The organism is Candidatus Nanopelagicales bacterium, assembly GCA_028687755.1.
GTDB lineage: Bacteria > Actinomycetota > Actinomycetes > S36-B12 > S36-B12 > UBA11398.
Genome location: JAQTZL010000004.1, coordinates 1 through 115,343 on the forward strand (window position 1 = coordinate 1; position 115,343 = coordinate 115,343).

The window sequence follows — 115,343 nt, forward strand, 5'->3', positions numbered from 1 at the left end:
AACTCACGAGTCGGCGTTTTGTTTCATTCTTAGGAAGTTTCGGCACTTTGACTGAAACCAAATGCATGACTGGAATTTCCTGAGTGATAGCCATCTGGAATTCCATTCCAAGGACACGCGCAAGTCGCTCAAGCGTTGTGCTGCTGGGTTCGTGTTCCCCTGCTTCCAAGCGCGCAATAGTCGGTTGTTGCATGCCAAGTTCCTTGGCAAGGGCAGTCTGCGAGAGATTTCGATCAGCACGATAAGCAATCACTTGGATAGCGACTTCGTGAGCGAATGCCATGCGCGCTGCATGTACAGCAACACTTGAATCTTTGAAACTTGTCGCTTTGACATCAGCGGCCTTACGCATTTCCGATAACTTCGCCATCGCTATTCCTCTGTCTCCAGTAACCGCTTCATCGCTGCTCTCACTGCTTTATCGAACGCTCTTCTGTTTTTGTTTGCTTCAGGACAAACGGACAACACCACAAATGTCTCGCTTATCGATCCGTAAATGGCACGCCATGGGCTCGCTCCTCCACGCGGTCTGAGTTCTCGAAGTTCGCCCCCGACTCCCTGAATTCCGCTTGCGTGCGGAAAGGGAAGACGAAACCCGAGGTGTTCAAGTTTTTCAACCGCATTGAGCAGCGAAACTAGTTCGCGCGCAGGAAGTATGAGGCGCTCGTCCTCGGCATCCGGGTGCCACAACACTTCCCACATCAAGGAACGTTACCAGATATATAGCACGAATGCTATACCCCTATTTCAAGGTTGCGATGAACGACTTGCACTCGTCATAGGTTGGCAACAGACCGAGCTCAGCAGCTTGGGCCAAGGTCGGCGCCGCCGCATCCTTTGGTGAAAGCAATGCAGCCGTGCCCTCGGGGAACGGCAAGCCAAGGGCTGGATCAAGTGGATGAATGCCATGTTCGCGGCCTGGTGCATAAGGCTCAGAGCACAGATAGCCAACGGTTACAGAATCTGAGAGTGCGCAGAACGCATGCCCCAGGCCTTCAGAGATGTAGAGCCCGATGCGGTTTTCGTCGTTGAGTTCGATCGCATCCCACTGACCGAAGGTTGGTGAGCCCACCCGAATATCCACAACGATGTCGAGAATGCGTCCGCTGAAGCACTGCACATATTTGGCTTGACCGGGAGGCACCTGAGCAAAGTGCACACCGCGCACAGTTCCGAGCTTGGAAACCGAAATATTCATTTGCTCGAGTGCAAGTGAATGGCCAGAAGCGGTGCGCAGCATGTCGGCCTTGAAGGCTTCCAGAAAGACTCCGCGATCATCGGGCCGCTGCAGCGGGGTGAACGACCACACGCCTTCGATTGCTAACTCATTGACCTGCACCCGTGAAGGTTATCGCCAGTGCGATCAGGAACCGTGGCTGCCACGAAGAGCCAAGTACGCTGACCCAATGCGAATCGCCATCCTGGGCACCCGAGGTGTCCCAGCCACCTATGGCGGATTCGAAACGGCCGTTGAAGAAATCGGCAAGCGCCTGGTTACTCGCGGATATGAGGTGACGGTCTATTGCCGCAACCCTGGTCAAAAGCAGACCGAGTACCTCGGCATGCATCTGGTGAATCTTCCAGCGATCAAGCATCGATTCACCGAAACCTTGAGTCACACCACCTTCAGCACCGCTCACGCCATCATCAAAGATCGCCCTGACGTGGTGCTGCTGCTGAACGCTGGAAATGCCCCACTACTTCGCCCACTCAAGCTCGCGAAAATCCCCACCGCGATTCACCTGGATGGTCTTGAATCCAAGCGTGAGAAGTGGCGTGGCGCGGGAGCCAAGTACTACAAGTGGGCCGAAGACGCTTCAGTGAAGCAAGGCCAAGAAGTGATTGCTGACGCGCAAGCCATCGCCGATCACGTGAAAGCGGGATATGGCCGAGATTGTGTCGTGATTGCCTATGGCGCCCCCGTGATTCATCCGGAAAGTACCCGCCTACATGAACTTGGCCTTGAGCAAGGCAACTATCACTTGGTGGTCGCACGCTTTGAGCCAGAAAATCATGTGCTCGAAGCAGTGCATGCATACAAGGCAAGTAACGAAACCAAACCGCTGGTTGTGGTTGGTAGTGCTCCGTATTCCCAGTGGTACGTGGATGCAGTGCATGGCGCAGCGGCCAATGATCCGCGCATTCGCTTCACCGGCGGTATTTACGACCAAGAACTTCTTGACCAGCTCTATGGAAATGCAACCACCTATATTCATGGCCATAGCGTTGGTGGCACGAATCCGAGTTTGCTGCGCGCCATGGGTGCAGGCGCCGCAGTGTTGGCATATGAAGTTGAATTCAATCGCGAAGTGACGAATAACCAAGCACTCTTCTGGGCTGATGCGGATGTACTCACAGCCTTGTTCAATGAGATTGCAACGGGTGCCAAAGACCAAGAGCTCGCCGAACTCAAAGCAAAGAGCCAACAACGAATTCTTGAGCATTATCAATGGGATCAAGTCACTGATCAATATGAAGCATTGATCAAGAAGCTGTATGACAGCAAGAAAAACACAAGCAAAAACGAAGGCGCGAGGAAATGACCGTCGGCGTTGTCATCGTCACGCATAACTCTGCGCATTTCATTGCGCAAACACTGGAAAGCGTCAAGAACCAAACCCAGTTGCCTGACTTCATTGCCGTGATTGATGATCATTCTGCTGACAATACGATCCAGGTAGTGCATGAACAGCTCGTGAGTTCTGGTATTCAGTACCTGATTCACCCAGCAAAAACTGAGGAATCAGACCTTCACACCCGCATTGCCCAAAACTTCATGCAAGGCGTGAAGGAAGCGCAAAACACGGGCATGGAAATCATCGTGCTCGGTGATCACGATGACCTTTGGCATGAACATCGCATTGCGCAGCATGTGAAGAGCTTTGAAGAGAACCCCACCGCGGTGATGGTGGCTGCCGATGGTCTGATCAAAAGAGATGACAATCCAGCAGTAGATCAAACGTCTTTGCCGCAAACATCTCATCAAGAAACCCTGCGCAGTTCATTCCCAGTGCCAGCAGATTTCAATGAGCTGCGCACTACGCAGCAATTCAGTTATGTCATGAAGCATTCCGTTGCGACTGGCGGAGCCAGTGCGATCAAGCCAGAGAAGTTCCAAGGTTTTAATGTGCCAAAGGGTTGGTTACATGATCGTTGGTGGAGTTTGGCAGCAACCGCGCATCGCGGTTTAGTTATCGACACCACCCCAGTGATTGATTACCGCATCACGGCAGAACAGCAAGTTGGGCTTGATACTGCGAATCAACAGGCGAGCAAGGCGAGTTGGTTAGGTGGGCACCTCAAGAGACTTCCTCGCACGATCAAGCGCAGCTACGACCTAGTACCGCTGTACATCGCTAGCCGTTAAGCGGTAAACGGCGAGAACGCAACAGCCGCGAATTAAAGCCCGCGCAAATGCGTGACGCATATTGATGCGGTCGGCGATCCAATTCCTAAGTAAGGGACTGTGGTGCATTCCAAGGGTGTAGGTGCAAGAGCTGCCGGAATTGATGCATAGAACGCATCAACTTGTGATTGCGAAGGTGCATAGAGCGCAAGCGCTGTTGGGCGTAGCAATTGTTGAAGCTCATTCGCGCCATCACTAGACAACACAGCACCTTCAGCAACGTTGTTGTATTTACCCCACAGTTGCATTGCTGCAATCGTGCTGGTGAGGCGATCTGGGTCTGTCCAGGTAGCGATGCGATCAGTTGGTGAAGTTTGCGAGAGCACAAACTCTTGCGCCGCAACATTTGATCTCATGAGGTCTTCAACTTGGTAATCAAAATACGCAGCGTTCATTGGGTATTGGCCGTAGATGCCGAGATTGCCACGGCCATTCTGCAAGAACTGTGATGCCAAGCCCAACACGATCAAGGCGAACATCACGGCAAGCCAACCTACGAGTGATCCACGTGTTGCGCAGAGCATCAGCGTCACAAACACCACAGCGGAGGTGAGCAGCACAATGGAAAGCCCAGTACTCATATCGAAGATGCGATCTGAGTTGCCTGCCCACACCATGAACACGATCAAGAAAGGAATCATGAGCCAGCCAACAAGCGTTACCTGCCGTTGCCCGAAAACAGCAGCAATAGCAATCACGATTGCGGCAAGGGCTCCTGGCCAACACATTGCCGCGTAGTGCGGGGCTTCAATCCACGGGCCAGGTATAAGCTGCATGTAGCCAAGGGTGTAAGCGATGTTGCCAAGTGCCAACACGAGAGCCGTTGATGTCCAGCGGTTTCGCACAAACACCAATGCGAAAACTGCTACGAGCACTGACAGCAGCAGAACCAAGAAAGCCACGTCTCGCGTCCAGATATGTGGATCACTTATGAACGATGCGTAATCAAGTTTTGCGTTCCACGAGCGATACGTGCCAAACCAATCAAGGCCCGGGAACATTGTGCGACCAAGCAGAAGAAAAGCCGCAAAGGAAATAGCGAAACCGAGAACAATCCACAGCAATTCGCGCATGAGCGCGAGTGCGCTTACCCGATCAACCCACCATGCAACGACGCGAATGCCAAGCCAAAGGAACCCGGCGAGCATTGCGTTGTAAGGGTTGAGCATCACCAGCCAGCCGAAAACCAAGCCAACAAGAATTGGTTGCGCGAGGTGATAGCCGCGCCCAGGAACAGCACGTAAGCGCGATGCACCAAGAGTGATGACTACGAACGTTGCAGCCATGGCCGAGCCAGTTGCGTAGGTATTGCCCAAGTAGCTGAGCACCATGGTGTTGAGGCCAACGAAAAATGCGAGCGCCACTGAAAGTGCTCGACCAGTTAATCGACGCGCGAGCCAATAGGTCGCACCAATGATGAGCAACAACATCAGGCCCCGCCAGATGGCAAAGCCGCCCCAGATACCGAACATTTTGATCAGCCCATGAACGGGAGCCAAGTACCCAACACGCGTCCAGTAGTACGAGCCGTCGATTGCTCGGTCGTGCACTGAATGGCCAAAGATCGCCAAGGTTGCAGAGAATTGAGAGTCAGGGGAGTTAAAGCCGGTCCACCATTTGGCACCCACACCCCACATCACAATGGCCCACACGCCGAGCACCAGAGCGATGTCGGTCAAGGCAGAACGTGAGCGAATGCGGGTCATGATGAATGAAGCGTAGGGAAATAGTTAAGCAATCTGCGTTGACTCATCGCCAAAATCGGCGACGATTCGAATCTGACCTCCAAGCGCATTGATGTAGGCACGTAACGTTGTGATTTCTGAACGATCGATTTCTCCACGTTCAATTGCTGAAACTCTGCGCTGGGAAACACCCATGACCTTTGCGACTTGCACCTGGGTGAGTTTCCTGGATTTGCGAAGTTGTGCAAGCTCATATCCAGTAATGAGGTTTTGTATTGCGCGACGACCAGCTTCCTCTTGCTCGGGCGTACGCGGCCGCTTCTTCTTAACATCCTCCCAACGAACCCACTCAGTCATGGTCGTTCTTCCTCTCGTGCGTGTAGCCAGTCTTCAAACCTTTGATCGGCAATGGGAATTGCCCTTCGGTACCAGTTGTTCCATTCACCCTGCTTATCTCCGGCCAGGAGGAGCACTGCATTACGCGCCGGGTCGAAGGCAAACAGAATTCGAAAGGTGCCAATCCGCAGCTCCCTCATATTCGCGAACTTGCTTCCATGTATTCGGTCAACCAGCGGCCTACCCAGAGTCGGCCCGAATTCGCTCAGAGCCTCCACCCCGTCGCTAATTCGGTCATAAGCGGAGCGATCAAGGGACTGAATCCAAGACGCCACCTCAACCACGACAACCACCACCCATCGTGATTGACGACTCTCAGAATAGAACTCTTGCATTCTAAAATAGATCGTGTGAGAAGTAAATATTTGGCATGACCGACCGCTCCTTTGGCTAGAAAACCGCCAGTGTGAGCCGACAAGGCAGAAGTGATCAAACGGCTATCCACAGGCCACACCCTCATGCGCAAGGCACGGGCAAGAGGAGCATTCCCACTAGGCTCTTTGAGGTGTCCGCCCTGCTGATCGACGTCACTGACCTCGTCGAATTCCTGCAGCGCCGCGAATCCGTCTCTGGTGTCCAGCGCGTAATCGCTGAGACCACCCCGCTCCTCGAAGGCCACTCGGAAACAGCGGCCCATGCCGTGATCCTGGATCGTGGCCGAGGTGTGTTCGTCCAGCTCAGCCATTCAGAACACCACTTGCTGATCCATCGCGGAGCCCGAGCCGGCAGCGATGCAAGCCGCGATGAGCTGGCAGCCGCAGCAACCGGAGCACTGAACCGTGCGGCCACCGCAACGCCTGTGAAGATCAATCAAGGCGATGTGTTGCTCTTCCTCGGAGCGCTGTGGATAAACGATGCGTTGATGTTGGCTGCGCGCGATGCGCATGCTCAAGGCGCGACTCTTGTTGATCTGCTTTATGACCTCACACCAGTGCTGCAAACAGGTCACACCGCGGCAGTGAACAAACTCTTTGAGCGTTACCTCAATTTGATTTGTCAGACAGCCAGCCGTGTCCCAGCTATTTCTTATTCAAGCCGTCGCGATTTTGAAACCTATGCACAAGCCCATGGCTATGAAGTAGTGCCAGGAGCAGCAACAGGATTGCCATGCGGATTAACACCCCAGAGTTTCGACAATAATCACACGAACACACAATCTTGGCCACGACCATACGTGCTCTTCGTAGGCACAGTTGAGTCACGCAAAAATCACATACTTGCCTTCAATGCGTGGCGCGAACTCATTGAAACTCATGGCGCTGACAATGTGCCCGATTTAGTGTGTGTGGGCCGTTTAGGTTGGCACGCAACGGAATTTTTAACTCAGTACGTCACTAGCCACGGTCTTGACGGCAAGGTCAGTGTGCTCAGCACGAGCGTGAGTGATGCAGAGCTCGCTGATTTTTATGCAGGTGCGGAATTCACGATCTATCCATCGAATTACGAAGGATGGGGTTTACCCGTTTCTGAAAGCATTGCCTTTGGCAAGGTTCCCGTTGTTGCGGACAACTCTTCACTTCGTGAAGCAGGCAGAGATCTCGCCATCTATTTCGAAACGGACAATCAGCAAGCTTTTATCCATGCACTTGACGCAGTACTCAATAAAGAAAATCGTGCGCAACTTGAAGCACGCATTGCATCAGACACCACACCATCGATCACTTGGGCCAAAGTTGCCGACGTCATCAATCAAGAAATTGCAGCAGCGCAAGCTGTAGGAAGCAGGCCACTCATGGTTCCCGCAATCGAACTCGGTCGTGAATACATGCTCAGCGTGGGCTCACCTGCTCCCGACTCTGGCTACGCCGACCAAGTGCTCGAGCATCTTCAAAGCGAAGGCCTGACACCCATGCTGCGCCAGCCACGAGGCGAGCGAGACTTCGAAATCGTTGACGCAGCAGTCATTGGCACCTTTGGCTCCCCTCAGGTGTGGGGCAATGAACTTCGCCCAGGCAAGCGTGCCGACTTCCGCATTGAGCGCCCGGTTGCCGGCTCGCTCGTGCTGCTCATCTCTACCCGATCAATGCCCGGCGTGGTCACCATCGATGCCAGTGGCCCAGGTGGTCCCGTCAAAGAAGAGGTCTACCTCGGTTCAGTGATCAAGTTGCCTCTTGGAGACGGGCGAGCAGGAGAGTCCGCTCAAGTAAGCCTGACCGTTACCGACGCCACGAATTCCATCGAAGGCTTCATGGGTATTCGTTCATTTGTGGTGCTCAAAGCTGACGACCTCACCGCAGAAGTGCTGGCTCACAAGTCAGCAGCTGAAGCCTTGCGCCAAGAGATCGACTTCATTCAGAACACACGCTCGTGGAAGGTCACGGCGCCTCTACGCAAAATCAAAGGGCGCGGCGCGAACTAGCGAGCATTCGATCGAGCAAATAGGAAGCCGATCAGCTCGCAGCGACATCACCCACGGTGATTGAGTAACGCACCGACGTTCCAACTGATGTGCTGCTACCAAATGATGTGGCTGTCAGTGTGCAGGAACCCTTACCGATTGCATTCAATCGTGAACCAGCCATTACGCACGGGCCATCAACACTGAACAACACAGACGATCCTGAAGTTGCAAAACCGCTCACAACCTGACTCGTCGCACGAGCCATGGCGAATGGTGATGCCGGATAAAGCGTTGTTGCGCCAACAGTTGTGGTGATCTGATCAGTGGTTAACGCAGGCAACACTTTGATTTGCTGAGTAGAAACATTGCTGTAGCCAGGATTGTTGCCGGTGAATTCAGCGCGTAAAAAATGCAATCCTTCTGTTGGCGGAGTCCAATTCATTGATGCCACACCATTGATCGTTGGCACCGAACCGCGAAGTGCGACACCATCGAAGAGAAAACCAACACTGCCTTCAACTATGCCTGCACCGAGCACCGCGCTAATTGTTGACGTTTGACCTACGCGAAGGGCTGGGGCAAAGCGATACGAAACCATTGGTGCGTAGCCAACGATCTCCGGTTGTTCAACCGAAGAAGCGGATGGAGCAAAGGCTGGTGTTTGTTGGTTGTAGGTACCAACAACTGGGTATGCGCCAAAGGCATCTGGAGTCCACGGAATATTGGCTACCGAAACCAGCGGATCACTTGTTGGTTGCAACCAACCAGTACCAAGCACCGGACCAGTGGTACCCACCAAGTACTTCCGCAGCGTCACAGAACCTTGCGGCCGAGCAGAGCCTGCTAGTGCACGCACATAAGCCGTTGTCAGATTTGACTCGACATTGAACTGCAATTGATTTGGGGTATTCAATGAAATTGAGGTTGCAGTTGCAAGCACGGGAACCTGAGTCGAAACAGACGCAGCGCTACCGGTTCCAGTAATAGTCCACACACCACTCGTGGTTGGTATCCACGTGGTTGCACCGAATCCGGCACTATTCAAAGAGATAGGCAACGCAAGAGAAACTGAACCAGTAGACGCAGTAAAGGCCACTGAAGTTGAGCGCGCTTTGGGAATAAACACATTCAAGGGTTGCGCAACACCGACCATCGCGTTCGCAGTTGCTACGTATGGAGCCGGCACAGTGCGAGGCGCACCAAACGCTGGCATAGCAAGAGTGAAGGATGCCGCTGCAAGCACCGCAGCAGTGAGGGAAGTGCGCTTCAACATGTTGTCTCCTTGATCAACGATGACAGTAACCGAATCAGGGCAAAAAGAAAGTCGGGGTAGGAGCGAACTCCTACCCCGACGAATCTGTGAAACGTTAGCTCTTCTTCTTTGGTGCTGCCTTCACTGTGATCGTGTAGGTCTCAGAGCCTGGTGTCAGCTGAGCATTACCTGCAGTAAATGCAGTGACCTGACACTGACCTGCACCAAGTGCAGTCAGAACTGAACCGTTGATCACGCAAGGGCCTTGTTCGCTGAACAACACCGTGGTGTTTGAGGTAGTGGTTGCAGCAAGAGTGACCTGCTGACCCACAGTCATCACGATCGGTGCAGCGATATTCCAAGCTGGTTGGCTTGGTGGATCAACAACAATGTTGTCGACTGCACGAGCACCTTGAATATTCACTGTTTGTGAATTCGTACCACTTGCCTGGCCTGCTTGACCTGCAACAGGGTTACCTGTGTACGAAACAGCAATGGTGTGAATGCCGGTGGTTGGTGGGGTCCACTGGTACGTGGCAACACCATTCACCGTTGGCAGTGATCCACTGATGCCTGTTCCGTCCATTGAGAAGGCAACAGATCCGTTAGGGATTCCAGCCCCGAGCACCGCTTGCAACACTGTTGGTGTGCCTGCGTACAAGTTTGCTGGCCATCGCATTGCAACCGTGGTGTCTGCAGTGGTTGCAAACGGCTGCGAGATTGGGCTCGTTGATGAAGTGAAGTTGCCATTGCTTGGCTGGTACGTAGCAACGAGGGCTTGTGATCCACCAGTGCCTGGTGTCCAAGGCAAGCCAACTGTTGCTGTTGCAGCACCGTAGGCACCGGAGATTGGCTGGGTTGTGATGCCGTTACCGCCAGCAGTGGCCAAGTACACGCTGCCTGTTGGAGCAATCGTGCCGATTGGCGCAACTACTGCAGCTTGCAAAGTATTCGAGACAAACTGCTGAACAGCCTGCTGTGCCATCAGCACGGTGTAGGTAGGTACGGGTGCAACAGTGATGGTGGTGGAACCAGCAGCAATTGCCGAACCAAGTGCGTTGATCGTCCAAGCGCCAGCAGCTGATGGGGTCCAAGAAGCACTTGCCCAGCCGTTAGCTCCCACAATCGCATTCACGGTCGAGGAGTTAGCGCCTGACGAAAGCCCAAGAGTGATGGTTTGACCGTTGAGGCCAGAAACCTGAACTGCAATGAGTTCAGGGACACCAACCATGCCATTAGGGGCATAGATGCCGGCCTTCGTTGCGGCCTGTGCGCCGGTGCCCACAGCAAGTGTGGTTCCAGCGGCAATTCCAAGTGCCAGTGCTGCAGTGGCAACACGGCGGGTCGTGCGCGAGCGGCGCGCAGAATTCAACATTCAAACCTCCTAGATGGTTTGAGCACAGATTACGCCGAATGAGGGCTTTATCCCTGCTCATCGTGGGAGCGCAGCCCCTTAGCGCCAGATCGTTAGCATTGGGGCATGTTGTTTATCGCGCCTCACGAGGGCGCTTGGGGAGAAGCCACGTGCTGACGGCCCTCAAGAAGCAACATGCCCTGATTTGGGCCTTCGCCAACCGAGATTTTGCGACCCGCTACCGCGCAAGCGTGCTGGGTTGGGCCTGGTCGTTGGTGCAGCCCCTTGCAACCCTGGTTATTTTCGCTGCCGTTTTCAGCATCGTGTTCCGGGTTCAGGCCCCAAATATGGGCAATGGCGAGAATTCCTACGCGGCTTATCTCTTCACCGGCATGGTCACCTGGAATTTGTTTTCTAGTTTGGTCACGCTGTCGATGACCCAACTCAAGAGCAACGGTGAGCTGCTGAAGAAGGTGCACTTCCCGGCCTACGCCCCCGTGCTCGGCGCCAGCATCGTGCAGTTGATTCAGGTAGCTCTTGAGCTCGTCGTATTAATCGGCATGTTCTTGATCCTGGGCAACATCGGCTTTACCTGGTTCATTGCCATTCCAATTTTGATTGGCACCGCGCTTTTTGCTCAGGGCATTGGCTTGATGCTTTCGATCATGAACGCCCGCTTTGGCGATGTGATGTACATCGTTGGTGTTGTGCTCGGTGCTCTCTATTTCTTGACCCCAGTGCTGTATCCAATGAGCTTGGTTGAAACACACAGCAGCGCACTTGCATGGGTCGTGAAACTCAATCCAATGTCTTGGTACGTGCAAGCAATGCACGATGCGATGTACACATTGACTGCGGTGTCAGTGCTTGAAGTGTTGGCGCTTCTTGTCGGTGGCTTCCTTGTGTTCTGGGCTGGTTTTAGCATCTTCAACCGCTTCAGCGAAGACATCGGAGAAATGCTGTGAGCGAATACGCAGTCGAAATCTCCAATGTTGGCAAGCGTTTTATGCGCAGCAGCGAGCGTCGCAATTCCATTAAAGAACGCATCGTGCGCGGGCAAGGCAAGCGCGCTGAAGAGTTCTGGGCTGTCAAAGATGTGTCACTGAATGTTCCAAAGGGCAGTGTCTACGGCCTCATTGGTCATAACGGTTCCGGAAAATCAACACTGTTGAAAATGATCGGCGGAATTTACCGACCAACGCAAGGCACCATCACCAGCCAGGGCCGTATCGCTTCGCTGATTGAGCTTGGCGCTGGGTTCCATCCGGAAATGACAGGCCGGGAAAACATTGGCTTGAATGGTTCGATTCTTGGCCTGCCACGTAAAGAAATAGCAGAAGTAACCGACGAGATCATTGATTTCTCCGGCCTTCGCGAATTCATTGACGATCCCGTGAAGCATTACTCAAGTGGCATGTATGTGCGTCTTGGTTTCGCTGTTGCTGTGCATATGAAGCCTGATGTGTTGCTCGTTGACGAAGTGCTCGCAGTTGGCGATGAAGAGTTCCAGCGTAAGTGTTTTGACCATCTCTATTCACTTCGTAAAGCCGGCAAAACCATCATCGTTGTGAGCCATGGCCTTGGCCAACTAGAAGCACTCTGTGATGAAGTTGCCTGGCTTGAACGCGGTACCTTGCAAGAAATTGGCGAGCCAACTGATGTTGTGGCGAGTTATCTCAAGCGCGTGAACGCTGAAGAATCTTCAAAGAATCCGCTCGCTGAAGCTAAGCGTGATGAAGCCGATCACGAAGGGGGCTTACAAAGCAATCTTCGTTTGAAGTCAGTAGCGCTCACCAGTACCGATGGCACGCCGTTGAATCATGCGGAAACTGGCACCACCTTCACAATCAAGGTCGGCATGCACCTCACCGAAACAGTGCTTGGGCCAAATGTGCGCATCGCGTTGCAGCATGAATCAGGCCCGCTCGTGACGATGGTTGGCAATCACAAAGCAGGCTTTGATTTCAGTTACGTACCCGCCGGTGATCACATGGTGGAAATGGACCTGCTTCAAAACCCTTTGCTACCAGGGCGTTATCGCGTACACGTCGATGTGTTTGACCACACTGGCGCCAAGTTGCTCGACTCTTGGAATGATGCGGCTGAGTTCCCAGTACGCAGCGCATCCGGTGAAATTGGCCAAGGCTTTGTTCAACTTCAAGCTGAATACCGATTGAAGTAATCGTGGTCAGTGAATCCAACCCACTGATCAAGGCGAAGCGTCGCGCTGGCCGAGTGAAGCGTTACGTCAAGCGCAAGGTGTATGAACGCAACATCGGCAAGCATTACAAAGCGTGGTTAGCGCAAGCGGAAACCATTGCGCCTGGAACCACCACTCACGACTTCACTATCTCCATCATCGTTCCGGTCTATAACCCACCGATTGATTTCCTAGATGAGTGTTTGAACTCAGTTATCAAGCAGCAAGCAAGCAACTGGCAATTAGTGGTTGCAAACGATGGATCAACGAAGCCTGAAGTCGCTGAATATCTGGCGGCATTTGCAGCAGCTCACGCAACCGATGCCCGAGTTCGCGTGGTCACCAAAGAAAACGGTGGCATTAGCTCCGCATTAAATGCAGCCTTAAGCCACGCGCATGGCGAATACGTGGGCATGCTCGATCATGATGATGCCTTGGATCCACGTTGCGTTGAACTCTTTAGCCAGACGATCGAAACCAATGCGCACCCTGATGCGGTGTATTCAGATGAAGACAAGCTCAGCCCAAAGGGCGAGCACTACGACCTTTACTGCAAGCCTTCGTTCTCACCAGAACTTCTGCTGACCCAGATGTATTTATGTCACTTCACCGTGTTCAAGCGCGAGCAGATGAATGCTGTAGGTGGGTTGCGAACCAGCATGGATGGTGCTCAAGATTTCGATCTTGCTTTGCGACTCCTTCCGCAGTTGAAAAACGTGGTGCGCATTCCCCTTCCGCTGTATCACTGGCGAGCATGGAGTGAGTCGACTGCACTTTCCATTGACGCAAAGCCGTGGGCTCAGCAATCTGCGGCGCGTGCACAGCAAGAACACATCGATCGAACCTTCAATGGTGGAACCGTCGCACCAAGTCATATTCAAGGCTTGAATGAAGTGCATCCGAAGATTGAGGGAACTCACAAGGTTTCCGTGATCATTCCGACGATTGGCACCCTCAATGATCGTGGCACCAGCCGTTATGTCGACGATGCAGTGAAGTCATTGATCGAAAACGAAACTGAAACTGCGCTTGAGATCATCATTGTGACCACAGGTGTGATTCCACATGTTGAAGTCGGCAATCTCGACAAGCATGAACTCAAGCACGTTGTGTATGACACCCAAAGTTTCAATTTCTCTGAAGCAATCAATGCAGGCCGCGCGGCGGCAACAGGTGACTACTTACTTCTTCTGAACGATGACACCACCGTTGCCGAAGCAAATCCGGTAACTAAGTTGCTCGAGATCGGTCAGATCGATGAAGTCGGAGTAACTGGAGCAAAGCTCACGTATCCGGATACTCGCTTCCAGCATGTAGGCATGGTGTTGTTGCCGAGCGGGCCCACCCATGCATGGATTAGCAAGCCCAATAAAGAACCTGGCTACTTTGGTTCGACGCTCACCCCACGCAATTACGCAGCAGTGACCGCAGCGGCGTTCTTGGTACGTACCAGTGTGTTCGATCAGGTTCAGGGCTTTGATGTGGCGTTTGCCAAGGATTACAACGATGTTGATTTCTGTTTGCGCGTACGCGAAGCCGGCTATCGCGTGGCTTGGACCCCGTATGCCCACTTCGTTCACTACGAAGGTGCGACGATGGCTCGCAAGAAGACAGACCAACAAGAACATGCACTCTTTGTTGAACGCTGGTCATCAATGCTCAACAATGATCCTTATTACTCACCAGCACTGAACCCAGAGCTGCAGCGGATTTACGAGGCCCTGTAATGAATCAACCGACGTTCCGCTCCCGTGGTGGGCGCACCCTTGTGGTGTTTGGTGATGCCGCGCTGCTCACGATGGATCGCATGGAGGAGTTCGGCCGCCGGATCGATCGTGATCCGCGCATTGTTTCGCTTTCACTCAACCCCAATGCTCAGTTGACTGATCGCTGGTTGCGTTCAAGTGCCCCGCAAGGCCCAGTGATCGCAATAGCCAAGGATGCTGAAGATCTTGTCGGCGCTTTGCCAACTCAAGACGATGCTCAAGCTCTAGCCGAGTGGTGCATCAAGGCATCAGAGCGCGGCCTGTGGCATGACTGGTGGCTTTCGAATCACCGCGACGTAGCAAAGGCCGCGACGTTCATTGAGTTGAGTCAAGTAGATGAAGCCGAAGCGAACGATCCAAGCAGCTCTCACTTCATCACCTCGCATACTCAGCCCCTCAAGGCACGCAACTTGAACGTCGCCATCGATGCAACGTGGCTGGGGCCTCACCAAACAGGTGCGCAGGTGCTCACCACTGCAGCGATCGAAGCGTTGGCGCACGATGATCGCATTGATGTGATCACGCTCTTTGGTTTGGATGAATTGCCTGATTACGCAAAGCATCTTGAGCAGCTCAGCAAGGTACGTCTAGCCGCCAACGATGAAGGTTCGTTTGATGAGCCGGCAGATGTTGTCTGGTATCCAAATCAGATTGATGGCCGCAGTGATATTTCCGCGGCACGCGATTACGGGCGACGCGTAGTCACGACCTATTTGGACCTCATCGCATATGACATCCCTAGGTATCACGCATCAACTGATGCGTGGAATGCCTATCGCAGCATGCAGCGCCGCATTGCGCTCAGTGTTGATGGCATCACCACGATTAGTGCCGATGTCGCGCACCGACTTGAAGAAGAAACGCCACGCTTGGAAAAAGACCGAGTTCAACCGATTGCCCTTGGCCTTGATCACATCAAGGCTGCAACCGCTCCTGATGAGCCAGATGAAGATCTCAAAGATCTCGTCAAGAACCTTGGTGATCGCCGCTTTGTGTTGGTGCTCGGAAATGACTTCCAACATAAGAACCGTGACTTCGCTATTGCTGTGTGGCAGCAAGTGCTGCAAGCCGGTGAATCCTGCGATTTAGTGCTTGCGGGATTGCACGTGAAGAGCAGCAGCTCAAAGGAAGGTGAAGAAGCATTGCTCGCAAAGCATGTCGATCTTCGCGGGTCCGTTCACACAATCGGTCACGTCACTCCAAACTCACGTGAATGGCTGCTCGCCAATGCGCATGCAGTGCTTTACCCCTCAAGTGCTGAAGGCTTTGGCTTTGTTCCTTACGAAGCAGCAGCACTTGGAACGCCGACAACCTTTGCAAGCTTTGGTCCGTTGAAAGAAATTAGTCAGGTCACCACAACACCAACGCTGTGGACTGTTGATGCCTTTGCCAAGGATCTGACCGAGCTCCTCAAGGATCCACAAGCTGCAGATCAGCGCATCGCGCACCTTCAAGCCGCCATTGCGCAACACACCTGGGCGGGATTTGCCGAGAAACTCATTGACTTCTTCCAGCACGTGATCGGTATGCAAACGGTGTTTACCAGCACGGTGACCAGCACTGCATCGGCCGATGCAGCACTTGCATCGATTATGTCGAGCAAGGCCTATCGAGCAACAGAAAAACTGCGCAAGGTTAAAGGCAAGTTCTCGCGAGGTTAGTAAGACTCCTAGAGAACAAAAACACTCACGACAGCAACAGTTATTTAATCAACCCACGCAAGTAATCGCCGTAACCAGATTTCGCCAACGCATCTGCATGCTGGAGCAACTTCTCATCGGTAATCCAGCCATTGCGCCAAGCGGTTTCTTCAATACAACCAATCTTCGTTCCGGTGCGATCTTCAATCACACGAACGAATTCTCCTGCGTCTTGAAGTGAGCGGAAGGTGCCGGTATCGAGCCACGCAGTGCCACGCTCAAGAACAGAAACGGTGAGGGTGCCTGCTTGTAGGTAATGATCGTTGACTGAAGTGATTTCAAGTTCACCTCGAGCACTTGGCTTAATGTGCTTCACAACTTCAACAACTGTTTCGTCGTAGAAGTAAAGGCCAGGTACCGCGAAGTTGCTCTTTGGTGCTGTTGGCTTTTCTTCAATTGAAATCGCGACGCCATCAGCATTGAATTCCACAACGCCATATTCAGACGGGTTCGCGACTTCATAAGCGAAGACATTTGCGCCTACCTGATGTGTGAGCGCTGAGAGTTTGCGGCCAAGGGATGGGCCGTAGAAGAGGTTGTCACCGAGTACGAGCGCCGCTTGATCGCCAGCAAGGAAATCGGCGCCGATCAAAAAGGCTTGCGCCAAACCATCTGGGGATGGCTGCACTGCATATTGGATGTTCATGCCGAGCTCTGAGCCATCACCGAGTAAACGGGAGAAGCTTTCCGAATCATCAGGTGTCGTGATGATCAGAACATCGCGAAGCCCGGCGCCCATCAAGGTTTCAAGTGGGTAATGAATCATTGGCTTGTCGTAGACAGGGAGCAATTGCTTGCTCACGCCCTTGGTGATCGGCCAAAGCCGGCTGCCAGTGCCGCCAGCCAAAATGATGCCCTTCACAGGAGCTCCCCTCTAGAAGAATGAAACATTAATGCTTTGATCCTGGACGCAAACCACGAAGGCCAGCCTTAGCTTTGGCCAAGCGATCTTCTTCAACTAATGCACCAAGGGCCACATTCACGGCAACGCGGCGAAGCGTGCGCATGGCATGAATGGGTGATTGACGAAATTCTGCTGGCGCGAGCTTTAATCGGTTGCGCACCATCGTGGTTCGTCGCGAAGCGCTGTGCCCTGTTGCCAATACTGTTTTGCCAAAGATCTGAACTTGGCGGGTGTTGCCTAGATGATGAGTGAGCGAAACATCGGGGGCGAGCACTACGCGGAGCCCTTGCTCGCGAATTCGCAAGCACGCTGCAGCATCAACGGCATCAATCCCAAGTGATTCGTCAAAGCCACCAACGCGTTGCATCACTTCCACTGACCACAGTGATCCAGTTTGAATAACTTCTTCAGTGATCAACTGGCCATCAATCAAACGCGATGGGTAACCAATCGCTCCGCTGGCATCGGCAATGTGTTCAGCAGCGACCACACCAACACCAGCAACTGCCCAAGGAATGAGGGAATCGACGTAGCCAGAAGGCAACACCGTGTCTTGATCAACGGTAAGTAGCCACGAGGCTCCTGCATCGAAGGCAAAACCCAGACCTTCGTTCAAGCCACGAGCTATCCCGGCATTGCGTTCATGACGAAGAACGGTGACCCCTAGGGCTTCAACTGCACGAAGGGCAGGATCGAAAGTTGCAGGGGAGGCATCGTCGGTGACTAAGACGGGCAAGCCAGCAGCCTGGAGTGACGTGACCAGAGCCAAGAGTTCGGAGGGTTCGGGCCGATAAGTCGGTACGACGACAGCCACGGATAAGGACACGTGAAAACACTAGTCAGGCTCACGAGATCTGCATACGGGCATTGTCAGAAGGCTGGGTTATATTTATCGTAAGGGTCGCAATTGCGTGGCCGAGAGTTAGCCCCCGAAAGGGGGCTTTCGCTTTTATGGAAATACCTTCAGGCCGATTCCTTGGTAATTTCCCGCGGCGTCTGACAAATACTTTATTTTAAGAACCTCGTAGGTGCGGTTTGGCTGCATTGGCCGCAAAACTGACTGTGCGATTGGCCGGGCTGTGAGGTCTGCAAGTTGCAAGCCTTCGGAATTCATGTGCTTTTCCACAAACACGAGGCGAAGCTGTATTCGGCGAGAGATATTTCTAGAAATGGAAACCACGCCTTGAAAAGCTGTTCGTAACTCAGCATCCTCACGCTTTCCCCTCGACTCAGCGATGATCGTGAGTTGCGAGGGAACTTCTGCTTGCTGGTCGAGAAATCTTGTCGCTCGTTCAAGCGCGAATTCGATTGCTAATGCATAGGGATTAGTGGGGGATGTGTACTTGGACTTGAGCAAACGCTTGTTAATCACGACACCGATGAGGCGAAATTGTGAAGTCTGGATGAGTGAAGTGAGGTCCTGAAGGAGGGCTTTTCGGCGTTCAGGGCCGAGATCCTTAATGATGCCTTTAACTTTGACAAGGTCGGCTTCGTGCAACACGGCATTGTCGTGACCGAAGTATCTGAGTTTCAAATATTTGAAATTTGGGACGACCTCATACAGGTATTGATCCCAGCGACACAAACACATAGACAGCGCGAAGACTGGAAAATTGGCGTCAACCGAATCAAGCGAATGGTCACCAGACTCATCAACAAAAGCCACCCAATCGGTGGGAGTTGGCATTCCAGTGAATTCTGGGTGCTCGGTATGTGGTGACATAAAAAGACGCTAGTCGCAGGGTCTGACTTCCATTACCTGCAAAAAGAGCCGGTAGGCTGCACTTACTCAATTACGTAGGACAACCCCTCGGTTGTCCGATATTCGGTCGGAGGATGTCTTGGCAGAGGCAAAGCGCGCGCTCATCACAGGCGTGACGGGTCAAGATGGCTCCTACATGGCTGGCCAGCTGTTGGAAAAGGGCTACGAAGTGCACGGCATCGTGCGCCGATCTAGTTCTTTCAACCGTGGCCGCATTGACCACTTGCACCACGATGACCACATCCCTGGGAAGAACCTCCACTTGCATTACGGCGATGTCACCGACGCCGCACGCATGCACCAGCTCGTGCGCGAGATCAGCCCGCATGAGGTCTATAACCTCGCAGCGCAGTCACATGTGCGCGTGAGTTTCGATGAGCCCCTTTACACCGCTGAAGCAACTGGCGTGAGCACTCTGAACATGCTCGAAGCAATTCGCAGCCACGACACCAGCATTCGTTTCTATCAAGCAAGCACCAGCGAAATGTTTGGCGCAAGCCCACCACCACAAAACGAAGACACACCTTTTTACCCACGCAGCCCATACGGCGCAGCGAAGGTCTACAGCTACTGGATCACGAAGAACTACCGCGAGGCGTACGACATGTTCGCTGTGAACGGTCAGCTCTTCAACCACGAATCACCACGCCGCGGCGAAACGTTCGTAACGCGCAAGATCACTCTTGCCGTTGCAAACATCGTCAAAGGCAACATGAGTGAACTGTGGATGGGCAACCTTGATTCCATCCGCGACTGGGGCTACGCACCAGAGTTCACCGATGGCATGTGGCGCATGTTGCAAGCAGATGAACCGGATGACTTCGTTCTTGCAACCGGAACTGCCTACACAATTCGCGACTTCCTTACCTTTGCATTCCAACACGTTGGATTGAACTGGGAAGATTATGTGAAGTTCGATCCAAAGTTCTTGCGCCCAACAGAAGTTGATGAACTCATCGGCGATGCTGGCAAGGCAAAGCGCGTTTTAGGTTGGGAAGCAAAGGTTTTGCCACCAGAGCTCGCAAAGATCATGGTTGATGCTGACCTTGCTCGCCTTGATGGTGCTCCTGAAGGCAAGTTCTAGTTTCATTAATCAGAATCGAGTACGTGCGTCAGCATGAAAGCACTCATCACTGGGGTAGCAGGGCAAGACGGCACACTGCTGTCTGAAATGCTGCTTGCTGACGGCTATGAAGTCGTCGGTTTAGTAAAGCCCGATCATGATTACTCGACGTATCTGAAGTACGCACCAACTGCTGAGGTTTTTGAATGCGATCTTGGCGATCCATACAAACTTGAAGAACTCATCATTGATGCAGCTCCCGATGAGATCTATAACTTCGGCGGTATTAGTTCACTCGTTGAAGCATCAGCAAATCCTGAACTCACTCACAAGATCAACGTTGGTGCAGTAGAAGCAATTCTTGCGGGTATGAAAACTCTTGCAAGCCGCGCACGTGGCACCACTGCAACAGTGAAGTTCGTGCAAGCGGCATCAGGCACAGTGTTTGAGGGAACCGAAACTTCACCGCAAGATGAGCGAACACCACGATGCCCTGTAACTCCATACGCAGTCGCGAAAGCGCAAACCCTCGAACTCATTGATGTTGCGCGGGCTCAAGGACTCTTTGCGACCGCCGCGATTCTCTATAACCACGAATCACCACTGCGTGGTGAAGGTTTCGTAACTCGACGCATCACTCAAGGCGTTGCAAAAATTGCTGCAGGCCAGCAGGAGTTTCTTGAACTCGGCAACCTAGATGTTTCGCGTGACTGGGGCTGGGCACCGGATTACGTGCGTGGCATGCGCGCCATGATCGCGGCGACCACCCCGCACGATTACGTTCTGGCAACGGGCCATAGCCACGAACTGAAAGATTTCATCGCCTTGGCCTTCAAAGCCGCAGGAATAGAAGGCTGGCAGCCGCTGGTGCGTACGAACGATGATTTCCGTCGCCAAACTGACCCGACCTTGCTTCGGGGGGACAGCTCGCGTGCCTACAAGGAACTGGGTTGGGAACACACCAAGAGCTTCGAAGAGATCGCTCAGGCCATGGTGGCCTACGACCAACTTCTACTAACTGACCCTCAAGCCCTTTGGCACGAGTAGCTGAAGTCGATTCCACGACCTTTAGTCAAATTCCACGGATCGTTGAAATTCAGTTCGCAGTGAAAGATCTAAAACTGTTGTACCGAGATACTTTTGAATCAGATCACCCAAATGCTCGGGACCATCAACCGATGGCGAATCTGGTGTTAGAGAAATATCCATAATGATTTCCTTTCACCAAGCCGCGGACTCCAAGATTATGAGAGTCAACATATTCTCTCAAGGCTTGCTCTCGCGCCTGTGGATAAACCTTCGCTGCACGCCGTACGCTCATTCCTCGTGACCGCCCGAAAGATCTCCTACGCGCAAAACGCTGAGGACATCCGTGTCTGGCGGGCCTTTCGGGATCAGGATCCAACTGGCCTGACCTACGTAGATGTTGGCGCCAATGAACCTCGACATCTGAGCATCACCGCGAGCCTCTATGACCAAGGCTGGCGAGGCATCCTCATTGAGGCTGATCCAGACCACGCTGAAGAACTTCGCATTCATCGCCCACATGACACTGTGGTTGAGTGCGCGGCTGCTGATCACGATGGCGTGCTGACCTTCCACCGCGTACCTGGCACCGGCCTTGGCACATTGGCCGCGAAAGAAGCAGAAGTCGCTGCAGGGCGAGGCTTTGAAACCTCAACCTTTGACGTGCCAACTCGCAAGCTCAGTGCAATCTTGGATGACAACAACGTCACCACGATTCATTTCATGAGCATCGACGTTGAAGGCGCGGAAAGCTCAGTGCTGGCCGGCCTAGATCTTGATCGCCACCGCCCTTGGGTGTTGTGTGTTGAAGCAGTGTTGCCCGGCACCAGCGTGCGCTCGCATGAATCTTGGGAAACCGCGATTACCAATCACAACTACTCCTTCGCAGCTTTTGATGGCGTGAATGCTTGGTACGTAGCAAATGAACACTCAACACTCATCGAATCTGTTGCGACGCCTTTCAATGCCATTGATGCAGGCGCTGATGGCTGGGTGCAATTCGAAGAAGCCACCTTGCGTGATCGATCAAATAAGGCAGACATTCGCCGCGCTTGGCAACGCGAATTACTTCTGCACGACATCACGAACGAAGTGCCAACCACAGAATATGAAAAGCAGATCGGCGAACTTCGCTCGGCATTGACTCAAGTTGAAGGTTCACGAGCCTGGAAGGTTGCTCGCAAGGGGGCCAAGGCTGGGCGCATCGCGCAATTCAAAGCGCGCCAAGGCATGAACCATTTGCCTGGTCCGCTGAAGCGATCACTTGTGCGTAAGCGACATCTCAAGCACGTGATCATCAATCAAGGCCATCTCACTGATCCTGCCTACCTCGGAAATCCACCAGCAGACCACGTTGGTTGGATCACCCCAGAGGGCAAACCAGCCCTACCTACCAGTGGTTTTCAGCTCACAGAACTCACCAACACTGACATTGCAGGTGCTCAGGCGTGGCTCGCGGCTGGCCCGTATGACGACGATGCAACCCTCAACCTTCGAACCGACAATCACAACGATGAGATCGGACGCCTGAAGGCGGCATTGCGGTTGCGCCTTGCACTGGCTGAACATCCAGCAGATTCAAAGCAAGCTCCAAGCACAACAGTCAACGGCAACAAAATCCTGTTCGATGCACGGAGCCTGCAAACAGCAACCTTCGGTGCTCGAGGGATTGGTCGATTTGCTCTGGCTGCAATACAGAGCGCACGCGCAACAGCCAGTGATGACGAACTCGTATTGTTGATTGATAAGTCGCTCGAGAAGCTGCCAGAAGCTCTCGTTGGTAAGTGCGAGCAAATCACGCGTGTAAACAAGGCAAACGTTCAGCAGTTTGGCATGCTGATTCAGCCATCTCCAATGACCGCAAGCGCTGATCCACTCGTACCGTTACTTAAGCAAGACCTGCAAAAGATCGCAATCGTCTTTGACTTCATCCCAATGCATTACCCAACGATCTACTTGAACAATGTTGCTGCGCGCGCGGAATATGCCGCAGGTCTTGATGCACTTCGTGAATACAACGACTTCATCTGCATCTCACATCTGGCAGAAACCGAACTCAAAGACTGGCTAGGCAAACCACGCGCCGCGCAGGTCACCACATCGGTTGCTTGGCCAAAAGACGTGCTGCCTCGAAGTCAGCAGGTGAGTGTTCAGGAACCAAAAACTGGCCCAATAGTGGTGATGACTGGCGATGAGCCACGTAAGAACACCTATGGCGCGCTCGCCGCAATTGGTGCAGCAACAGCTGGCCGCGATGAAGATCGCAATGTCATGGTGCTGGGCATGGCTGGGCAAGGAACACGCGTGCACCACTGGTCAATCGCAGCAGCGATGCGCCCGGGAGAAGCCCAAACCCTCGGCCGTATCAGCGATGAGGAAATGCACGAGCTGCTTAGCTGCGCAGAGCTTGTGGTGGTGGCGTCATTTGATGAAGGTCTCTCATTACCTGTGATTGAAGCTTTGCGAGCAGGTGCGCCGGTTGTTGCTTCTGATATCCCTGCCCACCGTGAACTCATTGGTTCAAGTGGCTATTTAGCCCCGGCTGGAGATATCAAGGCGTTGGCGAAGGCCATCAACTTTCACCGCGGCAAGAAGTCAACGCAAAAGCAGCAGCTGAAGAAGTTAATGAGTCATCGTCACGAGGATCTAGAAACCTCCATTGCGCAGCGGATCAGTGCACGGAAGAACAACACAACAGCCGAACTTTCCGAACAGCCAATGAAAAAGAACGAACAATTCAGCATTGGCTTTGCCACTCCGTGGGAACCGCAACGATCCGGTGTTGCAGATTTCTCAGCCGCCACGGTGCGCGAATTGGCGAAGTTGGCTGATGTCACCGTCTATACGACCACGGGCGGCAAGGTTGATGAAAACATCAAGCACGCCAACATCGATGAAGTCATCACGAACGGTCACGATCACGATGTATTCGTGACCGTGGTGGGAAATTCACACTTCCATATTCCATTCATCGAAGTCATGAACAAGGTTGATGCTGTTGCCATTGCTCATGACACGCGAATGGTTGAGTACTACATGGCAATGCGCGGGCAGGGTGGCGTTGAGCAAGTTATGGTTCGCGGCCAAGCGCAGCGTTCGCTGAAGCCGTCTCTTGATGACCAAATCGACGATATGCGCTTGCTACAGAATGCTGGTTTCTGGGAGATCGCAAATCAGGCAACACATTTGATCTTGCACGCCCCAAGTGCGGCCGGCCGCATTGAAGAAGAAACAGGTGTGACTCCCAAGCTGCTGCCATTCGCCAATCAGCGCGTTCCGCATACAGATCACATCACCCAAGCAATGCGCGACGAAGCTCGTCAGCGCTTGGGCTTTAACCCAGACACGATTCATTTAGGAACGTTTGGTTTTGTTGATGTTCGAACCAAACTCACCGATGTTGTGGTCGAGGCAGCAGCTTGGTTAAGCCAATGGGGCTACAAGATCTCTCTGCACCTTGCTGGCTCTGCTTCAGAATCTGATGCCAAGGCACTAGCCAAGCGCGCGGAAGAAGCAGGCATTGCTGAGTTTGAAGTCACTGGTTTTCTCACCGACGATCAATTCCGCGATTACCTGCTTGCTGTTGATCTTGGCGTGCAACTGCGTGTGAGCCCACTGCTCGGTGTGAGTGGCCCGTTGAGTGACCTTGCAGCCTTTGGCACCACGAGTGTTGCCAGCTCTGGGCTAGCCATCGATGTTGATACTCCCGATTACATCGATCGCCTTCCCGATGATGTGAGTTCGCTGATGGTTGCTGAAGCAATTGAGCATCGGATCAAGAATCCGATTGCTCACGATGTGCGCGAGCAGCAGCGTCTTGCCTATCTCGATGCGAAATCCCCGGCCCGTTATGCCGAAGCGTTACTGGTACTTCTGAGGCTTGCTGCGCGAGATGTGTAGGACAGGCTTGCGATGTGTAATGCAAACCTGCACAATGAGAACACACCCCCGGTCCTTTGCGTCCGGGTCGAGGCCTCGGATTACTCCGGGGCCTCGCTTTTTATCCCCACTCCACTGGCTTCATCACGATACTGCCGTCAGCACGGGTGATCGGCTGTCCGTCGTGATCCCACTCCCACGGGTGTCTTGGCATTTCGCTGACATCGCGGCGGAAAAACCCCAAATGCACCTCAATATTTGGAAGAGAACGAAGTACTTCCAGGTACCGCTCTTGGCGCTGTGCAGCGTAGAGATTTCCCTGATGCGGTTTAACAATGGCAGTGAAAAACTTCAGGCGGATAACTTCGTAGTGTGGCAACGCAATGCTTGCCAATTTGGTGACATCAAGCCAAAGATGCTCAGTACCGATGAGCGACCGGCGAAAAAGATTGAAGCCATCTACGTAAACGTAAATGGATGGCTTTGAACTCATCATTGAAACCTAGTCTTGGCATGGTTGCCAAGCGAACACTTATCCACAGGCGATGAAGACACAGCTGTGGTGCTTTTGGAGGCTAAACCATTCCTTGAGGAATCGTGCGTAAAGTATTAACCATCAATGCAGGGGTTTCACTCGAAGAAGCTCTGGCCCTAGTGAGAAAGCGGTAGCCATGACAATCACAGTCGCCTATCGCGATCACGATGGGTTTTGGGAAGCGAGCAGCGCGCAGGTGCCAGCTCTAATTGTTGGTGATCAAGACCTAGGTGCGTTGCGAATAATGGTCCGTGAGGCCCTCAACGATTATTTAGAAGATGAACAACTTGAGTTGGTTGAAGTACTCGAACCCATTTCAGCTTCTCAGGTTTTTGGATAAATAGGTTTCATGACATACGTCGGCATCGACATCGAGCAGTTCATTCGCGATCCGTACGGCACGGGTATTCAGCGGGTGCTTCAGTATTTGGCCAAAGAATGGCCAAGTGAAGAGGTCCAGGCGGATTTCGTTATTCCAAACCCTGCACGCATTGGCGAATACCTGCTGCTGCAACCAGAACAGGCAGCGGCCCTCATTGGCTTGGCTTTTCAACACCGCGAACCTGCTGATGATGTGCTTGGCATTGTTCATGCTTATGTTGCTGAACACGTGCAATCGCGGGATTACACAATCGTCAAGCTTGGTGATCTCGTCAGTTTGTATGACACCTGGTTACTCCCTGAGGTTTCCTATCTGCCAAGCGTGCTCGAACGATTCGAAATTTTCCGTCGTTGCATGCGCACGGTGATGATCGGTTATGACACATTGCCGATGACCGAACCAGCGAACTACCGCTTTAAACCAGGAAATTCAGCTTGGGTAAGCGAATACTTCAGACTCCTTGCTGTTGCTGATGATGTGGTGTGCATTAGTGACTATGCCCGTGATTCGATTCTTGATCGCCTTCGCCGAGACCGTGCACTACCAATCCGCGTAGCTCACCCAGGTGGTGACCATCTTGAATCCAGAAAATCAAAGGCGCCAGCGAAAACTCGATTCAGCCGCCTTGGCACCCTTGAAGCTCGCAAACGCCCAGTGGAAATCCTTGAAGGTTTCAAACAAGCTGTTGATCAAGGCTTGGATGCCGAACTTCTCTACATCGGCAAGAAATCTTCCTCTGATGAAGCAATCAACCAAGCAATCCAACAAGCAATCGATGAGAGCTACCCAGTGGCCTGGGTACGAGGTGCTTCAGATGCTGAGGTGTACAACCTCGTGAATGAAAGTTCAGTCTTTCTCTCGATCGGTATTGAGGGTTATGGCATCCCCGTGCTTGAAGCAATTCGTGTTGGTACGCCAGTGATTTTTGATGGCGTGCAGCCAGCAGGAGAACTCATGGTGGGTAAGGGTGCGCTGCAAGTTCCTTGTGATTCAACGCAAAACCTGGCAGCAATGTTTTTGCGCTTTGGCCATCAAGAACACCTGAATGAAACGAAGGCATCGTTGGATTCAGAGGCTGTACCTACGTGGTCTGCATTTGCGCAGGCTGTAGCCGAGAGTTGCCAGCACTAAGAGTTGCCGGCAGCACGAGCGCAGCAATTGGAATCAGGATCGTCAGCGGAATCAAGTGACGTTCATGTTCGATTCCGTCAGCGCCCCAAATAGCGAATGCAGTGACAGCAGCGGTAAGTATCAAGAGCACGGTCGAGATGACTCCAAACACTGAAACCCGTAACCGTGATCCCGAAACCAACAAAAAGACAAGTCCGATTGCTAGGTACACCAGAGAGATCAACCAGGTAGTCCAATTTGGCATGAGCAGGGTGCTCAATGCATCAGGCATAGCGCGAGCTGCTGAGTATGGGAAGTAATGCCAAGTGATCGCAACATCAAAGAAATTCTGAATTGCAGTCGCTGGCATCTGCATCACCCAAGTTGTGAGGCCTGTTTTAGAACTCTGCAGCCATAGAAATGCATCGGGGCAGACGCTCGCTAAATTTTCCTTGAGTTTCCACATGTCATCCCAAGGCGCTGGCCCATTAATTGCGGTCGTGATCGGCTCGCATTGACCAATGTTTTCCAGTGCATGTGGTCTAAATGAAGGAGTCTTATCCATCAGGTTGTCGATCGCGTATCGATAGCGGTATTTCGCATCCGAGGAAAGCAAGGTAAGTCGCGCAATACCCCAGAAAGCCGCTGGCAGAATTGCCAAAAACCCAAGCCCAGCAACAGATAGCTGCCTGCGCATTCGATAGAACCACACAGCACTGATGGCCACCACGACCACAACAAGTGGTGTGAGTTGCGGGCGATCAATAATGAGATTTGAGCCTGCAATCACGCTCAAGAACAGTGACCACGTTGTGCGTCGCTGCACCAGCCAGATGATTGAAGCCAACCATAAAGCTGAGAAGCTAATCGCCAAGCTTTCAGAAGCGAGGAACATGTTCCACGACCACAGTGGCGTGGTCATCGATACGACAAGTGTCAGTACAGCCAAGACAAGCCCGGACCTCTTCCATGCTGTGCGAGCAAGGATCACGTATGCAAGTAGCAACCAGCAAGCAACATAAATCGCGACCTGCAAGAACGTTACGAGTTCAGGACTTTTTGCTGTTGTGTACAGCAACACGGGTGTGAACCCGGGGTTTTGAATGTCAAAGAGCGTTGAGCCGAAGTAGCGGTAAGTATCACCAAATTCCTGTGGATCGTTCACGATCCAAGCGATGAAGTTCCATGCCGCGTACAGAACTGCAATGAGTGGAAAAGTGATTCGACGCAATTGACTCAACACGGTGGTATCCCCCGATAGCGGTGACGCTGATGATTACAGGAAGTCTAGGGAAACGATCTAATGCCCAAAGAGCGCAACATCCAGCTGAGCAATGTTTTGTTGCCAATTTGCTCTAGTCACCACTTGTTCGCGTGCCCGATGAACACTGGCTTCCGAGTTACTTGCAAGAACGGTCATGAGAGCCGAAGCAATGCTTGCGGGTGATCCGGTCGTGAAGGTTGAACCGGTGACTCCGTCATCTACCCAACCAAGATTGCCAGGGGTTTCTGATGCCACAACCGGCGTTTTGCAGGCCATTGCCTGAAGGAGGGTCACGGAGGTGCCATCAACTTCAGAAGCGGTGACGTAGCAGGCAGCCGATCGAAGCCATGGAGCTAATTCGGTTTCAGCGATGGTGCCGATGAAGCGGACTCGATCCTCGAGCCCTAATTCAGCGACCCGAGCTTGTAACGCAGGAGTCAGTGAGCCTGAATGGCCGATCACGAGTACGGCATCTGGCTCAAGATCTGCCATCTGTGCGAAGCCTTCGAGGATGTCGCCCACTCGATAGAGCTCTTCGTGGGCACGAAGGGACAACACGACTTGGGAATTTGGAGCAAGGCCCAGCGACGAGAGATCAACGCGTGGGCCTTCGGGGGTGAACGCATCAAGGTCGATTCCCCAGGGGATGAACGTGACAGATTTCGAGTCAACACCAGCTGCGTTAGTGATCAGTTTTGTTGGTTCCGAATCGACAATGACTCCCTTAAGTAAAGGCAGCCATGCCAAATTGCGTTGAGCGATGAGTTCGAAGAGATCAAAACCCCACGACAAACCAACAACGCGCAAGAACGGTGATTGGGCAATCAGATGTTGCGTGATTGTGGTGAGTGGCCCAGCAAGAACAGGAAGCGAATCACCTGCGATGGAGGTTACGTAACTACCTACATCTTCTAGGGAACATTCGCGGCCAACAACCACAACTGCAGGGTTGTGGCCAAGCGTGATGAGCGCTTGTGTCCACCGTTGATCGTGAATGCCCCAGGTGGCACTCACATATACACAGTCGACACTCATGGGAAATAAATTACGCAGTCACATCTGACCAGTGAAGTTCTTCACCGAATACCAGGTCGCGATTCAGAGTTGTTCCAAGCACCTTGGCAAACTCGTGCGCAGGAATTGCATCTGCTGGCGCTGGGCGCAGCACTTCGATATCAGCTTCAGTGATCACGTTTCCTGCAGCGATTGGTCGCGCGGCACGCACGCAACGACGTTGTAATACAACGGTTTGTTCTTCATTTGGTTCCACGCGCTTTTGTCCGGTGCCAAGTGCTGCTTCCAACATTCGAGTGTCATCAACCATTGCTCGCCACGTTGTTGGATCAAGTGAGAAGCCATGATCTGGACCAACGCGCTTGGTATCATCAGTGAAGTGTTTTTCGACAACGCGAGCACCAAGCGTCACGGCGCCAAGCACAGTGACGTGTCCTGGAGTGTGATCAGAAAGTCCAAGAGTGACTCCTGGATACATCGAAGCGAATTGCGAAAGCACACGCAGATTCACGTATTGAATATTTTCAATTGAACCCGTGTAGTTGGTATTGCATTGCATCAACACAATTGGCACGTTTGCTGCGGCAAGAAGATCCATCGCGCGTTCAACATCTTGCAAAGATGCGGCTCCTGCCGCAATTAAGACAGGCTTGCCAATGTCAGCGATGAACTGAAGTTCTTCAAGCCAGTTCACGTCACCCGAACCAACCTTGAATGCATTCATGTACGGGTTGAGGTGCGTGACTGCTTCAAGGTCGTAAGGAGCGGACATGAACTCAATGCCGATGCTTTGAGCATGAGCAGCCAGCTTGGCGGTCCAATCCCAATCAACAGCGGCGTCTTCATAGACCTCAAATACGGATTTGGTCCAAGCAGCTTGATGGGACTGCTGGCCACCAAGGGAGCGGAAGCCATAGTCAGAAACGATGTGAGCGGCGCGGAAGTGCTGGAACTTGGCGCAATCGGCGCCAGCTTCCTTGGCCAGGGTCATGAGCTCAAGGGCGCGATCGAGGTCGCCATCGTGGTTGGCCGCGATGTCGGCAATGAAATAGGTCGGCTGGTCAGGGCCAACCAAACGATCACCTAGCGCAAACGTGCTCACGAAGCCTCCGTAGTCGAGTTGGCGCAATCGTACGGAAGAGTGACCAGATCGACGATTGCCTGCGGTCAATCCGGGGCAAATTCCTCTTTAGGATGCCCATGTGAGGAAACGCGCCTGGTGGCTCCTGCCCATTGCCTTCTTCATCATGTGCGCCGGCTGGGCTGTGACCTCGCCCGTGGGATCCGCCCCTGATGACGATTACCACCTGAGCTCGATCTGGTGTGGCCAAGGCGATCGGGCCAATGCCTGCGAAACAGACCCGGCCTATCCCAACACCCGCAAGGTGCCCCGCAATGTGGTGGACGCCGCGGATTGCTACCGATGGCTAGCTGATGTCACAGCTAAGTGCCAATACGCCACGATCAACGACACCACGATGATCTGGACTGAACGCATCAACGACATCCAAGGCCTCTACCCACCGGGCTTCTACAAAGTGATGTCGGTGTTCGTTGGGCCAAACCTTGAACGGTCAGTTGTTGCGATGCGCTTATTCAACGCAATGATCGCCGCACTCTTACTTGCAGCAATTATGCGATTGGCACCCAAAGGAATTTCGAGTGCGGCTGCGGTTGCGATACCCGCGACCTTTATTCCATTAGGCATCTTCATTACAGCCTCCACGAATCCCAGTGCCTGGACGATTATGGGTATCGCCGGTTACTGGACTTTCGCCTTGGCTTGGTTGCAATGGCGTAGACATGATGACCCAGAAAATGCTGCAGTTAAAGGGAAATCACGGGATCGGCGAGCGATCTTGCTGGCCTTCGGAACGATTGTTTGTGCGTTTCTTGCGATGAGCAGTCGTGTAGATGCCAACACGTATGTTGTGCTCACCACCATCGTTGTGTTGACTATCAATGGTTGGAAGAAAGCACGCCAGAGTCCTCGAAAGTTCTGGACTCTCATTGCAATAAGTGTGATTGCAATTATTTTGTATTTCACAGTTTCGTCGGCAACATTGCTCGGTGCCGGTGATGGTGGCGTGATCGGCGATGCAGATTCGGGCGTAGGTCTGTTGCTCACCAACATCACTCAATTGCCTCAACTCTTCCAAGGCATCGTGGGTGGAGCCCTTGGCTGGTTCGACACCGCAATGCCCGCAAGCGTCACCTTTATCGGTGTGCTCGTAGTTGGTGCGCTGCTCTATCGCGGGCTAGCCCAAGCAGATAAGCGACAGATCATCGCCATGGCTATCGCTGCTAGTGCACTGGTGTTCGTACCGCTTGCCTACCTACAGCAGCAGCGCCTCAACGTTGGTGAACTTGTGCAACCGCGCTACCTACTGCCGCTGCTCACAATCTTGGTCGCAACCGCGGGCTTGAGTTTCAAGCCAACTCAAAAACTATCGCTACCTAAAGCCCCGGCGATCTCGTTGGGTGTATTGCTCTCGATCAGCGCGATGGTTGCGTATTGGGCAAATATTCAGCGCTACATCGCCGGCCAGCAGCACCCTCTCATTGAAGGCACCCTCCCGATTAAGTGGGAACCGCTGTTGGGTGTGCCATTCATCCCTGTCAATTTCATCACGGCGGCAGCGACCTGCGTTTGGCTCGTGGGTCTATTTCTTTGGGTGGGCACGAGCAAGCAGCGAGCCTCGTCCGCGCGCTAGTGGACTACCGTTACCCCTCATGACATCTAAGAAGACCCTCGTGGCCATCCCGGCCTGGAATGAGGAGGGATCGATCGCTGATGTCATCGCCAAGGTCCAGGAACACCGCCCAGATGCGGATATTTTGGTCGTAAATGACGGATCCATGGATTCGACGGCTGAAGTGGCCAAGGCTGCCGGCGCGACAGTAGTGAATCTTCCCTTCAACGTCGGTGTTGGTGGCGCCATGCGTACCGCCTTCCTATACGCGTCACGCGAGGGATACGACGCCATGGTGCAAGTTGATGCAGACGGTCAGCATGACCCGGCGGACCTCGATCGCGTTCTCGATGGCCTAGATGAAGCTGATGTAGTGGTCGGCACTCGATTCCATCCAAACTCGATGTATTTCGTCGGAGGTCCTCGACGTTGGGCAATGGTGTTGCTTTCAAAATCCTTGAGCCGCATGAACAGGGGAACGATCTCGGATCCCACTTCAGGTTTTCGCAGTGCAGGACCGAAAGCAATCGCGCTCTTTGCAGTGGATTACCCCGCTGATTACCTGGGTGACACCGTTGGTTCTTTAGCCATCGCCATTCGCAACGGTCTAGTGGTTCACGAAACTCCAGTGACCATGTATTTCCGCCAAGCTGGTCGCCCAAGTAAGAATGCGATTTGGTCTGCTCTGTATCTCGGCCGCGCAACACTTGCGATCATCGCTACGGCGACTCGTTCAAAGAAAACACCGAAGGGTGATGCAGCATGACCGCAAATATTCTCGCGGGCATCACCGCCATCGTCACGTTCCTGTTTGTGCTGAACATGCTTCGCAAAGGTGCGCTTCGCGAAAAGTATGCGGTGCTCTGGTTGTTCTTCTCGGGTGTCGCACTAGTTTTCGCACTCATTCCGGATTCACTCAATTGGGTCGCGACCAAACTTGGCGTCGCCTATCCAGTGAACCTCGTGTTCTTTGTACTCGCTGTGTTACTCGTTCTTGTCAGCGTGCAGCTGAGCCACGAACTCAGCCGACATGAAATGCGGATTCGTCGCCTCGCTGAAGAAGTTGCATTGCTGCGTCAAGAAATTCAGGAAGAGCGCGAGAATCGTGATCAATGAGCCTATTTTGATCATGGCGTTTAATCGCCCCGATCACTTGCAAGTGCTCATCAATCGGCTTCGCGAAGTGAAGCCCACAAAGATCTATGCAGCAATTGATGGCGCCAGAGCTGCTCGACCAGACGAGCAGCAGAAGGTCGAATCATGCCGCGCGTTAATTGCAAGCATTGATTGGGATTGCGAAGTTAAGACCCAATTCCAAGATGAAAATCTGGGCTGCGGTCTCGGTGTTTCCACTGCAATTTCTTGGTTCTTTACTCATGAAGAGCGCGGCATTATTTTGGAAGATGACATCATTCCTCATCCATCATTTTTCCCGTATTGCACAGAACTTCTTGATCGCTATGAAGAAGATGATCGGGTGTTTGCAATTTCTGGTTGTAACTTCGTGCCTGCAGAATTTCAATCACACCCTGATCAGGCCTACCGGTTTTCTCAAGTCCCACACATTTGGGGGTGGGCTACTTGGCGCCGTTCCTGGCAGCAGCACGAGCTCGATATTGCTGGGTGGCGCCATGAGTTACCCCCTACAAAATTATGGGCTCGTTCAGGCCATTCGCTTCCTGCCTCGGTCTATTGGGCGAGCACCTTTGAATTGCTCGCAAGAAAAGAAGTCGACACTTGGGACGGGCAGTTAGTACTCGCCAGCATGGTCTCGCACCAGTTGACTGCCACGAGCAATGTGAATTTGATTGAAAACATTGGCTTTGGCGAAGAAGCAACCCACACTCTTGTTGATCGCAAAGAACTTCGCCCCATCGAAGAAATTTCCTTGCCAACCGCACCGGTGAAAGTTGAAATAGATCGCAAAGCAGATCGTTGGACGCGCAAGCATCACTTCAGAGCCACCTGGCGAGGTATTGCAGGTCAGGCGTACACATATCTGGGCCAGCGCAACAAGAAGTAGTCCTTAAAGGCTCTGCGACTTCGCAATTTCTTCTTGATAGACCTCAACATAACTGCGCACAACAACATCGGGTGACCAAGTTGCAACAGCATGTGTGCGTGCTGTGGATGAATAGCCATCGGCATCTTTTCCGAGGGAGCGAATGATTCCCGAAGCGAGTTCCTCGGTAACAAAAGCCGATGCGAGTGAACCAGATTCGTTATCGACGACGATGTCAGGCAGGCCACCAATATTGAAGGCAACAACGGGAATCCCTACGCTCTGTGCTTCCATGGCCGTTAACGGCATGTTGTCTTCTCTGCTTGGCACAGCGACAACATTTGCAGTGGCGTACAAAGAACGAAGAGCCTGATTACCTTCAACATGGCCAACCCAATGAATCTTGGTGCCGCAAGGCAATTGGTATTCCCGCGTCGATGGGCCCGCCACAACGACCTCAATATTTGGCACCTGTCGCTTCACCTGCTCAATTGACTGTGCGAGCAAATCCCATCCCTTTCTCGGATCACCAATGCCAGCGGATGAAAGGAACAGCACAAGTGGGATTTCGGCGGGAAGGTTGTGGAGTCGACGCGCAATCATGCGATCCATCGGCGTGAATACATCAGTATCAACGACATGTGCAATTCTCGTGATGGGCCATGTTGATGCGAGTTCACTCGATGCTGCGCGATCAGCTAGCCAGGTGCTCGCAGGCACAAGGTGCATCGGCTTTGTCCAAAAGTGATGCTTGCGTTCCCATGTGCGTCGATCGACATCGATACCGCGATCATCGGGCAAACGATTGGCTTTTGTGTAGCCACTGCGCCAGCGTGCATCCGATTCGTCAGCGCCATAGTGCTCAGCTCCTGAGAACACCCACATGTCATACAGGGACCACACAATTGGCTTCGTGATCCTGCTGATTTCTTTAATCGATAGAAAACCGTTGGTAACCCAGTGCAAATTAATGACATCAGCGTCAGATGCATTGAGCACGTCTGCATTCAATGAACCGAAGTAGGCAGGTGAACGCCAAGAGGAATTCACAGACTTCTGCAGGTTCCATAATTTTCGGTCAGCGAATTGAGCAGCTTTCCAGCGATTTCCACCTGTTTCGCGAACATGTGAATCATGTGAACTCTTTTGCGCGACCAGCATCGAAGAGTCAATGTTGTGATCACACATGGCTCGATGCAGTGCGAACGCTGCACGCCCCGCACCTCCATTGCCGTCATATGTGCTGACATGTAGCACCTTCATGGCTGCACCGTTCCCCGAACGACCCAGTCCTCTTCGACTGTGGTTTCTGCATTCTTACCCAGTCCGAGGAATTGCGCACCAACGGAGACTGACTGACTAATCAGTGAAGGAATAGAACGCGGATGTGCGATGCCATAGCGTGCAAGCCACAGGAGAAGGTGCTTATCTTCTTTGCGAGCAGCTGATCCATACGAAGCTCGATCGGAGTTAGGTCGGCCATAAATGATGCTGATGGGCTCTGGAAATTCTTCAACATGGGTATTGCACGTGGCTGACGCAATAGCCATCTCAATACGCATGGGCCCAGTCTTTCGCGGGTGACCGTCGCGGAGTTGCAAAAAGCTTTCAAAGGAGCAGATTGAGCCAGACATCTGCATGTACGTCGGTTGTTTCAATTGGCGGGCAATCCAAGCGATCACTGGCAACCGAGTTGGTTCCGGCACTGGAAACGAGGTCCAGGATTCAAGGGGCTCATCCCACGGGCCCGGGTAAAGCTCGTCGGCTTGTTCATGGCGCATTGCCCAGGGGCCGAAATAGGCAGTCCTGGGAGTGAGATTCCAGCTCCCATCCGCACGGGAGATCAACTCAATTCCAGCTGTGCGAATTTGATCGTCGTAGGCAAGCCAATAGATCCAGTCCTGCGGTGAGGCGCCTGTTTTCTCAAGGTAGTCAACCCAGAAGGCCTGGTGTTCAAGAGTGGGAAGTTCAACACCTGTGCAAAGAATCTCGGCCTTTGAGTTGGGATGATCCAAGCTGTACTGCTCTGCAATTGCCATATCTTCTGAATCTGGTGCAGCAGTTACGGAGATCAGGATTCGCGAGAAGAATTGCTCTGCTTGCGCCACCGATGCCAAGCATCTTCGGAAACGATCGCCTCCGCGATAGTCCATCAGCACCAAGATGGGCTGTGACACTGGATCCATATGGGCATGATGCCATCCCAGGCCGGTACGTTAGGCGCAGGTTAGGGAGGAATGCATGAGCATCGTCAAAGGAAGAGCACTCGTCACAGGCGGGTCGGGCTTCATTGGCTCACATTTGTGTGAGCGCCTCCTCGACGACGGTTATGACGTTCTTTGCGTGGATAACTTCTATTCCTCCACCAAAGACAACATCGCTCACCTGCTGAATAACCCTCGTTTTGAGGTGATGCGGCACGACGTCACCTTCCCGCTCTACGTGGAAGTTGATGAGATTTACCATCTCGCATGCCCAGCGAGCCCAGTTCATTACCAACGGGATCCGGTTCAGACGACGAAAACTGCCGTGCATGGATCAATCAACATGCTGGGTTTGGCCAAGCGCACAGGCGCCAAGATTCTGCTCACCTCAACTTCTGAGATCTATGGCGATCCGCTCGTACACCCTCAAACAGAGGATTACTGGGGCAACGTGAACCCGATTGGCCCACGTGCTTGTTACGACGAGGGCAAGCGCGCAGCTGAGACTCTTTTCTTTGACTACCACCGTCAACACAATCTCAAGATCAAGGTTGTCCGCCTGTTCAATACCTATGGCCCGCGCATGCATCCTTATGACGGCCGAGTGGTCTCAAACTTTGTCGTGAGCGCGCTTAACAACCAGCCCATCACTATTTATGGTGAAGGCCAACAAACGCGATCCTTCTGTTACGTCAGTGATCTCATTGACGGACTCATCGCAATGATGAATTCTGAAGATGAAGTCACGGGACCAATTAACCTAGGAAACCCTGGTGAATTCACGATTGCCGAGCTCGCCCACCTTGTAGTCGAGCAAACCAAAACAACGTCAGAGTTCACGTACCTGCCACTTCCCCAGGACGATCCGGTTCGCCGCCAACCTGACATCACTCGTGCAATGCAGCAGCTTGGTTGGGAACCGACGATTGCGCTTAATGAAGGTTTAGCTACCACCATCGAATTCTTTCGATCAACTTTGCTCGATTAATGATCGGTAGTGTTCTTGTCCTCGTTACTTGGGCATTGATAGCAGCGAGTTGCGTTGCGATTGGCTTCGGCCTTGTAAGTGTTGGACGACCAGTTGAATCGAAATTCGTTATAGCTAGACAAGCACTGTGGTGGGGCTTTGCTGTTGTCGTGCTTGCGATTCTTGTCTTTGGTGTGTTCGCGCCATTGCGAGATGCATCAGTCGCCGTTGCTATGGGTGCGGTTCTGGTTGGTTTCGGAGCATTCTCATTATTTCGCTACATAACTGGATCGTGGTCAACTTCTGCCGTTGATCTCAAGAACAGTGTGTTCACGAAAATTCTCTTCGTAGCACTTGCGGTAGCAGTCATCTATCTCGCTTTTGCAGCGTTGGGGCCAGTAACTAATTACGACACTGGGTTGTATCACCTTGGAGCAATCAAATACGCAGGTGACTATTCAACAATCCCGGGCCTTGCAAATCTATATTTCCCTTTTGGCTACAACAACAGTTTATTCCCGGTCGCAGCGTTCCTCGGAAATGGTCCCTGGGACGGCGAAGGTTATCGACTTGTCAACGGTCTGATTATTTCCATGATGGTTCTTGACTTGGCTTTGCGATGGATTAGAGGGTCACGCACTGTTGGTGCATACGTGTTACTCGTTGGCGCTGTCGTCACTCTGGTTCCAATGGTTGCGTTATCCGACTACTGGGTGACAAGCCCAAGTTCAGATGCTGCCGTTCTTGCACTAACCATGGTGGCGACCGCCTATTTGTCAGACGTAATTTGGAGTGAGGCAAATAGAGCCCGAAATGGCGCAACCGCGTTCTTGATCGCAGTGCTGTTAGTGAGTTTGCGTCCACTCATGGGCGTGTTTCTCGTTGGGGTTGTTGGTGTACTAGTAGTGCGTTACTTCATCACCCGACGATCGCAGGCAAAGGAAACCAGACCGAAAAGCACTGGATCAAAAACTCTGTGGGTCACTGCAGCCGTGATTGCTGCTCTGTTCGCGATTGTTCAATCAATTCGAGATTTCATTTTGAGTGGATGGTTGCAGTACCCCCTGTCTCTCCATCCGTTCTCCGTTGAGTGGCTTGCTCCAGATCCGGTGTGGAATCGCACGCCAACACTTGGTGCGGCACGAGACCCGCTTCATTTGTGGGAGGCGGCGGCAGGTTGGAACTGGATTCCAGCATGGCTATCGAGATTGCCTTCGCAGTGGGAAACGTATGTGTGCATCGCCTTGTTCATCACAGCGATTGTGACCTTGATGGTGGCTGCACGAAGTGCGAATGTGCGATGGAAAGCAATGCTCTTGGTAATGCTGCCATCGCTATTGACGTGTGCAGCATGGTTTCTGGCATCGCCGCCGTCATTCCGTTTCGCCTGGGGTCCCGTGTTTAGCCTTGGGGTGATCCCTATTGGTTGGGCACTTTTTGCGATCTCGAGATCATCGCGTCAAACTCGAATGCTCATGCACATGACACCTGCGGCGCTCTGCGCTTCAAGTTTGGCAGTTTTCTTAGTTGTTGGTTACTGCGCGATCTTTAGGCTGGATACCAATCTTGATACCGAAATAAAGACTTGGGCGTTGGGGCCAATTTCAGTTGAACTCAAGACAGCGCCAATTGTTTTCGCACCAACCGAAAGCCAACATTTGAGCAGCGGTTTGGCGGTACTTACCCCGTCTGCATCTGACCAATGCTGGAATGTCTATCCACTCTGCACTCCGCAGTTCTCAGGTTCGCTTGCATTACGCGGTGCATCAATCCAAGAGGGATTCTTGCCTTAGCGAGCACCGAACCAACCGTGCCGCTTTGGGTAACTCAAACCTGCATGCATATATTCCCCAGCTGTTGCCCGAACCTTGCTCAGCTTGTGAGGTGAAAGCCCGATGGAGCGTTCAAAGTGCCCCGAGGCCACAGCGGCTTCATACGCAAATGATGATGCATTGAAGAACACGAGAGCTTCAGCTGCTCCCAGTACACGCCAGTCAATAAGTGCTGGGTGAGCACTACGTGGATCTGCACGATCCCACACTTCGTGCTCAATGAACCAAGGTGAGAATCCAAGGGTCTGCGCCCGCTTCACCCATTCATCACGCGCTGCCGAAGTATCACTTGCGATGAATAAAGATCGAGTTGTAGTGGAATCTCGAAGATGCAATAGGGCACTCTCGATCTGTTTCTTGGAAGGCACTTGATGCGATCGATCGGTGTATCGCAGATGTAGTGCTACATAAGGAGTGTGATTTTTGATCGCGGTTCTTGCTGGAGTTTCGATCGCATCGTTGAGTTCGACAGTTTGATACCACTGGGAGCGCTTGGCATGTAATGCCATTTCTTGCTCGGCAGGTGCAAGATTTGCAGTAAATCCAAAATGACCGCCAGCTACGAGAACCAGCGTATGAAGTTCTGGATGATCCGAAAGGATGGATCTCAGTTTTGGCATAAACATTTGTTCGCCGCGATCGTGTCCAGCAAGCGTGATCACACCTGTGTTGCTATCAAAATTGAGGTAATTCGGTACTTGGGTCAGTTCGAAACCCAGAGAACCTTGCACTTCAGCAGCAGTGCGAACGTTGGTTAGGCAAAAAGTTTCGCTAAATACAGCGGAAGCTGGAGCAGCGGCGACAGGTTGAGGCTCCCAAGCCACAATGAGCGTCCACCCGAGTTCTTCGGCTAAGAGTGACGCGCTCGCTACGGCTTGCAAGCGATTGATGTATCCGCTGAGGGGATATACAACAACTCGCTTGCCAGTATCGATACTGATGAGAACCTCCTTAGGCCGTATGAAGTGTAGAACCAAAGGAAATCGAACGAGGCCAATAGAATCACTAGGTGCGCCTAGCCTTTGATGAGCAGATATTTGCTATCCAGGAGTATGGCGGGATTTCTCGGCTCTTTGCTGAATTGGCCAAGCAATATGTGGCGCACCCAGAAATCGGGGTTGAGCTGGAACCGCTCCGTGCACCGATTGTGAATCGTTACGTTTTGGACAGCAAGGCCACAACGGCTGCACTCAAGGTTGAATCAGCGGCAAACTCATACAGGGCCCTTGCTCGATATTTCACACGAGTGCGTCCAAAGGTTCGCGTTGACATCATTCATAACACCTTTTACTTACCGCACGGGCTTTCTGGCTACCCAGGCGCAAAGCGCGTAGTAACGATTCACGACATGATCCCTGAGCGAATGCCCGCTACTCGACGTCGCCTAGATTTCATTACGCGTAAGCAACGCTACGTGGAACTTGCAGATCACGTGATTTGTGTTTCAGCTGCCACAAGGGATGACCTTTTAGCAACCTACGGTTCGGTAAAAGCACCGATCACCGTGGTACATCACGGTGTCGATCCGATTTTCACACCGGGAGCGGAGCGTTGGAAAGATCTGCCTGAGAGATACGTGCTTTTTGTAGGCAATCGCAGCCAGTACAAGGATGCAAAAGTGCTTATTCGCGCCTTTGCCCAAATTGCTCCTAAACATCCTGACCTGACTTTGCTCTTTATCGGTGGCGGTGAATTCACTAGAGCTGAGAGCCAAATGATTAAGGAATTGGGCATCTCCCGAAACGTTCAACAACGCACATTGCCTGATGCCGAAATGAGCGCGGCATACGGCAATGCTGATTTGTGCGTATTTCCTTCCAGATTTGAAGGTTTTGGACTGCCCGCACTTGAAGCGATGGCGTGTGGAACACCCACAATTTTGGCTGCAGCAACTTCATTGCCCGAAGTTGGCGGTGATGCAGCTCGATATTTCATTCCTGGGAACATTTCTGAATTGGCAACGCTCATGAATGAAGTACTGAACAGCAATGAAGAACGCGCTAGATTGTCGGCATTAGGAATTACTCGAGCCGCACAATTTTCCTGGGAACGCTCTGCGCGTGAAACTGCTTCCGTATATGAATCGCTGCTGAAGTAATCTGTTCCTGACATGAATGCCGTTTCAGAAAACAACATCCGCGCGGAACACCCGTCTGTCGGTGCCTACATTGCTTCAGTACTCACTCCTGAGCAGCGCACAAACGTACTATTAAGTTCCTTCAATCATTGGGATTTTGCCCAAGGTGCTCTCGCCGATATCGCATTAAGCCTGAAGTCAATCGGATCTGAAGTAACCCTTGCTTTTTGGGCCGGACGCACCCCACTACACGATGTGGGTTGGACCACGAGTCGAAACATCAGTCGAATTCTCAACTCTCCTGGGCGTGACCAGAGAGTGCGTAAAGGCCTGATTTCCCAAGGGTTAGCCAAGGCTGCCTTCGCCAATCCGCCGATTAAACATTGGCGTCCTATGGAACGAGTTCAGCTTCCAGAGGTGCTGAATAGAACAAATATTCGTGCAATGCAATATCGAGGAACTGCCGTAGGGCGTGCAATTTTGCAGGTGCATCCTGATCGTGAAACTCCAGTCACCGATGACTTTCTGTGGCCAAAGAAATGGGTAGAGGCGACTGCAAAGTCCTATGCCTATGTGTATGACCAAACCTTGAAGCTCATCGATGATTGCAAAATCACAGCTCTGATTACTTACAACGGTCGGTTCCTTCATGATCGTGCTGCGGCAGCTGCAGCGGAAACTCGCGGTCTACCTGTGTTGAACTACGACATGGGTGGATCGCACACTGATTTCGATTTGACGATCGACGCAACACACGACTGGGATGCACTGCAAAGGCGCATGCTCGCAATGTATGAGCAGTGGCCTGTGGATGAGCGCGATGAATTGGGAAGCCGTTGGTTCCTTGAACGCATCAATCACGAGGACCCAGCAAATGCTCTCTTTGTAGATGCACAGAAAAAGGGAGTTGAAATTCAACTTCCAGAAGCTGAATGCACCGTCGTGTACTTCAGCTCTTCAGGAGATGAAATCGCAGAGCTTGAATTGGACTGGGATGCCTATTTTGCGGGTCAAAATAATGCACTGAAGGTTCTGGCTGATGAATGCAGAAAGCGCCCCGGCTATTCACTCGTCGTTCGTTCACACCCGCATAAGCGGATGAAGCCAAAACTAGATGTTGAAGAATGGCTTGAAGCCGTTGCATACGCCCAGCCTGACATGCATTTGGATCCATTCTCGGAAGCTGATTCATACGAGCTCATGCGTCAGGCAGACATCGTGGTCACATATGGATCCACCACTGGAGTAGAAGCCGCTTTTGCTAAGCGACCAGTCATCGTCATGGGCCCATGTGCTTACGACAAGTTGGGATGCGCAACAGGAGTCGCAACAGTTGAAGAGCTTGGTCATGCCCTTGAAAATCGTGAACCCGGATGGTGGCCCGGGGCTGTCTCATATGGGCTCATGATGAAGCGACGAGGATTCACCTACGAATTTGTGAACAAGAATGACGTCGGTATGCGTTCGCTCGGTGGCATAGACCTCTGCGAAGCGAATAAAATTACGTTGGATATGAGTCACCTCGAGAATAGGTTGCAGCGGTGGAGGCTCACGCGTAACAAGTAAGGCAGTACACAAGGGGAATTGAACTCGGATGTCATCAATGCGTGAACGAATCAAAACAAGTATTCCATGTAGCACCGAGATATATAGATATGTAATTGACCGCAATAATATGGCACCAACACCAAAACGTGTGAAACATCTTCTCGAAACTCAGTCTTCAATCAAATTAGATATTGGTGGTGGTGGCCCAGGCCGTCATGGGTTCACAAGCATTGATGTGACGCAGGATTGTGACCTCTACTGGGATTTGCGCCGAGGAATCCCATTTCCCAATGGATCCGTCGACGTTGTGTATTCCTCGCACCTATTTGAGCACCTCACATTTGATCAAGGGCAGACGGTGTTGCAGGAATGCATGCGGGTACTTAAGCCAGGAGGAAAATTTTCAATCTCGGTTCCCAATGCACGCCTATACATAGAGGCATACATGGGATTGCGCGAACTGCCGCAAGAATTCTTAGCCTGGAAGCCAGCATTCAATGATTCAACGGCGATTGATGCAGTGAATTACATCGCCTACATGGGTGGCGAACATCAATACATGTTTGATATCGAAAATCTCAAGCACGTGTTAGAGCGAGCTGGCCTCATCTCAGTTACCGAGCGCACTTTTGATGCAGAGATCGATGTACCCGAGTGTGAATATGAATCTATTTATGCTGAAGGATTCAAACCGTAACGCTGAAGTACCCAGGGCATTTGTGCTACGCGTTCACGCGTAAGTTCTGTAGGTGTGAATTCGGGGGTTTCGTAATCCATACCGAAAAGTGATGTTGAGAATTCACTCTCTAAGGCAAGACGGTCTCCACGAAGTGGAGTTTTCCCTTTATGCAATCCGATCGTGTCGACAGCCATGATTGAGCCGGCTGGGCCACAGATCTCTGCCACGTTGTTCCATAGCCCAGCTGCCCGAACGACTTCATCAGTCTTACGACCATCACCGCGCAAAGAACGAGGGAGTTTTCGATGAGTGCCCTTGATGTACATGTGAGGGCCCGTCTCTGGGTCGACATCAGTCAAATAAATAAAGAACTTTAAGAAGGACAAACGATCGCGATCCTGATGAAAGAGTTGTGCGTTGACATCGGCATCTTGAGCCCGCTGGCTTGTAGTCCACCAAAATGCCACTTCGTCCATCACAACTGGTTGACCAAGATACTTTTGCGAAATCAGAGCCATCACGGGATCAGTAGCAAATTCTTGAACTTCTGGGCACTGTAAGCCAGTTGCCTCATCGAAGTCATATCGGCCTACAGCTGGATTTGAACGTGGGTATGTAGCTGCTGGTGTGTTCGCGCCACGTGCAACGCAGGGTGCTTTTTCTGCAAACGCGCGAATGGCATCCGTAATGCTGTGGTCAACAACGTGATCAAAAACGTAAAAGCCGTCGCGCTGAATTGTGGCAACAGCTCGATCAGCTTCAGCTAAATCAATGAATCGGCTCGAATTACAGTCAGCGAGTTGCCAAGCCTGTGGATCATTTTCTTTGATCACACGGCGTGACACCCACTTACCAAGGCGGGGATCGATATCCATAGCTGAACGCATATTGAACTGCGTTTGCCCTGGCGTAGATCTAGGGATGGTTGCGCTCCCATTGAAGCTATGCGCTGCGGCAACGGTTTTCGCAAGGCGCGGGAACTTGAGTGCCTTGTCGACCAATTCGCTCATATCCGCAACTCTAATCGATGGAGAGTATGTAGGAGATTCAGCGTTTGAAGCGGCGCTGAGCGGTGTCCTTGAGTTTTGCCGACAAGACTCCGAGTAGCTCACCATAGGAGAGGTAACGAGCCAAGGAGTCCGGCTTGCTTGCCGAGGCATCGACGACACCGAGATCGCGTGAATAGTTGGAGTTCACGACGATACCGAGATAGCCGCGAGCAATGTCTTTGATCGTGACGCCCCGCATTAGGTACTCAAGATGGTGACCTTCGTGGTGGAATACCTTGATCCAGGGCTCTCGAGCATGGATGGCTATCGGTTGCGCGTACTGCAGCCATATGTTGTACCAACTGAATTCATATGGGGACTCGGCAAGCGCGTCTTTGTAATCCCAGCCGCGTGGCGCAAGAAAAGTTTCAACGAAAGAGCGCAACACCGTTGAAGAAAAAACAGTATGGCCGTGGCAGGTGCGGATGACCGAGGAATCCCACCCAATTAAATCTGCAATGTGCTGAATTTCAGTAGAGCGAGTTTTCCAATACTGGTTGTAGTAAGCAGGCTCAACTTCCAGCTCATGATCTTCAACGAGCACTGAATAAGGCGTTATCGCATCAAACATGAAATCGGCAATACGGAATTCTCGAATGAATTCAGCATCAGAGTCAACACAGAAGTAGTTGTCCGCCAATCCAAGTTCCCAGAACGCTAATTTGATGATTTCCTGATTGATGTATCCAGGGCGCATTCCATGAACTGGCTCAGTTACTAGGTGCTCAGCAAATCGAGACTCACCAAGGAATTCGATATTTTCTGAAGTAAGTGGTGCGAAGAGTTCTAAGTCGTGGTCTGGAACAACCGCGTATAAGTGCACCCCATCCGCATTGAACGTATTGAATGAGGTAACCAAACGCTGGGCATACTCAAAGTCCGCGCTGTAAGACTTTAAGAGCATTGCGAACGGTTGAGTCATGGTCAGGCGTTCTTTACTGCTTCGATGATGCCAGCAGAACATAGGAACATTCCGCGCCAGGTTCCTTCGTGCTCCAGAGCAATCTGAGCTTCACGGTATTCGCGTGGATCGATCTGATCAGCGAGCATTGGGTACGCAGGGTGGTAGTTGTACCAATGGAACTTCAAGTCTGAGTAGCCAAGTGAGCGAACAATCTCAGACAATTCAAAAGGATTATGGAAGCGAGCCAGGATTTCGTCGTAGCCGTCGCCAGTAGGGCGTGTGCGGACCGGTGGCTTGTTTACCTCAAGGCGAGAGTCAAGATCCGATGAGACAACTGCCTTGATCGACTCGGGGACATCAACAAGGAGTTCATCGAGAATGAATTCCTTGGTGAGACGGTTAAACGTAAACATGGAGAACATCGAATTGCGGAACTGCAAAATTAATTGACCGCCAGGTCGCAGAAATGAATCCATGCCTTGCACAAAAGCGAGGTCATCACTGACGTGTGGAATTACGCCGAGAGCCATGACCGAATCAAATTCTCCACGCAGTTCGCGTTCAGCGGCAAGTGCATTCGCATCTTGCGCATCAAGCCAGGTGATTTGTGAACCTTCGAGGCCACGAGCCTCCATATTCCCACGTGCCACCTTGACCATCTCCGGTGAAATGTCATTGCCAGCAACGCGTAAGCCGGTGGCACCGATGGTCGAGAGGGGTGAAGCGTCACCCACGCCAAGTTCGTAGACCGAAGTTGAACCGAATTCGGCAAGGAGTCGCTGCACAAGTTGCAAGCGAAAGAAATTAGCTGGGTATTCCTCGTTCGTCCAGATCTTTTCTGGGTCGTATTGATCCCCATAACTCGAAGCACTGCCGTCGTAGTGCGATGCGACTGACATCAAGCGCCTTTCCTCAGATGTACTTCAGTGAGCAATCCGTGCTCAAGCAATTCTGTTGCAAGTATCTGGATTTCTTCAACAGGACGGTCCAATAGATCGGCCATGTCTTGGAGCGAATGCCGCCCGTCTGAATAACTGAGTACGTGGGTGCGCAGCAGAATTTCGCCAGCAACGGTTCGGCCATGCATGGCGTGATAGAGACCACGCTTTCCAAGCTGTGGCTCACAGTGCTCAGTTGCCTGGTAATACACAGAAGTTTCAAGTTCATGAATTACTGCAGCTACGAGATCGAAGCCTCCTTGCAAGCCCGCTGGTGTGACAAAGGTGAGGTCATCTGCGGAGGAGTGGTACTGCGGGTATGAGCCGTACTTGGTTCGCATTAATGAAATCAAAGGAAGATCGACACCAGGCGCGCAGTATTGACGTTCGTCGCTTCCTCGATCGAGATAAGAATATTCAACAGGTTGTGGTGTTTGAGCAATTGCTCGCCGTGCAATTCGATCGATAGGAAGTCCACCCAAACGCGAGGCCATATACGAGTAGTCGCCTTCGTCGCCGATGCAGGTGAGTTGCATTCCTGCGATCACATGTGATTTGAGGTGATCAAGATTGCGCGAAATATAAGTAATCGCGCCAATTGTTTCTGGGACGAACACAAAACGGTACGAGTATTTGTGTGAAGGTAGTGACATCAACCATCGAGCAAGTGCAACTGAAACAACCGGCCCTGAGAGCTCGTTGTTTGCAAGTGACGGGTGGCAGATGTAGGTGGAAATAAAGACTTCTTCTTCGAGTTCACCTGGAATCACTAATTCGCCGTAGGTCATCGAACCCGGCTGCAGCGTGCTGTCAATGTAAGCGTGGTATTCACCTGGGAGTAGCGCCTCGCGAACCTCGTGAGGCAGACATAAACCCCAGACCCGGTTGTAATAACTGGTGACATAAGGAATGGCGGTTGGATGTTCAGCATCCGAATGAAGGTGTGCCTGAAGCTCATCGAGGGTGAGATGTAGATCTACCGGATCTGAATATCCGACAACATGAACATTGCTGTTGGCAAAATCGATGATCTTGGTTCCGTCTGGGCCAATGAGGTAGGCATCGCGGATATTCCACTCATCGGGAATGGTCCAGTCAAAGGCTCGCGTGCCACTGGGTACCTCGTGGGTGACTAAACCTGGGAGATGTTGCTTCAGCACATCGAAGGTGGCACGGACTCCGTTACCCGTCAGGCTGCGTGGGAAATTCCAGAGCTCCTGGGCCAAGGCATGCATGAATCGACCCTCGGCGAGATTCGCCACGTCGGATTCTTCCTTCACGCACGCTCCAAAGCAGCAGGATAAGAATCCCTAGACTATCGGGATCATGACTGACCCACGAGTGTTGCTAGTCGTGGCCACTTTGGGCCAGCGACCCGAATTTCTGCTTCAAACCCTGGAATCCATTCGGGCGCAGGAAGTGCCCGCTGACATCGTGATTGTGGCTCCCGTGAGTGAGCCAAGCGTCCTGGAGGCGGCAGAGCAGTTTGGCATACCAGTGATCGCAGATCCTGGTTCCCTGACCGGCGCAATCAACCTGGGCGCCAAGGAGCTCCAAGCCCATCACACCTACTTCAATTGGCTTAACGACGACGACCTCTTAGAGCCAGGGTCCCTTGCGGCAACTGTTCGAGCCCTAGATGAGAACCCAGACGTTGTTGTTGCCTATGGGGCCTGTCGCTATATCGATCCTGAAGGTCGCCAGCTCTGGGTGAGCCAAGCCGGTAAATGGGCAACTCGAATCCTTGGCTGGGGTCCTGACCTGATTCCGCAGCCGGGCATGCTGGTTCGGGCGTCGGCGTGGGAGGAAGTCGGTGGAGTCGACGAGAGCTACAAACTCGCCTTCGATCTTGACCTGCTACTCAAGTTGAAAAAGCTCGGTGCATTTGTGGACGTGCAGCAAGTTGTTTCATCCTTCCGTTGGCATCCAACTTCCCTGACTGTTGATGACCGCAATACGAATATTGCAGAGTCTGAACGTGCCAAGCGCGCTGCATTAAGCCCAATCGCACGGAAATGTAAGTGGATCTGGGAAGCGCCAGTTCGAGTTGCCACGCGATTCGCAGCAAATGAAGTGCAGCGACGGGCAAAAAAGTTATCTGAAGGTCAATGAGTAAGTGGAAATTCAAGAGTCGTTAAGACCTAAATATTTTTGACCAGAAGCCTTTATAGATTCCGACTGCCGCAATTTGCCGAACGGTGTAAAAGTACTCGATACTTTTTCCTAGTGCGTTTAGATTAAATGTTTCCAAGCGAGCCTGATGAAATTCAATAAATGAAGCCCTCCAGTTCTCACTAGAGGTTCCACCTTCATAAAAACGCGCTATTGGAAACCCAAGCATTCGTGGACTTCTGATGAGAGTTAGCTTGAGAAACGCTGAGTAGTCGGCGGCGATCTGAAATCGTACATCGAAACCCCCAACGGCTCTCAAGTCCTCTGTTCTTGCAAACGTTCCCTGATGGGGAGCAAATTTCCCACGGGCGAACTTCGCTCGCTGTTCCGATTCGTAATCCCACTCTGGCGTCACGACGGTCGAACCATTCACTGAAACGACTTCGACTTGCCCGATGAGCCACGTTGCTTGGCATTCAAGACTTGCATCATGAACCTGGCTCAACACGTCAGGAACCAATTCATCGCCCGCATTTAGAAAGTAGACATATGTACCCTGAACACGAGCTAAACCTGTATTCATGGCTACATAGATTCCTTGTGGTTCAACCCATGAATACGAAAACGAAAAATCCGGTGAATCAAAACCTGATGATCCGAGTAACGCATCAACTTCATCGCGATTCGACGAACTGTCAATTACAAGGTATTCAACTCGTTTGAGTTGTTGACTTTTGAGCGAATGTAAGGTGCGAGTGAGCCCTGCGATGTCGTCTTTCACCACGGTAACAACGCTGAGCCAAGGCTGGTCAGTCATGTATTCAGCCGTTCTTAATGAACACGCGGCCTGAGTAGTCAATTGGATGCATATATGGCCGATGTCCAAGCGCGGCGAAGTACTCGTCTACCGCAGTTCGAGCCCCTTGCCAGTGGCCGTAATCGTCGAGAATGCACACACCACCTGGAACAAGGCGCGGGTAGAGAACTTCTAGACCAATGCGAGTTGATTCGTACCAGTCAGTATCAAGGCGTAGCAGAGCAATTTTTTCAGGAACAGATGTTTTCAATGTTTCTGCAACGTCACCTTCAATAAATTGAAAGTTCGAGAATGGGTAACCAGTGATGCGCACATTTGCCTCGACATCTGCGCGGCCAGCAACGCACCACACATTGTTTCCGTCGCCAACATCGGTTGTTGAAAGCATTTCTGTGGCGGTTACTCCTGTGCCTGCTTCAACGTCGAATTCTGTCGGTTCGGTCATGCCGGCGTAGGTGTCATAGAGCCAGAATTTGCGATCATTCACGCCAAGGCGGCCGAGTTCCTTGGCCATGGCCATCACGCTGCCACCTCGCCAGACACCACATTCAACAAAGTCGCCGGGCAACCCTGCATCGGTCACATAACGAACCGCACCAATCAAACTCCACAGGCGTTCAGCGCTGGTCATGGTGAAGGGGCGAAGGGATGCAATGAGTTCCGCGTCAGCAGGAGTGGCCTCAACTGGCAGCCGAGTGCCAGCGTTGCTCACCCGGGAGATTTGGAGGCCAAAGCGACGAGCAACTGAATCGACAACCCGCTCGTAACTTTTCATTGGCAAATCATCCCATCTCGTGCATTGACATCTGCACGATTGGGGCCGGTTCGACCTGAAGACAATCGCCTGCCTTGATTTTCCCATTCGCGTAGAGAGCCATCAGGGCTGCATTCAATTTGAAATCAATGGGGATGACGGGCTCAAGAGGAAGTAGCTCGAACTGTGAGACAACTTCATCGAGGAATTCTCTCCGATACACAATCGCGCACACCGTGTTGGATATTGGCCGAGATGCCGACTGAATCGTGCGAATCGCGCCGCCTTTCCATCGCAGGGATGATGGAGTGAGCAGATGTCGAACGCCGAGTTGGGTGGCATCAAAGGAAGCAGAAATATTGGCGTAGAGCCAATCTGCTCCATCAGCAGTCAATAATGCATCGAGGCCGGCCGAGAGGTCACCGAGATCTGCGCATCCGCCATCGTCTTCGAGGATCAAGATCCACTGAGCGCCGCTAGCAAGCCCTTCCCGCCATAAATGCAGGTGGGAAAGCTCAATATTGAGTAATCGCCGTGTCGCGGCCACGGATGATGAGGCAAAACTCGATGAACGAGCGGCAAGCCCTAATTTCAGGCGACGAGCCTGGAATTCCCCAGAACGGCGAAATCGAGCGGTAATGGAGGTCGAGACACCCTCGTTGAGGTAAGTATCCCAAGTCTGCTCGAAATCCAGGCTCGCGAATGCCGAGGCACGACCCACCTCGGGGGAAAGAGGCAAAACCTCTGGAGACCAGGCATCAAGGGTATTGACCTGAATCTCAATGGATCGGCCAAGCATCTCGAGGGCTCGAGCCAGCCCAAATGCCAGCCCGCCTTCCTCCTGATTTTGGGAAAAGCGGCTGCCCAGGTGGCTCACGACACCAATGAATAGGTCAGTCACAGTTCTCCAAGACCGTAGGAATACGAGGACACCGGTACGTTATCCGCTGTGAGTGAGAGTTCCGAGCGACTACCGAGCGAGCCGGACAATTCCCATAACGGGCTTTCAGTGGCCGATTTTGGAAATCCCGGGGTTAAAGCGTCGATCCAGCGCGCTGTGGAGCTCTTGCCGAAGGAGAAGCGAAAGCTCCTCTTCTTGGCTGCAGCCATCCAGGTTTCCCTCGGGTTGCTCGATCTCATTGGCATCGCCCTTGTGGGGCTTGTAGCCGCGGTGGCAGTTTCGGGTATCGGGCTCGATGGCACTCCTTCCTGGGTTCAAAACTTGTTAACCAAACTGGGCTTAGGGGATCTCACTGTTTCTCAGCTCACGGTGCTCATTGCGGTTAGTGCCGTCGCAATTCTCATTCTCAAAACGGTGCTCTCGGCATTTATGTCGCGCAGAGTGATTCGCTTTCTTGCGAATCGGCAACGCGATGTTTCGGTACGCCTTGCCCAGGAGTTCCTGAGCAGACCACTCGTTGATGTGCAGCGTTGGACAACAAGCGAAGCGATCTACGCGCTTGGCTCTGGTGTTGGCGCAGCGACGGTGGCGTTGCTTGGGTCAGCAATCACTATTGCGGCTGAGGTATTCCTCTTCACAATCGTTGGTGTTTCGCTGTTGTTGTTTGATCCGATTCTGACGCTGGTTGCGATGGGCTTCTTCGGATTAGTGGTGGTAGGGCTTGGCCGCTTCCTTAATCGTTGGACGCAGCGCAATGCCCGCATCATCACTGAGAGCTCAATTGACACTCTGACATCAGTTTCTGAAGCGCTCGCTACCTACCGCGAAGCAACAGTGTTGAATCGTCGCGATCTTTATATCGGCCGATACGAACGCATCGTTGGCAACTATGCGAATGCCAGTGCAACGAGCGCATTCATTATGGAAATTCCTAAGTACGTTCTTGAAGCTGCTTTGTATTTCGGTGTGCTTCTCCTCGGTGTTGTTCAGTTCCTTACTAAGGATTGGGCCGCCGCTGCCGCAACAACGGCACTGTTCCTTGCTGCTGGTTCTCGGGTCGTTCCCGCATTACTGCGCCTGCAAGGCGCGACGATCACTATCCGTAATGCGTCTGTGCAAGCTCAGCCGACGTTCTTCCTTGCCGATTTCTTAACTTCTAAAGGGATGAATTCATCAAAGCCAGCAAGTCAGCGCATGACTGCGCAAACCATCCACGAACACATTGCTGCTGGCTACCCGGATTTCGATGCAACTGTTGTTGTAACAGAAGTTTCATTGACCTACTCCGATGCAACTGAACCAGCATTGATTGAGGCAAATCTTGTGGTCAAGCCCGGTGAGTCAGTGGCATTGGTTGGTTCAACAGGGGCAGGCAAATCAACCCTTGCCGATGTTGTGCTTGGTGTTATGGAACCTCAATCAGGCACGGTCACGATTAGCGGCGTAAGTCCACGCGAGGCCATCAACCGATGGCCCGGTGCAATTGCTTACGTTCCGCAAGCAGTTGCGCTAGTTGAGGGAACGGTACGCGAAAACGTTGCGCTGGGTCTTCCGAGAGATCTCATCGACGATGCACTTGTGTGGGATGCCCTAAATCGCGCTCACCTTGCTGATTTCCTTGAAGAAAGCCGCGAAGGTCTCGACACAAAGATCGGTGAGCGAGGTTTTCGTTTAAGCGGTGGCCAACGCCAACGGCTAGGTATTGCGCGTGCTCTCTATACCCGACCAAGGCTGCTTGTGCTTGATGAAGCGACAAGTGCACTTGATGCTGAAACCGAGCAATCGATCGTGCAGACCCTGGACGAACTTGAAGGTCAGGTCACCACGATCACGGTTGCCCACCGATTGGCGACAGTGCGCCGCGCAGATCAAATGCTCTATCTCGAAGGTGGGCGCATCACAGCTCGCGGAACCTTCGATGAAGTACGTGCGCAAGTGACGGACTTCGATCGTCAAGCTGCGCTCCTTGGGCTGTAGTGAAGGCATCGGTAGCGAATCCATGACAATGAAATACACACCAGCCGATGTGTCTGCAGTGGTCTGCACACTGAACTCCATCAGCGGTATCGAAAGATGCGTCAAGAGTTTGAGATCGGCTGGCATAACCGAGTTGATTGTGGTTGATGCGAATTCGACTGATGGCACCAGAGAAGTTGCTGAAAAGTTTGCGGATAAAGTTGTTACCGATCCAGGCAAAGGCCTTGGTATGGCACGCAATATCGGCATTGAGCAGACAACAAAGCACTTTATTCTCAATATGGGCTCCGACAACGTACTGCCTAGCGGTGAACTTGAAAAGATGATTCAAGCGCTCCAACTTGAGAATCAAGGCAACCTTCAAGGGGTGAGCGCACAAACACTCATTGAAGGTGATGACTACCTTTCAAATGGACTTAATGCGTGGCGAAAAGGTCGTTTCCTTCCCGGACCGGCCGCAGTAATTGGAACACCAACACTGTTCATCGGTAAGACGCTCAGAGCGCACCCGTACGACCCGAATCGCAGATTCAGTGACGATTCAGAACTGTGTGAACGCTGGGCCAAGGACTTCAATGCGACCTTCGCTATCTCAGATGCTGTAGTTCATGAAGTAGGTAAAACCTCATGGAGTGAAATTGTGGTCCGCTGCAAGATGTATGGAGTGTCGGACTATGAAGTGTTTAAAGAAGGCACGAAATCCGGTTGGAGTCTTAAGCGAAAAACTAAGTCCTATCTTCATCCAGCTCGAGTCGATCTCGTCGTGCCATTGAAGAACCTTGAAATACACGAAAAGGTGAAGGCTCTTCCTTTTCTGGTCGCATTTACTGCAATGCGTTACGACTCCTGGATTAAAACGGGATGGAAAAACCGTTAGCTCAAAATTTGATTTCGCAGTTCGGAGCGATCGGTAAATGCATGCTGCAAACCGGCTTCTTGAGTGGGCAAAAGTCGTCCAAGTAACTGCGAGGCCTTCTTGGTATCAAGGCTCAAATTTCGAACCCGAGAAATTCCGTCAGCACCCGGTGGTGATGAAACCGATTGGATCAAACCAGAGTCCAACCCAAATTGATCAGCAACTGCGACACCAAAATCAAACTTAGAAAGCGCATTGCCAGCTACGCAATGAAATACACCCGATGCCTTCACCGCATTGAGGTCCCACAAGATCTGCATCAGATCCTGTGCATAAATTGAGGAGACGATGTAATCGTTGTAGCCACTAACCAATTCACCACGAGTTAATGAGTTGACGAAGAATTCAAGAATAGAGCGGGAACCTGTGGGGCTCCACCCGAAAAAATTTGTGCGCGCGATAAGTGCAGCAGGATTTTCTTCGAGTACAGCGAGCTCACCGGCTAATTTGCTTTGCCCATATGAAGAAAAGGGAGACGGTGTATCCGTCTCGTTGTAGTTGCCGCGAGCGCCATCAAAAACAGCATCAGTTGAAATGTGGATGAAGCGTGCGCCAACAGCAGCGGTACTGCGAGCAAGATTACGAGGACCGACAACATTGGCATGATGTGCGAGTTCTGGCTCGCGCTCGCATAGTTCATGGCTTGCGATTGCAGCCGTGTTCAGCACTACGTCAGGCTGAATCGCGCGAATAACTGAATCAACTGAAGAGCCGTCCGTGATGTCACATTTGACTATCGAACTGAACCCAGGAAGAGGGGAATGGGATCGAACTGTTCCAACAACATCAACAGTTCCTTGCAGAAACGCCCCAGCATTACTGCCTAAGAATCCGTTGGCCCCAACCACAAGCCACGTGGAGTCGGCGGTCACAGCCCTAATTCATCCAACATGGCGCGAAGTTGTGGAACATCGAGCCACTGGTCGTTGTTATCTGAGGTGTATGCAAAGTCATCAGGGACGCTTTCGCCTACTGATTCCTTGAATCCGCCCCACATTGCAAGTGTTGGTTGCACCACGTAGCGATCGGCGCGCTTCACCGTGCGGCGCGCATCTTCGGTGGAGATCATCTCTTCGTGGAGCTTTTCACCAGGGCGAATTCCAATATCAACAAGTGGGGCCCCTGGCGCAATTGCTTCAGCGAGATCAACGACCTTCATGCTGGGAATGCGTGGGACATAAAGCTCGCCGCCAGACATGTCCGTGAAAGAATCAATAACGAAATCAACGGCTTGAGGAAGTGTGATCCAGAATCGAGTCATGCGGGCATCAGTGATGGGAAGTGGTTGCCCGGCTGCTGCGAGATTGCGGAAAAATGGAATAACAGATCCGCGTGAGCCCATCACGTTGCCGTAGCGCACAACTGAAAAGCGGGTGCCACCATCAACGGCGTAATGGTTGCTCGAGATAAAAAGCTTGTCTGCCGTGAGCTTGGTGGCGCCGTAAAGATTGACAGGCGATGAAGCTTTGTCGGTAGAGAGGGCAACGACCTTCTTCACGCCGGCATCTAAGGAAGCCTGAATAACGTTTTCGGAACCCAAGATGTTTGTCTTGACATATTCCATCGGGTTGTATTCAGCGGTATCGACCTGCTTGAGGGCGGCCGCGTGCACTACGTAGTCAACGCCACGCAGAGCCATGTTCAGCCGGTCGCGGTCGCGGATATCACCCAAGAAGAAGCGAACTCGAGGATCATCGCCCCAGGTTTGCCGCATTTCATACTGCTTGAGTTCATCGCGGGAGAAGATGACTACGCGTGCAGGATTGTGCGTGGTGAGCAGTTGATCCAGAAAGGCTTTGCCGAACGATCCGGTGCCTCCAGTAATGAGGATGGACGCGCCTTCAAAAGTGGTCACGTAACTCCTCAATAGCTCATGTTCGTCGACGTTTAGCGAACCCATATCTTAGCCGGTGGCCTCAGGATATTTCGAAATCAAGATCCTCTCTCCGGCAGTAAAGGCCAGTTGAGTAGTGACAGGGAGCTCGTGTCCATGGCAACGACCTTTTAAAATAACTAAGGTATTCCTCAAGGGAGTTTTAAGACCTATGACGAATTACGCCAAAGAAACTTCTGAGTTTCATCCGCCGCATTTGATGGCCTCGCTATTAAGGGTCCTGGGCAGGAATGGTTTCGCGATCCTCTCAGGAGCGCTCTGCTTCGTCTGGGCGTTCATCGGATGGTTAGCGGTTATACCTAATCAAGATATTTTGGCTGACGGAATACAGGCACAGAGCTTGCTGCGAGATCCACGTGTGGTTCTCGCTTTCCCGGGACAAAAGCACGCAGGGCCGCTGGAGTATCCGTTTACCGTGTTGGCTGAGGCGATCGCTCCGGGAAACTATTTTGTGAGTGCGGGTATTCGCCCGGTATTGGCTTTCCTCACAGGTTTTCTTGTGGCCAGGTTATTTCTTAGGCTCTTTCCTTGTGCACCCAAGTGGGCGTTTCTCATTGCAATCGCAGTCGGCCCAACAATCATCCATGGGCTGCTAGGTCCGGAAGGAAATCCAGTTGGCGTATGGTGGCTGCAACCTAACTGGGACATGGCTTGGCTACTTGTCACAGCCGGAGCGTTGACCCTCTCAAGATCCAAAGGCGTCACTCAGTTAAGCGCCTTGTCTGGTGGATTATTGATTGGCTTAGGTTTTTATGCGCATCCAGCAATAATTTTGCTCATCGCACCCCTACTCGCGCTAGTGGTGATTCGTAGAGTTCCTCGTATTCGACAGTTATCTTTCGCGGCTCTAGGAATCGTTATTGGCACAGTTCCTGCGATTATCAGTTACTTCGTAAACGCGAATATCAATAAGTGGGACCCGTCTCACGGCGCCTTCATTGCCGTCGATTACTACAAGACCATTGGAGGCACAGCCCTTGGACTCACGGGGGTCTCCGACTACATGGGAACCCTCTTACCGTACTCGCTCGGCCTTGCTCCGAGCACGCACTTCTTGTCGGGAAGCTGGCAATCAATGCTCATGTGGGTATTTGTTGCTGTGGTTGTAAGTGTTTCAGTTTTCTCGGTAGTCCAAGCGATTCGAACACGCTGCGAATTGAGTGAAGCGGGTGCTATCGCGGTTGCTTGGCTCGTTGCGATGGCCACCATGGGAGCGTTTATCACTTTTGTAGATCCGGTATGGATTTACAGTTCGGGACTAGCAATTTTGTTTTGGTTGAGTCTTGGAGCCTTGCCAAGTCTATTTTCAAAACCGGCAGTGGGTGTCGGCGTAACACTTTTCTGGCTTGTACTCGCAGCACTCAGCACTGTGACCCACAATGCCAAATATCTATTGACTCTGCCCCATGAAATTCAGAACAAGATTGACGTCATGAATACCAATCTAAACCTTGCGAATGCGCTGCAAGCGCAAGGCGCTGACGTTGTTTTCGGTTCGTATTACGATGCAATAAACGTTGGATATGCAGCTAATTGGAAACTGCGCACGATCACGAATCATTACAACCGGTTCCCCCTCAGTAAAGAGGAACTCAATGGGAAGCGATTAACGGTCGCAGTCAATTCAAAGCCTACCGACGATTGGGGTAAAGAAGCCTTAGAGTCGATGAAAAATAGTTGCAACGAAAAAGGCACTTACAACATTTCGTCAGGTCTGAATTACGCGAAATTCTCTTGTTCACCGAAGGCGCTTCGCTTCTAATTCACTCTGTTATCAAGTCTGAAAAGGTCTGGACTGGGATACTTCGATGTTGGTTTTAGTTCTTGGACCCTCAAGACCCATGAGAGCAGCTAACAATAGAGCCGCCACCGGTACTCCCCAGTAACTCCAAGAAAAAATGGTTTCAGTTAATCCGGCAGTAAAGATGTATATCGATATTGCGATTGAAGTCGGCCCGATAGTTGGAATTGTTCGAATTCCGAAGGAAAATACCATGATGAAAATAATCAAAGTAAGCACGAGCATGATTATTCCGTAGCGCATGAGACCGTCTATGAACACACTGTGTGCATGATTATGTGTGACAAGTCCAGCAATTCCGGTCCTACTTTCGACGAAGACGTTAACACCGCTTGTGCCGACTCCAATCAATGGACTGTCTCGCCACAACGCAAAAAAATCATGCCAGATTTGCATTCTTCCATTTAATGTCGGGTCTATCCCTACTAAATAAACGACAGATCCGACTAGCAAAAAGAAAAAAGTCGTAATGCGGATAGCGATCCGATGAGTTGCTTTTTGTATCTGCTCACTCCAGAGAAAGTAAACGGTTAAGGCAATGATCACTGCAATAAGCGAAGTGCGAGCCTGACTCAGAACGAGAATTATTCCGCCGCCAATTCCCAGAGCCAATTTGTTGCCAAGCCGTTTCTGCGTAAATGCAAACACAAATACAAAGCCGCCAATTGGTCCAGCCGTATTTACGCTGCCAAAGGGCCCACCCCAACGAGTATCGATTCCCAAAAACTCAGTGAGAAGTGGCACGCGTGTGGAACCGCTATCTGCGATATGAAAACCATCTGGCCCGATTCCAAGGGGTGAAAGAAGCAAATTCAAGAACACAATCAGAATCAGTGAATATGCAAGGCACAGACCTGCAATTTCAATTCCGCGACGATTGACACTCTTGAATGCCAGAAGGAGTGCGATTTCTGGAAGTAAAAAAAACGTCTCATTGAAAACTGAGCCGTCGATTTGCGTTCTGAGAATGGAGTACCCCCATGCCAATCCAATTAAAAGAAGGAAGATTTGAAGTTTTGAGGGGCTCCTAGGGCTACGGTAAGTGAGCCAAAAAAAGTAGATTAGAAGTCCGCCCAAAATTCCAACGAGAACTCCAAGGTCTTGACCCTTGAAAACGGCTCTACCCGGCGCTAGGGAGTGAAGATAGACGCTCACAGCGGGAAGGCACATCGCTAACCACAAATAGAACGGCTCACGGCGAAACAATTCGCGAAGGTTTGACACGCTGACCAGACTACATTGGGCGCGCACATCAATAAGGTCCTCAAACTGTGATCCCACATTTGTGTCAGCAGGGCAAATACTCGTGCAAATTCGTGGAATTATGAAGCCATGCAATCTCTAGTCCTTGGTACTGCCCAATGGGGAAGTGCCTATGGAGTAACGAATCAGACAGGGCGACTTTCGAATGAAGAAATCGCAAAGGTGATCGCTACCGCGAAGGAAGCGGGGCTAGGTTTCGTTGATACTGCTGCAAATTATGGTGATGCAGAATTTCGGCTAGCACCATGGGCACAAGATTTTGGCATAACTTCAAAAGTCAAGGGGGCCGACCACCAGTCGATAGAAAAGCAAGTGAGGGAGTCGCTCAGCAGTCTTCAGATTTCTCGTTTGAGAGTTTGCCTGATTCATGATTGGTCCACAATGGATCTAGTGGCGTCACGAGCAGCTCTTTCTGAATTACGAAGGTTGCAAAGGGATGGACTGATTGAGAAAATTGGGTTTTCCGCCTACGACGAATCAGATCTTGTTAAAGTTAGTCAATATAATGGCGTTGTTCAGTGTGTTCAACTTCCTATCAGCGCGCTTGATCAGCGAATGATGCAATCTGAGAGCGTTTGGAACCTCAAGTCCCAAGGCGTAGAGGTTCAAGCTCGCAGCATTTTTCTCCAAGGCCTTTTGGCTAGTCGCTCTGAAACTACGCAGGGCAGGCACGTTGACGTTATTCGCTTCCATGAGATTTGTGAGAGAGCTGGCATGAACCCGATAGAAGCAGCACTTGATTTTGTCAAGAGTTTGGTGTGGGTGGACCAAGTAGTAGTTGGAGTGACTTCCGCAGTGGAGCTTCAAACAATCGTGGATTATTGGAACAGTTCCCCGCCCACGGATCTATCGTTTCTGGGCTCTAATGATCTCAATCTGATCGACCCACGATTATGGAATCTCGTATGAAAACGACTGCAATAGTTCAAGCAAGGATGAGCTCAACTAGGTTTCCAGGAAAAGTTCTGGCGGACCTTGCAGGTGCTCCGATGATTATTCGGCAACTTGAACGGCTCCGAAGATCCGCGGCTATTGACCAAATAGTGGTAGCTACTTCAACAGATCCAAGTGACGATAGTTTAGTGGACTTGCTCATAAAAGAGCAGATCCCAGTTGTGCGAGGAAGCCTCGATGATGTCCTTGAACGATTCGTCCAGGTCTTAGATGAGTACCCATCTGAAACAGTTGTTCGGATAACCGGCGACTGTCCATTGATTTCCCCAGAGGTCATGGATGACGTGATTGCTTTCTTTTTTAACTCGAAGGCGGATTACGCATCGAATACGATGAACCCGACCTTTCCCGATGGGCTTGACGTAGAAGTTGTTAGAGCGAAAGTCTTGCGCGCAATTCACGAAATTTCTACCGATGGTGCTGAGCGAGAACATGTCACGCTTGGAATTTACAGACGACCAGAAACGTTCACGATTGCAAATTTTGAAGGACGCGATGACACCTCTGAATTGCGGTGGACAGTGGACACTCCTGAAGACCTAAATTTTGTGAGAGGTGTATTCGCGGAGCTGTATCCGATGAATCCACAGTTCGAATTAGCCGAAATCCATGAGTATTTACAGCGTCACCCAGATCGAAACCGTACAGTTAGAGACGCAAAAAGAAATGCGGCTCTGCAGGGTTTAGATACAGGAGTGATGAATGCCTAGCCTCACCGAACGTTATGTGCGCTCGGTTGAATATCTGGCGAGGGCTGAAGCGGTCATTCCACTTGGATCACAAACATTCAGCAAGTCACGCACTCAATATCCCGCAGGTGCTGCACCACTTTTCGCCCAACGTTCGTTCGGAAGTCGCACTTGGGATATTGACGGCAACGAGTATGTTGATTTAGTGAGTTCGCTGGGGGCGGTGGCTCTTGGTTACGGTGATGAAGAAATTCATGAAGCAGTAGTAAAGCAACTCAAAGACGGCGTAACCCTGAGCCTTGCGCATCCGATAGAAGCAGAAGTTGCAGAACGTCTTGTTGATCTCATTCCATGTGCGGAAAAAGTCCGGTTTGCTAAGAATGGATCTGATGCAACGTCCGCAGCGATAAGACTTGCTCGCGCATTTACTGGCAAGGAACATGTGATCGTGTGTGGGTATCACGGTTGGCAGGATTGGTACATCGGCAGCACAACAATGCATCGCGGGGTACCAAATTCAATTAGGGCACTTACTCATTCCATTACCTATAACGATATTGATGCCCTGATTACCGTGGCAGATCGCCTACAAGGAAACGTTGCGGCGCTGATTATGGAACCCATGACTTCATCGTTTCCAGATCCGCACTATCTGCGTGAAGTTCGAAGAATCACGCAAGAACGAGGAATTGTTCTCGTTTTCGATGAAATGCTCACCGGGTTTCGTTTTGCACCCGGTGGTGCTCAGGAATATTTCGGTGTCACTCCTGATCTTGCGGCCTTCGGTAAAGCACTAGCAAATGGATTTCCGCTTTCCGCGATTGTTGGGCGTGCTGACATCCTCAACGTCATGCCAGACATTTTCTTTTCAGGAACTTTTGGCGGGGAGACCTTGTCACTCACTGCTGCAAATGTAGTACTTCAACGAATGGCAACAGGAGTCCCGACTAATCAGTTGGCCTCGATTGGTAAATCTCTGATCGAAAGAATCGATGCGACACGCTCAGAGGTATCGAAACCCGTCCTGACTTTTTCGGGCCATGATTCATGGATTTTCCAGCAGTGGCACATTGACGACTCAGAGGTATTGGCGCAGGCCAAGACCCTTTTCCTTCAAGAGATGTTGCGACGAGGGGTTCTTGTGCTCAACACCCATGATGTAACCACAGCTTTCAAGGCCGAAGATATTGAAGTGGTTGCTATTGCCTACGCGGAATCTTTGAACGAAGTCTGCTCAGGACTCACTGGCAGAGATCTCCTGTCTCGCCTCGAGTGTGAGCCGATTCGACCACTCTTTCGGGTACGGTCGTGAGTGTTATTTGTAACGTTTCCAGTGTCACGATTCATGATGTGTCACTCTGAATTTTCTTAATACCTTTGCTCATCGTGAGGTAAATTCAGTAGGGCATCGCGAACTCATGATCCACTCGGGCTTTAATGACCGCGCAAATGAGCTGAATCAGCTTGATTCAAATTTATGAAGTCAGGGATCGGATGCTATGGGGTTCTAGTCAGATCGCACTTGAGAAAAATTGAGGAAAGCCAGCGTGCTTGCAAGATTGGGTGTAGTTCAAAGAAGTTCTCAGCGTTCGTTGGTGACATACCTCGTCATCGCGGTGTGAATTATGGATGAAAAAGACCTTGGCTCCATTACAGTTGAAGCCCATAAGACAATTGTCCTTTGTAAGGCTAGGAGTTCGAAGTGAAGCACGACCGATGGGTGCAACATCGCTTGTTGCAAAGCGGTTGGGATGCTTTCTCTTGGCTGGTGGCCGTTCCGCTTGCACTCGTGCTGCGTTATGACTTTGAACCGCCCAGTAGCGCGCTGATTATTGGCCTTGTGGCGGGCGCGGCAGCTGCCGTATTGCACTTGATCATAGGCGTGATCTTCCATCTATACAGGGGTCGGTATGTTGTTGGATCATTTGATGAAGTTCTGGGGGTCACTCTCGTAACGCTTTTTGTCGGAATAGTGGGAAGCGCCCTGGCATTTGTATTGCCTGCTACTGAGTTTCCAAGGTCTACCTTCGTTTTGGCCACTGGTATCGCAGGTGCAAGCATGCTTGGCGCTCGCTTCATGTGGAGAAGTGCGCGTCAGCAGACTGCTCTGCGACGTGAGGGTTCCCGCACACTCATTTATGGAGCAGGCGATGCTGGTTCGCAAATTGCGACCTTAATGCTGTCTGATCGTTCTAGTGGTTTTCAACCGATCGGATTTATCGACGACGATCCCAATAAGCAGCATTTACGAAGAGCTGGACTCCGGACTTTGGGAAATGTGGATCAAATTGAGGACTTGATCGCTGAGTATCAAGTAGATGTTGTGTTGGTTGCGATTGCTCAAGTCACGGCACCACGATTGCAGGAGCTTGACCGTAGGTGTACTGCTTTAGGCGTTAGGGTGCAGGTCATTCCAACCGCATCTGAAATCGTTGGGGGGGCGGTCAAACTTGGAGATATTTCTGATCTCACTGAGGAAGACCTCATGGGACGCAGACCAATACGAACCGATGAAGCTCAAATAACGGACTTCATAAGAGGTCGCAGGGTTCTAGTAACTGGAGCAGGCGGTTCTATTGGTTCAGAATTAGCCCGACAGTTAGTTAGGTATTCACCGAGTCGCCTGATGCTTCTTGACCGAGATGAGTCAGGGCTTCATGCTCTCCAACTCACTCTTGATGGAAGTGGAACTCTTACCTCTCCGGATTTGATCCTTGCAGATATACGCGACGGACAGCGACTTTTAGAAATCTTTGAAGAAGTCGAGCCGGAGATTGTGTTTCACGCAGCTGCACTAAAACACTTGCCACTCCTTGAGCGATACCCAGATGAAGCCATCAAAACGAATGTATTTGGAACGCGCAATGTTCTTTCAGCGGCAGAGTCAGTCGGAGTGCATGTATTTGCGAATATTTCGACCGACAAAGCAGCTGACCCAACGAGTATTTTGGGATACAGCAAGCTCATAACTGAGAGACTCACCGCAGGAATGCCCGGCGGAAATGAATCCAAATACGTTTCGGTTCGCTTTGGAAATGTTCTTGGTTCCCGAGGTTCTGTTATTGAAACATTTAGGTACCAAATCGCGCATGGTGGACCCGTAACGGTCACGGATGAGCGAGTGACTCGTTACTTCATGACAGTTCAAGAGGCTGTTCATTTAGTGCTTCAAGCTTCAGTTCTCGGTACGCATGGGGAGACACTTATTTTGGATATGGGTACGCCGGTGAATATTGCTGATCTAGCGCGACAGATGATTCATCGTTCAGGTCGCGACGTGGGTATCAAATTTACGGGACTTCGCCCTGGAGAAAAACTCGATGAAGTTTTAGTTGCGAATAGTGAAAGCGCAGCACGGCCTCTGCACCCGTTGATTTCACATACGGATGTTGTGAGTCAAAGTTTCGAAACTCTCCATCCTCTAGTAGCGGCAAGTGATCCTGCTTCCACACTGCGTGCAGTAGCGTTGGGGTCTTTATAAATCACTTGTCGATATTCGTAGGATGGACTGACGTAGTGAAATAGACCACTACGGTATTTTCGTTCAACCTGAAGAATAGAAAATGAGAACACACACATATGCCAAGTATGCCTAACTGCTGGAAATTGCGGCGTTTGCTTCGCTATGACCAAGTCGCTCGATTCAGTTGGTGTAAGAACTGAAGCAATTTTGCATGTCACTCGCGCCTCTTAATTTCCTTTAAAGACTAATGAAAAGGAACTTATCGCACGGCACTAAGTGCCAACAGTGCTGATGTAGGAAAGCAAAGTTAAGACTTGCGTGCGAATATGCTGTATAGCCCAGGGAAAAATAGCTTCGATGAGCTAAAGCATTTCGAATTTCCATCGAAACCGTTCGGCAGAATCCAGGTCAGATGTTAAGAGGTTTTGGCGTGAACAACTCGAATTCAAGTGAATAGAAGCAACGATATAGTTTGTTTATGCACATTCAAACCTGGTTACCGCTGAGTGCACGAGTATCTATTATGCATATGGTGAATCAAAGTCGTTGGAAACGAAATGGTTACTCCGTTCCTGCTCCGCAATCTGTGAAACTTGAAGTTCTCAAACGGCATGGAAACACTTTGGGAACTTGGGTAGAGACTGGGACCTATTTAGGGGATACAACTAAAGTATTGGGTGCAAGTGCGAAACGAGTAATTAGCATTGAACCGAGCAAGGATCTTGTAATTCGAGCGCGAAAGAGATTTCAAGGCAAGGCAAACATCGAGATCGTAGAAGGACTCTCTGAGGAAGTTTTTGAGAAAGTTCTCTCCGGAATTTCAGGTTCCGTTTGCTTCTGGCTTGATGGCCATGCTTCTGGAGGATTGACACACCGTGGACCAGTGGTAACACCGATACGATACGAGTTGCTGGCCATCGGAAAGCTGAAGAATCAATTTGATTCCATGGTTGTATTCATTGATGACTTTAGAGGTTTTGGATTCAAGGCGGATCAAGACGCAGATTACCCGTCACGTTCGTACTTAGTAAATTGGGCCGATTCTCTAGAATTGTCATGGACAGTCGAACACGACATTTTTGTAGCTTGGAATTAGTACCTGTGCAGCCAGTGTTAAAATTGTCAACTAGTTTTGACGTTCACATGTTTGAGGCAAAACCCTCTACGACCTATAGTTGGACAAGCGAAATTAGACTTCAATTTGCTGCAGGAAAACTTCAAGCATTCCCCGGGTGCTATCTGATGAAGGAATGCAAATTTCGATAGAGGCGAATCTACTTCGTAGGAAACCATTTGGCGTTTGATGCTGCTTGTCGAGTGCCAAGTGCTATAGGTAGCGAATCGAATCGGCCGTCGACAACAGAAGTGTTTAAATATGTGCGCAATGTCGAAGCGAACTTTGAGTCTGATCGGACCAACACTTGGAGGTCGTAGCTACCAAAAGCCGCGCCTTCAACAGTCCCCAAGTATTCGTAATCATCCCAACGTGGATCATTGGCCCACGATAAACAGTCCCCAAGTGGCCCGTGACCCCAAGTAATCCATGAACCCCCAAGGTCCGAGGGATGTAGAACAAGGTCTGGTGCCTGCTCGAAAAAGCAATCGATAAGTTTTGCTTTATCTTTAGTTTTGGCAATGTATGAGTCATTTAGTCCCACTACGTCAAGCCACTTCGCATGCGAGTAGTAAGGAATTAGGCCGGAATCGGCAAAAGCGATCTTGACCGACTTAATACTGGGGTAGTTCGCCAGGGAAAGGCCGACTCGCAACTCGGCATTTGAGGCGATCTGCTTGGACATGATTGAGCCCGCTTGATCAAGAGATCGGGCAGTCAAGATTCGCGTCAGTGAGCTCGTCGGGATATTTGCGACGAGCACGAATATCAAAGTAATGGGAGCTGTCGCCCACAAGATTTTTCGATGTTTTACTTCGAGCACCCAGGCCAAAGTTCTGTCCAGCACTGGAGATGCGATTAATAAGGCAATTGGTACTAGAGGAAACAGAAAACGGCCTTCGAGATCCATAAGCGGCTTGGTGCGAACAAAAAATAGAAAGTAGGAAACCGCCAAAAATAAACCTAACCAGGCCTGTATCACCTGTACGTCAACCCGTTGTTGGGATTTTGCGCATGCGAGTGGTCTCGTGCTCACGTGAGAGAAGACTCCAAACGCTGCAAAGCCGAGAAGAAGCGCATAGGTTGAGATAAATGTCGATACGCTGGCGGCGCCGGCAGAGTCGACACCCCATCCTTCGACCGACTTAACGTAAAACGGATTTGGGAAAATATCTCCAAAATAAGCCAATTTCCAAATGATGTATGGGACAAAGAATCCAGTCAGTACTCCGGCAACAAGGCACTCCGGCCACCAAGATCGTTTACGCCGCGCTCCTATAACTAACCAAAATAAAGCCACTAAGGGAACAATCAAGAGCGCTTCAGGGCGCAATAATCCACTGAGGATTACTGAGGTGGCGAAGGCGAGACCCCACCGATAGTTATTTGTTGACAGAAACCGTGAAGCAGCGACAAAAGCTACAAGCAGTCCGAGCGCGCCTGGAATGGTCTCCATCCCGATTAAGACCAGTGGAATCGTCGCAGGGAAGATTGGGAGTAAAAGCGCTGTGACTGTCGACCCAGGCGAGGAAGAGCCATACGTCCTCTTTGACTCTCTATAGAGGATCAGACATGCGCCAAAAAGGGCCAATCCGGATAGAAATCTAGAAGCGAGAAGCGGGTCCTGTCCGGCCTTAATGAGTGGAGCCAGAGCCACCACGAGTAATGGATTGGTGTATCCCTCAGTTGGATGTCCGCCTTAATTCCAAACTAAACCGGCACCGCTAGCTAAGTTTTGTGCATATCTGAAACTAATAAAGGCGTCGTCAAAGACTTCGTTCCACTTACGTACAATGGTATCCACGAGCGTAAGGATGAGTAGGGCCGTTCCAACCGCCCAGACAATTCCTAAGCCACGTGCAGAAGGTGACAGGCGCTTTTTCATTGTTTTCCCTTTCACGCCCAGAAGCTACAGTTAAATCGTAATTCAGCGAGCATAGAATTGACCGCACTTTAACTTCACTTCATCAAACCTAAGTAACACATCACAGTACTTTTGATTAGAAAACAATTATGCGTTCGTGCATATTGTTTCAGTTCTCTTGGGCGACCTCCGTATGGTTGTGTACAAAACCAAAGTATCGATTATTCCGATTCAATGCTTGCGGGTGGACGATTCTTTTCGCTGCGTGATGGGACAAGAGCTTTTTAATGCCAATAAACCTAATTCGCGCGAATAACGCCAATCTTTGTCTTCGCGCACGTTATTAATTGATGGTGAGGTTAGGCAACATAGCAAGAATCAATCGGGCTAACATCGAGAACTCGGATCGGAATAGGACTGAGTTAGGCGGTAGGGCAACGGGCCTGAAACCAGAATTCACAGAAATTATCACTATCAACGTAAAAAAAGCACTCCCAGTGAATCAAAATAGTGGATCACGGTACGGACTCATTCTGGAAAACATGGTCATTAAATACATACCTTGTTGTCTAGTCTAATGATTGTGTTGAGTTTTGTGGACATCGAGGTACTTTCACAACACTTCTCAACCGCCAAGATCACCAGACTATAAAAGATGCTCGGTTGTATCGGGTAAGGATCTCGAGTCTTAAAAATGTCGTGCTGATCCGTGACACTTCCGAGCAAGAGTGCCGCTGCATATTTAGTTTTGACGGGTCCAAGTCCTCACGACGCGGTAGCCCTCACCCCGGCATCACAATTTTGGCCAATACCAGTTGACGTGGCCGATGGGCGCCAAAGGACAAGATCACCAGAGGCGACGCAGTCGTAGCCAGCTGGGAATGGCCGCTGTGAGATTGCTGCAACCTGGCCCAGCGTGTAGAAGAGTTCGTCCTGCGTCGCGGCATCCAGCGTCGAAGTCTTAGTCGTCAGGATCCAGCTATCGTGATACGGAAAACCAAGGAACGGTTGGGTCAGGTGGAACCGTGTGATAGCCCGGTAGTTGTCGCCGAAGCCAACGATGAGAACCGTCAGCATAAGGGAATCAGGTGCCTTAGCCCCGAGAGAGTACCCCAGACCGGGGCTCTGCAAGTAGGACAAGTCGAGCATGGGCATACCTGACTTCCAGCCAGCGGCAGTTGATTTCGCACGAAGGTCTGTGACTCTTGCGGCAAGCGCGGGATCCAGATTAAGGACGGCCCCGTGCGCCCCGATCAAAGTAGGAACTGTTTGCTGGCTCATTGAAGGGGTTCGTAACTCGACTGGAAATTGTCTCAATGGATGACGCCAGCCACTCACGATTGCAGCCGCTGCAAAGATGGCAGTGGTGACAAGTACAGCAACAGCGAGCAAAGTTCGAGCTCGGCACGCGTTTGGGCGCGCAACGCTGAGTACGGCTGCGATAAATATTAGACCCGACGCGACGGCTGCCTGCGGGTACGGCCCAAAACTGGAACCGATTGCAAATGCCATTGGCGCGAGTGCCACGACCGCGACGATAAGCATGCGAGTTCGACGATCACTTGCTTCCTCGTTTTGTGCGGTCGACGTCAGCCTTAGGCCTACCAGAATGGAGGCTGCTAACACGATAATCGCTGCAGTCGTGAGCGGTGCATGTGCCCAACTGAATGCAGACCCGGTTAGGTTGAGTAGGGGTATAGGTACCCCTGAGATTGCGATGGCACTCAGGATTGCCATTGCGTAGCCAGCTAGTCTTAGTAGGAGCCAACTGCGCTTTGCCAGCACTGGCAATAGCAGAACGAGTAGCGCGGCTGTTAACAGTTCTGCTGGCCGGTCTCCTATCTGCGCGAAGGCATCAAGTAGATCGCGCGGTGCAAGGACTATCGCCTGCAGTGCTGGGCCAGCGGTCTGCACGGCGAATGGGTAGGGCATCTCGTTGGCTAAGCGGAAAACTCTAATGAAGTCCACCGGCCATAGTCCGGTTATGACTGCAATCAGAATCCAGGCGGGGATAAATCCGACCACGACTATGAGCCATCGCCACATGCAGCGCAGCCCCGCGCCTGTGGCGATCACGATCGTGGTCACTGTGAGCATGATCGGCAAGGTCGTTGGCTTTGCTGGAAGCGAAGCAACAAGCACCGCAGACGTAGCCACAGCTAGCAGATCGATCGTGGAAATTTCAATGCGTCCAATGTTCCATCGCCAGTCACGAGGAGCGGGTGCTACCGCACGCCGGACTGCGACCATGACAGCGGCCAGGCTGAGCACGATGGCGCACAGGGTGGCCCAGTTGTAACTCGGTGCCCGCAGCATTGAGGAGTAATAAATAAGCGATGCCGTTCCCGCAGTTGCAGCGGCAAGCGCGGGCATCAAGCTCGGTGCGGTGGTGGCTCGCCTTAGATCTGTCACGGCCCGCATAGCAGCCCATCCCAGCCAGGCGGATGAGAGTGCAAGTATCACAGCCCCGAAGGTGCGAAACGCAGCGATGTCGTATCCCACGAGCCAGAACAGCGGACGGATGGTCCAGCCAAAGGGATAGGCCCAGGCTGCCTCTAGATTTGGCGGGTCGGCTGCCACGAGGTAGAGGCCCTCGTCAGCGAGATCCAGCCCCCGGTCGGAGGCGATCAGGTGCTCCAGAAGGACCCATAGACCGACCACCGACAGAGCAGTGACGGTGATGCTGACGAACCAACGGCGCAGAGACCATCGGGAGCTGGGAAGTGCTGACGTGTCCTCTGGGGCATGGGTGCGCACACTGAAGTATGACAAACTCTGGTCACAACCGAGTTGCTGCAGGTCAGTTGCTGTCTATGCCTGTGCTGGCAATCCCATCGATTTGCGAAACACCTGGTCGTTGATGATGGCCTGGTCAACGTAACGAGAGCCGTCAAGGTTGAGATGGTTGTTGTCCTCATACATCAGGCGTCCGTTTTGCACCATGCTGCAATCGTCATTGGTGCAAAACTGGCGAGCAGTGCGCAGCAGGTGCACGCCGGGAATGGCGTCGGTGATCTGCTGAATGAGTGTTGGCACATTTCGGTAGGCGTTGAGGTAATCAGTGGCGTTGAAGGCGCACTGCGTAGCCCCCACCAGAAATCCTGTTCGGTACTTGCAGGCACTGGCATCAAACGGGAATGCTGGGACATCATCCGTAACGAATACTTGCTTGCCACCAGCACTTAAAGTGTTGATGAACGGAACTGCATCCGCAGTTCCAAGTTGGGTCTTCCAATAGCCCGTGACCAAAGCGGCCTTGACACTGGGCATTTCTGCAACCTGTTTGAAGGTGAGCTTGGCGTTTTCCGTTGCTCGCGTCGGCCAGTAGTGCAGGTAGACCACCATGATGTTGGACTCGGGCATCGCCTGAGTGAGGCCGGTGTAAAGATGCCACGCATGGCTGTCGCCGAGGATGGCAAGGTCAACTTCCTTACCCGGCTTTGACTGCAGGCAGGTGATGTCCGTCTGGTGTATATCTGGCAATTGATCGATGGTGCACGGGTACGAGTGGGCGCGTAGATACGCAGACCGGGCCGCGTCGGTCACGTCGCCGGCAAAGACAGCGGGCACCTGACCATCATCCAACTTCGGTTTCCAATATTTAGAGGCCACTCCCCACACGCCTGCACAGATCACAAGCGCTGGAACCGTCATGACGAGTCCAAGCAAGAGAATGGTTTTTGGGCTGGTCCACTTCGCTCGGCGGATGGGATTCTCCAGCAGCAGATATGACAGAACCGAAGGGATGACGGAGGCCAAAGCTGCGATGGTTGCGACGTATGGCGTCTGCGGCCAGAGCAACACTGCGAAGACAATAAGGGGCCAGTGCCATAGGTACAGCGAGTAAGAGATGTCTCCTACAGCAGTGAACGGACGCATTGACAGCACTCTTGTCACGGGATTCAAACTCTGCATTCCCGCCCAGATGACCATCAGAGTTGCGGCCACCGGCAGTACTGTCCAGACTCCCGGCATACGGGCGGTACTCGGAATTACCCACAGAGTTGCCACTAGGCCTATGAGTCCCAACAATCCGGCGACCGCCCCGACCCTCGGTAGGATCCTGAGATCCTTAAGTGTCACTAAGGCGAGTATTGCTCCAGCAGCGAACTCCCAGGCCCGAGTCACAGGGCTGTAGAACCCGAGCAGCGACTGCAAGAAGGTGTTTTGAGTGGGGGACGGGCCGATTATCGCCAGAACGAAAGAGATGCCTGCAAGAGTGCTGACAATGGCGATCGGGGCATTTCGCCCTATGCGATAGCGGCGTGCCAAGAACCACCCCAGCATGAGCAGTGCCGGAAAAACTAGGTAAAACTGCTCCTCTACGGAAAGAGTCCAGGTATTGAGTAGTGGGTTGGTTTCTGCAGGTAAAGCAAAATAGTTCCCAGTACTACGGTCGATTACTACGTTCGCGACCAACAAAAGCGCGCCAATTCCTGTGGCTGCAGCCGTCTGCTGTGCACCAAGAGGAGATAGAACCACTGCCGAAGCGAGAACCGCTACGACGACGGTGAGCACGAGAGCGGGGGTCAGGCGTTTGAATCGACGCAGATAGAACTGACCAAGTCGCAGCGATCCAGTTTGGAGCTTGTCTCGATGGAGCATCGATGTGATAACAAAGCCCGAGATTACGAAGAACACATCAACACCCAGGAATCCGCCGGGAAATGGGAGACCTGCATGGAACAACAGGACCATCACCACCGCGATGGCTCGAAGGCCCTGGATGTCTGGCCGATAACTTCGGCTGATCGCGGTCGTCGGCATCATGCACCGGTATGGGCGAGAAAACGCTCACGGTCAAGAGTCATGACATCACAAGTGAAAGAAACTGAAGCCTGGTCCTGTGAACAGGGCACAAGTACCGTGCCGTCTACAGCAGATTCACGGCGCAGTGGCAGGCTCTCGGTGGTGACAAATCCGTCGCGCTCGTAGAGACGCTTGGCAAGTGTGTTGTTTGACAGCACCCGCAAGTACAGCGAAGAGAGATCCAAGGTTACGAAGGCCCACTCTGCTAGTGACCGCTCGCTTGCTGACATTAAACCTCGAGGACCACTATTGATCCCACGCATGACATTATCGATTTCAGCGGTGTCTGGATGAATATTGGCCAGGCCGATGTGGCCTAGAAATATGCCGTCGCTTTCAATCATGAACAGGATTCGCTGCTCCAGACCGATAGAGAATTGCTGGAGGTAGTTCGCCGTTTTAGCGGGAGTCGATTCAAACTGCGCGAGGAACATCTCCATCGTACGGGCGCGCCAAGAAGCCATCGCTTCGATCAAAGTTTCGTCAGCCAGAATCCACGACCCAACCGGCACCAGCATGCCCAGAACCTCATTGCCACGGGTGATTGGGATGGCACGTTCGCGAGCCGATTCAATATTTTCGCGCTTAAGGGATCCCAAAAAGCTCGTGTCAGGCATTGAAGGCGCCCGACTTATGCATGGAGAAATCGTATACTGCGAACGCAACAACATCGACTTGCCGAGCAAGTGGTGCGTATCAAAGACCAAGTTCGATGCCGCATTCGAGGTTGGTGATGGGGCCACCTGAACAATAGGTCGGCAGATGGGAAATCGTGAACGCTCGTAAGCTCGGTGTATCTGTCGTAGTCCCTGTCTACAAGAGCAGTGCGACGCTGCCAGAGTTAATTGCCCGCATAGACCGGGTGTTGAGGCCGCTCGCTGACTACGAGGTGATTTTGGTCGACGACGGAAGCGCGGATAACACATGGGAGACCATTGCCCAATTAGCTGGGCAGTCACCTAAGGTCCGAGGCTTACGTCTCGGGCGTAACTTCGGTCAGCACAGTGCACTCGTTGCAGGCGTACGCGCTGCCCGATATGGACGCACAGTCACCCTGGACGATGACCTACAAAATCCACCGGAGGAGATCCCCCGGTTGCTAGACGCGATGCAACTTCAGGGCGCGGATGTTATCTACGGAGTTCCGCAAAAGACCGAACACGCGTTCTATCGCCGTTTGGCAAGCCGAATCACTCGCACGGCACTAGGTAGCGGATTGGGTGTCGATTCCGCTCCGGAGCTGAGCTCGTATCGTGCATTTCATACCGACATCCGCGATGCATTTTCTGGTGATCTAGGATCTGGCGTGTCTTTGGACGCATTGCTCACATGGGGTAGCAGCAGTTTTGGGTCCACCTCTGTGCAGCACGATCCACGCTCAAACGGGGCGTCCAACTACACCTTTCCCAAGTTACTTCGATTTGCGATCGACACCACTACCGGTTACAGCACGGTTCCGCTGAGGTTGGCTAGTTTGCTGGGGCTGGCTGCTGGCTTTCTGGGCTTTGTGGTCCTGCTGTGGGCCATCCTGAGGCCAATGATCACGGGCGAGAGCGTGCCTGGCTTCCCGTTCTTGGCTTCGATTATTGCCATCTTCTCAGGGGCGCAGATGCTGACTTTGGGAATCATCGGGGAATATCTCGCACGCATGCATTTCCGCATCATGCGCAAGCCGACATATGTCGTGGCTGAGGAGACCCACAAGTGAATTGCAACTGGGCGCGCCGCACTTCATCTCAGGGGAGTACTGGGCGGATTGATTAATATGCTCTGTCTATGTGTTCCCATGACCCCTACGATTCCCACTGGCTGAAAAGAGATGGGATCCGCATAAAGGAGTTGAGATGATCCTTGGCCTTGCCCTCTCGCATGACGCCTCGGCTGCGCTCACCGACAGCAGCGGACGGGTTATTGCAGCTATCGGAGAAGAGAGGCTCTCCCGCCGCAAGAATCATCGGGGAATCCCAACGCAGTCGCTGACATCGATTCTCGAACTTGTTCCACCAGAATTGGAGGTCACTCGCCTCGTCATTGGCAGCCACGAGTCCCTGCCAATTGAAGAGGCCCGTCGGTTTCTCGCTGACCTGGACGATCAGGCATCCAACCCGCGGGGCACCGCACGTCAGGCTAGGCCGGGTTGGCGAATGCCCAGTTCCACAATTCCGATGGTAGCCGTCGAAGATGCCATCCGCGGCGTCCTGTCGACCACTCTCTCTAACGCGAGCTCGCTGCCTATAGTCTGGCAGAACCATCACCTTTCTCACCTCGGCACGGCTCTTGGAATAACCCCAAGTGAACCTACTCTGCTGATCAGCCTCGATGGGGAGGGGGACGGCGAGTCGGGTGCGGTCGCGGTCTCCGATGGTAATCAGATGCGGGTCGTTGGCCGGATTCCGGCAGCAGACAGTTTGGGACTGCTCTACAGCGCCATCACGGAACGCTACAACTTCACGCCCACAAGACATGAGGGAAAGATCACAGGGCTTGCGGCATACGGCGCCAGCAGCGCGGCAGTTGACATCCTTCGTCACTACGTTGAGGTACGTAAAGGAATTCCATTCATTCGCTACCCCAAATCCTTTAAGGCGCGGTTACGGCCGCTGGCGCTGCGACGCCTGAAGCCGAACAGAGACGTGATCCTGACGATGGACGACATTGCTGACCTAGCAGAGCGTGGCACCGCGAACTACGCAGACCTCGCGTTTGCGATCCAACAGGTCCTTGAGGAGTCGGTCTGCGAGATGGTCGAATATTGGATTTCTCGGACCGGACTACGCGATATAGCCCTAGCCGGCGGAGTTTTCTCGAATGTAAAGCTCAACCAGCGCCTAGCCGAACTACCTTCCACGCGAGCAGTTACGGTCTTCCCAAATATGGGTGACGGTGGTCTAGCACTCGGAGGAATCTGGTCTGTCCTGAAAGCGGAGGGCGGTCTCGGATCAGGTCCCCTGTATTCCGATATGTTCTTGGCTCCTGAGACGGATCAATTCGACGAGCTGACAATACGAAACTTAGCCGCGCAATTCGGTTTAGACTTCGAAGCCGTGGAAGCCGATGCTGTGGCGGGTCGGGTTGCACAGATCATCGTCGCTGGCGGCATCGTGGGCTGGCATGAGGGTTCGATGGAGTTTGGCCCAAGGGCACTTGGTCACCGATCAATTCTTCTCGATCCAAGGCAGCGGGAGTCCGTAGAATCCCTCAATGCACGCCTGCACCGCACGGAATTCATGCCTTTCGCGCCAGTGGTACTGCGCGAGAGGTTCGATGACTACTTCAAGACCGACAATGCTTCAATGCAACCTTTCGAATACATGACGATGACATGTTTAGTCAGGCCGGAGTTCCATTCGATATTGCAGGGAGTCACACATGTGGACGGCACGGCTAGGCCGCAGATCATCGACGCAGAAGTCACTCCGAACTACTACAACATTGTCAAGGAATTTGGTCGCGCGACCGGAATCTATGTGCTCGTCAACACGTCGTTTAACACTCATGAGGAGCCGATAAATGGACGACTTGAGGATTCGATAGCGGCACTTTTGGCAGATGCCGTCGATGTTTTGGCTACTCCTGCGGGCTTCCTGTGGGTCAAGGATTCAGCAATTCATCGCAACAGTGACGCTCATTAGCTCTTCAGCCATGAGGAGCCTGAGGATTGGAAACACCCTGCTGTGGGCCTCCGCCATTATGGCAAGCCTTGTTATGCTGTGGCTGGGTCTCGGGCTAATTCTGGGTAGTTCCCGCGGCTTGGACTTGACCGACGAAGGTCTCTACTTACTTGGGGCCGACCCGCCGAAGGCAACAGCGGCTTGGGGCTGGCCCTTCGGTTGGCACACTCACCCACTATTTGCCTTAGTCAACTATGACATTGCGAGTTTCCGCACATTTGGCGCTTTCATTCTCGTCCTGTCGGCTGTATGGCTGGGCTGGATGGTGGCCCAAGTCGTGCGAACGGATGATGAGGCTTACCTTCGCGCGAACACTTGGCTGCCGGCAATCGGTTCTGCGTGCATAGCTGGGTTCGGTAGCATCTTGTACTACGTCTCGATGCTGCGGACTCCAAGTTACAATTGGCTGTGTTTGGTGGGCATCAACTTTGCAACAGTCGGCTTATTGCTCACTTTGCGAAGGGCCGGGAGAGCAAGCACTGAAGGTCGGTGGCGTCGGTCGGCTCTACCTGGTGTGATCTCATCGGTGGCTTTGTTTCTGACCTTTCCCGCCAAGCCCTCGGTATTGCCTATGTTTCTACTGATGGGCGTGCTCGTAATCGCTCTTCTGGCCAATTGGGGTTCAGCGTGGCGCTGGCTCGTTTGGGTCGTCGGGCTCCTACCGGTTTGGGCTGTGTTTGCTGTCATAACCCGGGTGTGGCCTGTGGAATTCGCTTCAGTTCTAGCGCGCGCAGTGCAGATGCCCTTTCCCAACCCCTCCCAGACACCGCGGGGTGCCATACAGGAAGCTCTGCTGGTCCCTCGTGAGGCAGCAGTGGCGATCGGTGAAATCACCGATGGGCCGGCACTGCTGATGCTCGGCGCTGTAATCATTCTTGCCCTGCCATTGTTCTTGCAGCGCCGATGGCTCATCGTGCGTCTCGCCGGATTCGCGACTATGACCGCAGCGGCACTCGGGATCGCCGGAGTGCCCATCCCTCTGGTGAATGCTGAGGGTCGACCCTTTGGTCTGGCCCAACCGACCTTAACCACAGCACTGGTGGCCGTATTGCTGGCCACAGTTGCGCTTTCGTGGCATTTGGACGGTTTTCCGCCCTCCCGAGTCGGGCAACGATTCACGCAACTACAAGTCAGTGGCGTCTTGGCCACCTTTCTGACCCTGCTCGCCCTGGTGTTCGGCTTCGGATCTGACAACGGAATCTACGGCCAAGCTGCAGTCGCTGGGGGCCTGATACTCAGTGCGGCGGCCACAATTGCACTTGGCCTAAAGGTCGGGCGGGATAGTCTCATCGTGTTGCTGGCTGTGCTGACTGCGACCGCACTGTTCGTCGCCTCCGGACTGGTGGGTGGGTGGCGTTTCCCGCAACGACAGGTACCTCTCGCCGAGCAGATCGTCAAAACTGACATAGGGGTGCATGGTGCTCAACTGCTGCTTGACTCGAGGACCGCGCAAACCCTGGCTGGCCTGCAGTCGCAATCGAAACTACTTGGCTGGAAAGCGGGCACTCCATTGGTGGACGTGTCGTATACCTGGAATCCGGGTGTGGTCTACGCATTGGGTGGCCAAGCGCCTGACTCACTCATGCTCACTATCTTCGGTTACGCCGCAGCGCACGACATCACTGCATTTCACTTGCAGGGGCCCTATTTAAAGTTTCCATTTCATGATGCTTGGCTACTGACAACGCGTCCGAAGCTGCTCGATTCGGGTGCACGAAGTGCCGTTGACTTCACTCTTGATCGGCTTTCATCGGTATCTGGGAAGCCCTTTCCGTCCTCCTACTCTTGCATTGAGTCAGGCGACTTTATCCTTTGGCGACCGTTGAGCAAGGTGAAGTCCGCGACGGGCTTATGCGGGTAGTTATTTCGCGTCGTATTGGCGGACGAGTCATCAATCAGTGGCATACCTAACCGATTCAGCTAGGCTGTCATGGTGGTCAGCGATGCGCCTAAGGTCGCTGTCGTGTTGCCGATCTTCAACGGCGAAGCACACCTTCGCGCGTCGATTGACTCGATATTGGCGCAGACCTTCGTCGACTTCGAATTGGTGTTAGTCGATGATGCCTCGACTGATAACAGCCTGACAATCGCGCGTGGATACGAGGATTCTCGGATTCGGGTGCTTGCTTTGCAGGAGAACCGAGGGCTAGCAGCTGCGCTCAACGATGGCATCGGGTTCGCGCGTGCGCCCATAATTGCGCGACAGGACCAAGATGACATATCCGCGCCCCAGCGGCTCGAACGGCAACTCGCTGTACTGGAGCAAGATGCAGGCGTAGTCCTTGTCGGCACTTGGGCAAAGGTCATAAGACCGGATGGGTCAGGTGGATGGCAGCATTGCGGCGCCCACCACCATCCCGTCAGTGACGATGCACTGCGATTGCGACTGTTGTGGAACAACCCTTTCGTGCATAGTTCCGTAGTCTTTCAGCGAAGCGCTTTCGAGGAGGCTGGTCAGTACGGAACTGATCCCGAATTAAACTGGCCCGAGGACTACGACCTCTGGGTCAGGATGGCGCCGCTGGGCCGCATGGCTACGGTGCCGGATGAGCTGGTTATTTATCGTCAGACGCATGGCGGTATGTCGGATATCAATCGCGAGCGAATCCTTCATGGTGTGGTGCGCATAGCGACTAGGAACCTAGCGAAAGCGTCAGGGTGCGCGCCGACCGATACGCGCGTCAAGGCACTAGCGCGCGTTCTCAATAGTGTTCCAACTCCAACCACAACCCCGGTTGAGGCCTTGCAACGAGCACGCATATTCCTGCGTGCATGCAGAATGTCTGTTCACTCAAGAAGTTTAGCGCTGTCAGCAATGCGTGCCCGTTGGGCGGGAAAGATCGTGGCCAGATCGCTCGATCCACGGTGGGGTAGCATCGATAATGAGTGATAGGTGCCGAATGCGAGTGTTAATACGTTGGGGCGTGGTTGCGTGAGGCCGTGGTCGCCAGTGAGCGACAGCCTTAAATTGTTGAACAAGGTTGATCAACGCAAGTTGGGCGTCGTCACTGGCATCCAAATGCTCACAGGATTTCTCGATGCTGCAGGTGTGGCACTCTTCGGGATTGTGGCCGCTATGGCCACTTCGGCAGTCTCTGGCACTCCACTACCGAGCATGGTGAGTTCCATTGTTGGAACCAGCAATGCAACTTCTGAGGAATTATTAGGAAGTGCCATCCGGTTGAGTGTGATCGCTGGCCTCCTGCTCATAACCAAGAGCATCGTTAACGTCCTGCTCACCAGGCGTGTGCTTCGATTCTTGGCCTATCGCCAAGCGATCGTGTCAGGTCAACTTGCGTCGACACTCCTCGCACGCCCGCTGATCCAAGTGCAACGGCGCCAGAGTCAGCAGACAGCATACGCCCTTACAACGGGCGCGAACTCAGCGATGCTCGGAGTCCTCGGGCAAGCAGTCACCGTTGGCGCAGAGTTGAGCCTCCTTGGCATCCTCGCCGTAGGCCTACTTCTGCTCGATCCAGTCGTCGCGATCTTCGCTGTTGCATTTTTCGCTGGGATAGCTTTCATCTTGCAGCGCATCATGTCGAGCCGCGCCCATCGGCTTGGAACGACCAACTCGGAAGCGGAGGTTGCAAGCACCGCACTTGTTCAGGAGTCCGTCTCCACCTATCGCGAAGTACTGGTGACCAACCGACGCAACCTCTACGCTCAGCAGTTTCAGGCTCTGCGCTGGACTGCCGCGCAGGTCCAAGCCGACTTGAGCCTGATGAGCCAAGTACCCAAGTACGTCTTTGAGGTGGCACTCATCATCGGGGCAGGCCTCTTGGCCTGGTCCCAGTTCCTCTTGAAGGATGCCTCGGCCGCGATGGCCATTATTGCTGTGTTCTTAGCCGCAGGATCCCGTGTGGTGCCCTCGATGCTTCGACTCCAGGGAGCAACGCTCGGCATCCGCGTCGCCAGTGGCATGGCCAAGCCCACGATCGAATTGGCTCAGGAACTTCGCGTGAGTTCGGAAGGTGACACCGACGCAGAATCGTACGCAACCGTCAGTCTGGAGGAACTGACACGCCGGGTACGTGATGGTTCCCCGGACTTTGACCCGACTGTGAATCTCCAAAACGTGACCTTTTACTACGAATCAGCGGCTGCACCGTCACTCTATGAAGTGAACTTGCATGTGCCACCCGGCTCATCGGTAGCGCTCGTGGGCCCGACGGGAGCGGGCAAATCCACTCTTGCCGATGCAATCCTGGGTGTTGTCCGTCCTGCTTCAGGTCGGGTCGAGATCGGTGGACTTCCTCCCCTAGAGGCCATATCGCGGTGGCCAGGAGCGCTCGCATATGTTCCACAGGCGGTGTCCATCGTGACCGGCTCTATTCGACAGAATGTTGCACTCGGTCTCCCCGCCCATGCGATTGATGACGACCGGGTGTGGGAAGCATTGAAATCCGCTCGTCTCGATGACTTTCTAAGAGAAGCGCGCGATGGGCTCGACACTGTGGTGGGTGAAGCTGGAGTTCGCATCAGTGGTGGCCAGCGCCAGCGGTTGGGCATCGCCCGCGCTCTTTATACACGTCCGCTGCTCATGGTCCTAGACGAGGCCACCAGCGCCTTGGATGCCGAGACCGAGCGCGCGATCGTCGACACGCTCCAAGAACTCGAGGGCAATGTCACCGTTGTGACCATCGCTCACCGGCTGGCAACCGTGCGCCATTGCGATCTCGTTGTCTACCTTGAGGGCGGCGCCATCGTGGCGCGCGGCACCTTCGACGAGGTGGTCTCTGCTGTGCCGAACTTCGCTCAGCAGGCGCACCTGCTCGGCCTGGTGTAGTGATGGGTGCGGGTCCCTTGGTCATCGTTGTCTGCACAAAGGGCCGTCCGAATTTGCTTGCACGCCTTCTCTCCTCGCTCGCGGTGCAAGAGTGGCCGGCTGCAGTTGACTTACTTGTGCTTGACAACGACGCGGCCCAGTCGGCGCAACCTGTGGTCAAGGCAGCGTTGAGCGACTTCCCTGTGGCGATCCAGTACTCGACCGAAGCAAGGGCTGGCTACGCAACGGTGCGCAATGCGGCGCTTGATGTAATTCCGTCGGGTGCAGCGGTTTGTTTCATCGACGATGACGCGGTCGTGCCCCATGGCTGGCTGCGCACCATGTTCGAAGCGCATGGGCGCTCGCCGCAGTCAATAATCCGGTCGAGGTATTTGCATGTTGCAACGCTGCCACCGACGACCGACGAGCTGGCCGACCTTCTCGTTGGCGTTGACATGGCTGCCCTTGGCCCAGCTGGTACGAGCGGGCTGCTCCTCCCAGCTGGCGCGCATCAAGAGGTTCGCTTCGACCCCTACTTTGACCGCTCCGGCGCTGAAGACATGGACTTGCTTGCCCGGCTGGATGCACTCGGGCACCCTGAACTGCTGGCTGATGCGGTAGTGATTGAGCAAGATCGGGTGCAGTCGCTAACACCTGCTCAACAGCGTGCGATCGCCCGCTGGAATGGCCGACTCTCGACGATTGCACGTGCGCACCGGGGTTGCCCGACCCTCGGTTGGCGTATCGGAGCCGCGGCTCGAAGCGTCTGGGCACTCCTGCAGGCCGTTGCTCGCTTCGCACTCGGTCGTCGCGATGCGGGCCATTCTTATATGTCGTATTCGGCCAGCCGATGGGCGATGGCTGCAGCTCCCATACGACCCCCGAATGAGCTTGGCGGTCGTCCATGGACATAGAAACTTGAAACGCATTCTCACCCGAAGGCTGTGATGCGATCAGTGGCGTCGAATGCTGCGAAGCATCTGCGGCGCCGTCCAAACTAGTTGCCGTAGTTGAGCCAACAGAACAGAGTTGCCCCGAGCGCGTGCTAGGGCCCGGCGTGACTGAGCCACTAGCACCCGGGTCTCATGTGGGATTGCCTTAGTTCGTGAAACTTGCTGCGAGTGGATGCGATAGCGCAGTAATGGTTCCGGCAAGTTGTCGAGTTCGCCTAGGGCTGCAAGCCTGAGCCAGAGCTCGTAGTCCTCGGCATGCGTGGCACGCGAGTCATAGCCACCTGCGTCCAATACCAGCTCCCTGCGCATCATCACGCTCGGATGCACAAGCACGCTCTTCCATTGGAGTCCCTCGCCAACGTGGAGCCCAGATGGCACAGTGCGTAACCCAACAACCGAGCCACTTTCGTCAATGACCGTCGCCGCACAGCCAACGGCTATTACGGAAGGGTGCTTGTCTAGAAACACCTGCTGCGTCGCGAGTCTGGTTGGTTCCGGGATGTCGTCGTGGTCCTGTCGCGCAACATATGGCGCGGAACATACTTCTAGGCCTGCATTGAGCAGGTCTTGAAGTTTGGCTTCGGGGGGCATTGGCACTATCACTGCATTGGGAACCTTGGAAAGAATTAACGGCGTGAGCATGCTTGCATCCCCATGGACCACGGCAATCAGTCGCCAGTTGCAGTCCACTTGTGCAACCAGGCCATCGAGAGTCTCAGTCAGCCAAGGTGCCGGGACCCTAGTTGGCATTAGCACGTCGACAGAGACAGGTTCGATTTGCGAGCTCATGTGTTCGTGAATGATGTTGCAGCCCGAATCACAGTGCGTTGAGCGTCATCTCCGAGGTCGTAGAACAGTGGAAGACGCACCAGGGTCTGTGAAGCATCCGAGGCAACCGGACAGGAATGCCCTTCTTGCAGGCTTAAGCCAACGGGTGATTCGTGCAACGCTTGATAGTGGAAGACAGTAAGTACGTCACGCTCACGCATGTGAGCGATGAAGTCATCGCGCGCATGTCGCGACTTGAAGCGCAAGTAGAACATATGTGCTGTGTGGTCGGCTAGTTCTGGGACCTGCGGCAAGGTCACACCTACTTGGTCAGCCCACTCTGCAAGTTCCTCTTGGTACTGGAGCCAAAGACGCATTCGCTCGGCTTGGATCTCGTCAAACCGCTCGAGCTGTCCGACCAGTGTTGCCGCGAGCATGTCGGACATCACCCAGCTTGAGCCAACGTCAGCCCAGGTGTACTTATCGACCTGCCCTCGCAGGAAGCGCGCACGATTCGTGCCTTTTTCTCTCAGAATCTCAGCTCGTTCGACCAACGACGGATCATTGAGGATGAGTGCACCACCTTCGCCGCAAGTCAGGTTTTTAGTCTCGTGAAAGCTAAGCGTTGACATGGCACCGAAGGTCCCTAAGGTACGCCCGTCGAAGTGACCGCCGAGTCCGTGCGCATTGTCCTCGATGAGAGTGATTCCATGATCGACTGCGAGCTGCTGAAATGCATCCGGATCCGCACCAACACCCGCGTAGTGCACGACGCAGATCGCCTTTGTTCGGGCAGTGATGAGTCTTGCGACGTCGCTTGGATCAACATTAAGAGTATCGGCGCGACTGTCGGCAAAGACCGGCTTCGCACCGTTCCACATAAATGCACTTGCTGTAGAAACGAAGGTATACGACGGCACGATTACTTCATCGTCAGGTTGAAGGTTCAGTAGGCGAGCACTGAGTTCGAGTGCGTGCGTGCAGTTAGTTGTTAGTAAAGCGGTTGCGCCTGAGTGCATTTTCGACAGCGCAGATTCCGCCATTTTGGTGAACTCGCCGTTACCGGAGATGGAACCATTCCCAATGGCCTGCTCGAGGTAGGCCCGTTCGTTTCCGTGAAACGAGGGTCGATTGAAGGGGATCATGGATGCTCCGATGTACATCGCTCTAAAGAACCAGCATAAACAGGTGCAGCTTCGTCTTGGCAAACTCCTGCGGATTCAATCATGACTCCTCGAATCCTGCGTCTATGGAGATCCATGACGATGGGCGCAAATCACGTTCGTCAAGTCCAGAATTTCGCAGCCATGGAGTCGGGCAAATAACGACAGTCTCGTCCGGGTCGCCAAGCCAGGCAGCCCACCAACTGAACGAACTATTTGCGGTAATTACCGCAGTTGCTTTAGACATTAAAGCAATACTCTCGGCGGCATCGGCCTCATTTGCAGGCTCCACTACGAGGGCGTCAACAGCTATTGGGCCAAGCATTCTGATTGCTTCAGGCGGGTCGTCCGAGAAAATGACAATTCTTCCCGCGACACCGCGATCGTTCAGGGATTGGATCGCACGTTCGTAATAGGGCCTCATGAGCAATCCGTGAAAGGCGGAGTTTCGTGCCTCCATGTAGTCGCCTCGGCGAACATGCAGCGCTATCCATGGGCCTAGGGCGTCAAGTTTTTCGCTTGTTTGAGTACGCCATAAGGAATGGGGAATGTGGACCTGTATATCTCGACGAAGTTCACCCGCGATGTTTTCAAAATAGCGAGGAGATTGGAAGTAGCCCGACAAGACCGCGCCCACTCGAACCTGTGTGATGCGAGAGTCGTACTCGAACCCTCGCTCCTTGAAAGTGTCGCGCGGTAACAGTGCAGGAACTCGCCGTCCTACAGCGGCACGTATCCGACCAACGCTCGAGTAACCGAGGTCGATCACTTGTGTCGCATCTACAAGCCACGAAAGCTCAAACTCACGTGAAGTATCTTCGGGGCCAACTCTGGATAGTTCAGAGGTGTCTAGAAACACTGGGCATTTGAGCCTAGCGGCGACCCCGCGCGCAGCAGCGTATTCAAACAACTGGTTACCGAGACCGCCGGAGAGTTTGGCAGTGATTCCTGACCTCGTGACATTAGCGAGTTCGCTCATCGCCCTTATCCACAGCGAGGATTTTAGGATCGAGTCCGGCCAAGTTGGCGAATCCCTGGGCGAAGCAATATTCACTGCTCAATAATGCAGTTGGATGTTGAGAGGAGTACCAATTCATGTGACTTTCATCGTGCCAAACCGCAATCGTTCCTTCAATCAAATCGGCTTTGGTGCGCTCGGAAAGTTCATGGACCATGGAGAGAAACGGATCACGTAGCCCCATCCAGGTGCCTCCGCATACATACACCCGCCTCTCGTTACGTGGGACGTACGCTCGCGACTCTGGACGTTGCTCCCATGCGCCCCGGGAACCGGATTGCGCCCGCAAGATCGCATCTTGCGTAGCTAGACGCGGGTTCCGAGCGTAGAGCGAAAGCCTGTGTGGCCAATTCGGACGCCAAAAGCCGGGGTGTCGAACCAGCGCTAAGCCGCCGGGCCAATCATTTGGGTGCAGGTCATCTCCAATGTCCGCGACAATGCGCATGTCGGCATCAAGATGTATGAGCAAATCCTGATCCATATCAGATCGATGCTCATCAATGAGTGAATACCTCAGCAAGGTGGCTTCTGGCCATTTAAGCGCTTCGATTGATATTGGGTTGACTGTGACTCGATTGAAATCGCCAGCCATCCCTCGTACTTCATCTTCGCGGTCCGTAAAGACGTGGAGGACAACCGTTCGATCTGTGAACAAATGTTCATCAGCACTCATTGCCATGTCACGCCAATATTCGAGATAGCGATTCGTGGCTACTGTTACTACTCCGACTGAATTGATATCGACAGTCGGCAAAACAGTTCTTGGTTCGTGGGACACGGTAGTGAGTCTCTCATGGAGAGGCCACAATCAGCATTCTCCGTCGCGGTATTGAGCGCGCCACACCTTACGCGCGAATAGCGACTGTCTATCTTGTGGGACAACTAAACCAAATAATCATCGCCGGGCTTTCTAGCAGAATTTTTTGATGCGGGAATTCCAAACGCCACGGTCAGCTCGGGAATGTCTTGATGAACGTAACTCTGAGCTCCGATGACTGTGTCTTTGCCGATTGAAATGCCATGCTTAACAGTTGCACCAATCGAAATCGCGGTTCTTGCGCCAATGTGCACGTTCCCACCAAGAGTTGCATTTGGCGCGATAGAAGCAAAGTTTTCTAACATGCAATCATGTTCAACGACAGCCGCACTATTGATAAGACATCCCTGGCCGATACGAGCATTACTGCCAACCACGGCATTTTGTAATACGACCGTTCCTTGGTCAATTGTGGCGAATCGAGAAATTGACGCAGAGGGATGAATAAAGCAGGGAAATTGTTCAATCGGAATAGTGAGTAAAAGTCTGTTCCAAATGACTTCGCGTTGGTAATTGTCACCAATACCAATGGCAACGAGCCCACCATTTCTTATGTGATCGTTCGGAAAGTTATTGACAACTGGGTAACCAAGCAGTTCGTGCGTTTCTCCGGATTCATCAATAAAGCCGGTAATTGTGTAACCAGACGCAGTGACAGTTTCAGCCAAGCTCGTCGCGTGACCACCAGCGCCAAAAATGACTACCCCGTGGCGTGTAATGGCTTGCTCCTCTGGCTTGGATGGACGCTATTTTGTCAGTGTATTCAATTTGTAATTCTATTTAAATAGTCACTAAATCGTTGTTCAACTAATGAGCAATCAAAGTTTTCCTTTACCCATACTGCGCCGTTCGTTCCCAATCTCTCCCGCAGTTCAAGGTCGCTACTCATCTCAAGAATTGCTTTGGCTAGGGATTCTGGTGACTTTGCTTCGACCAATATTCCAGTGGTGTTGTCGACAATTGAGTCTGAACATCCGGTTACCTTCGTGGTGATCACCGGGAGCCCGCATGCTTGAGCTTCAAGGACAGAGATCGGAAAACCTTCTCTGTAACTCGGGAGGCAAAAAATATCCGCTGCCCACAGCAGGCTCCTTGGATCATCAACAGGCCCGTAGATGTGAGCCCAAGGCTGAGAGTCGAAAAGTTGAAGGGTCGATTCGAGTGCGAATTTATCTGACTGCTCTTCGGGTCCAACAATTTCGAGTTTTAGGTTTGTGTTTGAAGCAGATGCACTTTGCATCGCATTAGCCAAGTCTTTGATGCCTTTATCAACGGCGAGACGTCCGAGGTACATCACGACTATGTCGCGCTGTGTGAATCCAGCGGCAACACGAGCCAACTCTTTTTCTTCACTACTCGGTGGCCGGAAATAGCTTGTATCCACGCCACAGGCACTACCTAAACCCAAGACGACTGCTTGCTTAGATTTGAGCAATCCCTCCGTCTCGAGCAATTCAGTGAGCGAATTGCTATCCGAGAGAATATTTGTTGACCACTTAATCGCGAGTTTCTCAGATCGAATACTGATGAAGCGCAATGAACCTTTCAGGCCCTCAGCCCTTAATCCCCGGATGTGATAAACCCTTGTCGGCACGCGACAAAGTCGAGCAGCGATACTTCCGAGGAGCCCAGCTTTTGGCGTGCTCACGACAGTTACATCTGGCTGCACAAGTTTTAAAAGGCGAATCCATGAGTACAAGCCGCGTAAGTCGGCGGTGATGCTTGGTTCTCTTCGCATTGGTACGGCGTGAACTGAGACACCCGGTATTTCTTGCAGGGTGTCGAACCCTGAATCAAGGGAAGTGGCTAGGTGGACTTCCCAGCCTTCATTGACGAGAAGTTGCATTTGACCAGTGAGAAACGCATTGGCTGTCAGAGGAATTGTGACCCCGAACAAGACCTTTCGCATTTCCTAAGGATAGTGATTCAAGGCTATGACTTAACGACCTCTATCGACAACCTTGAATATGCTGTCTACATGAGTCCTGCGGATGAGCGCGTCTACTTATCGGCGCCGAGAGCTCTTCCTGAGGACATCGCCAGCGTTACTCGAGCACTTGAATCTGGGTGGCTAGCACCTGTTGGTCCGGAACTTTCAGGATTCGAGTCGGATATTGCCGAATTTATTGGCGTGAAGCATGCAGTCGGACTCAGTTCTGGAACAGCTGCTTTGCACCTTGGTTTGAAGTACTTGGGCGTCAAGTCAGGCGACTACGTGATCGTTCCAACAATGACATTCGCGGCTACGGCTTTCGCCGTGACGTACCTAGGTGCCATACCTGTTTTCGTCGATGTTGACCAAGAATCATGGAATCTTGATCCCATTCTTCTCGACGAAGTTTTGACCGAGCTGGCGAAATCTGGAAAGAAAGTTTCTGCGGTTATCCCAGTCGATCTCTATGGAACACCATGTAATTACCTGCAAATATTAACGGTTTGCGAACGACACGGCGTCCCCGTCCTTGAAGATGCCGCAGAGGGCTTGGGTGCTTCGCTGGGTGGTGCGCGCCTTGGTTCTTATGGACGAGCGGGAGTTCTTTCATTTAACGGAAACAAGCTCATCACGACTTCAGGTGGTGGGATGCTCGTGACCGATGATGATGAATTTGCTGCGAAGGTTAGATATTGGTCGACACAGGCTCGTTCTGACAATCCTTGGTATGAACACACCGAAATCGGTTACAACTATCGCCTAAGCAATATATTGGCGGCTCTTGGCCGTTCTCAACTTCGACGAGTACCAAGAGAAGTGGAAACACGCCGTTCGACGCGAGAAATGTATCGGGACTTATTCGCGTGTATGCCCGGCATGGAAATTCAGCAAGATCCGTCTTGGGGCACATCGAATGCATGGCTCACAGTGGTGCGTTTCGATCTCTCGGTTTTTCCTAATGCGCCCACACGAGTGCGTGAATTCTTAGAGTCCAACAATGTTGAGTCGAGGCCAATATGGAAACCGATGCATCGGCAACCAGTATTTGCGAGCAACCCAAAATTTTTGACGGGGATCGGCGATGAGTTGTTTGAAAATGGGCTATGTCTTCCATCAGGTACCGGACTTGACAGTCGAGATATTGAGCGAGTCGCCTCGCTCGTCATTGAATGCCTAGAGTCTTGAATCGTTTTTATCGTGTTTTCATAAAGCGCATATGTGATCTATTTTTTTCAAGCCTACTGATGATTCTTTTGTCTCCCGTGTTCTTCCTTGTTCAGTTTCGAGTTGCGAAGAATTTGGGTCGACCAACTATCTTTCGTCAATTGCGCCCAGGGCTTCGTGGGCAAGTGTTTGAGTTGAGAAAGTTCCGAACAATGGTGCATGCGGACCCTCAGAGCTCGCTCACAGATGCTGAGCGGCTCACCCCGTTTGGAATGAAACTTCGATCATCGAGTTTGGATGAGCTACCGGAACTCTGGAATATTTGGAGAGGCGATATGAGTTTCGTCGGCCCTCGCCCGTTGCTTGTCGAATATTTGCCCCTCTATTCGTCGTCACAGGCTCACAGACACGATGTTCGGCCTGGTTTGACTGGCTGGGCTCAGATCAACGGGCGCAATTCCTTGAGTTGGGAAAAGAGATTTGAGCTGGATGTTTGGTACGTGGAAAATTGCGCATTCCTGCTTGATTTGAAGATTTTGTGGCGAACTGTCGTCAAGGTTCTTAAGCGGGAAGGCATCACTGCGGAAGGCGATGTCACCATGCCGCCATTTTTGGGTTAATCGGCAGTCACGGGAGCAGGCATTAATCGAAAAGAGCAACACTAGTCAAACTCGTTCAACATATTGACCCAGTTTCCACACGCACAATTTCATCAACTGCACGCGTTCGAAATTGCGATTAAGATTCGAAATCTATTGTGTGAATGCATGAGTAAGCGGCAGACCTTGTGCAAGTTGCAGTAAGTAACTGATGACGTCATTCTATAATCGAGTCGCTATAGGGGGAGATGAGTTTTAGTGCTAAATGTTGGGTCTTTAAAGGTTCACATAAATCAAGTCTATCTTGAAGTTTTCCGAGTAAAAGTTGCTTGTAGCCAAGTGAGTTTTAAACAAATGCCCATGCGAGGAAATTGAGATGGTTGAAGATCACGATGCTGCCGCAAACCCAAGCACGAAATTAACTAGCAGTGATTCAGTATCGGTGAACGCTAGTCGAAAAATCACTAGAGCAGGCGTTGCATCATTGACAGCGATTGCTTACGGAATTGTGTTTTATGGAATCTTAAGTGCGAAATCTTTAAGACCAATTGCGGATGATTACACGATAGCAGCGGCTTCGTTGCAAGGGCCGTTAAACGCAATCCAACATTATTGGAATTTTTGGTCTGGTGACCTCGTCGCTTGGATGTCAAACGTGATTTTAGTTGGTCTACCGTTGATCGGATTACCTTGGGGGATTGCATCGGCCGTCCCTTTTGCAGTCAGTCTTGCTTTAGTGGTAGCAGTAGCTTTAACACTCATAACCTCTCGAGTGTCACTTACCCGTGGAGCCAGCCAGCGAAGCACGTGGAGAGCGGTTCTCATTTTTGCGGGGCCGATAGCGCTTGCTTGGTGGGCTTATTGGTGGGGCCCGCAAGCTTTTGGCACGGGCGGCTCAAGAGAGGTTTCGTTAGCCGCTGGAATTACAATGTGGCAAACCCTAAATGCACAATATGTTGTACCGATAGCAATCGCAGTGGGAGCATACTGCCTAGTGGAGACTCGCATGAATCTCTCACGCGTTGTAATTTTGGGTTACGGCGTTCTTGGTTTATTCATAGGGTTTACCGGTCCGGTTATGGCAGTTGCAACTCTTGTATTCGTACCGATACTTGGTCTTTTATGTGTCTTAATAGGCCACCCTCTTGGAAAAAGTAAGCGAAATTCTTGGGTTCTGTTGTGGGGGGGGGGCATTCGTAGGAACATTCATCGCACACAACGCCCCTGGTGTTGAAATGCGATCTTCTCTCCTTCCAAACCCGAACTTCACTTTAGATTTTGTCCTAGCTGAGTTCAAAATAATTCCAGTCGGTGTGGAACTCTGGATTAGTAGTTTCATAAACCCTGGCGCATTAATCGTTTTAGGTCTGACTGGTTTGTTTTCTCTATTGTTGAGTTGGCTCGGATACACATTTGCAATTCGGCGACTTTCATTGAGCGCACTTGGTTTTCTGGGTTTCTCTCTGATGCTGGCAATAGTAAATTCAGTTTCCGAGGCCTTTGCTTATGAGGCATTTTGGCATCAGGTTCAAGTGCGTGAAATATCGTGGTTCGGGCTCTGCTGCGCAGGAGTAGCGCTAGGCGCCGGGTGTGGTCGGATGCAGCAGAGTGCTGCCCCAGTTATCACGCTACTTATTGCAGGAATTTTGAGTCTAGTTTGTGCAGGATCCACGGTTGTAACAATGACAGGCACATGGATCTCCCGGGAGCATGCATGGAATAGCGGGGCAGCACCTGAACCTGGGATTGCTGACATAGAAAGTAAGTGGGTGCGTGACAGTTGGGAAAAACTCGCAGATTTCCGTGGCACCGACTTGCGGAAATAAAATCCCTAAGCACCGCATTTCTTTAGGCGACTAACTGCACTGCATTTTCCGTAGGCGGCCTTCGATGTAGCACCGTTAAGCCATGCGAGCAGTGTCGGCAAAGAGACAAACTTCTCTAGCGAGGATGTTTCAAGATAAAGTCTTTCAAAGCCCTACAGCTCTCGGGAACTGTATCGAGCTCACAGGCAGGGTGCTTAAATGGTCTCTTGAGGGGAGTCGTTCCTCAGAAACGTTTTCCTGAGAGAGGATTTACCCGTGGAGTTCGCATTCCTTGCCGCATATCTGGCATTTGCCGGGTTGACCCTGCTGTGGTGTCGCAGTGTGGCTTGGTGGGTAATTTCAATTGTTACGGGAATAACCTTCGCCGGCGCTGTCATGAATCTCGGAGTTGCGCTCGGGCATAACTGGAATAAAACAGAACTTCAGGTCCTCCTACTCATTGGTCTAGCGGGACCAGCAGCCGTTGCGTTCTTACGGCGTAGGGCTAAGAATCCTTGGGAACTGAAATATCAGGCATTAGCCGTTCTTTTGCCATTCGCGCTCTTAGTCGGGTTCTTCTTTTTAGTTACCGTCTTTTGGACAAAAGAACCCGCATATCTGCATCCCGTGAGTTTCCTTATGGGCCACAACCAAGCCGAAGACAATGCAAAGTGGCTTGACTTCACTTCTCAGTTCGCGAGCGGCCAACCAATTTGGCAAGCAGTTCCCATGGGTGGACCGCTTGCGATGGTAATGGTTTTTGTTGCGACCGCTATGGGCGCGGTCTCACGTGCTGCATTTGGCGGGTACAACCAAGTCGCAGTAGCCGCGAACACCGTGGTGTTTGGCGAGTACTTCATGGTGATTCTCGCACCGCTCGTATTGGCACCGCTTACACAAGCCCGGCTGCGCCTTCAAGGAACAGGCGAACGAATCAGGATTCCTGCACCATTCATCTGGCTGGCGGCGCTGGTGGTCGCTGCCGCGAATCTCGTGGCTACGGGGTATGGACACCTGACATTTCAGTTCGTGGTGCTTGTGGCGACTCTTTGGGCAGCCACTTTCATGAGCCGCGTTTCAGTTCCTCGAGCGTTGTTGATGACAACGTTGATCATGATTGTTGCGATGACCGTTTGGTTCCCATTGAACGTTCTCGCGGGCATTTTGCTTTTGGGCACATTGGTGTACCTCGTTCGACAAGCTCGATTCGCAGCAACGCGGGATTACATAGGAATATTTCTGTGGCTGTTTGTAGCAATCTGCACTTGGCAACCGTTATGGAGTTCAGTTTCATTTGTGGTGCAAGGAAGCGCTCCAACTGCTTCAGGAGAATCAGCCGGAGGAGTGGGGGCTGTTGTTGCTTCGGTATCAGCTGGCCTTGCCGATTCGACGTTGTTTTCGGCATCTGGCGGAACTGATCAAACCGGTCCGATCCTTGCAATTCTTGCTTGCACAGCCGTTCTGGGAGCATCGATTTTCTTAAGTCGACAAACGGGTGGTCAATCAACTTCCCTGTATATCCGTTTGCTGCCAATCATCGCCTTGGCAGGTATGGCGCTTCTCATCACGGTTCTTGACGCCTGGGCTACCGGCGGCGGCCCACACTATGGGGCATTGAAATTTACATTTATGGCCGCGATAGTTGTGACCGCTGTTTGTACTCCATTTGCGTTATTACTGATTGACACGTCATCTCTTGTATCCATGACGCCACTTCGGTGGGCAGCAATTGTTACCGTGTTTTTCCTTCTCGTAGTTGACGGTCTGATTCCCAAAGCAATTGCTGCAACGCGACCAGAGCAGTGGTCCCCGCCGAATCCTTCAAGTAATGCATTGAGTTATTGGTGGCCAGCGGATGTTCGGAATGCGGAAACGCAATCCATTGCGACAAGCCCAGTCGGATGCGTGTACCTGCCCAATGGCGCAAAAGTACCGTCAGCGATTTTGCAATCGCAAGCCTCAACTCCTCAACAGGTATATTCCTGTACCCGAATTCTTGCTGGGCTTGCGGGGCAGGATACCCATGCGCAACCGCTCGTTGATTGGTTGCGCCGGGAATGGCTGACCAACACACCGGCATGGTCGGATGTTTACGATGGCTTGTCTGCGATGCCGGCGTCAGCTCTGGATAAGCCAATAATTTTGCTAGATGATTACAGCAACGTTATTGGTCTGGATTCAATGCGCAGTCTGTTGCAGCGTTATCCGAAGTTTGCCGGAAAAACTCCTGAAGAACTGGCAGTTATTAACCAGAATCAGTGACGCTCGCCAAGTGGCTATTTCACGTATTGGAAGCGCTCAAGCACATCAAGATAAACACTTTTGGTCCCAACTGACAAGGGCGTTTTAATGAGATGCTCCACCTCATGTTGATGGCTTGGAATGAGTCGTAAGTCCCGAGACTGCGATGCCGCGCTTGCGTGAGAACCATAGGCGACTGGAATTTTTGTTCGTGAAATTTCCTGCATGAGGTGAATCAGATATCCGAGTGATACCGGACGTCCAGAAGCAATAACTTCAGTGCGTGCAGTCAAAGTTTCGGCGCAAAGTGCGTTGCCCATCGAATCAAGAATCACGGCAGCGGCATCATCGACATAGATGTAGTCACGAAGCGTGTCTAGTGAGACAAACATATTGACTACTTGCTTTGTGATTGCAGCTAAGGCCAGTCGAGAGATAAGGCCTTGAAGTTTGTCGAGATTTTGCCCAGGGCCGTATAGATTTGAAATACGGCCGATGACAAGTGCGCACATGCCTTGAAGTTCTTGAGTTGCACGTTCTTCTTGAGCGAGCTTGAGCTCACCGTAGGGGCTCAGAGGTTTAGTTACAGAGCGATCTGTGAACGGCGCGCTATCTGAACCGGCGTAAACGCCACCAGCCGATGAGCTTAAAAAGAAGACTCCATTTCCCACTGGAAGATTGTTTTTTAGTGAACTGAGGGTTGCCTGGAACGTGCGCAGTTCATTCGCCACCTCAGACTGAGTCGATGCATTTGCTGCATTTCCAGCGGCCCAAACGACAGCCCAAGGGTTGTTCCCAGCCTGTTCAGAGAAAAGCCGAGCATTACGCTCAATTGCCCGAAGCGAGCCTTCTGCGTCACGCCAAGGAATGGGCACAGATTGAAAGTGGTGCGTGACTTGGCGGCGAATAGAAGACCCTAAGAGCCCACCAGCACCAATGGTCCAAGTAATCAATTGGTTTCAGGTGTTTCAGTTGAGCGGGGGTCAAAAGTCGCGGCAGGGTCTCTCACCACAACGTAGAGCGGTTTACCTAAACTCATATTTGTTGCTGCGCCAACGTATTGGGCAACAATTCCAAGACTCAAGAGTATGGCCCCGCCAATAACCATAAGGGCGACAAAGGTACTTGCCCATCCGGCAATCGGGACACCACCTGTGATCCGTTGCGCAAGAACCCAAATACTCACTAATCCGCCCAGTGCTACAAACAGAACGCCAAGCCAACTTACGATGGCAAGCGGTTTTGTGCCACTGGAAATTACGAGCCGGCCAAAGTGCGAAAACAAACTCCGATAATTGTAGTTAGCGGCTTCGCGCCCTTCTTGACGACCGACAACTGGACACGTCGTTGCATCCGCGACTACCCAACTCAGGGCAACGTCTAAGTACACGCCGTTACCAGTGTAGGCAGCAACTGATCTTCCAATTTCACCAAGGATTAAACGGTAACTGTTGAATTCCGCGAACTTGGAATCTGCTAAAACATTGGTAAATAGATGTTTTGCAGTTCTCGACCCGAGATTGCGTAGAGCGCTGTGCGGCAGTGGATTTGTAGGAGTTCCATAAACCAACTGAGCACCATCGGTGTAAGCCATATCGAGCATGGTGGCGATGTATTCAGGGTTTTGTTGACCGTCTTCATCCATCGTGACGATCCAATCGCCACCTGATGATGTCATTCCTGCAAGTGTTGCGGCATGCTGGCCAAAGTTTCTTGATAGCCAAACCGGTTTCACCCAGGCATATTTGTCAGCTAGCTGTCGAATGGTCTGATCGCTCAGTCCTGGGCCACGATCCCAAACCAAGAGGACTTCCCCGATATGAAACGCCCTACCTTCGGGAGTTTGTTGCACCTCGGTAAGTTCAGCAAGTTCGGCAATGAGCGAAGGCAGGGTCTTCTCACCTCGATAGACGGGGATGACTACGCTCACGCTCAATGACGGCACCATTGGATTCTAGAGGGTAAGTGCTATCAGACCGCCGTAGAACCTTCAGTTCTTAGGTCTGACGAGTTCCACCATGATGGAAAGATCCACGCATGCGTAGCAAGGTGTAGGCACTTCGTCGTAATCGAGTTTGTATCCGAACGTTTGTGTTCGCTCGTAATCTGTCGAGTGAGGTGGGCGGTGGCTGGGTGCTTAAGGCAAATTCCTGCTGCCAAAGTTGAAATTGGCGCAGTTGCACCGTTGCAAGACGGGTCGACCAAGAACTTGCGCTCACCCGAAATGCCCCTATGGATTCTTTGCGGATCACGAGATGCCTGCCCTGTGCCACTTTGTGGTAACACGAAACGTCTAGCATTAATGGGTTGGTACCTATCCAAGGCATTGCCTTGAGTAGATCCTCACGGCGAAACAGGACTGAAACTGGCTCGCCAACGACATTCATGCCTTTGAGGTAAATCGCCTTAAGTACTAGGTCACCAGCGACTAGGCCTGGTTTTAGTCCAGAGCAGCCGCGATTGCGATAAACGATCTTGCCGTCTGCGTCGACTATGTCGCGTTGCGCGACTGCCATTGCTGCCTCGGGAAAAGCTTCAAGGTCGGTCACTTGATCTGCAATCGCGGTTTCCCTTAACAGATCATCCTGGCAAACAAGTTTGATGTACTTACCTGTTGCCGCGGTGGTGCATGCTGTCCAGTTTTCAGCAGCTGAAGTTCCGGCTGGTTGTTGAATTATTCGGATTCGAGAATCCGTAAGTGCATTCAGATAGGCGGCGGACGAATCTGATCCGCCCCCTTCGCTGAAAATGATTTCAAGGTTGGAGTAGGTCTGGGCGAGGATTGAATCGGTTAAAGCCCGCAAGTGAGGCATTCCATTGAAAACGGGAATGACAACCGATACAAGAGGGAACACAGGGCTAGTATCCCGGCTTATGGGCAGATTATCGGTAGCCAGGGTCACCTGGGTGGCATCAATGCTCACTCTTGCGTTAGCAGCCATAATTTTTTTATTCGTGCTTTGCACACTAACTGAAACGGATAATCAAGGAAATATCCCTCCCGCGTTTACGGCGGTAGCCGTATTTTTCATGGTTGTGGCAGCTGCAGGGTTGATCAAGCGGATTGACCTATCGTTTCGAGCATTTTTCCCGTGGCTTATTGGAATCGCATCTTTACTCTTTTCCTTTGTTCCCTGGGCGGTGTTGACCTGGGGTAATGCTGGCCAGGCGTCCACGCTTTATCGCGGTTTGCGAATCCCCCAAGGTATTGAACGATTCTGGGATCTTGCCCTTGTGTTGCGAAGTATTGATTGCGACTCGTGGGGGTTCAATGTTTTCGTAAACAACAATGGCTGCATCAAAGATGCAGCCATCTATGGGCCGGGAATGCTCTGGCTGCAATACGTACCTTTCGATGCCTTCTCATTTACTCACGTTTTGGCTCTTGGGGTCGCCATGATGACAGTGTCGTCATTGGCCTTGGTTTGGCTCGCTCAGCAGTCCTCGGGACTCGGCCAACTCACATTAATGGCTGCTGCACTCGGCACACCGTGGTTGCTTTTGCTCGAACGAGGCAACATCGATGCGATCCTGATTTGGGTGGCAATTGCCTCAGTGATCATTGTCCGACGATGGCCATCGATCTGGTCATGGTCGGTCGTTGCATTGTTTATTTGGATTGTTGGCACTTGGAAGTATTACCCATTCGCTATGGGGCTGATGCTCCTGCCAGTTTTACGACTTCGCAAAGGGTGGACGGTCGTTGCTGGGTATTTTGTAGCAACACTCCTCTACCTATTAGTTACCTGGTCTAATTTCAAGTTCAGCATGCAATCCAACTCGAATATGACCGAAATCGGTGATTATGTTGTGCTGGGAAGAACGCCGATTGTCGCCAGAATGTTTGGGTCGACATTCCCATCCGCCAACCTACAAGTAGGCGACCTATTGGTTCTGTTACTAGCTCTGTGCGCAGTGGTATGGGGTGTTTTTCTAGCCTTGGGGCACACCCGACGTTCTGATTCGGCTCCAGGCTATTTGTCGATGCTGGGGGCCGCGGGAAGTGGTCTATTTCTCGCAAGTGTTCTCGTCGGCGGCTTTGGTTGGGCTTACAAAGCTTCATTTTTGCTACTTGGTGTACCTCTGTTGTCACTTTTGGTGGCGACTGCAAACCGTAAGAAAATTTTCGCTGGCGTTATTGGGCTTGGCTTGACTGCCGTGTGCTCAATCGTTGTGTGGAACACTCTCCTTGCAAGCCTGGCTGGCATTATTGCCGCATCTATTGTTGCGGGGCTGAGTTTCACCCTCATGATCACTGCGGTGCTTGCTGCCCGGCGGAGCACCATCGCCATTGGAAGCTAACTCAGCCGCATTTACTGGAATTAATTTTTAGAATTAGTGCATCCGAATTCTCAAAAGCGACTGAAGCGTATGGTTCCCAATTTCGTGTTTGGGTGCGTTCTGGATCTACCCATATCCAATTGGCATTCATGAGGCAAAGCGGCGTGAAGGTTGTTGGGCTGGGTTGGTCGATAAAGCCCCATTCTTCTTTCTCCCGCTGCAGAACAACATCTGTAAATTTAGGCGGTCCGTACATTGCTTGATAAATAACACTTGAGGCATACGTTCGAAGCCCCGTGAGTGCAGGTACGAGCGATCCAGCACTGATATTTGTGGCGATGAGATCCTCAGAGGTGGCATGTGATTTCAGCCAATCTGCCGCAATCACGTGTTGATCGCTCCACTGCTCAGGAGTCACTGTGTCTTGGGATTTCACAAATGGAAGTAACGAACCGAAATACTCATAACTTATGAGAGGCAATACGCCGACCTTGTCAGAACCGATTCCCAGAAATCTTCCTTGAGCTGCGATCCCCACCAAAACTAACAAACTGAGAGCCACCGCAGCTCCACGCCTAGTGAAAGAGTTTCTTCGAAATCTCACGCACAGAGCTGAAAGAGGCACCGCGATCAAGATAGCCGCAAGAGGGCCTAACCACCGAAGCGTGCTGACCCACGGATCACCCCCAGATGGGCCGGTGATCCAGAAAGCGGAAACAACAACGGATCCACCAATTGCTAATAGTGCGGCAGACAGCAATAACGGCAACTTGTGCCTGTCATTCTGAGTATTTTCGCGAATTGCTTCAGCCACACCTGCTGATGAAATCGCAATAAGGGGAGCTGACGCTGCGAGAGCGAACCAAGTCTCGTTGAGTCCACTGCTAAGAAAGAACACCGCAGCGAGCCCTGTCAAAGCAAGTGCCATGCCGTACAGCGTCGAGGGCGAAGTTCGAGTTGTTGCATTGCGTATAAGCCAGAGTAGTCCAGCCCAACGCAAAGAAATTGCAATGAGAAGGATTAGCGTGCCGACTATTACACCGGCTGTACCAGGAAATGGGTTGAGCCCCTGAACAGTTGAAGCCCTATCAAGAAATGTTCCAAACTTGAGGTCACCAGGGCTTGCAGAACCGGAAACTAATTTGAGGTAAAGGGCGGTGGAAAACACTATGACACAGAATGCTGATACGGCTGCACGCTTCCACCACCATGGCTTTTTGATTAATGCGTACAGTGCGAGAAGACAAACGCCAGCTACTCCGACAGCTCCGGCACTGACCTTCGCGCCGATGGTGGACGCAAACAAAACGGTGACGATCCCTATCCAGACACCAAGCCTCGCATGACTGGCCACCCGTTCAGAGAGCAGGAGTATCAGTGCGTAACTTGCACCGAGTAGCCAAGCTGCCGATAGTGCTTGCGACGGGGAATCAAAATTGAATATGGCACCGTTTGTCGCTCCAACATATCCACCAAAAATAAACAGCAAGACCGCAAGCGAAGGCGCCCAAACGACAGATGAGAGTCGACGCACCCATGCAATTGCGATCAAGCAGGATGCGGCGATAGCAAGAAAAGGAACAACTCTGCTCAAGACAACGAATGGTGAAGCTGAAGTTGTAGAAGACAGCTCACCCGCCCAACCGTAGATGAGCCAGTGATAACGAATTGTTCCGCCAGGAATGAATATGCTGTCGAAGGGTCCGAATTTCGCCATGGACGTTCCAAGAGATTCAAAGAACAACATGTCAGGGTGGTAATTGCCTTCAATCCCCACCCACCGCAATGGATAATTCGCGATATTCGGTATGAGTGAAATAACGCCAGCAACACCAGTTACCGCAAGAGCAGTAATTGACGATCGAGTGAGATGAAGCGCTTCAGTTCGTTTTGGACTAACAGGGCTTCGAGTAATAAGAAAAATAATCAGACTAACAACAGCAGGAATGGGCCAACCCCAAAGACCACCGAAAATTACTTGAACAGCCAGAGTTGATGCGAGGGACAGAATTGGGCCGAGCACTAAGCCCATACCAAGAACTTCGATGCTATCCGCATGCTGATGCCTTAAGCGGCTCCAAACAAAAGCACCTGTACCTACCTGGATGCATAGAACGAAAATAAGTCGCGTGGCTTCGAGGGGATATACGCCCGTAATCAGAAGAAACAATGCAAAGGTGGTTGCCAGTGCAACACTTAGCCGCAAAATACTTAATTCCGCGAGACGCTTGACCTTCATCTGAATCCTTCGGTGACTAGGTATGTAGTCTACGAGTCACTTCTTTTGACAGACGAGCACCGCAGGCAGTAATTGACGCGAAAGGTGTCTAAGTTCTCGTCGAGAAACGAAGTGCCCCCGTTTGATCAGAACATAAATTAACCTCGTGGCTTGCTATTTCACATTCACATTCCAGAGGGTCAACGTCTCCAAGTCCGCTTGGGCTTGATAAATCGCTTGCTTGGCGCGGACGACTCTCTGATCCGTGGGGAAATTCCAATCAGTTACGCAGGACGAGTCCGTTACTACCCATTTCACATTTGCCAGCTTGAGCGTGAGCGGGTTGTCTGGTTGGCGGCCGTATGGATCACGGAACGTGTCAATGTTTTTCTTGTTGGCAGGCCATGCAAGCCCAAGGTTGTAGTACGGAACAGGCTTCTTCGCAATCAACTTGAAGATCTGTGGATCCATACATTGGGAACCAAGCACCAAGCCCTGAGTTCCCGTCGTGATGGCCTGGATCGCTTGAGCTTGGGAGTCGGAGAGGACGTGGATCCCTTGGGCTTTTGCGTAATCCCAAAAGCCTTTGAAATCTTGAAGTCCGAGTCCCCAAGAAGTGATTGCGAGAACTCCAGTTATGGCGAAAACAACCTTGTGTTCAGTGCTGAACGAGGTGAAACGGGAAATTCCCCACGCCAACGGAATCGAGAGTAGAAGTGCACTCAACGTGGCGAACTGAATCCACGAACGATACGGCTCTTGATTGAAACCCCAGATGTCGTTGGCAGGCATGATGATGAAGCCCAGCGCCAAGGCGATCACTAATGAGCTGAGCGCTGCTTGGCGACCGCGCCATAAGCCAAGACCCGTAACGACGAAAAGCAAGACCCACGTAGTTGTAGCAACGAGCGTTCCAATTTCCAAAATTCCAAGATTGGTACTTGAAGCTTCCCGGTAGGTAAGGAACGGATCCTTTGTCACAACACCAATTGCTGTGCGCACAACTTCGGGGCTTGCAGCGAGAGCCGTGATGAGTAATGCAGGAATAGCAAGGCGTTTGGCCCGAAGTGCCGCAGGGATGAGCACCGGCGCCATGCTCAAAAACAGCGATGCCAGCAAAGGTAATGGCCCAAATATCTGGGAAATTGATTTACCAAACCAGAGAACTACAAACCCGAGCACGATGGTGAGATACATCCGGGCACGTGAAGGATGCTTCGTGAGATCTCGCGCGGCAACAAAGATGGCGATGACTAACGTGATGGAAAAGAAGGTATACGTCTGGACGTTTGCCAATAGACCAATGAGCAAAGCACTGACCCAAATTTCAATTTTGGGTGTGCGATGACTCTCGGTGTTTTCCTGCTTAAACAACGCATCCACAAGTAACGCCATTGCTATAACCGCGATGCTGATTCCGGCGACTTCACCATTGAGCGTGAACAGCGATGCATACGGTGCCCAAATGACTGCGTGTGAATCTAACGGTGTGTACCAGTTGTTCACGGTGTAGTACGAAGCAGTGCCGGTAAGCAATGCAAGCGCTGGAAGAACTGCAACCCAAGCTTTTCCGCTGACCCGTGCGGCAACGGTTCCAACAGTAAGCACTGCTGCACTGAGAATTGCGATGCCCAGAACAGTCCACACAATCCACACAGGAATATGTGTGAGCCAAGAAACGCTACCGATGACGCAATACCAAAGGCTCGGGTAGTGCGAAACGCCAGTTTCCGTCAGAGGTTCAACCGTCGCAAAATTTCCCTGTGAAACATTGGTGGCAATTGCGGCATAAGAAAGCTGATCGTGGGAGAAATACGCGCGAAAGCCTTTCCACCAAGGTGCACCAAGAAGGGGGCCAATGCTTATTGCCAGTGTGATGAGCTCAGCAATGATGATGGAAACGATGAATGTGGGGTTGCGGAGCAAAGCCGATGAATTCCGCCCGTGAATCGTCATGGTGCGGGCAGTCTATGAGGTGTTATCGGTAGCGTTGCTCTATGACTTCCGGGCCAGAGCTTTCGCTGCGTGCCCGTCTAGGAGCCTTAGCTCTTAAGGCTGATCCGGATTTTCATCAGCGTAAATGGCGTAAAGCTCAAGCAACCTTCGCTACTCAGGTATTGGCCGAGCCTTCTTATGCGCCACTCATGGGCCGCCCATTGGTTTCGGAGCGAAATTCGCATCTCGGGCGACCAACCCACGTTGTTGTGGTGCCCTATGAGGGTGAAGGGCATAAATCCTTCACTGCTGGAACTCGTAACTTCTACTACGAAGCAGCTCAAACGTTGGCCGAGAACATTGGGCAAGCTCACGTGTCATTCTTTTCGGTGATTGAGGGCGAGTCTTCGGCGCAATGGCATGTGCGCCTTGCCGACTACATCTTCGATGTGGGTGCCACGCATGTCATCACGCATATCGAGGCTGATCCTGGAAGTTCAGAGTCGGCTTGGACATGGGATATCTGGTGGACAGCAATGTCATCGCGCTGGGACGGCGTGCTTCTTGGAGTGATGTTTGATTCCGCATTTGAATGGATACGCGCGAAAAGTCGTTTACTTGCTCGAATCTCACCAAATTTCATGGCAGTAGATATCTGCATGCCAATGAATGGTGAACTCGTACGCGGCCGAAATGAAGTTGGCCCCGTGAACATGCCTGTGTCACGGCAGTCGCTCGCACTTGTTGAAGAACGACTTTTATCTGTTCAAGTCACACACGATGTTTCATTCATTGGAGCGCTCTACCCGTATCGCGTCGAAATGCTTGATCAACTGCGTGCAGCTGGAATTCGCGTCGCAGTTAATCCCCATCGGTCTGATGAAACCGCTGACTTTGCGGCCTCACGCACAAATCAACCATCGTGGCTTGATTACATGGCAGGCCTTGCCGGAAGCCATATGACAATCAACTTTTCGCGATCATCGGCTGGTCCGTTCGAACAACTCAAAACCCGTGTACTCGAAGCAACATTGGCAGGAACCGCGCTCCTCACTGATGATCACGACCGCACGCGTCTATTTTTTGAACGCGATCTGGAATTTGCGGAGTTTGAAACCGTTGATCAGCTTCCAATGTTGGTATCGGAACTCCTTGGCGACTCTGTTCGTTTGGATGCGATGAAGCGCGCCGGTAAAGAGCGGGCATACACGATTGCGCATACGAATTTTTGGGGCGGAATTGAAACCGGACTCATCGAGCGTGGATTGCCGCGCTTAACGAACAACGATCATTAGTTTGGTCGAATGACCTGACCGTCAAATGCACGCTGCACCACATCAATATTCCCCCAGCCCGGATGCAAGATCGCTCCCTGCCACACGAGAAACACCGGCACTATTACTGCCAGCAGCCAGGTGTTTCGCCAGATACGGACTGTAGCCGCTTTGTTGAGGTGCGCATGAGCTATCCAAGTGAAGATCGGCGCGATCACAATGATTCCGGCAATTCTCGTTGCATCGATAGCAATCAGTGGAATGAGAAACGAGATCGCAAGGCTTTCGATGATGAGGGCTTTGCCGACAGTTGAGTTTCTTACACTTCGGTTGGCAAGCACTACCCAACCGATGCCAAGAACTGAAAACACCGTGAGTGGCAGCATCGTGACGTAGCACTGCCAGAGTGCATCGAATGGGATTGACTTAAAGAGTGAGAAGCGATCGGTGCTGCCACCCCAAGCATGAGTGATTGCATGCATCGCGAAGCTTCCAGCGACCACTGCAACGCCTGCGGTAACGATGCGCATCGTGGCATCCCATTTCCACATGATCAGCGCGATGGGTGCCCAAGCGATGAATGCAAAGATCGCAATTGGGGCGTGATTTATGGCGAGAGCAAACCAAGCAATGAGAGCAATCCATTGTTTGCGCACCATCACGGCAGTGCTCAGAGCAATGATAGAAATGGCGTCATATCCGCCAATCCAGGTCAGAGCGATCGGTGCAAGTGATCCACCAGCAACAAAGATGAAGGCGAGCTTCGCGCGTTGCGTGTGTTCTTTTCGGTACGCGAATGCAATTGGCAAAATGATTGCAACTGCTGCAAGAAGCATCGAAAACGCGAGATACCGGTGTGGTGACTGGAGTCCAAACATTCCAGCCATCCACGCTGTCACCACATTTGATCTCAGTGATGCATCACCTTCGGCAAGCAGTGGTGATTGGGAGATGTCTTGCCAGTGAACGGCACCATCGAGAAAGCGATGCCATTCGGGGTGAATACCGATGCCAGTTTTGAGTACCGTGACGGTTAGAGCAGCAACTGCCAGGAGCGTTGTGAATGCCAGGGGGTGCGTGACAGCGCTTTTCGCGCGCGCACGTTTCGCGCGGGCACTATGCATCAGCACTGGTGTCTGGACCACGAGGAGATCCGCGCCTTCAGTCGAAGGGACCCCCCGGTCCTAGCCGCCGGCATCTGAGCAGCGCTGCGTGGAATCTAGGTGCTTAACCGATGTTTTCTTGAGCACCTTCGTTCGTGTCTCAGGATTGTTACGCAATCTTGTAAAGCTGCCAGCGGCCATCGAGATCAATGACGACCGGCTTTCCGAACAAAGTGGACAATTGGGTCTCGATGGCTTGCGGATCTTCAAAGCCTCGGGTGTCCAGGTGCACGGCACAAAAGCCCTTGTCTTTGAGATCTTGGACCTGGAAGCCATTGATCCCATTGGTGTAATCGAGCTGCCAGGTGCTGGCGATGGTGTCGCGCATGCCGCCGTATGACCAACTCTTGTTGTCATTGAGTAGTCCAACAGTGAAGTGTTCGTAGTCGTTCAAGTTTGGAGCAGCGATGCCGTTTTCTGGGTAAATCATGATGGGCAGTTGCAGCACACCGCAGTTTTCTGGAATCGCTGCATTAACTGCAGCTTCGTAATGCTGGGCTTGATCGTGAATGGCTCGACCGCCGCGGGCCACGTCGTCATAAAGCGGTTTCCATGGCAGCACACTGTCGATCAACGTGATGGCAAGGATGATCACTGCGATTGGAATGGCGACGTATTCGCGCTTGGTCCAATCCTTACCTGCAATTGCACCAGCTGCGCCGAGGATGAACAGCAACAGCATGAGCGGAAGCAGGCGATTCCAGTCGCGAATCTGAGTGAGGAACCAATTCACGATTAAGAAGTTCAAACTCCACGGGCCAAACACCAACACCATGAGCACGAGTAGGTACGCGATGAAGGTCAGTGGTGGTCGAGGGGTTGCATCAAGTTTGGTTGCTAGCCCCAGATTGCGTTTGCGGGCGTTATTCACCAAACCGATAAGGAAGACGATTAAGCATGCGCTTGTAATCCAGGTGCCGTAGTTGGTGATCAGGTTTTGTTCTTCACCCGGAGCTTGGGAGAACATCCCACCGATCCAGTTGTTATAGCCACTTAAAAGTGAGTTGTAGGGAGCTGGCAGCACGCTGATTGCAAGATCGCCGCCGTACTTAACGCTGTCCATCGGATCGCGCTGGCCAAGATTGGTCACATCAGGATTTGATGCTCGGTTAATCACTGACGGAAGAAGCCCGATCACCATTGCCACTGCTAAGCCAGCAAGTGGAAGCGCTCCAGCAACTAATCGTTTGGTGCGGTCGCCCTGCGAAACTCGCCACAGCACGGCAGCAAGCAGCATGAGCGCGGTGAAGAAGGCGTAATAGACCGCGCTCCACGCTGCAGTGAGCACCAGCACCACGATCAGGGCAATGGATTTGCGGCGTTGCTTCTTGTCTTCGGTTTTCAGCCAACCTTGCAAGCGGCCAGAGCCAACGAGTAGAGCGAGAATCACGCCGGCAACTGCGCCATAAAGCGTTGCGAGGTAAAGGTGACCAAGGGCGCGACCCCAGTGCCAAGGGATGAAGGTGAAACTCACGGCAAGCGCGATGGCGAGGTAACTCTTCAACCCCATCATGCGAATTGCTGCGTACGCCATCACTGCGACTAACGGGAAGCTGACAATCAGCAGCACATTTATGCCGATGTAAGGATGGCCGGTGAGAACAGAGATCAGATGCGAGAACGTGTTTTGGGTGATGTCCAGGCCTGGGAAGTAATTCAGGTTCATGCCATACGGAAAACCAAAATGCGTCGTGACGCCGTAACTCCACCAATTCCAGGCTTCGGCATTCACATAGGTGGCAGTCATATCGCCACCACCCCACGGCACGTTGATGTCCTTGAGGTTTGGCCAGAACACGAACATCGACATCACGAAGCTGATGAGTGCGGTGGCCATGACCTCAACGGTGGTTCGGGTGCGTGAGGTCATGTTCTTCAGTGCATTCATGCATTCGTCCAAGTCAGTCGGGTCAGGCAAGCGTGGCCTACCGGAATTGTTGCGGTTGGCCAGGTGAAGTCGTAACACATTGGATCAGATGGGTTCGAAGCTTGTGGCAGGCCACCCATGAAGCTCTGGATGCCATCGAGTGACTGCCCATACATTGCGATCACGGTCGGTTTGATCTCGTTCAAGCGTGCACGATCATCATCATTAAGTTCTGGGAATAAACCAATGCGGTTTTCACCCCACAGCTGCATGCCTGCGACTACATAGAGCTCGCGATCGCCACCAACCCAGTCACCTTGCACCCACGTGAGGATGGTGTCGGTGTTTTTGGTGTTCGCCAACAACCACTCTTGGGTGTTCACAGCCGTGTGAAGCTTCTCGGAAATTGGGTTGTCATTGAAGGCCCAGTTGTATGGGCTTAAGTAATACAACCCGAGTGGGCCGCGTGAATTCTGCAACAACTGGCCACCGGCAACGAGCACAGTGATTGCAATGAGGCCCGCGATGGTTGCGAACTTGCGCTTCGTTACAAGCGCGATGATGATCGCAATCACTGTGATTACTGCAGCAATAAGCCAGCCCTGATGTAAACCAATGATCGCTGTGGAATGGCCAGCGGTTGCGATGATTACGACTGCTACCGCTGCAGTGATGATTGTGGTGAGGTTCCAGCCGGCTGGTTTGGTATTGATTTCTTGGTCTTGGTTCTGTAGTTGATCTTTTCCTGATTGCATCACGGTGACAACAGCAAGTGCGAGCGCAATGAGTGCAGGTGGCCACAACATTGCTTGATACATCGGAGCTTCGAGAGCGATGCCACCCATCAGCGGTGAAAACACCAACATGAAAGCGATGCTGCTTGAACTGATAGCAAAGGCCAGTTGAGCCGCTTGGCTCTTTTTGTTTTTGAACCAGACTGCAAGAACAAAGATCAGAATGCTTGCTGGCACTAACAGCGAGATGTCTTTGAGCCACACAGGATCTTTACTCGCGAAGTTGCTTAAGTTGATGCCTTGGGCATCGAGATATGCGCCGACCCAATTGAGCTCGGGGAAGATGATTTTGCCGATGCCCAGGAATGCAACGAAGGTGATTGCGGTTGCGATTGCAGCGATGCTGATTGATTTCGCAGTTTCTTTCGCCTGCGCTTTAATCTGAGCGCTTCTGAGGATTTTGACGACGAGCCAGATCACACCGGCGAGCAATACGCCTGGTGGGTTGACCATGACAAGCCAACCAAGCAATACACCTGCTGTGATTGCAGATTTCTTGCCCCCAAACATTGCTGTTGCGATGAGTGCGCTCGTGCCAGCAAGCACGGCACCGGTGAGATAAGGATTCGCGAGATAACTCAAGGGCACACTGCTCAAAGCGATGCAGGCTGTGAGGATTGACGCGGTTTGAGTGTTCGAGAACTTCTTGATGGTGATGTAGGCACCAGCGATGAACATCAACAACAGCAATGCATGCCAGATAGCGAAGCCGCCCCAAGTGCCAGCGATCGATGTAAGCACATGCGTTGGAGCAATAGTTCCCAGCCGCGTCCAGAAATATGAATTGTCATACGCACGATCGCTGACTTCGCTGCCGAATACACCAAGGCTTGTGTAAAAGGAAGAATCAGGTGTGTCTAACCCAGCCCAGCGTTGGGTCAGGAGTGTTACACCGATCCAAATGGCTGCAACTGAAATCAGGTCAGGAAGAAACCGCTTGATGTTTCGAGTTGATGCCTGCTGTGCTGTGGTGATCGACATTGCGCGTCGAGGTGATTACTTGCCGTAGGTAACGGTGAGTTCACCAGTTGCAAAGACCACTGATGGGCTGAAGGTATTGGTCTTCAACTTTGTGTTCATCCAGTCAGCTGTTGCCTGATCAATGATGCGCAGATCAAGGCCGGTGTAACTGTTGGTGGTGGTGTAGACACTGCTCAAGGTTTTCCTCGAACGGATCTTGGCGATTGTGAACATGCGCTTATTGGTCTTGTCCGCCATCACGCAGTCAACAACCTTCACCGCAACATCGACAGCAGGGTTCAAGCAGTTGATGTAGTCATTGGTCTTGGTGTTCGTGATGCGAATTTGACCACCAGTGAAGTTCGCAGTTTTTTCAACAGCGACCACAGGGAATACTGAAGTGATTTGGGTGCCGTTGTTCTTAGCAACCGAGATCGTAGGCAAGCTGGTGGTCACACGCAGATTGTTATAAGCCCAGGTGCTCAAGATGCCAGGGCCCGTAGTGAAGCTGAAGGCTCCAGTGGCCGGAGTTGGGTCAGCATGGGCGGCGAGGGGCGCAGCGATACCGCCCGCAATAAGCGCAGCAGTAGCCACGGCGGTGCTGACGATCGTTTTCCCTCGCATGTCGGCAAGGATAACCCCGTGAGCACCACTCCAGCGCCTGCCGCTTCGGTCTTACTCGAATCGTTACGAGGGATCGTTGGACCCACCCACGTGTTGGTGGGTGATGACTTGGTTGCCCCCTATGTAACCGATTGGACCCGCCGCTATTCGGGGCCATGCGTGGCGGTGATTCGGCCCGCGTCGACGCTTGAAGTTTCCGCGGTGTTGGCAGCTTGTTTCGCTGCCGGCCAGCCAGTGTTGGTGCAGGGCGGCAATACCGGGCTCGTAGGCGGCTCCGTTCCTGCTTCCTCGGGCGTGGCTCCAGTGATTCTTTCTACCCGCAGGCTTTCTTCGATTGGCCCAGTTGATCAACTCACTGGGCAATTGACTGCAGAGGCGGGCGCATTATTGAGCGCGGTGCAAGATGCAGCCTCAGCAGCTGGTTGGGTCTATGGCGTTGATCTGGCTGCACGTGATTCAGCAACTATCGGTGGCACAGTGGCCACCAACGCTGGCGGAGTGAACGTCATTGCTTATGGCATGACACGTGCGCAGGTTGTTGGCATTGAAGCGGTGCTGGCAGATGGCACCGTGATTTCGCATCTCAACGGCTTATTGAAAGACAACACAGGTTTTGATTTTGGTTCATTGCTGTGTGGATCAGAAGGCACGCTTGGTGTGATCACCGCTGTGCGCTTGCGCTTGCATCATCCGCATGCGCGAACATCGTTAGCAATGATCGGATGCGCAACGTATGGCGATGCACTCGCGTTGATGTCTGCATCAGCTCGCGGTTCACATTTGATTGCAGCTGAAATGGTTGATGCCATCGGTATTGAACTGATGGAATCAGTGTTGGGGATTCCTTCACCACTTGCAGCATCGTGGCCGGTGGTGGCCTTCATTGAAGTTGCTGATGGTGGTGATGCTTCAGGTTTGCCGCTCAATGATTCACACGATGCAGTGGTGGCATTCGATGCTGGTGAACAAGCGCGTTTATGGCAATTCCGCGAACGTCAGACAGAGGTCTATGGCGCGAAAGGTATTTGCCACAAACTCGATGTGTCAGTTCCGCTATCACGCATGGAAGAAGTGTTGGCAGATCTTGGATCCTTGTTGCGTGATGCGCCAACTGTTGAGTTCTACGGGCTCTTTGGCCACATCGCCGATGGCAATATCCATGTGGAATTCATCGGCCCTGCAGCAGATGATGTTGAAGTCGATCACCAGGTTCTTGAGGTGATCTCGCGCTACTCCGGATCAATTTCTGCAGAGCACGGAGTTGGCCGCATGAAGGTTGATTCGCTGCACCTGACGCGATCAGCTGCTGAAATCACTGCCATGAAGGCAATCAAGGATGCGTTGGATCCAGCAGGGCTGTTGAATCAAGGGATTCTGTTTCGCACAGCGTGAAGCACAGGTCTTGCGCTCATTCCTACGTCTGACTACATTGTAGTCATGGCTACTCCACGCTCAGTTCGCCTTGATTCGGTGATCGAGGAACGCTTTGAATCCTTTCTTGCCCGACATCAAGGGCTTAACGGATCTGCTGCGCTGAATCGCCTCATTGATGAAGGCATTCGCATGGATTTGGTCCCCGGGGTGCATTTCCGGGATGGCGTTCAGGGTCGAAGGGCTGCACTTGTCGGCGGGCCAGAGATCTGGGAGGTCGCATCGGTTGTACGAGCAGCGCGAACGCTGACAGATGCGAGCGAAGATCAAGAAGTGCTTTCGCGAGTGTTGGAAACAACCTCGCTATCGGCCGGGCAGTTAGACACAGCTCTAAATTACTGGGCCCAGTTCGCGGAAGAGATCGATCAACTCGTGGATCTTGCGTGGGCAGAAGAAGATCGTTTACTGGCAATAGAGGCAAATAAGAAAACGCTGATTCGTGGTGAGAGAGTTACTTCGTGATCACACCGGGCGTCGAATTTAAGGCGCCACTAGTCGTTGCCCACCGAGGCTCAAACGAATTCGAACCCGAGCATTCACTTGCGGCTTACCTGCGCGCAGTCGATGAAGGTGCTGACGCAATTGAATGTGATGTGCGCCTAACAGCCGATGGCACCTTGGTGTGTGTGCACGATCGCGAGATCGGTCGCACGAGTTCTGGTCGCGGCTCCGTTTCAGCAATGCGCCTGCACGATCTGATGCACTTTGATTTCTCAGCACCGGAAAGTGAGAAATGGCAGCGAACTTCTTCTTTGGATGAACGTTCATCAGTGTTGACCTTGCGGGTATTGCTGGCAGCAATGCTTGAGTCGTCTTCCTCAATTTCATTTTCCATTGAAACCAAACATCCAACGCGCTTTGGTAAATACGTGGAAATGAGTTTGGTTGACGAATTACGTCACTTTGGATTACTGAATTCTTCGCGCGTTCGAATGATGTCGTTCAGCCGCTTCGCTGTTCAACGCATGGGTGTGATTGCTCCAGATGTTCCCACCGTGTTTTTGATGGACAAGATTCCTGCACGTCGATTAACAGGGGAACTTCCCGGTTCTTCATCAATTGCTGGAATCTCAATTGCATCGCTGGCTCTGCATCCTGAATTCGTTGAGACCATGCACGCGCGAGGCGGGCAGGTTCATGTCTGGACGGTCAATGAGCCGTCGCAGGCTGAATTGTGTTTGTCGTTGGGCGTCGACGCGATCATCAGCGATAAGCCGGCGATGGTGCGCTCGCTCGTCGAATAAGGTTGTCGGCATGGCTAAGAAAAAAGTGCGTGCAGGTTCAGCGGCAGTTGCTACCGATGGGGTTGTGCCTGTCGTAGGAATGCGCGAGCCATGCCCATGTGGTTCAGGTCGTCGTTACAAGGCCTGCCACGGCAAGGTCGAGGAAACCATCGAAACCACGCGCCCCTTTGAAGGCTTTGCTTCTGAGTGCGACATCGTTGCGCTGCGCGAGCTCGTGCCTTCGGCAACAGCCTCCTTGAAGTTGCGTTCCGATGCAGTGTCGGCGACAGGAGCTCCAGCAGGTGCTCGCAAGGTCACTTTGGCAACTGTGTTGCCCAACGCCTACCCAGGCTTAGTGCGCATGGATGGTGAAATCCTGCTGGGCCTGCAGGTCAACACTTCTTCAGGCAATGCCAGCCGCGATTTAGCACTGGTACTTGCTGCCGCCCTTGATGCTGAGCCAGGTACTCCGATTGAAGCTCCACGCGATGCGACAAGTTCATTGCGTTTACAAGACCTGATTGATGGGTCGGCGCCATTGGATGTTCAGGTGCATGATGGCTTCGACTTCTGGGTCGATAAAGCAGAAATGACCGATGAGGTTCGCGAATCACTCGAGCGCGCTTCCTCATACGCGCACCCAACGTTGAAACTTTCATCCGTTGATGCTGCTTACTGGTGCCAGATGGGCGAGAAGGAACATCTTCGTTGGTCGATGCCAATTGCTGAAGAGCAGTTGCTCAATGCACTTGCTCGTCTTGATGCTGCGGGTGAATCTTCGCTTGGTGAAGACACCAAGCTTGTTGGCATGTTCCGTGCTCACGGCATTGTGGTTCCCGTGTGGGATCTACCGCTTGGATTTGGTGCAGCAGCCTGTGAAGCACCTGCAGCTGCGTTCCTTACTCGCTTGAATGCAGCACTTGCAATTGATGCGCCACTGACTGATGCAGAACGCCGTGCGCGCTCATTGCTCACCACGAAGCAAGTAACGCTTCGCTAGCAGCGATCTACTGATTCTCAGTTGTTGGTTGCTGAGGATCAGTGATGGTCGCGCGCACTTCAACAACTGACGTTGGGTATTCAACGGGAGTTTTCTTAAAGCGTGGTCCACTCCATGGAGCAGGCACTGCATCGAGCTTATAAGCCAAGCCATATGCGGGATATTCGTATTGCTTACGAATTTCACTGAACATTTCCCACGCATCGTCATCGCTACGCGCGATTGACACGTGAGCTTGTTTCAACATTGCAAGCGCATGATCAAATTGTTCGCGTGTAAGTGTTGAAATTCTCGCTTGATCGAAACCAAGTTGACGCGCTTGAGCGGCAGTCATTCCACGCGCTGCATCTTTAGCCGCAGCATCATGCACTGATCGACGATTGTCATTCCATGCCGGAATCTCTAAGGCTGGCCGAGAATGCACGGATTTGGTTGTCAGGTAATTACTCAGGAGCGGAATTCTCTTGGTGAATTTCTGAGGCCCAGCTGCCAGAAACAACACTTCAAAGGTTTGTGAACCCTGCAAGAGCAAACGATAGGCATACGAATTCTCTTCAGTATTCGAAACAGAAACGTGCAGTGCTGCTGCATCCATTGCAGCTAGCAATGACGTGACGTAATGCTGATGCGCGCGAGAGCCGCGAATATAAATCAAGGTCGGGTAGGTCAAGTGTGTAAGTCTCAGTTTTGCTGCCCACTCGGACCACTGATGAAAATACGATGCGATTTCTGACGTCGTCCCGGCCATTGAAGAACGAGCCAAATATTCAGGACCCCACGATGGTTCACCCGCTGTGGTGCTGAACATCGTGACAAGTACTTCGCGATCGAGGTAGGTCTGGAAAATCGTTGGCAGGTAACCGATCATCATGGCGATCAAAATCGGTCCGGTGGTTGCTGCGATGAAATCGATCGCGGTTTGCTCGCTGCCATTACCTCCGGCGAAACCCAGGGTGAGCAAACTGGAACCTGACTGACGCAGAGCCTGACCAAAAGGCATGCCGCTGATGCCATAAATCAACATTGCGTAGGCGAAGAGGAAACCAACAAGCCAAGCGAGCAAAATGCTCATGATCATGACCGGGCCGGTCCATGCCATGACTTTGTCTCGGCCGCGATAGGAGCGACGCATTGCGGCGAGCCCGCGGCTAGCTCCGTAGACCGCCACCATGACTAAGCCAGTGAGGGATGATTTCAGCGGCCGAGGCACGATCACGGTGCGCATCATGCTGATGAAGGTGGTCAAAGCCAGGAAAAGGCCGATAGCGAAAATGCCCGAGCGTGAGGCCAAATCGGCAAAGGCGATGGGTTCGCTGGCTACCACGTTCAGCATGAGGCCTCGTTTGTCACAGGTGAGACCCTAGTTTGTTTCGGAATTCGGGTGCCTCACCGTTGCTCAACTGCCGGCACATTGAACCTCAGGCGGACCTGATGCTCATTGAGGCTGCGAGATTCAGCGATATCCGACGCTGCTTCGGCTACCGATTCGAGAATGCCCGGCTGACTTAACCAGAATTCGGTTTCCTCTGAAATTGAGTCCGAGTGCAGGTGCATTGGCTCAAAATACGGTGAGAACGAAGATATTTCTAGATATGAATGAGGCCATTCACGGTTGGGAGGTCCTCAGGGGCGGATTACTCCTCGCAGGCCTTAGGCTTTGGCGGTGAATATCGACACGAGTGCCATGAGCGTCCTCGTGATCGTTGCCCTCATTTTGGGGGTGCTTGGCTTGGGTGTTGGCGCCTTTGCCCTCGTGCGCCTATCCCATATCCACCGCTCTTTGGCCCTGCTCCAAGCAGCTGAAGGCCGCGAGACCTTTGTCGACGTGGTGGCTCGCACGATTTCTGAGTTCCACGATCTGCGCGACGAGGTCGGTGACCTTGACCGCCTGCTCGTGCAGACGCGCTCGGAGCTTGCTCAAGCATTGCGCCATGTTTCTGTGGTCCGCTATGACGCCTTCGGTGACCTTGGCGGTCGCTTCTCGTTCTCGGCAGCAATGCTCGATGACTCAGGCGACGGCTTAGTGCTCACCTCGATCCATGGACGCACTGAAACGCGCACCTACATCAAGGGCATCAACGGCGGCAAGCCAGATATTGAACTGTCTCCAGAAGAAGCTGAAAGCTTGAAGTTGGCAAAGAAAGGCGGTGAAGCATGACTCGCATAGCGTTCCTAGGACCTCGCGGCACGTTCGCCGAAGCCGCACTTCGCTCAATGCCATCTGCTGTTGGTGCTGAGCTGATTCCTGCTGCCTCCGTGCAAGCTGCAATTGATCTGGTGCGAACGGGTGGCGCTGATCAAGCACTCGTACCGATGGAAAATTCAGTTGAAGGATCAGTTCCGCTGACCCTTGATGAACTTTCAGCAGGCACAGAACTCGTGATCATTGACGAAGTTGTGCTGCCCGTAACGTTCGCACTTGTTGCGCCACGTGGCACGTCACTTGCCTCAATTGCTCGCATCGCTACGCATCCCCATGCTGCAGCTCAAGTGCGCGGTTGGTTGGCTGCGAATTTGCCAGAAGTTGTTGTGCTGCCAGCACTTTCAACCGCTGGTGCAGCGCAAGGTTTACTGGATTCAGCTCGCAATTACGACGCTGCGGTGTGTCAGGAAATTGCTGCTGAAATCTATGAGCTTGATGTGTTGGCAACAGACATTGGTGACACCTCTGATGCACACACGCGCTTCGTGCTGGTTACCCGCGCTGGAGTTGTTCCACCTTCGACTGGTGCAGACAAGACCACGCTTGCGCTTTACATTCACCACGATCAGCCAGGCGCATTGCTTGCAATCCTGAATGAATTTGCCGTGCGCGGCGTCAACATGACGCGCATTGAGTCACGCCCCACTCGCAAGGTGCTGGGCGATTACTACTTCAGTGTTGACATTGAAGGCCACGTCAACGATGCGCGAGTTGCGGAAGCACTCAAGGGTTTGCATCGCGTGTGTCTTGATGTTCGCTACTTGGGTTCATACCCACGCCACGATGGCAAAGAGCCAGTGTTGCGTGATGGTGTGACTGATGCTGATTTTGCTGAAGCCGAAGTGTGGTTGCAGAAGTTGAAGGGGAACTAACGTGCGCTATTTCGTAACTGGGGCTGCTGGCTTCATCGGTTCACACTTTGTGCGTGAATTGCTTGCTGGTTCATACGGCGGTGACGTCACTGGTGTGACGGTGTACGACAAGCTCACCTACGCGGGCAACCTCGAAAACCTCGCTTTTGTTTCTGACGATCCTCGTTACTCATTCGTGCAAGGCGACATCTGTGATGGCGCACTGCTCGATCAGGTGTTGCCTGGTCACGATGTTGTTGTGAACTTCGCGGCTGAAACCCATGTGGATCGTTCGATTTCCGGCCCACAGGCCTTCTTGGTGACCAACGTGGTCGGAGCACAGACGCTGTTTGATGCGTGCTTGCGCCACAACATTCCGCGCACCGTGCACATCGGCACCGATGAGGTCTACGGCTCAATTGATGAAGGTTCATGGACTGAAGCAGAGCCGCTGATTCCTAACTCACCATATTCAGCAGCCAAAGCTGCAGCAGAAATGTTGGTGCGCGCCTATCACGTCACCTATGGCTTGAACATTTCGTCAACTCGTTGCTCGAACAACTACGGACCTTTCCAGTTCCCAGAAAAGGTCATCCCGCTATTCGTCACCAACTTGATCGACGGTGGCAAGGTGCCGTTGTATGGCGATGGCTTGAATGTGCGCGACTGGTTGCATGTTGATGATCACTGCCGCGGCATCGCACTCGTTGTTGAAAAGGGTGCACCGGGCGAGAGCTACAACATTGGTGGCGGCCTTGAACTCAACAACCGAGAACTCACTGAACAAGTGCTTTCATCCATGGGTGCTGACTGGTCAAGTGTGCAACCTGTTGAAGATCGTAAGGGCCACGATCGTCGCTATTCCGTTGATGATTCAAAGCTTCGTGCGATGGGTTATGAACCACAGCACAAGTTTGAAGATGGACTTGCAGAAACGGTTGCTTGGTACAAGGCCAATGAAGCTTGGTGGCGCCCGCTGAAGGCAAAGGCTGCGCTGAAGTAATGCGCGTTCTGGTTACTGGCTCAAAAGGGCAGTTGGGTTCGGAACTCGTTTCCATTCTCGGCGAGCGCGGCACGCCAGTGATGGGTGTTGATCGCCCAGGGATCGACATCACCCAAAGTGGTTCTATTGCAACGGCTTTTTCACTTTTTGAACCGACGGTAGTGATCAACTGCGCTGCATGGACTGCTGTTGACGATGCCGAAACCAATGAGCCCGCAGCGCTCCTTGCTAACGGTGTTGGGCCAGAGCTTCTCGCTTCTGCATGTGCCTCGACTGGTGCGTGGCTCGTGCAGATTTCAACTGACTACGTGTTTGCAGGCGATGCTGCTGTTCCTTACTTGGAAACCGATGTTCCT

At 52.3% G+C, this 115,343-nt stretch carries 100 protein-coding genes (1 of these 100 running past the window's edge); 50 read left to right on the forward strand and 50 right to left on the reverse strand.

Annotated elements, in window-relative coordinates; genetic code table 11:
• Positions 1–370, reverse strand: a 370-nt coding sequence (locus PHN51_06595; GenBank protein ID MDD2818448.1) for a helix-turn-helix transcriptional regulator, incomplete at its 3' end; no start/stop codon positions are given.
• A 372-nt stretch (positions 371–742) separates the two neighbouring features.
• Positions 743–1,339, reverse strand: a complete 597-nt coding sequence (locus PHN51_06600) for a dTDP-4-dehydrorhamnose 3,5-epimerase family protein (GenBank protein MDD2818449.1) — start codon at positions 1,337–1,339, stop codon at positions 743–745.
• A 67-nt stretch (positions 1,340–1,406) separates the two neighbouring features.
• Here PHN51_06600 and PHN51_06605 point away from each other — a divergent pair, with 67 nt between their 5' ends.
• Together PHN51_06605 and PHN51_06610 are read left to right on the forward strand one after the other, a co-directional pair.
• Positions 1,407–2,543 (forward strand): DUF1972 domain-containing protein, encoded by a 1,137-nt coding sequence (locus PHN51_06605; protein MDD2818450.1) that lies wholly within the window; start codon positions 1,407–1,409, stop codon positions 2,541–2,543.
• A complete protein-coding gene (locus PHN51_06610) occupies positions 2,540–3,367 on the forward strand; it encodes a glycosyltransferase (GenBank protein MDD2818451.1) in 828 nt (275 codons plus the stop codon). Before PHN51_06605 ends, PHN51_06610 begins: the two co-directional genes overlap by 4 nt.
• Before the next feature lie 32 nt (positions 3,368–3,399).
• Here the strand turns inward: PHN51_06610 and PHN51_06615 are convergent, their stop codons facing one another.
• The 3 genes from PHN51_06615 to PHN51_06625 are packed head-to-tail and all read right to left on the reverse strand — an operon-like array spanning position 3,400 to position 5,822.
• On the reverse strand, positions 3,400–5,112 hold the full coding sequence (locus tag PHN51_06615; protein MDD2818452.1) for a hypothetical protein: 1,713 nt from the start codon (positions 5,110–5,112) through the stop codon (positions 3,400–3,402).
• 24 nt (positions 5,113–5,136) lie between these two features.
• The gene (locus PHN51_06620) at positions 5,137–5,448 is read right to left on the reverse strand and encodes an XRE family transcriptional regulator (GenBank protein MDD2818453.1); all 312 of its coding nucleotides are present in this window, start codon (positions 5,446–5,448) and stop codon (positions 5,137–5,139) included.
• Positions 5,445–5,822, reverse strand: a complete 378-nt coding sequence (locus PHN51_06625; GenBank protein ID MDD2818454.1) for a type II toxin-antitoxin system RelE/ParE family toxin — start codon at positions 5,820–5,822, stop codon at positions 5,445–5,447. Before PHN51_06625 ends, PHN51_06620 begins: the two co-directional genes overlap by 4 nt.
• 170 nt (positions 5,823–5,992) lie before the next feature.
• Between PHN51_06625 and PHN51_06630 the strand changes: the two genes are divergently transcribed.
• Complete coding sequence (locus PHN51_06630) at positions 5,993–7,846, forward strand: glycosyltransferase (GenBank protein ID MDD2818455.1); 1,854 nt, start codon at positions 5,993–5,995, stop codon at positions 7,844–7,846.
• Between the two features lie 31 nt (positions 7,847–7,877).
• On the opposite strand, the gene PHN51_06635 is transcribed toward PHN51_06630, so the two are convergent.
• On the reverse strand, positions 7,878–9,101 hold the full coding sequence (locus tag PHN51_06635) for a hypothetical protein (GenBank protein MDD2818456.1): 1,224 nt from the start codon (positions 9,099–9,101) through the stop codon (positions 7,878–7,880).
• A 94-nt stretch (positions 9,102–9,195) separates the two neighbouring features.
• A complete protein-coding gene (locus PHN51_06640; protein MDD2818457.1) occupies positions 9,196–10,455 on the reverse strand; it encodes a hypothetical protein in 1,260 nt (419 codons plus the stop codon).
• A gap of 149 nt (positions 10,456–10,604) precedes the next feature.
• Here PHN51_06640 and PHN51_06645 point away from each other — a divergent pair, with 149 nt between their 5' ends.
• From PHN51_06645 to PHN51_06660, 4 genes are read left to right on the forward strand one after another with little or no spacing between them, the layout of a single operon-like run.
• Positions 10,605–11,399, forward strand: coding sequence for an ABC transporter permease (locus PHN51_06645; protein ID MDD2818458.1), 795 nt, complete (start codon positions 10,605–10,607; stop codon positions 11,397–11,399).
• Entirely contained in the window at positions 11,396–12,616 is a 1,221-nt protein-coding gene (locus PHN51_06650; GenBank protein MDD2818459.1) for an ABC transporter ATP-binding protein, read from the forward strand. The genes PHN51_06645 and PHN51_06650 overlap by 4 nt, the downstream gene beginning before the upstream one ends.
• Positions 12,617–12,618: 2 nt before the next feature.
• Positions 12,619–14,361, forward strand: a complete 1,743-nt coding sequence (locus tag PHN51_06655; protein ID MDD2818460.1) for a glycosyltransferase — start codon at positions 12,619–12,621, stop codon at positions 14,359–14,361.
• A complete protein-coding gene (locus PHN51_06660) occupies positions 14,361–16,061 on the forward strand; it encodes a glycosyltransferase (GenBank protein MDD2818461.1) in 1,701 nt (566 codons plus the stop codon). The genes PHN51_06655 and PHN51_06660 overlap by 1 nt, the downstream gene beginning before the upstream one ends.
• 40 nt (positions 16,062–16,101) lie before the next feature.
• On the opposite strand, the gene rfbA is transcribed toward PHN51_06660, so the two are convergent.
• The 3 genes from rfbA to PHN51_06675 all read right to left on the reverse strand — a co-directional run bounded on the left by rfbA (position 16,102) and on the right by PHN51_06675 (position 18,727).
• On the reverse strand, positions 16,102–16,962 hold the full coding sequence (rfbA, locus tag PHN51_06665) for a glucose-1-phosphate thymidylyltransferase RfbA (GenBank protein MDD2818462.1): 861 nt from the start codon (positions 16,960–16,962) through the stop codon (positions 16,102–16,104).
• Positions 16,963–16,990: 28 nt separating this feature from the next.
• Complete coding sequence (locus PHN51_06670) at positions 16,991–17,830, reverse strand: glycosyltransferase (protein MDD2818463.1); 840 nt, start codon at positions 17,828–17,830, stop codon at positions 16,991–16,993.
• Between the two features lie 123 nt (positions 17,831–17,953).
• Positions 17,954–18,727: a DUF3800 domain-containing protein gene (locus PHN51_06675; GenBank protein ID MDD2818464.1), complete on the reverse strand. Its 774-nt coding sequence runs from the start codon at positions 18,725–18,727 to the stop codon at positions 17,954–17,956.
• A gap of 118 nt (positions 18,728–18,845) precedes the next feature.
• On the opposite strand from PHN51_06675, the gene gmd reads away from it, so the two are divergent.
• Positions 18,846–19,850, forward strand: a complete 1,005-nt coding sequence (gene gmd, locus PHN51_06680) for a GDP-mannose 4,6-dehydratase (protein MDD2818465.1) — start codon at positions 18,846–18,848, stop codon at positions 19,848–19,850.
• Between the two features lie 33 nt (positions 19,851–19,883).
• Positions 19,884–20,876, forward strand: coding sequence for a GDP-mannose 4,6-dehydratase (locus PHN51_06685; protein ID MDD2818466.1), 993 nt, complete (start codon positions 19,884–19,886; stop codon positions 20,874–20,876).
• Positions 20,877–20,897: 21 nt separating this feature from the next.
• Here PHN51_06685 and PHN51_06690 read toward each other — a convergent pair whose 3' ends face one another.
• Positions 20,898–21,038, reverse strand: coding sequence for a hypothetical protein (locus PHN51_06690; GenBank protein MDD2818467.1), 141 nt, complete (start codon positions 21,036–21,038; stop codon positions 20,898–20,900).
• Positions 21,039–21,155: 117 nt separating this feature from the next.
• Here PHN51_06690 and PHN51_06695 point away from each other — a divergent pair, with 117 nt between their 5' ends.
• The gene (locus tag PHN51_06695; GenBank protein MDD2818468.1) at positions 21,156–24,755 is read left to right on the forward strand and encodes an FkbM family methyltransferase; all 3,600 of its coding nucleotides are present in this window, start codon (positions 21,156–21,158) and stop codon (positions 24,753–24,755) included.
• A gap of 100 nt (positions 24,756–24,855) precedes the next feature.
• Here PHN51_06695 and PHN51_06700 read toward each other — a convergent pair whose 3' ends face one another.
• Complete coding sequence (locus PHN51_06700) at positions 24,856–25,227, reverse strand: hypothetical protein (GenBank protein ID MDD2818469.1); 372 nt, start codon at positions 25,225–25,227, stop codon at positions 24,856–24,858.
• A 178-nt stretch (positions 25,228–25,405) separates the two neighbouring features.
• Between PHN51_06700 and PHN51_06705 the strand changes: the two genes are divergently transcribed.
• Both PHN51_06705 and PHN51_06710 read left to right on the forward strand, forming a co-directional pair.
• Positions 25,406–25,609, forward strand: coding sequence for a hypothetical protein (locus tag PHN51_06705; GenBank protein MDD2818470.1), 204 nt, complete (start codon positions 25,406–25,408; stop codon positions 25,607–25,609).
• Positions 25,610–25,618: 9 nt separating this feature from the next.
• The gene (locus tag PHN51_06710) at positions 25,619–26,782 is read left to right on the forward strand and encodes a glycosyltransferase (protein ID MDD2818471.1); all 1,164 of its coding nucleotides are present in this window, start codon (positions 25,619–25,621) and stop codon (positions 26,780–26,782) included.
• Here the strand turns inward: PHN51_06710 and PHN51_06715 are convergent.
• Genes PHN51_06715 through PHN51_06725 form a run of 3 tightly spaced genes read right to left on the reverse strand, consistent with a single transcriptional unit; the run spans position 26,733 to position 30,141 of the window.
• Positions 26,733–28,004: a hypothetical protein gene (locus PHN51_06715; protein MDD2818472.1), complete on the reverse strand. Its 1,272-nt coding sequence runs from the start codon at positions 28,002–28,004 to the stop codon at positions 26,733–26,735. The genes PHN51_06710 and PHN51_06715 overlap by 50 nt on opposite strands.
• 57 nt (positions 28,005–28,061) lie before the next feature.
• The gene (locus PHN51_06720; protein ID MDD2818473.1) at positions 28,062–29,060 is read right to left on the reverse strand and encodes a glycosyltransferase; all 999 of its coding nucleotides are present in this window, start codon (positions 29,058–29,060) and stop codon (positions 28,062–28,064) included.
• Between the two features lie 10 nt (positions 29,061–29,070).
• Complete coding sequence (locus PHN51_06725) at positions 29,071–30,141, reverse strand: N-acetylneuraminate synthase family protein (protein ID MDD2818474.1); 1,071 nt, start codon at positions 30,139–30,141, stop codon at positions 29,071–29,073.
• A 100-nt stretch (positions 30,142–30,241) separates the two neighbouring features.
• Here PHN51_06725 and PHN51_06730 point away from each other — a divergent pair, with 100 nt between their 5' ends.
• Genes PHN51_06730 through PHN51_06745 form a run of 4 tightly spaced genes read left to right on the forward strand, consistent with a single transcriptional unit; the run spans position 30,242 to position 33,755 of the window.
• Positions 30,242–31,753, forward strand: coding sequence for a DUF2142 domain-containing protein (locus PHN51_06730; GenBank protein ID MDD2818475.1), 1,512 nt, complete (start codon positions 30,242–30,244; stop codon positions 31,751–31,753).
• Between the two features lie 19 nt (positions 31,754–31,772).
• Positions 31,773–32,498 (forward strand): glycosyltransferase family 2 protein, encoded by a 726-nt coding sequence (locus tag PHN51_06735; protein MDD2818476.1) that lies wholly within the window; start codon positions 31,773–31,775, stop codon positions 32,496–32,498.
• Positions 32,495–32,848 carry a DUF2304 domain-containing protein gene (locus PHN51_06740; GenBank protein MDD2818477.1) on the forward strand — a complete coding sequence of 118 codons (354 nt, stop codon included), beginning with the start codon at positions 32,495–32,497 and terminating at the stop codon, positions 32,846–32,848. Before PHN51_06735 ends, PHN51_06740 begins: the two co-directional genes overlap by 4 nt.
• Complete coding sequence (locus tag PHN51_06745) at positions 32,838–33,755, forward strand: hypothetical protein (GenBank protein MDD2818478.1); 918 nt, start codon at positions 32,838–32,840, stop codon at positions 33,753–33,755. Before PHN51_06740 ends, PHN51_06745 begins: the two co-directional genes overlap by 11 nt.
• A gap of 3 nt (positions 33,756–33,758) precedes the next feature.
• Here PHN51_06745 and PHN51_06750 read toward each other — a convergent pair whose 3' ends face one another.
• Positions 33,759–34,997, reverse strand: coding sequence for a glycosyltransferase (locus PHN51_06750; protein MDD2818479.1), 1,239 nt, complete (start codon positions 34,995–34,997; stop codon positions 33,759–33,761).
• Positions 34,994–35,920 (reverse strand): hypothetical protein, encoded by a 927-nt coding sequence (locus tag PHN51_06755; protein MDD2818480.1) that lies wholly within the window; start codon positions 35,918–35,920, stop codon positions 34,994–34,996. The genes PHN51_06750 and PHN51_06755 overlap by 4 nt, the downstream gene beginning before the upstream one ends.
• Before the next feature lie 55 nt (positions 35,921–35,975).
• Between PHN51_06755 and PHN51_06760 the strand changes: the two genes are divergently transcribed.
• Complete coding sequence (locus tag PHN51_06760; GenBank protein MDD2818481.1) at positions 35,976–36,926, forward strand: SDR family oxidoreductase; 951 nt, start codon at positions 35,976–35,978, stop codon at positions 36,924–36,926.
• Positions 36,926–38,698 (forward strand): hypothetical protein, encoded by a 1,773-nt coding sequence (locus tag PHN51_06765; protein MDD2818482.1) that lies wholly within the window; start codon positions 36,926–36,928, stop codon positions 38,696–38,698. The genes PHN51_06760 and PHN51_06765 overlap by 1 nt, the downstream gene beginning before the upstream one ends.
• On the opposite strand, the gene PHN51_06770 is transcribed toward PHN51_06765, so the two are convergent.
• Positions 38,695–39,618 (reverse strand): hypothetical protein, encoded by a 924-nt coding sequence (locus PHN51_06770; protein ID MDD2818483.1) that lies wholly within the window; start codon positions 39,616–39,618, stop codon positions 38,695–38,697. The two genes, PHN51_06765 and PHN51_06770, sit on opposite strands and share 4 nt — an antisense overlap.
• A 128-nt stretch (positions 39,619–39,746) precedes the next feature.
• Between PHN51_06770 and PHN51_06775 the strand changes: the two genes are divergently transcribed.
• The 3 genes from PHN51_06775 (at position 39,747) to PHN51_06785 (ending at position 43,059) form a co-directional block, all read left to right on the forward strand.
• Positions 39,747–40,835, forward strand: coding sequence for a glycosyltransferase family 1 protein (locus PHN51_06775; protein ID MDD2818484.1), 1,089 nt, complete (start codon positions 39,747–39,749; stop codon positions 40,833–40,835).
• 12 nt (positions 40,836–40,847) lie between these two features.
• A complete protein-coding gene (locus PHN51_06780) occupies positions 40,848–42,380 on the forward strand; it encodes a hypothetical protein (GenBank protein MDD2818485.1) in 1,533 nt (510 codons plus the stop codon).
• A gap of 109 nt (positions 42,381–42,489) precedes the next feature.
• Complete coding sequence (locus tag PHN51_06785) at positions 42,490–43,059, forward strand: methyltransferase domain-containing protein (protein MDD2818486.1); 570 nt, start codon at positions 42,490–42,492, stop codon at positions 43,057–43,059.
• Here the strand turns inward: PHN51_06785 and PHN51_06790 are convergent.
• From PHN51_06790 to PHN51_06805, 4 genes are read right to left on the reverse strand one after another with little or no spacing between them, the layout of a single operon-like run.
• On the reverse strand, positions 43,035–44,051 hold the full coding sequence (locus PHN51_06790; protein ID MDD2818487.1) for a phytanoyl-CoA dioxygenase family protein: 1,017 nt from the start codon (positions 44,049–44,051) through the stop codon (positions 43,035–43,037). The genes PHN51_06785 and PHN51_06790 overlap by 25 nt on opposite strands.
• A 37-nt stretch (positions 44,052–44,088) precedes the next feature.
• Entirely contained in the window at positions 44,089–45,012 is a 924-nt protein-coding gene (locus tag PHN51_06795; protein ID MDD2818488.1) for a DUF6492 family protein, read from the reverse strand.
• 2 nt (positions 45,013–45,014) lie between these two features.
• Complete coding sequence (locus PHN51_06800; GenBank protein ID MDD2818489.1) at positions 45,015–45,893, reverse strand: class I SAM-dependent methyltransferase; 879 nt, start codon at positions 45,891–45,893, stop codon at positions 45,015–45,017.
• Positions 45,893–47,212 carry a DUF4910 domain-containing protein gene (locus PHN51_06805; protein MDD2818490.1) on the reverse strand — a complete coding sequence of 440 codons (1,320 nt, stop codon included), beginning with the start codon at positions 47,210–47,212 and terminating at the stop codon, positions 45,893–45,895. The genes PHN51_06800 and PHN51_06805 overlap by 1 nt, the downstream gene beginning before the upstream one ends.
• A gap of 46 nt (positions 47,213–47,258) precedes the next feature.
• Between PHN51_06805 and PHN51_06810 the strand changes: the two genes are divergently transcribed.
• The gene (locus PHN51_06810) at positions 47,259–48,044 is read left to right on the forward strand and encodes a glycosyltransferase (GenBank protein ID MDD2818491.1); all 786 of its coding nucleotides are present in this window, start codon (positions 47,259–47,261) and stop codon (positions 48,042–48,044) included.
• A gap of 22 nt (positions 48,045–48,066) precedes the next feature.
• Here PHN51_06810 and PHN51_06815 read toward each other — a convergent pair whose 3' ends face one another.
• The 3 genes from PHN51_06815 to PHN51_06825 are packed head-to-tail and all read right to left on the reverse strand — an operon-like array spanning position 48,067 to position 50,516.
• Positions 48,067–48,861 (reverse strand): glycosyltransferase, encoded by a 795-nt coding sequence (locus PHN51_06815; protein ID MDD2818492.1) that lies wholly within the window; start codon positions 48,859–48,861, stop codon positions 48,067–48,069.
• A 4-nt stretch (positions 48,862–48,865) separates the two neighbouring features.
• Entirely contained in the window at positions 48,866–49,636 is a 771-nt protein-coding gene (locus PHN51_06820; protein MDD2818493.1) for a macrocin O-methyltransferase, read from the reverse strand.
• A gap of 7 nt (positions 49,637–49,643) precedes the next feature.
• Positions 49,644–50,516: a hypothetical protein gene (locus tag PHN51_06825; protein ID MDD2818494.1), complete on the reverse strand. Its 873-nt coding sequence runs from the start codon at positions 50,514–50,516 to the stop codon at positions 49,644–49,646.
• Positions 50,517–50,564: 48 nt separating this feature from the next.
• Here PHN51_06825 and PHN51_06830 point away from each other — a divergent pair, with 48 nt between their 5' ends.
• Entirely contained in the window at positions 50,565–52,493 is a 1,929-nt protein-coding gene (locus tag PHN51_06830; GenBank protein MDD2818495.1) for an ABC transporter ATP-binding protein, read from the forward strand.
• A 22-nt stretch (positions 52,494–52,515) separates the two neighbouring features.
• The gene (locus PHN51_06835; protein MDD2818496.1) at positions 52,516–53,370 is read left to right on the forward strand and encodes a glycosyltransferase family 2 protein; all 855 of its coding nucleotides are present in this window, start codon (positions 52,516–52,518) and stop codon (positions 53,368–53,370) included.
• On the opposite strand, the gene PHN51_06840 is transcribed toward PHN51_06835, so the two are convergent.
• Together PHN51_06840 and pseB are read right to left on the reverse strand one after the other, a co-directional pair.
• Positions 53,367–54,281 carry an SDR family oxidoreductase gene (locus tag PHN51_06840; GenBank protein MDD2818497.1) on the reverse strand — a complete coding sequence of 305 codons (915 nt, stop codon included), beginning with the start codon at positions 54,279–54,281 and terminating at the stop codon, positions 53,367–53,369. The two genes, PHN51_06835 and PHN51_06840, sit on opposite strands and share 4 nt — an antisense overlap.
• Positions 54,278–55,264 carry a UDP-N-acetylglucosamine 4,6-dehydratase (inverting) gene (gene pseB / locus PHN51_06845; protein MDD2818498.1) on the reverse strand — a complete coding sequence of 329 codons (987 nt, stop codon included), beginning with the start codon at positions 55,262–55,264 and terminating at the stop codon, positions 54,278–54,280. Before pseB ends, PHN51_06840 begins: the two co-directional genes overlap by 4 nt.
• Before the next feature lie 115 nt (positions 55,265–55,379).
• On the opposite strand from pseB, the gene PHN51_06850 reads away from it, so the two are divergent.
• Positions 55,380–57,065, forward strand: a complete 1,686-nt coding sequence (locus PHN51_06850; protein ID MDD2818499.1) for a hypothetical protein — start codon at positions 55,380–55,382, stop codon at positions 57,063–57,065.
• Between the two features lie 12 nt (positions 57,066–57,077).
• Here the strand turns inward: PHN51_06850 and PHN51_06855 are convergent, their stop codons facing one another.
• Positions 57,078–58,328: an O-antigen ligase family protein gene (locus PHN51_06855; protein ID MDD2818500.1), complete on the reverse strand. Its 1,251-nt coding sequence runs from the start codon at positions 58,326–58,328 to the stop codon at positions 57,078–57,080.
• Positions 58,329–58,436: 108 nt separating this feature from the next.
• Here PHN51_06855 and PHN51_06860 point away from each other — a divergent pair, with 108 nt between their 5' ends.
• From PHN51_06860 to PHN51_06880, 5 genes are all read left to right on the forward strand, one after another.
• On the forward strand, positions 58,437–59,276 hold the full coding sequence (locus PHN51_06860) for an aldo/keto reductase (GenBank protein ID MDD2818501.1): 840 nt from the start codon (positions 58,437–58,439) through the stop codon (positions 59,274–59,276).
• Complete coding sequence (locus PHN51_06865; protein MDD2818502.1) at positions 59,273–60,031, forward strand: glycosyltransferase family protein; 759 nt, start codon at positions 59,273–59,275, stop codon at positions 60,029–60,031. The genes PHN51_06860 and PHN51_06865 overlap by 4 nt, the downstream gene beginning before the upstream one ends.
• Positions 60,024–61,322: an aminotransferase class III-fold pyridoxal phosphate-dependent enzyme gene (locus PHN51_06870; GenBank protein MDD2818503.1), complete on the forward strand. Its 1,299-nt coding sequence runs from the start codon at positions 60,024–60,026 to the stop codon at positions 61,320–61,322. The genes PHN51_06865 and PHN51_06870 overlap by 8 nt, the downstream gene beginning before the upstream one ends.
• A 390-nt stretch (positions 61,323–61,712) precedes the next feature.
• Positions 61,713–63,491, forward strand: a complete 1,779-nt coding sequence (locus tag PHN51_06875; protein ID MDD2818504.1) for a nucleoside-diphosphate sugar epimerase/dehydratase — start codon at positions 61,713–61,715, stop codon at positions 63,489–63,491.
• A gap of 460 nt (positions 63,492–63,951) precedes the next feature.
• Positions 63,952–64,569 carry a hypothetical protein gene (locus PHN51_06880; GenBank protein ID MDD2818505.1) on the forward strand — a complete coding sequence of 206 codons (618 nt, stop codon included), beginning with the start codon at positions 63,952–63,954 and terminating at the stop codon, positions 64,567–64,569.
• A gap of 178 nt (positions 64,570–64,747) precedes the next feature.
• Here PHN51_06880 and PHN51_06885 read toward each other — a convergent pair whose 3' ends face one another.
• From PHN51_06885 to PHN51_06905, 5 genes are all read right to left on the reverse strand, one after another.
• Entirely contained in the window at positions 64,748–66,244 is a 1,497-nt protein-coding gene (locus tag PHN51_06885; protein MDD2818506.1) for a hypothetical protein, read from the reverse strand.
• 42 nt (positions 66,245–66,286) lie between these two features.
• Positions 66,287–66,487: a hypothetical protein gene (locus tag PHN51_06890; protein ID MDD2818507.1), complete on the reverse strand. Its 201-nt coding sequence runs from the start codon at positions 66,485–66,487 to the stop codon at positions 66,287–66,289.
• 729 nt (positions 66,488–67,216) lie between these two features.
• Complete coding sequence (locus PHN51_06895; GenBank protein MDD2818508.1) at positions 67,217–69,208, reverse strand: hypothetical protein; 1,992 nt, start codon at positions 69,206–69,208, stop codon at positions 67,217–67,219.
• Between the two features lie 54 nt (positions 69,209–69,262).
• Positions 69,263–71,218: an acyltransferase family protein gene (locus PHN51_06900; GenBank protein ID MDD2818509.1), complete on the reverse strand. Its 1,956-nt coding sequence runs from the start codon at positions 71,216–71,218 to the stop codon at positions 69,263–69,265.
• Entirely contained in the window at positions 71,218–71,877 is a 660-nt protein-coding gene (locus PHN51_06905; GenBank protein ID MDD2818510.1) for a GNAT family N-acetyltransferase, read from the reverse strand. Before PHN51_06905 ends, PHN51_06900 begins: the two co-directional genes overlap by 1 nt.
• Positions 71,878–72,032: 155 nt before the next feature.
• Between PHN51_06905 and PHN51_06910 the strand changes: the two genes are divergently transcribed.
• The 6 genes from PHN51_06910 to PHN51_06935 all read left to right on the forward strand — a co-directional run bounded on the left by PHN51_06910 (position 72,033) and on the right by PHN51_06935 (position 80,613).
• Positions 72,033–72,968, forward strand: coding sequence for a glycosyltransferase family 2 protein (locus PHN51_06910; protein ID MDD2818511.1), 936 nt, complete (start codon positions 72,033–72,035; stop codon positions 72,966–72,968).
• Positions 72,969–73,104: 136 nt separating this feature from the next.
• Positions 73,105–74,892, forward strand: a complete 1,788-nt coding sequence (locus PHN51_06915) for a carbamoyltransferase C-terminal domain-containing protein (GenBank protein ID MDD2818512.1) — start codon at positions 73,105–73,107, stop codon at positions 74,890–74,892.
• Between the two features lie 58 nt (positions 74,893–74,950).
• Entirely contained in the window at positions 74,951–76,792 is a 1,842-nt protein-coding gene (locus tag PHN51_06920) for a hypothetical protein (GenBank protein MDD2818513.1), read from the forward strand.
• A gap of 69 nt (positions 76,793–76,861) precedes the next feature.
• Positions 76,862–77,821, forward strand: a complete 960-nt coding sequence (locus PHN51_06925; GenBank protein MDD2818514.1) for a glycosyltransferase — start codon at positions 76,862–76,864, stop codon at positions 77,819–77,821.
• Positions 77,822–77,881: 60 nt separating this feature from the next.
• Positions 77,882–79,720 carry an ABC transporter ATP-binding protein gene (locus PHN51_06930; GenBank protein MDD2818515.1) on the forward strand — a complete coding sequence of 613 codons (1,839 nt, stop codon included), beginning with the start codon at positions 77,882–77,884 and terminating at the stop codon, positions 79,718–79,720.
• 2 nt (positions 79,721–79,722) lie between these two features.
• Complete coding sequence (locus PHN51_06935; GenBank protein ID MDD2818516.1) at positions 79,723–80,613, forward strand: glycosyltransferase family A protein; 891 nt, start codon at positions 79,723–79,725, stop codon at positions 80,611–80,613.
• A 39-nt stretch (positions 80,614–80,652) separates the two neighbouring features.
• Here PHN51_06935 and PHN51_06940 read toward each other — a convergent pair whose 3' ends face one another.
• The 6 genes from PHN51_06940 to PHN51_06965 all read right to left on the reverse strand — a co-directional run bounded on the left by PHN51_06940 (position 80,653) and on the right by PHN51_06965 (position 86,327).
• A complete protein-coding gene (locus PHN51_06940) occupies positions 80,653–81,402 on the reverse strand; it encodes a glycosyltransferase (GenBank protein ID MDD2818517.1) in 750 nt (249 codons plus the stop codon).
• 35 nt (positions 81,403–81,437) lie between these two features.
• Positions 81,438–82,565: a dTDP-4-amino-4,6-dideoxygalactose transaminase gene (gene rffA, locus PHN51_06945; GenBank protein MDD2818518.1), complete on the reverse strand. Its 1,128-nt coding sequence runs from the start codon at positions 82,563–82,565 to the stop codon at positions 81,438–81,440.
• 79 nt (positions 82,566–82,644) lie between these two features.
• The gene (locus PHN51_06950; GenBank protein ID MDD2818519.1) at positions 82,645–83,562 is read right to left on the reverse strand and encodes an alpha-1,2-fucosyltransferase; all 918 of its coding nucleotides are present in this window, start codon (positions 83,560–83,562) and stop codon (positions 82,645–82,647) included.
• Positions 83,546–84,379, reverse strand: coding sequence for a hypothetical protein (locus PHN51_06955; GenBank protein MDD2818520.1), 834 nt, complete (start codon positions 84,377–84,379; stop codon positions 83,546–83,548). Before PHN51_06955 ends, PHN51_06950 begins: the two co-directional genes overlap by 17 nt.
• Positions 84,380–84,483: 104 nt before the next feature.
• Positions 84,484–85,116 (reverse strand): acetyltransferase, encoded by a 633-nt coding sequence (locus tag PHN51_06960; GenBank protein MDD2818521.1) that lies wholly within the window; start codon positions 85,114–85,116, stop codon positions 84,484–84,486.
• Between the two features lie 65 nt (positions 85,117–85,181).
• A complete protein-coding gene (locus PHN51_06965) occupies positions 85,182–86,327 on the reverse strand; it encodes a glycosyltransferase family 4 protein (GenBank protein MDD2818522.1) in 1,146 nt (381 codons plus the stop codon).
• A 69-nt stretch (positions 86,328–86,396) separates the two neighbouring features.
• Between PHN51_06965 and PHN51_06970 the strand changes: the two genes are divergently transcribed.
• The 4 genes from PHN51_06970 to PHN51_06985 all read left to right on the forward strand — a co-directional run bounded on the left by PHN51_06970 (position 86,397) and on the right by PHN51_06985 (position 92,181).
• Positions 86,397–87,536, forward strand: coding sequence for a DegT/DnrJ/EryC1/StrS family aminotransferase (locus PHN51_06970; GenBank protein ID MDD2818523.1), 1,140 nt, complete (start codon positions 86,397–86,399; stop codon positions 87,534–87,536).
• Positions 87,521–88,135, forward strand: coding sequence for a sugar transferase (locus PHN51_06975; protein MDD2818524.1), 615 nt, complete (start codon positions 87,521–87,523; stop codon positions 88,133–88,135). Before PHN51_06970 ends, PHN51_06975 begins: the two co-directional genes overlap by 16 nt.
• Before the next feature lie 1,214 nt (positions 88,136–89,349).
• The gene (locus PHN51_06980; GenBank protein ID MDD2818525.1) at positions 89,350–89,940 is read left to right on the forward strand and encodes a hypothetical protein; all 591 of its coding nucleotides are present in this window, start codon (positions 89,350–89,352) and stop codon (positions 89,938–89,940) included.
• 255 nt (positions 89,941–90,195) lie between these two features.
• On the forward strand, positions 90,196–92,181 hold the full coding sequence (locus PHN51_06985; GenBank protein ID MDD2818526.1) for a hypothetical protein: 1,986 nt from the start codon (positions 90,196–90,198) through the stop codon (positions 92,179–92,181).
• 14 nt (positions 92,182–92,195) lie between these two features.
• Here PHN51_06985 and PHN51_06990 read toward each other — a convergent pair whose 3' ends face one another.
• The 3 genes from PHN51_06990 to PHN51_07000 form a co-directional block, all read right to left on the reverse strand.
• Positions 92,196–93,113: an NAD-dependent epimerase/dehydratase family protein gene (locus PHN51_06990; GenBank protein MDD2818527.1), complete on the reverse strand. Its 918-nt coding sequence runs from the start codon at positions 93,111–93,113 to the stop codon at positions 92,196–92,198.
• Positions 93,110–94,090 (reverse strand): glycosyltransferase, encoded by a 981-nt coding sequence (locus tag PHN51_06995; protein MDD2818528.1) that lies wholly within the window; start codon positions 94,088–94,090, stop codon positions 93,110–93,112. The genes PHN51_06990 and PHN51_06995 overlap by 4 nt, the downstream gene beginning before the upstream one ends.
• A 67-nt stretch (positions 94,091–94,157) precedes the next feature.
• Positions 94,158–95,015, reverse strand: a complete 858-nt coding sequence (locus tag PHN51_07000) for a glycosyltransferase (protein ID MDD2818529.1) — start codon at positions 95,013–95,015, stop codon at positions 94,158–94,160.
• A 52-nt stretch (positions 95,016–95,067) separates the two neighbouring features.
• Here PHN51_07000 and PHN51_07005 point away from each other — a divergent pair, with 52 nt between their 5' ends.
• Entirely contained in the window at positions 95,068–96,462 is a 1,395-nt protein-coding gene (locus PHN51_07005) for a hypothetical protein (GenBank protein ID MDD2818530.1), read from the forward strand.
• A gap of 1 nt (position 96,463) precedes the next feature.
• On the opposite strand, the gene PHN51_07010 is transcribed toward PHN51_07005, so the two are convergent.
• Both PHN51_07010 and PHN51_07015 read right to left on the reverse strand, forming a co-directional pair.
• The gene (locus PHN51_07010) at positions 96,464–98,680 is read right to left on the reverse strand and encodes a hypothetical protein (protein MDD2818531.1); all 2,217 of its coding nucleotides are present in this window, start codon (positions 98,678–98,680) and stop codon (positions 96,464–96,466) included.
• Between the two features lie 153 nt (positions 98,681–98,833).
• On the reverse strand, positions 98,834–100,615 hold the full coding sequence (locus PHN51_07015) for a hypothetical protein (protein ID MDD2818532.1): 1,782 nt from the start codon (positions 100,613–100,615) through the stop codon (positions 98,834–98,836).
• Between the two features lie 41 nt (positions 100,616–100,656).
• Between PHN51_07015 and PHN51_07020 the strand changes: the two genes are divergently transcribed.
• On the forward strand, positions 100,657–101,889 hold the full coding sequence (locus tag PHN51_07020; GenBank protein MDD2818533.1) for a glycosyltransferase: 1,233 nt from the start codon (positions 100,657–100,659) through the stop codon (positions 101,887–101,889).
• Here PHN51_07020 and PHN51_07025 read toward each other — a convergent pair.
• The 4 genes from PHN51_07025 to PHN51_07040 form a co-directional block, all read right to left on the reverse strand.
• A complete protein-coding gene (locus PHN51_07025) occupies positions 101,886–103,013 on the reverse strand; it encodes a hypothetical protein (protein MDD2818534.1) in 1,128 nt (375 codons plus the stop codon). The genes PHN51_07020 and PHN51_07025 overlap by 4 nt on opposite strands.
• A 127-nt stretch (positions 103,014–103,140) precedes the next feature.
• Positions 103,141–104,901 carry a hypothetical protein gene (locus PHN51_07030; GenBank protein MDD2818535.1) on the reverse strand — a complete coding sequence of 587 codons (1,761 nt, stop codon included), beginning with the start codon at positions 104,899–104,901 and terminating at the stop codon, positions 103,141–103,143.
• Between the two features lie 14 nt (positions 104,902–104,915).
• Positions 104,916–106,673 (reverse strand): hypothetical protein, encoded by a 1,758-nt coding sequence (locus tag PHN51_07035; GenBank protein MDD2818536.1) that lies wholly within the window; start codon positions 106,671–106,673, stop codon positions 104,916–104,918.
• Between the two features lie 15 nt (positions 106,674–106,688).
• Complete coding sequence (locus PHN51_07040) at positions 106,689–107,276, reverse strand: hypothetical protein (GenBank protein MDD2818537.1); 588 nt, start codon at positions 107,274–107,276, stop codon at positions 106,689–106,691.
• Positions 107,277–107,294: 18 nt separating this feature from the next.
• On the opposite strand from PHN51_07040, the gene PHN51_07045 reads away from it, so the two are divergent.
• Genes PHN51_07045 through PHN51_07060 form a run of 4 tightly spaced genes read left to right on the forward strand, consistent with a single transcriptional unit; the run spans position 107,295 to position 110,930 of the window.
• Positions 107,295–108,668: an FAD-binding oxidoreductase gene (locus PHN51_07045; GenBank protein MDD2818538.1), complete on the forward strand. Its 1,374-nt coding sequence runs from the start codon at positions 107,295–107,297 to the stop codon at positions 108,666–108,668.
• Between the two features lie 45 nt (positions 108,669–108,713).
• The gene (locus PHN51_07050) at positions 108,714–109,169 is read left to right on the forward strand and encodes a hypothetical protein (protein ID MDD2818539.1); all 456 of its coding nucleotides are present in this window, start codon (positions 108,714–108,716) and stop codon (positions 109,167–109,169) included.
• Complete coding sequence (locus PHN51_07055) at positions 109,166–109,951, forward strand: glycerophosphodiester phosphodiesterase family protein (protein ID MDD2818540.1); 786 nt, start codon at positions 109,166–109,168, stop codon at positions 109,949–109,951. The genes PHN51_07050 and PHN51_07055 overlap by 4 nt, the downstream gene beginning before the upstream one ends.
• Positions 109,952–109,961: 10 nt before the next feature.
• Positions 109,962–110,930, forward strand: coding sequence for a DUF5926 family protein (locus PHN51_07060; protein ID MDD2818541.1), 969 nt, complete (start codon positions 109,962–109,964; stop codon positions 110,928–110,930).
• Positions 110,931–110,937: 7 nt separating this feature from the next.
• On the opposite strand, the gene PHN51_07065 is transcribed toward PHN51_07060, so the two are convergent.
• Positions 110,938–112,263 (reverse strand): hypothetical protein, encoded by a 1,326-nt coding sequence (locus tag PHN51_07065; protein MDD2818542.1) that lies wholly within the window; start codon positions 112,261–112,263, stop codon positions 110,938–110,940.
• A 53-nt stretch (positions 112,264–112,316) separates the two neighbouring features.
• Positions 112,317–112,484 carry a hypothetical protein gene (locus PHN51_07070; GenBank protein ID MDD2818543.1) on the reverse strand — a complete coding sequence of 56 codons (168 nt, stop codon included), beginning with the start codon at positions 112,482–112,484 and terminating at the stop codon, positions 112,317–112,319.
• 109 nt (positions 112,485–112,593) lie between these two features.
• Here PHN51_07070 and PHN51_07075 point away from each other — a divergent pair, with 109 nt between their 5' ends.
• The 4 genes in view from PHN51_07075 to rfbD are tightly spaced (at most 1 nt apart) and all read left to right on the forward strand, a layout consistent with a single transcriptional unit that may run on beyond the window.
• A complete protein-coding gene (locus PHN51_07075; protein MDD2818544.1) occupies positions 112,594–113,088 on the forward strand; it encodes a DUF4446 family protein in 495 nt (164 codons plus the stop codon).
• Entirely contained in the window at positions 113,085–114,005 is a 921-nt protein-coding gene (gene pheA / locus PHN51_07080) for a prephenate dehydratase (protein ID MDD2818545.1), read from the forward strand. Before PHN51_07075 ends, pheA begins: the two co-directional genes overlap by 4 nt.
• A 1-nt stretch (position 114,006) precedes the next feature.
• Positions 114,007–114,987 carry a dTDP-glucose 4,6-dehydratase gene (gene rfbB / locus PHN51_07085; protein ID MDD2818546.1) on the forward strand — a complete coding sequence of 327 codons (981 nt, stop codon included), beginning with the start codon at positions 114,007–114,009 and terminating at the stop codon, positions 114,985–114,987.
• Positions 114,987–115,343 carry the 5' portion of a dTDP-4-dehydrorhamnose reductase gene (gene rfbD / locus PHN51_07090; GenBank protein ID MDD2818547.1) on the forward strand. Its footprint extends 501 nt past the window's final position, so the window shows 357 of its 858 coding nt (coding positions 1–357); its start codon is at positions 114,987–114,989; its stop codon lies off the right edge, out of view. The genes rfbB and rfbD overlap by 1 nt, the downstream gene beginning before the upstream one ends.

Excerpts from the sequence above, each read along its gene's own strand:
- PHN51_06940 (MDD2818517.1), bottom strand. The coding sequence starts at position 81,402 with ATGCCAACTAGGGTCCCGGCACCTTGGCTGACTGAGACTCTCGATGGC.
- PHN51_06640 (MDD2818457.1), bottom strand. The coding sequence starts at position 10,455 with ATGTTGAATTCTGCGCGCCGCTCGCGCACGACCCGCCGTGTTGCCACT.
- PHN51_07040 (MDD2818537.1), bottom strand. The coding sequence starts at position 107,276 with ATGCGAGGGAAAACGATCGTCAGCACCGCCGTGGCTACTGCTGCGCTT.
- PHN51_06760 (MDD2818481.1), top strand. The coding sequence starts at position 35,976 with ATGAGCATCGTCAAAGGAAGAGCACTCGTCACAGGCGGGTCGGGCTTC.
- PHN51_06690 (MDD2818467.1), bottom strand. The coding sequence starts at position 21,038 with ATGGATATTTCTCTAACACCAGATTCGCCATCGGTTGATGGTCCCGAG.
- PHN51_06705 (MDD2818470.1), top strand. The coding sequence starts at position 25,406 with ATGACAATCACAGTCGCCTATCGCGATCACGATGGGTTTTGGGAAGCG.
- PHN51_07015 (MDD2818532.1), bottom strand. The coding sequence starts at position 100,615 with ATGACGATTCACGGGCGGAATTCATCGGCTTTGCTCCGCAACCCCACA.
- PHN51_06920 (MDD2818513.1), top strand. The coding sequence starts at position 74,951 with ATGGCAAGCCTTGTTATGCTGTGGCTGGGTCTCGGGCTAATTCTGGGT.
- PHN51_06880 (MDD2818505.1), top strand. The coding sequence starts at position 63,952 with ATGCACATTCAAACCTGGTTACCGCTGAGTGCACGAGTATCTATTATG.
- PHN51_07020 (MDD2818533.1), top strand. The coding sequence starts at position 100,657 with ATGACTTCCGGGCCAGAGCTTTCGCTGCGTGCCCGTCTAGGAGCCTTA.
- PHN51_07010 (MDD2818531.1), bottom strand. The coding sequence starts at position 98,680 with ATGAAGGTCAAGCGTCTCGCGGAATTAAGTATTTTGCGGCTAAGTGTT.
- PHN51_06735 (MDD2818476.1), top strand. The coding sequence starts at position 31,773 with ATGACATCTAAGAAGACCCTCGTGGCCATCCCGGCCTGGAATGAGGAG.
- PHN51_07065 (MDD2818542.1), bottom strand. The coding sequence starts at position 112,263 with ATGCTGAACGTGGTAGCCAGCGAACCCATCGCCTTTGCCGATTTGGCC.
- PHN51_07050 (MDD2818539.1), top strand. The coding sequence starts at position 108,714 with ATGGCTACTCCACGCTCAGTTCGCCTTGATTCGGTGATCGAGGAACGC.
- PHN51_06765 (MDD2818482.1), top strand. The coding sequence starts at position 36,926 with ATGATCGGTAGTGTTCTTGTCCTCGTTACTTGGGCATTGATAGCAGCG.
- PHN51_07030 (MDD2818535.1), bottom strand. The coding sequence starts at position 104,901 with ATGACCTCACGCACCCGAACCACCGTTGAGGTCATGGCCACCGCACTC.
- PHN51_06965 (MDD2818522.1), bottom strand. The coding sequence starts at position 86,327 with ATGCGAAAGGTCTTGTTCGGGGTCACAATTCCTCTGACAGCCAATGCG.
- PHN51_06780 (MDD2818485.1), top strand. The coding sequence starts at position 40,848 with ATGAATGCCGTTTCAGAAAACAACATCCGCGCGGAACACCCGTCTGTC.
- PHN51_07060 (MDD2818541.1), top strand. The coding sequence starts at position 109,962 with ATGGCTAAGAAAAAAGTGCGTGCAGGTTCAGCGGCAGTTGCTACCGAT.
- PHN51_06720 (MDD2818473.1), bottom strand. The coding sequence starts at position 29,060 with ATGAGTGTCGACTGTGTATATGTGAGTGCCACCTGGGGCATTCACGAT.
- PHN51_06975 (MDD2818524.1), top strand. The coding sequence starts at position 87,521 with ATGCCTAGAGTCTTGAATCGTTTTTATCGTGTTTTCATAAAGCGCATA.
- PHN51_06925 (MDD2818514.1), top strand. The coding sequence starts at position 76,862 with ATGGTGGTCAGCGATGCGCCTAAGGTCGCTGTCGTGTTGCCGATCTTC.
- PHN51_06675 (MDD2818464.1), bottom strand. The coding sequence starts at position 18,727 with ATGTCACCACATACCGAGCACCCAGAATTCACTGGAATGCCAACTCCC.
- PHN51_06915 (MDD2818512.1), top strand. The coding sequence starts at position 73,105 with ATGATCCTTGGCCTTGCCCTCTCGCATGACGCCTCGGCTGCGCTCACC.
- rffA (MDD2818518.1), bottom strand. The coding sequence starts at position 82,565 with ATGATCCCCTTCAATCGACCCTCGTTTCACGGAAACGAACGGGCCTAC.
- PHN51_06935 (MDD2818516.1), top strand. The coding sequence starts at position 79,723 with ATGGGTGCGGGTCCCTTGGTCATCGTTGTCTGCACAAAGGGCCGTCCG.
- PHN51_06820 (MDD2818493.1), bottom strand. The coding sequence starts at position 49,636 with ATGAAAAGTTACGAGCGGGTTGTCGATTCAGTTGCTCGTCGCTTTGGC.
- PHN51_06605 (MDD2818450.1), top strand. The coding sequence starts at position 1,407 with ATGCGAATCGCCATCCTGGGCACCCGAGGTGTCCCAGCCACCTATGGC.
- PHN51_06790 (MDD2818487.1), bottom strand. The coding sequence starts at position 44,051 with ATGAGCGAATTGGTCGACAAGGCACTCAAGTTCCCGCGCCTTGCGAAA.
- PHN51_06970 (MDD2818523.1), top strand. The coding sequence starts at position 86,397 with ATGAGTCCTGCGGATGAGCGCGTCTACTTATCGGCGCCGAGAGCTCTT.
- PHN51_07035 (MDD2818536.1), bottom strand. The coding sequence starts at position 106,673 with ATGTCGATCACCACAGCACAGCAGGCATCAACTCGAAACATCAAGCGG.
- PHN51_06710 (MDD2818471.1), top strand. The coding sequence starts at position 25,619 with ATGACATACGTCGGCATCGACATCGAGCAGTTCATTCGCGATCCGTAC.
- PHN51_06865 (MDD2818502.1), top strand. The coding sequence starts at position 59,273 with ATGAAAACGACTGCAATAGTTCAAGCAAGGATGAGCTCAACTAGGTTT.
- PHN51_06795 (MDD2818488.1), bottom strand. The coding sequence starts at position 45,012 with ATGACTCAACCGTTCGCAATGCTCTTAAAGTCTTACAGCGCGGACTTT.
- PHN51_07070 (MDD2818543.1), bottom strand. The coding sequence starts at position 112,484 with ATGCACCTGCACTCGGACTCAATTTCAGAGGAAACCGAATTCTGGTTA.
- PHN51_06685 (MDD2818466.1), top strand. The coding sequence starts at position 19,884 with ATGAAAGCACTCATCACTGGGGTAGCAGGGCAAGACGGCACACTGCTG.
- PHN51_06950 (MDD2818519.1), bottom strand. The coding sequence starts at position 83,562 with ATGAGCGAACTCGCTAATGTCACGAGGTCAGGAATCACTGCCAAACTC.
- PHN51_06815 (MDD2818492.1), bottom strand. The coding sequence starts at position 48,861 with ATGACTGACCAGCCTTGGCTCAGCGTTGTTACCGTGGTGAAAGACGAC.
- PHN51_06835 (MDD2818496.1), top strand. The coding sequence starts at position 52,516 with ATGACAATGAAATACACACCAGCCGATGTGTCTGCAGTGGTCTGCACA.
- PHN51_06625 (MDD2818454.1), bottom strand. The coding sequence starts at position 5,822 with ATGCAAGAGTTCTATTCTGAGAGTCGTCAATCACGATGGGTGGTGGTT.
- PHN51_06660 (MDD2818461.1), top strand. The coding sequence starts at position 14,361 with ATGAATCAACCGACGTTCCGCTCCCGTGGTGGGCGCACCCTTGTGGTG.
- PHN51_06785 (MDD2818486.1), top strand. The coding sequence starts at position 42,490 with ATGGCACCAACACCAAAACGTGTGAAACATCTTCTCGAAACTCAGTCT.
- PHN51_06610 (MDD2818451.1), top strand. The coding sequence starts at position 2,540 with ATGACCGTCGGCGTTGTCATCGTCACGCATAACTCTGCGCATTTCATT.
- PHN51_06740 (MDD2818477.1), top strand. The coding sequence starts at position 32,495 with ATGACCGCAAATATTCTCGCGGGCATCACCGCCATCGTCACGTTCCTG.
- pheA (MDD2818545.1), top strand. The coding sequence starts at position 113,085 with ATGACTCGCATAGCGTTCCTAGGACCTCGCGGCACGTTCGCCGAAGCC.
- PHN51_06980 (MDD2818525.1), top strand. The coding sequence starts at position 89,350 with ATGCGATCTTCTCTCCTTCCAAACCCGAACTTCACTTTAGATTTTGTC.
- PHN51_06900 (MDD2818509.1), bottom strand. The coding sequence starts at position 71,218 with ATGCCGACGACCGCGATCAGCCGAAGTTATCGGCCAGACATCCAGGGC.
- PHN51_06700 (MDD2818469.1), bottom strand. The coding sequence starts at position 25,227 with ATGAGTTCAAAGCCATCCATTTACGTTTACGTAGATGGCTTCAATCTT.
- PHN51_06870 (MDD2818503.1), top strand. The coding sequence starts at position 60,024 with ATGCCTAGCCTCACCGAACGTTATGTGCGCTCGGTTGAATATCTGGCG.
- PHN51_06620 (MDD2818453.1), bottom strand. The coding sequence starts at position 5,448 with ATGACTGAGTGGGTTCGTTGGGAGGATGTTAAGAAGAAGCGGCCGCGT.
- PHN51_06615 (MDD2818452.1), bottom strand. The coding sequence starts at position 5,112 with ATGACCCGCATTCGCTCACGTTCTGCCTTGACCGACATCGCTCTGGTG.
- PHN51_06810 (MDD2818491.1), top strand. The coding sequence starts at position 47,259 with ATGACTGACCCACGAGTGTTGCTAGTCGTGGCCACTTTGGGCCAGCGA.
- PHN51_06755 (MDD2818480.1), bottom strand. The coding sequence starts at position 35,920 with ATGGATCCAGTGTCACAGCCCATCTTGGTGCTGATGGACTATCGCGGA.
- PHN51_06800 (MDD2818489.1), bottom strand. The coding sequence starts at position 45,893 with ATGTCAGTCGCATCGCACTACGACGGCAGTGCTTCGAGTTATGGGGAT.
- PHN51_06905 (MDD2818510.1), bottom strand. The coding sequence starts at position 71,877 with ATGCCTGACACGAGCTTTTTGGGATCCCTTAAGCGCGAAAATATTGAA.
- PHN51_06750 (MDD2818479.1), bottom strand. The coding sequence starts at position 34,997 with ATGAAGGTGCTACATGTCAGCACATATGACGGCAATGGAGGTGCGGGG.
- PHN51_06635 (MDD2818456.1), bottom strand. The coding sequence starts at position 9,101 with ATGTTGAAGCGCACTTCCCTCACTGCTGCGGTGCTTGCAGCGGCATCC.
- PHN51_06860 (MDD2818501.1), top strand. The coding sequence starts at position 58,437 with ATGCAATCTCTAGTCCTTGGTACTGCCCAATGGGGAAGTGCCTATGGA.